Here is an 85197-nt window from a genome sequence, read left to right on the forward strand (position 1 = left end):
CGGAAGATTCAACTCGTCAAGATTAAAAAATAAAAGACACGGTCCCGTGTCTTTTATTTTTTAATCCACTATGAAAGCGTTGTATATAGCTGGAGATAAAATATTTATTCTATCCAAAAGGCTATGTATAAAGGGGAATATTCATATATTTTAAGTGAATGAATTGGGATTTTCTAAGGTTTTCCAGGATAATATGCCGTCTGTTTTTTTAATCCATATAAGATTCAGGGCTGAAGGTAAAGAAAGTAAAAGTAGACAACGCTTGACAATGAAAATTGCGATAGATACAATGAGAATGTATATTTTTTCTTATATACGATATACTCTTCTCAAGAAGAGAAGTAATATTCGGAGTAAGACTTAAATCTTGCCGAAATAATAATATGACATTTTAATTGTGAAATGAAGAAAGTCCCTTAAAAAAGCGGGACGACGGTCTTTGCTGTACGTTGTAATTCAATGTACATGCCGACAGTCTTTTTTCATTCATAGCAAGGGGAGGTGAAATCATGAGTAGTAGTACAGTTTGGATACTCATCTCCATTTTGCTTGCAACAGTCGGTGCAGTTGTTGGCTTTTTTGTTCGAAAGTCTATTGCTGAAGCGAAGATTAATGGTGCAGCTAATGAAGCAAAACGTATTCTAGACGAAGCGAATCGTGATGCTGAAGCACTTAAGAAAGAAGCGCTTTTAGAAGCAAAGGATGAAATTCATACACTTCGTACAGAAGCTGAATTAGAAATTCGTGACCGTAGAAGCGAATTACAAAAACAAGAAAATCGTTTAATGCAAAAAGAAGAGAACCTTGATCGTAAAGACGAAACGCTCGATAACCGCGAGCGACAGTTAGAAAAGAAAGAGGAATCTCTTGTAGCGAAACAACAACAGATTGAAGAGTTGGAAAGCAAAGTGGGAGAGTTAGTTCAAAAGCAACAAACAGAATTAGAGCGCATTTCCAATCTGACCCGCGAACAAGCGAAAGCAATTATTCTTGGTAAAGTGGAAAGTGAAGTTTCTCATGAAATTGCCGTTATGGTAAAAGAAAGTGAAGTTCGCGCGAAAGAAGAAGCGGATAAGAAGGCAAAAGAGATTTTATCTCTTGCAATGCAAAGATGTGCAGCTGATCATGTTGCTGAAACAACCGTTTCGGTTGTAAATCTTCCAAATGACGAAATGAAGGGACGTATTATCGGACGTGAAGGTCGTAACATTCGTACGTTAGAAACGTTAACAGGTATTGACCTTATTATCGATGATACACCAGAAGCGGTAATTCTATCTGGATTTGACCCGATTCGTCGTGAAACAGCTCGTATCGCTCTTGATAAACTAGTACAGGACGGACGTATTCACCCAGCGCGTATTGAAGAGATGGTCGAAAAATCAAGACGTGAAGTGGACGAGTATATTCGTGAAGTCGGAGAGCAAACAACGTTTGAAGTGGGTGTTCATGGCTTACATCCAGATTTAATTAAAATTTTAGGTCGTTTAAAATACCGTACAAGTTACGGGCAAAACGTCTTAAAACACTCTATGGAAGTTGCATACTTAACTGGACTTATGGCAGCGGAGCTTGGTGAGGATGAAAAACTAGCAAGACGTGCTGGTCTATTACATGATATCGGAAAAGCAATCGATCATGAAGTAGAAGGTAGCCACGTTGAAATTGGTGTTGAACTCGCAACGAAATATAAAGAGCATCCTGTTGTAATAAACAGTATCGCATCTCACCATGGTGACACAGAGCCAACTTCTATCATTGCAGTTCTAGTTGCTGCAGCAGATGCATTATCAGCTGCAAGACCGGGAGCTCGTAGTGAAACGCTTGAGAATTACATTCGTCGTCTTGAAAAGTTAGAAGAAATTTCAGAGTCTTATGAAGGCGTAGAAAAATCTTTCGCAATTCAAGCAGGACGTGAAGTTCGTATTCTGGTAAAACCAGATACAATTGATGATTTAGAAGCTCATCGTTTAGCTCGTGATATTCGAAAACGTATTGAAAATGAACTGGATTATCCAGGACATATTAAAGTAACTGTTATTCGTGAAACACGTGCAGTGGAATACGCAAAATAAAGTGGTGAAACACCACTTTATTTTTTTGTGTTGGAATTGGGTAAAATAAAGAAAATTATTTATCCCGCGTTAACGGGCAGTAAAACTCCCACCTCAAAATTCGGCTTGAGAAAAGAAATTAGGTGGGGGATAAACTGCCCGTAAACGCCCGATTGGTGAAGGCTAATAATCAATGGGGGATGAACAAAACCCCCACTGATTATAGTTTCACTTTATGAGCAGTATGCAAGTGAAAGAAACTTATAATAGATAAATTGTAACTGTTGTAAGGAAATAGCTTTAAGTTATAGTATGGTAATAAAAAATGTAGTACATAGAAAGGGTAAGACATATGAGAATATTATTTGTTGGGGATGTAGTAGGATCTCCTGGTAGAGACATGATTCAACAGTACGTACCGGCATTAAAGAAGAAATATACACCGACAGTAACAATTATTAATGGAGAAAATGCTGCGGGTGGACGTGGAATTACGGAAAAAATATATCGAAACTTTTTAGAGTGCGGGGCACAAGCGGTTACGCTTGGAAACCACGCTTGGGATAACCGTGAGGTATTTGAATTTATCGATGATGCAAAATATCTTGCAAGACCAGCTAACTTCCCAGAAGGAACGCCGGGAAAAGGGCTTATCTTTGTAAATTGTAATGGAACAGAAGTTGCAGTTATTAACTTACAAGGACGTACTTTCCTTCCTCCAATTGATTGTCCATTCCGTAAAGTGGATGAATTAATCAGCATTGCAAAAAAACGTACAAACATTATCTTTGTTGATTTTCATGCTGAAACAACAAGTGAGAAGCAGGCGTTAGGTTGGTATGTAGACGGTCGTGCTACAGCGGTAGTAGGTACACATACACACGTTCCTACAGCTGATAATCGTATTTTACCAAGCGGAACAGCTTATATTACAGATGTTGGTATGACAGGCCCATATGATGGGATTTTAGGTATGGATCGCGAAGCGGTATTGAAGAAGTTTTTAACGAACTTACCAGTGCGTTTTGAAGTGACGAATGGTAGAACACAATTAAGTGCAGTGTTAATTGATGTGGATCCTAATACAGGGAAAGCGAAGAAAATTGAGCGCATTTTAATTAATGATGACCAACCATTTTTTGACTGATTTTTAACGAAGAGTTAGAGAATTCTTTATATTTTAATTTTTTAGAAAAATTACAGAAATTTAGCAGGAATACGTGCCATTCCTCGTGAATATAAGTTAAAGTGAAATAATTGCTATTACTTTTTATAGAAACGAGGAGGAAACGCGGAATGGAAATATTAAAAGTTAAAGCAACGTCGGTCCCTAATTCTGTAGCTGGTGCACTTGCAGGTGTTATTCGTGAACGCGGAACAGCAGAAATTCAAGCTATTGGTGCAGGTGCATTGAACCAAGCGGTAAAGGCAGTAGCAATTGCAAGAGGATTTGTAGCGCCTAGCGGTTTGGACTTGATTTGTATCCCAGCGTTTACAGATATTATGATTGATGGTGAAGAGCGTACAGCGATAAAATTAATTGTAGAACCTCGTTAAGTTGAAACAACCTGTTTGCATGTATGCAAACAGGTTGTTTTTGTAATGGAGGAATGAAAATGAAAATTTTTGATGCACATTGCGATGTACTCTTTCAGTTATGGAGTGCAAAGGGAAAAAAAGACTTTCAAAACGATTCACAATTACATATTACATTTGAACAATTAATGAAAAGAAAAGGAAGTATACAATGCTTTGCTATATATATACCAGAAACAGTAGCGTATGAAAAGCGTTTTGAAGTTGCGCTGCAAATGATAGATATTTTTCATAATGAAATTCTATCGCTACCAGGAATGAAGTTTATTCAGACAAAAAACGATATTAACATGCTAAAACAGGACGAGATTGGAGCATTATTAACATTAGAAGGATGCGAAGCAATTGGAAAAGAAGCGATGAAATTACGTTTGTTTTATCGCTTAGGTGTACGTTCCTTTGGATTGACATGGAACTATGCCAATCTGTTAGCTGATGGAGCGCTAGAGGCACGTGGAGCAGGTTTAACTACATTTGGTAGACAAGTTGTACAAGAACTTAATACGTTACATTTATGGACCGATGTGTCTCACTTAAATGAAAGAAGCTTTTGGGATGTTATTGAAATTGCTAAAAACCCAATTGCATCTCATTCAAACTGTTATCAACTTTGTGGGCATCCACGCAATTTAACCGATGAGCAAATAAGAGCTCTTATAAAGAAAAATAGCATTATTGGTATTACTTTCGTACCGCAGTTTTTAACGAATGAAAGACAAGCGAATATAGCAGATATATTAAGGCATGTGGAATATATTTGTTCATTAGGTGGAGAAAAAAATATAGGGTTTGGTTCTGATTTTGATGGGATTTTAGAAACTGTTGTAGGTGTAGAAGCATATAGGGATTATGAAAATATAATGAATCAACTGTGTAAAAAGTATAATGAATCAACTGTAGAGCGATTTTTGTATAAAAATTTTGTTGACTGTATAACGTTCTAAAAAATATGTTTTAAAAATTCAGAAAAATTAAAATAAATTTACTTGAATTTATTGATTTTTTTAAGACCTAATACTAGAATGGTAAACGAAATAGCATTATACTAAAGATTAAGGGAAATCAGAAGAGGCATAATTTGCGTCCATTGTAGTTTATTTGCATAAAAAATGCTAAACTATTACTGTAAAAAAATACACTACAATGAATGCAGCCAAAAGGGGTGTAGGAGATGATTAGTCAACTTTCATGGAAAGTTGGAGGCCAACAAGGTGAAGGAATTGAAAGTACAGGAGAAATCTTCTGTATTGCATTAAACCGATTAGGATATTACCTATACGGTTACCGCCACTTCTCATCACGTATTAAAGGCGGCCATACAAATAATAAAATTCGCGTAAGTACAACAGAAGTACGTGCGATCTCAGATGATTTAGATATTTTAATTGCTTTTGATCAAGAAACAATTGATTTTAACTTCCACGAACTACGTCCGGGCGGAATTGTAGTTGCAGATGCGAAATTTAATCCGACAATACCTGATAATACAGATGTAAATCTATATGTGATACCATTTACGGATATCGCTTCAGAATTAGGCACATCTTTAATGAAAAACATGGTTGCTGTTGGGGCATCTAGTGCGGTATTAGGATTAGACGAAACAGCTTATTTAGAGGTTGTTGAAGAAATCTTTGGTCGTAAAGGAGAGCAAGTCGTTCAAAAGAATATGGAAGCAATTAAACGCGGCTCTCAATACATGAAAGAATTGCTTGGTGAGAAAGTAAACATGATGCAGCTTGAAAAAGCTGATGGTCAGAAACGCATGTTTATGATTGGAAACGACGCAATCGCATTTGGTGCGGTAGCTGGTGGTGCTCGCTTTATGTCTGCATATCCAATCACACCTGCATCTGAAATTATGGAATATTTAATTAAAAAGTTACCGAAAGTCGGCGGAACAGTAATCCAAACTGAGGATGAAATCGCAGCTTGTACAATGGCGATCGGTGCAAACTACGCTGGTGTTCGTACATTAACAGCATCTGCTGGTCCTGGTCTTTCTTTAATGATGGAAGCAATTGGTTTAGCAGGTATTACTGAAACACCGCTAGTTATCATTGATACACAACGCGGTGGCCCAAGTACGGGCTTACCAACAAAACAAGAGCAGTCTGACTTAATGGCTATGATTTACGGAACGCATGGTGAAATTCCAAAAATCGTAATGGCGCCAAGTACAGTTGAAGAAGCTTTCTATGATATTGTAGAAGCGTTTAACTTAGCAGAAGAATATCAAGTGCCTGTTATTTTCTTAACAGATTTACAGCTTTCTTTAGGAAAGCAAACAGTAGAACCACTTAAGTTAGATAAAGTGGAAATTCGTCGTGGTAAGCTTGATTTAGAAGTAGAATTACCAGAACGTGAAAATAAAGCATACTTCAAGCGTTATGAAGTAACAGAAGATGGGATTTCACCACGTGTTTTACCTGGTATGAAAAATGGTATTCACCATGTTACAGGTGTAGAACATGATGAAACGGGTAAACCATCTGAATCAGCGTTAAATCGTAAAGATCAAATGGACAAACGTTTCCGTAAAATGGCGAATTTACAGTTTAATACCCCTATTTACAAAAATGCTAAGCATGATGACGCAGACGTATTGTTAGTAGGCTTTAACTCAACTCGTGGTGCGATCGAAGAGGCAATGCAGCGTTTAGAACAAGAAGGAATGAAAGTAAACCATGCCCATGTACGTTTAATTCATCCGTTCCCAACAGCTGAAATCGATCCACTTGTGAAAAAAGCGAAGCGTGTTGTAGTAGTGGAAAACAATGCAACTGGTCAGCTTGCTAACATTATGAAAATGAATCTTGGCAATGGTGAGAAAATTTCTAGTCTTTTAAAATACGATGGAAATCCATTCTTGCCGAAAGAGATTTACAACGAATGTAAAAAAGGGGTTGTATTAAATGGCAACATTTAAGGACTTTCGTAACAGTGTAAAACCAAACTGGTGCCCAGGTTGCGGAGACTTCTCGGTGCAGGCTGCGATTCAGCGTGCGGCAGCTAACGTTGGTTTAAATCCAGATGAGCTAGCTGTTATTTCTGGTATCGGCTGTTCCGGTCGTATTTCAGGGTATATTAATTCATATGGTTTGCATAGTATTCACGGACGTGCTCTTCCGATTGCACAAGGTGTGAAAATGGCAAATCGTGATTTAACAGTTATTGCATCCGGTGGTGACGGTGATGGTTTTGCGATTGGTATGGGACATACAATCCATTCTATTCGTCGTAACATTGATATTACGTACATCGTAATGGATAACCAAATTTACGGATTAACAAAAGGTCAAACTTCACCACGTAGTGAAGCTGGATTTAAAACGAAAAGTACACCACAAGGTTCAATTGAACCATCACTAAATGTTATGGAAATGGCTTTAACAGCTGGTGCGACATTTGTGGCGCAAAGCTTTTCAAGTGATTTAAAAGAATTAACGCAAATTATTGAAGCTGGTATTAATCATAAAGGCTTTTCATTAATTAATGTATTTAGTCCATGTGTTACTTACAATAAAGTAAATACGTATGATTGGTTTAAAGAGAATTTAACGAAACTAAGTACAGTAGAAGGATATGATCCATCTAACCGCATGATGGCTATGCAAACATTAATGGAAAAGAACGGGTTAGTAACAGGTTTAATTTATCAAAATACAAAGCAGCCCTCTTACCAAGAGCTTGTAAAAGACTATAGTGAAAAACCTTTAGTGCAAGCTGATTTGAATATGGATCAGAAAATGTTTGATGAGCTTGTTGCTGAATTTATGTAATGATCGGAGAGAAGGTTGCCACTTGGTAACCTTCTTTTTGAGTGAATAAAAATAATTAATAGATTTGTTTACTTAGAAAATTCAGAATGATAAAATAATATATAAATCGTTGTATAAAAATAGCATGTTCATTAACTGTGAAATGAAATATAGGATAAGAAGCCTTCTTCGTTAAAGTTGGCTAAAGGCTCTATACTATGATAATGTGTATAGGGATAAAGCAATATGCTTTTGGGTAGGACAAGATGAAATAATAAAAAGGGAATGTCTATTTGTGTGGGGAAGACTTCATTCTTACGGATGATTAGATCGATTACTCAAGTTTCAAAGGGCAAGTTATCTCTCATGCTATCTAACATCATTGAGATGGGTCTAAGCGCATTAAAATGGACTACAGAGTGTGTGTATAGTTAAGGGTGAAAGGAGATTACCGATGAACGAGCAACAACGATTAGCAAGTCGACAAGCAAATTCCTCTACGAAAAAAGAAGAGAAAGATTATAGTAAATACTTTGAAAGTGTATACCAACCACCTTCCTTGAAATTGGCGAAAAAGCGTGGGAAAGAAGAAGTTAAAATTGAAAGAGATTTTGGCCTACCTGAAGAGTTTCGCAATTTTGGCGCAGGAAGAAAGTTTTACATTCGTACATATGGCTGTCAAATGAATGAGCATGATACAGAAGTAATGGCTGGGATTTTTACAACGCTTGGATATGAGCCAACCTTTTCAACTGAAGAGGCAGATGTAATTTTATTAAATACTTGTGCAATTCGTGAAAATGCTGAAAATAAAGTGTTCGGTGAACTTGGTCATTTAAAATCATTAAAGCGAAGAAATCCGGATCTTATAATTGGTGTATGTGGTTGTATGTCTCAAGAGGAATCTGTTGTAAATAAAATTATGCAAAAAAATCAGCATGTAGATATGGTGTTTGGTACACACAATATTCATAGATTACCGTATATCCTAAAGGACGCAATGTTCTCAAAAGAGACGGTAGTTGAAGTTTGGTCAAAAGAAGGGGATGTAATTGAAAACCTTCCGAAAGTACGTCGTGGTGATATTAAAGCTTGGGTAAATATTATGTATGGCTGTGATAAGTTTTGTACATATTGTATTGTACCGTATACACGCGGAAAAGAGCGCAGCAGACGTCCAGAAGATATTATTAAAGAAATTCGCCATTTAGCTGCGAACGGTTATAAAGAAATTACGTTACTTGGACAAAACGTAAACGCATACGGTAAAGACTTTGAAGATATACAATATGGTCTTGGCGATTTAATGGATGAACTTCGTAAAATCGATATCGTGCGTATTCGTTTTACAACAAGCCATCCACGTGATTTTGACAATCATTTAATTGATGTTCTTGGAAAAGGTGGTAACCTAGTAGAACATATCCACTTACCGGTTCAATCTGGTAGTACAGATATGCTTAAAATTATGGCGCGTAAATATTCGCGAGAACACTATTTAGAGCTTGTACGAAAAATTAAAGAAACAATTCCGAATGCAGTGCTAACGACTGATATTATCGTTGGTTTCCCAAATGAAACGGATGAGCAGTTTGAAGAGACGATGTCGTTATATCGTGAAGTAGGATTTGATACGGCATTTACATTTATTTATTCTCCGCGTGAAGGTACACCAGCTGCAAAAATGCAGGATAATGTTCCGATGGAAGTGAAGAAAGAGCGATTACAACGCTTAAATACACTAGTGAATGAATATGCAGTTAATAAGAATAAGCGTTATATAGGTCAAATTGTAGAAGTATTAGTTGAGGGAGAAAGTAAGAATAATCCTGAAGTACTTGCGGGATATACACGTACGAATAAACTTGTAAACTTTGTTGCTTCAAAATCTTTAATTGGTCAGCTTGTGAAAGTAAAAATAACGGAAGCAAAAACTTGGTCTCTTAACGGGGAATTGGTTAAGGAGCCGATTGAGGTGAAATAATAGATGAAAGTATATACGAAAGATGAAATTGTTGAGCAAGCGAAAGAATTAGCGAAAATGATCTCTGAAACAGAAGAAGTCGATTTCTTTAAGCGAGCAGAAGCACAAATTCATAAAAATGAAAATGTAAAGCGAGCAATTGATGAAATAAAAGCTTTGCAAAAACAAGCAGTAAACTTGCAACATTATGGGAAATGGGAAGCTTTGAAAAAAGTAGAAGCTGAAATTGATGCACTTCAAGATAAGTTAGATAATATCCCAGTTGTACAGGAGTTTAAATCTTCACAAACGTATGTAAATGACTTACTACAGCTAGTTGCTAGTACCATTTCTAACAATGTAACAGATGAAATATTAGTTTCAACTGGCGGCGATGTGTTGAAGGGTGAAACTGGTGCAGCAGTAGAAAGTAAAAAAGGAAATTGTGGTTGTTAAAGAGATGTCTTATTGACATCTCTTTTTTTTAGTGGGTTATATCGGAAATTCTTCTCAAAAAAAAGAATGACACATTCCGCTATTGTCACGCATATGATTAAGTGAATAGTGATTGAGGAGGGTTACGAATGTCCGAATTTAGAGAGATTATTACAAAAGCAGTGGTTGGAAAAGGACGTAAGTATACAAAGTCAACGCATACATGTGAATCGAATAATGAGCCAACAAGTATTTTAGGGTGCTGGGTAATTAACCATTCGTACGAAGCGAGAAAGAATGGAAAACATGTGGAAATTGAAGGTTTCTATGATGTAAACACTTGGTATTCATTTGATGGAAACACAAAGACTGAAGTTGTAACAGAACGTGTTAACTACAATGATGAAGTAAGTATTGGGTATCGTGATAAAAACTTCTCTGGTGACGATTTAGAAATTATCGCTCGTGTAATTCAGCCGCCAAATTGTTTAGAAGCTCTTGTATCGCCAAATGGTAATAAAATTGTTGTGACGGTAGAACGTGAATTTGTAACAGAAGTAGTTGGGGAAACGAAAATTTGTGTAAGTGTAAATCCTGAAGGTTGCGTAGAATCAGACGAGGATTTCCAAGTCGATGATGATGAGTTTGAAGAATTAGATCCGAACTTTATCGTCGATGCAGAAGAAGAGTAAGAGAAAGCTAGGGAGAAGTTCTTCCTAGCTTTTTACAGTACATAAGTGGTTCTGCATGAACATGATTCCTTATGAAATGTGCTATAATGAGGAAAGACTCCTGGAATAGGAGATATGGATGTCCGTGAAGTGTGACATATATGAATATAGATTATTATGTAAGAATTATGGAGGAAAGACATGACGCAATATACGCCTATGATACAGCAATACTTAAAGGTTAAGGCAGACTATCAAGATGCCTTTTTATTTTTCCGATTAGGTGATTTTTATGAAATGTTCTTTGAAGATGCGGTTAAAGCAGCTCATGAACTTGAAATTACATTAACGAGCCGAGATGGTGGTAGTAGTGAACGTATACCGATGTGTGGTGTACCGCATCATGCAGCTAAAAATTATATTGAACAACTTGTTGAAAAAGGATATAAAGTAGCTGTTTGTGAGCAAGTGGAAGACCCAAAAACAGCTAAAGGTGTAGTACGTCGTGAAGTAGTACAACTAATTACGCCAGGAACGATGATGGAAGGGCGTACAATAGACGAGAAGGAGAATAACTTCTTAGCAGCATTAACACATTTCGAAGATGGATCTTATGCGCTAGCTTGTAATGACTTAACGACTGGACAAAATACAGTGACGTTATTAACTGGTTCAGTAGAAGATATTTTATTAGAAGTGTATGCGACTGGTTCAAAAGAAATTGTTGTAGATTCTACATTTTCAAAAGATGAATTAAATAAGTTAACTGAAACATTAAAAATGACGATTTCGTATGAAGATACAACAACTATTCCAGAAGGATTAGAGCATCTTGTGAAAAGTGTCTCCCAAGCAAAATTAATTAAAGCAATTGGACGCTTATTTAACTATGTGATAAGAACACAAAAACGTTCGTTAGATCACTTGCAACCAGTAGAAATTTATTACACGAATCAATTTATGAAAATTGATGTGCATTCAAAACGTAATTTAGAGTTAACAGAGACTCTTCGCACGAAGGAAAAGACAGGCTCATTATTATGGCTATTAGACAAAACAAAAACGGCTATGGGTGGGCGTATGTTAAAACAGTGGATGGAACGTCCACTTATCCAGAAAGAAAAAGTTGAAGAGCGTTTAGAAATGGTTGAAATGTTTGTAAATGATTACTTCTTACGTGAAGATTTAAAAGAAAAGTTAAAAGAAGTATATGATTTAGAGCGTTTAGCAGGGAAAGTTGCATTTGGTAATGTAAATGCACGGGACTTATTACAATTAAGACGTTCTTTACTTCAAGTACCAGCTATTTTAGAAGCGATTAGTCTTTTGGATAATGCTTATGCAGCAAGGTTAATTCAAGGTGCGGATCCATGTGAGAGCTTAACTGAATTACTAGGAAGAAGTATTCAAGAAAACCCACCGCTTTCTATTAAAGATGGAGATATTATTAAAGACGGTTATAATGACAAGCTTGATCAATATCGTTACGTTAGTAAAAACGGAAAAACGTGGATTGCTGAGCTTGAAAAACGAGAGCGTGATATTACAGGGGTTAAATCATTAAAAATTGGGTACAACCGTATTTTCGGCTACTATATTGAAGTGACGAAGGCTAATCTTGCAGCACTTCCAGAAGGGCGCTATGAGCGTAAACAAACGCTTGCTAATGCTGAACGTTTCATAACAGATGAATTAAAAGAAAAAGAAACATTAATCTTAGAAGCAGAAGAGAAAATTGTACAATTAGAATACGATTTATTTACAGCGCTTCGCGAAGAAGTCAAAGTATTCATTCCGAAATTACAGCATTTAGCGAAAGTAATTAGTGAACTAGACGTACTGCAAAGCTTTGCGACAGTTAGTGAAGAAGAGCAGTTTGTAAAACCTGTTTTAACAAATAAGCGCGAAATCTTTATTAAAGATGGTCGTCATCCTGTCGTTGAAAAAGTATTGAACGGGAAATTGTATGTACCGAATGATTGTATTATGCCGGAGAAGATGGATGTCTTTTTAATTACAGGACCGAACATGTCTGGTAAAAGTACGTATATGAGACAATTAGCACTTGTTACTGTTATGTCACAAATTGGTTGTTTTGTACCAGCGACAGAAGCAGTATTACCTGTCTTCGATCAAATCTTTACGAGAATTGGTGCAGCGGATGATTTAATCTCAGGTCAAAGTACATTTATGGTTGAAATGTTAGAAGCGAAAAATGCAATTGCAAATGCATCAGAGAGAAGTTTAATTTTATTCGATGAAATTGGACGCGGTACATCTACGTATGATGGTATGGCACTTGCGCAAGCAATCATTGAACATATTCATGACCAAATTGGTGCGAAAACATTATTCTCTACACATTATCATGAATTAACAGTGTTAGAAGAAAGTTTAGACCAACTAAAGAATGTACATGTTTCAGCAATTGAAGAGAATGGAAAAGTAGTTTTCCTTCATAAAATTCAAGATGGAGCGGCTGATAAAAGTTACGGAATTCACGTTGCTCAACTTGCCGAGCTTCCAGAGAGCTTAATCGCTCGCGCGAAAGAAGTGTTAGCACAACTAGAAGGACAGGAAGAAATTGTTATTCCGAAACGAGTAGAAGTGAAAGTGCCAGAAGTCGCTCCAGAACCAGTTGTTGTAAAAGAAGAACCAGCAGAAATACAAGAGACGAAAGTAGAGACTGAGGAAGAATCGCAATTATCATTCTTTGGTGGAGAACAGTCTTCGAAAAAACAAGACAAGTCAGTTCTAGATGCAAAAGAAACGGCAGTACTTGCACAAATTAAAAAGATTGATTTACTCGATATGACGCCTTTAGAAGCGATGAATGAACTGTATCGTTTACAGAAAAAGTTAAAGAAAGGATGAGTAAGTAGATGGGGAAAATTCGCAAACTCGATGATCAACTCTCTAACTTAATTGCGGCAGGGGAAGTAGTAGAGCGCCCTGCCTCAGTTGTAAAAGAACTCGTGGAAAATTCCATCGATGCGAATAGTACATCTATTGAAATCCACTTAGAAGAAGCTGGATTATCGAAGATTCGCATCATCGATAATGGAGATGGTATTGCTGAAGAAGATTGTATCGTTGCATTTGAACGACACGCGACGAGTAAAATTAAAGATGAAAATGATTTATTTCGTATAAGAACGCTCGGTTTCCGCGGAGAGGCCCTGCCGAGTATTGCCTCAGTGAGTGAATTAGAGTTAATTACGAGCACAGGTGATGCGCCTGGTACACACCTTATTATTAAAGGTGGAGACATTATAAAACAAGAGAAAACGGCAAGCCGAAAAGGAACAGATATTACTGTACAAAACTTATTTTTTAATACACCAGCGCGCCTTAAATATATGAAAACGATTCATACAGAGCTTGGGAACATTACAGATATCGTGTATCGTATTGCAATGTCACATCCAGAAGTATCGTTAAAACTGTTTCATAATGAAAAGAAATTGCTTCATACATCAGGAAACGGTGATGTAAGACAAGTACTTGCATCGATTTACAGCATTCAAGTTGCGAAGAAGCTTATTCCGATTGAAGCTGAGTCTCTAGACTTTACAATTAAAGGATATGTAACATTACCAGAAGTAACGAGAGCGTCGCGTAACTATATGTCAACGATTGTAAATGGCCGTTACGTTCGAAATTTCGTATTAATGAAAGCAATTCAGCAAGGATATCATACGTTATTGCCAATCGGAAGATACCCAATCGGCTTCTTATCAATTGAAATGGATCCAATGCTTGTTGATGTCAACGTACATCCAGCAAAATTAGAAGTACGCTTTAGTAAAGAACAAGAATTGCTAAAGCTTATCGAAGAAACATTGCAAGCTGCATTCAAAAAAATACAACTCATTCCAGATGCTGGTGTAACAACGAAGAAAAAAGAAAAAGATGAAAGTGTGCAAGAACAGTTCAAGTTTGAGCATACAAAACCGAGAGAATCATCTATGCCTAACATCGTGTTACCAACAGGAATGGATGAGAAACAAGAAGAAACAACGACTGTAAAACAACCAGCACAACTGTGGCAACCGCCGAAGCAAGAATGGCAACCACCACAGTCACTCGTAAGAGAAGAGCAAAGCTGGCAGCCATCCTCTAAGCCGGTAATAGAAAAAACGGTTCGAGAGGAAAAGGAATGGACTAGCAACGATGACGATTTTGAATTAGAGGAATTGGAAGAAGAAGTTCACGAAATAAAAGAGATTGAAATGAACGGTAATGATTTACCACCGCTTTATCCAATTGGACAAATGCACGGAACATATATTTTCGCTCAAAATGATAATGGGTTATATATGATTGATCAGCATGCTGCGCAGGAGCGCATCAATTATGAATATTTCCGTGATAAAGTGGGACGAGTTACGCAAGAAGTACAAGAATTACTTGTACCGTACCGCATCGATTTATCTCTTACCGAATTTTTACGTGTCGAAGAGCAACTAGAAGAACTGAAAAAAGTTGGACTGTTCTTAGAACAATTCGGTCATCAATCTTTTATCGTCCGCTCACATCCAACGTGGTTCCCAAAAGGTCAAGAAACAGAAATTATCGACGAAATGATGGAACAAGTCGTCAAACTAAAAAAAGTTGATATTAAAAAATTACGTGAAGAAGCAGCCATCATGATGAGCTGTAAAGCGTCCATTAAAGCAAATCAATATTTAACGAACGATCAAATATTTGCTTTACTGGAAGAACTACGTACAACAACAAACCCATACACATGCCCGCACGGAAGACCGATTCTTGTGCATCATTCTACTTATGAGTTGGAGAAGATGTTTAAGAGGGTTATGTAGGGATTAATGTCCAAAGAGAAAAAGTTCGTTCCCAGTTATTTGAAACGGTTTGAAAGTGCCTAGTATTATTTATATGTGTTGAAAGAAAATAAAATAAATATGTAATAGCAATGTTCTCTACAGTTATTTTAATAAAATATTGAGAGAAATAAAAAGGAGCGATAGTAACAAGTCGCTTCTTTTTAATATAATTCTTTTGCAACTATATTTTAAAAATTCATTTATAAACTAGAAATAACCTACTTGTAATGTATATGTGCTTTCTCATTTTTTTTGTAAGGAAAGGGGTTTTTAATTTACAGATTTATCAGAATTATGTGAAGTGTAGATAAAACTATAAAATGGGGTGTTCTTTATGTGTACTAGTTTGACATTACAGACAAAAAACGGTCAGCACCTTTTTGCGAGAACGATGGACTTCACATTAGATATGAATCAAGAAGTAATAATCATTCCTCGGCATTACCAGTGGAATAATATAACTGGTGAAATCATTAATACGAAACATGCTACGGTCGGAATGGGAATTAATCATCAAGGAAGGATCATTATGGCGGACGGAGTAAATGAAGCAGGTATGACATGTGCAACACTCTATTTTCCAGGATTCGCAACTTATAGTCAAAGCATAGATGACAACAAAACGAATTTGGCTCCATTTGATTTTGTGACTTGGAGTCTCACACAATTCAATTCTGTCAAAGAGTTAAAGAAATCTGTAGATAGCCTTACCTTTTTGGATATACCATTACCGGATTTAGGACTTACGCCACCACTACATTGGATTTTAGCGGATAAATGGGGAGATTGCATTGTACTGGAGCCGACAAATGAAGGATTAAAAATGTATGACAACCCACTAGGAGTGATGACGAATAGTCCAGAGTTTAATTGGCATTTGCAAAATTTAAGACAATATATAGGCCTTAAATCGCAGCCATTCGCGCCAACTGAGTGGAGTAATGTACCATTAAGTGCTTTTGGTCAGGGCTCAGGTTCAATGGGACTTCCAGGGGATTTCACCCCGCCATCAAGGTTTGTGCGGGCAGCATATGGCAAACAAAACATTCAAGGTATAGATAGTGAAGAAGAGGGAGTATCGGCCCTTTTTCATATCTTATCAAATTGCGAGGTTCCTAAAGGCGGAGTAATAACAGAAGACGGTGCATTAGATAATACCATTTATACAAGCGTAATGTGTATGGAGTCCGGAACATATTATTATCATACTTACGATTGTAGACAAATTATAGCCATTCATTTATTTCATGAAAATTTAGATACAGATGAGATTAAAGCCTATCCGTTCCAACGGAAACAAAAAATATTTTATGAAAACTAAGTAGCTTTGAAACAACGTTTGGTAAATTTTTAAATATATATAATAGAGCAATAATGCCTATAAAAAGTAGGGGTCGGAAGGGATATAATTGATAATCTAATAAGTAACCTGAATAAATATCCCTTAAGAAAAAATAGACGTAAAATATTCAAGGTATTATATAAATTCAATCCAACGACTTCTAGAAGGGCCATTAAAGTGCTATTATGCAAAGTAAACATGAGCGTACTCCATTTATAAATAGCAAAGAACAAAAAAGGTATGGAAAAAAATCCATACCTTATATTTATAATTCAAGTTCTTCCATTATCTATGTATAAAAAAGCGCTGTATATCAGCACTTTTTAAAAGGTACGTGGATTTTAAAATAAAGGTTGTACATTATTAAAAGCGTAACTATGCACGGCTAAAAATAGATTCTTACTTTGTTAATTGTTATAAGGATCTATATGATTATTTATTTTTATTATTATTATTAATTTTTTCAGTGTATAGAACTTGTTCTTTGTAGTGTTTTTTTATTGGGAAAGTATGTGTACCAGAGCCGTTTTTGTATGTTTTATTGATGGGGTTTTTTAGAGGGATTGTTGTAGTTTCAGTAAATTCATATGGGTAGTTTATTTTAGATTTATCTTCAAACATGAAAATGCCTCCTTTTAGGATTTCCTGAATTCTTTACTATAACATGATATGCATATAGATTTTTTTTGGACTAGTTATTTATATAGGTTAATGGAATTTAATTACGTAACTACTGAAATATTTCAAAGGAAAACAATGTGAGAAATATATTATAATGATTTCTTTTATTTATTAGCGAAGGGAGTCTTGCATATATATTCGTTATAGATTGTTTTTATAATGTAATATATATAGAGTTTTCCTGATAATATAATGTGAAATATTATATTATTATTAGGTTATTAGGAACATTTAATGTTGTTTCACAACTGAAAGGGAATTGAAAAAGAACTGAAACTTTTCTCATAAAAATTCAATCTTACTTGAAAAATGAAAGGAAAATGAAATTTTCTAAAAGGAATTCTTTGTTAAGATAAAAAGCATACATACAAAAAAGTATTGACATATCTCAAAAAATGTATTTTCGAGATATAGTGGGGGAAAAGATGAGATTAGAAAAACAATTAATAAAAAAGATGTATTATGAAACATTCCTAATAGAGAATGAAACACACCCACCTCTTCAAGTACTTGGAGAAGCTTATGTAAACGAAGAAAAAAATGAGATTTCTGATGGATCTTATATTCGTTTTGCACAAGGTGAATTTTATTATCACCATCAAGATTTTGAAGCAGCTATTTTTAAATGGGAGAAAGTTAGTAATGAATTAGCGCCATGGGCACAAAAAAATATTGCGGATGCTTACTTCGAACTTAACCAATTATCAGTTGCTGAAAACGTGTATACTTCTATTAATACTGATAATAAAATACTGATGACCGAAATTGTACTGCAATTACTGTCTCTTTATATCGAGCAAAATAATTTTGATTCAGCTTTCGCTGCTATTAAAGAAGCGGTTTCTTTAAATCCCGATTATCCAAACGTCACAATAATTGCCCGTTCCTTTTATGAAGAACAGCAAGATTTTGATAGTGCAGTAGAGCTTGCTGTGAACGAGTTAATTCGAACAGAATCTTATCCGTGGTTTGAGGTTCTAAAAGAATATATCGATAAAGGATTTACTAAAAATATTTCACCAGACTATTTTTATAAAGTATTAGTTACATTAAATAATGTAGATCAAGTACACTTTACGCAAATTGTTTCATCACTTTGGCACAGCTATAAAGATGAACAAAATTACTTATTATGGCTCAACACAATAAATGAATTTTTCATACATATCGAAATACATTCGTCCGATATATGGGACGAAATTTCTTCTCTTTACGAAGAAACATACTTTGAATTAATTCAAGGTCAATATATGCTTAGACAATTACACGATATCATTCCAAATCTGTTAACAAATTGGTTAAAGGTAGTCAATCCCTCTCATGCTGTATTTCCATCTGCAGCAGTATTGGCATGGGATGAGATTTTTCCTTCTAAAATAGATTCAGCGGATATAAAAGATGCGGAAAAACTACTTTCATATTCTATTAATCATGTGAATGGCTTAGAGTATAGTTTACATCTTTTTGAATCTATTACACACTGGGCACAAGAACATGATTTAGAAATGGGTCACCGATTTAGCTGGTTAGTTGGTGAGGTTGCAGATTTAAGAACAAATCGCCTATTAGTAACTGGAACTTCAGGGAACGGAAAAGCTTCATTTATTAACTCTATTTTAGGAGAAAATATATTAGAAAACTCAATCTCAAATGTAGTTGTTTTTAAAAATGACGCTTATACAAAAATTAACGCTATAACAGATTCGGAAATTACAACAACTGAGAATTTCTCTGATTTCCATAACATGATGGCAGTGCACCGTCAAACATATAGAGATAGAGCATGTGTTGAATTTAAGTTACCGTGCAGATTTTTAAGTAAAAACAAACTTACATGCGTTGTTACACCTAGCTTTAATAGGAACAATGATGCGAGAGATGAGGTGTTTGAATATTTAAATTCTGTAGATGAATTATTATTCGTATTGAATGCGGATTCACCTTTTACTGACAAAGAACGTGACATTCTATTGAGTATCCAAGAACATACACCAAATCTACAAGTTCATTTTTTATTAAATAAAATTGATAACATTTACAATGAAGCAGAAGCAAAAAGAGTTATACAAGATACGCAAGTGAGAATTAACACATATTTCCCTAATGCAAGAGTTTTCCCTTATTCTTCGTTATATACAAATAGTAAACAACTAAACGATTTAACTGAGTTTATTCATTTTAACTTTAACCATAAAAATATTGATGCAGAACGTACTGAAAAGCTATTGTTTTTCATTCGAAAAACAATTACATATCTTTTGGATAAACGCGTTGAGAGTGAAAAAGATTTAGTGGATTCTATTAATTGGAATGAAGATATGTTAGTTAAACTTAATGGTTGTATTAATAACCTTACTGCTTTTGAGAAGGAAAAAATTCATTTAATTACAGAATCATATCGTACGATGAAAAGCGAAATTACTAATGATCTTAAAGAACATATTCCGAAACTATTGCAGAGTTGTTCCGATTTAATTAGTGAAGAAAGCGATTTTAGTCACATTGATATTGAACTAAACACAGCGATGAATGGAAGAGTGCAACAATATCTAGAACAAACTGTATTACCTAATCTTGCTCGCTCTATGCAGAATTGGATTGCGACTTCTAATAACGAGCTCCTTCAAAGTCAATTGTACTTAGCAGAAACCAGTGAAGGACTTAATTCTTTATTTGGAGAAAATCGAATACAGTTAGAATGTGACTTTAAAGTAATTGATGATTGGCGCAGAGATACTGATAGAATGACAACTAGAATACAAATGGAAGAAGTAAATATTTTACGCCGATTTACACCAGCACAATTTTTACTGAAAAGTGCCGGTAAATTATTTGGAGTTCTTCCTAAAAATAAAGCTATGCTATATAACAAATACAAACAGTATTTAGAAAATGAAGATTATACCGATGTAACGACTTCTATTATGAAGAAGTTTTTCTTGCAATTTGAGCTGTTTGAAAACACACAAGAGCGGGATATTAATATGTTCTTTAGAAATCCATTTGGTGCGTTGGAACAAGCTATAGAAAACACTCATTTAGAAATAAAAGAAAAACAAGATAAATTGCATAAAATGAAATCAAACCCTGAAGTTTACCATGATCCTATAAAGCTCTTTGAATTGAGATTACGTCAATGTGAAGTAATCTTGAATATAGGTGAGGGTAATTCCTATACAGATGTAACTTTAGAAACAAGCGTAGAATAAAAGTAAAATATATCAGGTTTTTATATAAAATTGCACCATGTGTTATAAGAAAGTAAAAAGGGAGCAACCTTTAATAAGTTGCTCCTTTTCCATATAGATTATTTTTCAGTTTCTTTAATTTTAGTTTTTACTTCTCCAGTTTTAATTTTATTACTTTCTGAGAAACGTAATAAATCGCCTTCAATAATTTTGTCAGACATTCGTAATTCATTTTGTGCACGGTTAATCATTTCTTGAGCTTCTTTTTTTGGTAAATCTACAACCTCACCTGTTTCTCGATTATAAAAAGTATGATTTGTATATGCATACTTGTCTGTAATAAAGCTACCATCACGTAAAACAACAAAACCGGTATATTCATCTGAAAACATATCATGGCCAAAACGGATATCGTTAGTAGTATCAATCCCTAATAAATTTAGAATAGTAGGTTTCATATCGATTTGTCCCGTAGGCTTTGAAATAGTTTGACCTTCTGTTTGGCCAGGGATATGAATATATAAAGGTGTGCGTTGTAAATTTAAAGTATCAAATTCTGTTATTTGATCTTTTTCTAAAAACTGTGCCATTGCGCGATTATGTTTTTCAGAAATGCCGTAATGATCACCGTATAACACAATAATAGAATCATCATACATTCCCTCGGCTTTCAAACGCTCAATAAATTTTTTAATTGATTCGTCTAAGTAACGTGCTGTTACGATGTAACGATCAAATACGCCATTACCAGAGTTGTATGGTTCAATGAATTTTGTATCTTCATCATACGTAAATGGATAATGGTTTGTTAAAGTAAGGAAACGAGCGTAAAATGGTTGATCAACAGTTTTTAATATATCTACTGATTGATCAAAGTATTCGATATCTTTTAATCCCCAATTTAAATTTGTTTCGGGTGTAATTTTGTAATCAAGTTCATTATAGTAACGATCATAACCAAGAGCGGAGTACATAATATTACGATTCCAGAATGTTGCGTTATTCGCATGGAATACAGAAGTGAAATAGCCTTGCTGACGTAAAATTTCTGGAGTCGCAGTATAATCGTTGTTACCGTGCGTGAAGAATACAGCACCTCGATTTAATGGATACAACGATGTATCTATTAGAAATTCAGAATCCGATGTTTTTCCTTGACCAGTTTGGTGGAAAAAGTTATCGAAATAATAGCTTTCATTTATGAATTCATTTAAGAATGGCGTAACTTCTTGACCGTTAACTGATGCACCTATTAAAAAGGTTTGCAAAGATTCAAGAGTAACGACAATTACGTTTTTTCCTTTCGCTGCACCAAACATATTAGGATTTGGTTCACTTTGGTTTGATTTTACGTAGTTTTCAGTTTCTTGTAATTTACTACTATCTGCAAGTGCCTTTTGGGATCCAGCCTTTACTTGTAGTGTTAAATCATATACTTGATGAGTGTATAGTCCTAAATTTTTCACAAGCATTACGCGGTCGAAGGATCTCGTTAATAATTCAGGTCGTTCTTTTTCTGCAAGCTGTAGATTTGCAAAAAATACACCAATTGTTAAAAGAAAATATAATAAGCGTGAAGAATGAGTTACACGTTCTGTTTTAAAGACTATTGCTTTCTTTTTTAATAAAATAAAGAAGAAAATAATGTCTACGAATGCGAGTATAGTTTTGTAGTTCAATATTTCTATAATACTGCCGCCTAATTGGCCGAAGTTTGATGTTTGTCCAAGTACTGGTAACGTAACGAAATCATTATAAAAATCATAGAACATTACATTCCCAACAAGTACGATTGTTAATAAGAGATTAATACATAGCGCTATATAATTTCTCTTTTCACCGGTTGCAAATAATGCTAATCCAACAAATGCTAACGATGCAGCGAGGGGGCTAATAAACAAAATAAGTTCTTGTATAGAAGACTCAATTTTTAAATCAAAACTGAATCGCGTAATAAGATATGTTTTTAACCATACTGCTAAAGCAATTATTATAACAAAGCTTATATTTTGCAGTTGTAAATTTATTTTATTCTTCATTTTTACACCTTCTTTATAGAATTTATTTAACTAATGTTATATATTATATTTTTATAACTATTAGAGTGTGGTGAACCATTTAGATTATATCTTTCTAAAGGTAATAATTTGAAGTATTCATATACATATAATGGAGAATTTTAAAGCGAAGTAACATAAATCTAATTTTTTTAGAAACGGAGCAGAAAAAGCCATAGTTGTAGTAAAAAATACTTATAGACATCCTAACATATTAAACACTACGGCGATGTTACAAAATATCGAACAAATAAAAGTGAAAATGAATAGAGACTTGTAAAACTATTGACATTAAATTTGTTAGAATTGAATGTCAATAGTTTTACATACATGGTTATATTAAATATGTATCTTGTAAAATCCCGATTCTTTGTGGGTTAATCAGTAGCACGGGAAGGATTTCATTCCTGCTATTACTACATAAGTAAAGTACTGGTGAAACTCAAAATGTTTGATTGGTATCTAAATTATAACAATTAAATGTCAGACAAGTATTTTCCAACATACAGGCCACTTGCAGCTGCTTGAGATAATGAATGAGTGACGCCTGAACAATCTCCAATTAAAAATAGCCCATTCATACTTGTTTCAAAATGGTTATTGATTTTTATTGTAGGAGCGTAGAACTTGCCATCAATTCCATATAATAAAGTATCTTGATCGATAGGTTCTTGGATAAATTGTTCTAAACGTAATAAAAATTTTTTGAGTCCTTCAATATATAGTGGAGGAATTTCTTTATTCAAGTCTCCATAATCTCCGTGTAGTGTAGGTTGTATACGATTATGTTTCATGTTGTTCTCCGCTGTAGGTTGTTTCTTTATTAAGTCCTCTAAACGCTGTATAACAATCCGATCTCGTCCTTGGTTAATGTTTTTAATAATTGAACTTGCGTATACATTTGCTTCTTTGAGAGTTGGAAAATAGCGCGGGATAAATAAAGTGAAATTTAAGTTAGAAGTGCCAGTTTCTTGCTCTCGGAAATTTTGACCGTCAGGCATAATCAAGCCGTCTTCGTACTTTCGAATAATGCGTCCTTTTGGATTCATACAGTAAGTAGTAGCCGTGAAAAGTTCATGCTCATAAGAAAGTTTCGTCTCAAATGTATTTTTTAATATAGAACGTAATTGGTGTTCTTTCATCTCTACTCTAATACCTAAATCTACACGAGTTTGCTCTTGAGAAATATTTAGAGAAGTGCACATTTCTTTTAACCAATCCGCCCCGGAACGTCCTGTTGCAAATACGAGTTGCTTAGATTGAACTATTCCTTGATTGGTATCTATTTTAAAATGATCTTTCTGCCTTATGATATGTTCTACATCTATATGGAATCGGATATTTATTTTCGTAAGTAAAAATTCGTAGAGCTGCTGAAAAATATTACTTGAAAGTGTAGTGCCAAGATGCCTTACTTCTGTTGTGAGCATTTGTAAACCACACGTTTCAGCTCTCTTATTAAGGGTTGGATTTTCTGTAGAATATTTTGAAACAGAATTTCCTCCGAACTGACATAGAATCTCATCTACTTCAGCCATAAGTTGTAAAAAGCCTTCTTTACCGACTTTTTGCTCAAGTTCTCCGCCAAATCCGTTTGTATAATTAAATTTTCCTTCAGATTTTCCTAAACCACCAAACCCGAAATATTTATCACATGTAGTACAATTACACACTTTTCCTTGGTCTAAAGGACAATGGCGATCTTCTAGCGCTTTACCTTTATCAAGAATTAAAATCTTTTTATTACTTTTAGCTAGTGAATAAGCCATAAAAATGCTACTCACTCCAGCTCCGATAATTGTAACATCATACATATTCTTTCACCTGCTAACGAATAGTTTGTTTTTTATTTTCTTAGTGTATAACACTTTTATGAAGTTAAGAAATAGCTTGTATTAATAAAGTCATAGTTGTGGATTTGATACTTTCTCAATTACTCTAAATGATGAATGAGATACAACAGTTTTTTATTTGAAAAGAGAGATACTTTTAAACAATCATTTTATCATATGGTTAATAAAAAGCTTAAATATAAAAAGAACAGACCTTTTAAGTAAAGAGGTCTGTTAATCATTTGAAATAGTTGTTAAGTGTATAAATTTGAAGGGAATTATAGTTTTATTTAGCGAAGACGTGGTTACCGATTACTGCTACTGTTTGACGTGTCGTAATCCATTTGTCTGTTGATGTTTTTGGGTTGTAGAAATAAAGCCAATCAGAATGTATTCCACTTGTGGAGATAGCCTCTTCTACAGCCATTTTTGCTTCAGCGCTTGCAGGCTGATTAATTCTACCATCGGTAACAGGAGTAAATGCATATCCGCGTTTAATAGGTTCATAAATAACACCTGTTATTGTATTTGGAAATCCTTTTGCATTTACTCGATTTAGGATAACTTTTGCTACAGCTACTTTTCCTTTATATGATTCGCCACCTGCCTCCGCGGTAACTAAGCGTGCCATTAAGTCTTTTTCTTTTTCGGAAATACTGGAATTAATTTTCAAATGTTGTCCTGTATAAAGCTTGTTACCGACTGTGTTGTTAATTTGTTTTATAGATTGAACGGTTACGTTGTAGCGCTTTGCTATCGTTTCTAATGAATCTCCCGGTTGTACTTGGTAAATAATTTGTCCAGAAGTGTTCGTAGTTTTTTCGTTTTGATGAACTGTAACCTCATTTGATTTCATAGATTCTGGAATATGTAACTGTTCTCCAATAAAAGCTTGATCGTTTCCTTTATTATTCGCTTGTTTAATGGCCTGTATGGAAACGCCATATTGCTTACTGATGCCCCAAAGTGTATCATTCTTTTTTACTGTATGTATGGTGGAAGCTTCAGCTGTACTTTGATTACATACGAATGTAAGTGCTACTGCAGATAAAGGAAGTATATGTTTTATTTTTAATAATTTCATTGTAAATCCTCCTAATAAAAAATTAAGTTTTAGCTGTTGAATAATGTAGTTCAGAGTATATAAGGTACGTATTTATATTTTAATATAAGTATATTAGCACGTACGGAATAAATAATCATCATAAGTTTTTTATTTATATCATGTAGGACCCAAATATGAAATATTGCATATGAAAGCCCATTGAAGTTTATGTTGTTGATTACTATAATTTATCTAGTAGAAAGGGACTTTAAATTTTCCTAATGCATTGAGAATATGTGAATGTTTTTTTATTAACTACCCTATATTACATTCAATAAGTTTGATATAAAAACAGAAAAAGAGAGGAGTAATAATGAGCAATAAGAAATTTTTTTTGAAATTATTCATATGTAGTACTATATTTAGTACATTTGTATTTGCTTTAAATGATAAGCAAGTAGTTGCAGCTAGCTCTATTAATGAACTTGAAAATTGGTCAAGATGGATGCAACCTATACCCGATAACATACCGTTAGCACGAATTTCAATTCCAGGAACACATGATAGTGGAACGTTCAAGTTGCAAAATCCGATAAAGCAAGTATGGGGAATGACGCAAGAATATAATTTTCGTTACCAAATGGATCACGGAGCTAGAATTTTTGATATTAGAGGGCGTTTAACAGATGATAATACGATAGTTCTTCATCATGGGCCATTATATCTTTATGTAACATTGCATGAATTTATAAATGAAGCGAAACAATTTTTAAAAGATAATCCAAGTGAAACGATTATTATGTCTTTAAAAAAAGAGTATGAGGATATGAAAGGGGCGGAAAACTCATTTAGTAGTACATTTGAGAAAAATTATTTTCGTGATCCAATCTTTTTAAAAACAGAAGGGAATATAAAGCTTGGAGATGCTCGTGGGAAAATTGTATTACTAAAAAGATATAGTGGTAGTAATGAATCTGGGGGATATAATAATTTCTATTGGCCAGACAATGAGACGTTTACCTCAACTATAAATCAAAATGTAAATGTAACAGTACAAGATCAATATAAAGTGAGTTATGATGAGAAAGTAAACGCTATTAAAGATACAATAAATGAGACGATTAGCAATAGTGAAGATGTTAATCATCTATATATTAATTTTACAAGCTTGTCTTCTGGTGGTACAGCATGGAATAGTCCATATTATTATGCGTCCTACATAAATCCTGAAATTGCAAGCTATATGAAGCAAAAGAATCCTACGAGAGTGGGCTGGGTAATTCAAGATTATATAAATGAAAAATGGTCCCCAATACTTTATCAAGAAGTTATAAGAGCGAATAAGTCACTTGTAAAAGAGTAAAGATTGTCATGGTAAGAAGCGATGAAATACGTCGCTTCTTTTTTGTTTTCTAAAAATTAATATCAAATATAGTTTTACATATCGTACGTTCATGATAGAAAAAAATCGAAACTTAAGCTATAATTACTACATATAAAATTTGTACCTATAAATTTTATATGTAGTAATGAATTTGATTTGTTGTAATGAAACGGAGGTATATATTATGAAGTTTCCACATGATTTTTTATTCGGGGCTGCTTCAGCTTCTTATCAAGTAGAAGGTGCATGGAATGAGGATGGAAAAGGTGTTACGAATTGGGATGAGTTTTCAAAAATTCCTGGCAAAACATACAATGGGACAAATGGTGATGTAGCTGTTGATCATTATCATCGATATAAGGAAGATGTTCGCTTAATGGCTGAGATGGGATTAGAATCGTATCGTTTTTCTATTTCTTGGGCGAGAATTTTGCCGACTGGAGATGGAGAGGTAAATGAAAAAGGAATAGCATTTTATAACAACTTAATTGATGAATGTTTAAAGTACGGGATTGTACCGTTTGCCACTTTATATCATTGGGATCTACCATTACCGTTAGAAAAAGATGGTGGGTGGACGAATAAACGAACAGCAGAGGCTTTTGTAAAGTATGCAGAAATTTGCTTTAAGGCATTTGGTGATAGAGTGAAACATTGGATTACTTTTAATGAAACAGTAATGTTTTGTGGATTAGGCTATTTAAAAGGTGCACATCCACCAGGAATACAAAATGATGTTCCAAAGTATTTTCAAGCGACTCATTATGTATTTTATGCGCATGCGAAAACAGTTGCGGTGTACAAGCAGCTGAAACAGTATGGGGAGATTGGGATTACACATGTTTTCTTACCTGCTTATAGTGTGGATGATCAAAAAGAAAATATACTAGCAGCAACTCATGCGAATGAATATGAAACGTATTGGTACTACGATCCAGTTTTAAAAGGTGAGTATCCGTCTTATGTTGTACAACAATTAAAGGAAAATGGGTGGACTCCTAATTGGACGGTTGAAGAATTAGAAATCATTAAACAAAATGCCGAAAAAAATGATTTTATCGGCTTGAATTATTATCAGCCAATACGAGTAGAAAGATATGATATGGATATAAAGAGCGAGGAGCATTCTCGAGAAAACTCAACACTTGCTCCAGGTAATCCTTCTTTTGATGGTTTTTATCGAACAGTAAAAATGGATGATAAAACATATACCAAATGGGGTTGGGAAATATCTCCCGAAGGTTTCTTAGATGGATTGCATATGTTGAAAGCGCGTTACGGTGACATAAAGATGTATGTAACGGAAAATGGACTTGGTGATGAAGATCCAATCATTGACGGAGAAATTGTAGATGTTCCGAGAATTAAATTTATTGAAGATCATTTAAAAGTAGTGAAGCGTGCAATTCAAGAGGGAATTAATTTAAAAGGTTATTATGCATGGTCTGTTATCGATTTATTAAGTTGGCTAAATGGATATAAAAAGCAATATGGCTTTATTTTTGTCGATCATAATGATAACTTAAAACGTAAGAAGAAACTTTCGTTTCATTGGTATAAGCATGTGATCGAAACGAGAGGAGAAGAGTTATAACAGATAAAAGAGTATTTTAGGAGAAAGTGTATGAGTGCAAAGTATAAACAAATTGCTGATGTTTTAGAGCAAGACATTCGAGATGGGCTTTTTAATGAAACGAAAAAACTACCTACAGAAGAAGCGTTGATGAACCGATTTGAAGTAAGCCGTAATACGATACGTAAAGTAATTAGTCAGCTTGTGAATAGAGGCTATATTTTTCAAGTGCAAGGTAGTGGAATGTTTTTACGCGAAACTTCTGTAACAGATTACATTAATCTAGGCAGTTTGCGTGGATTAACGAAAAACCTCGTTTCACAAAATATTGAAACGAAAGTGTTAGAGCTTGAAGTAATAGATGCGGATGAAGAGATAGCAAAGCAGATGCAATGTGAAGTTGGAACTAGGTTATATTTTTTGAAGCGCTTAAGAATTGTAGATGGGAAACCATTCTCTATTGAAGTAAGTTATTTCAAAAAGGATATCATTCTTTATTTGAATGAAGACATCGCATTAAGCTCTGTATACAGTTATTTCATTGAAGATTTACGATTAAATATTGGCTTTGCCGATAAAGTTATTAGTTGTGAAAAAATAAATAAAGAAAATGCAAAGCTTTTAGAACTAAATGAAGGTGATCCAGCGCTTCTTATTGAAAATACAGTTTATCTTGTAAATGGAACAATTTTCGAGCTATCTCAATCAATGTTTCATTATGAAAAGACTAAACTTTTAAATCGGATTAATTTTAATTGAAAATGAATATAAGTAGCCTTGTAAAAAAGCAACTGGTCCTAAGTGAGCAGTTGCTTTTTATTTTTAAAGTGGATGAGCAAAAAAACACAAAAGTGGTTGGTCCGTTTTTTATAAACTTCTATTATGATAAGAGAAGAAAGGTAGTATTTTATTCATGCTTTAAAATAGACTGGCCTTAGAGAGGTGGAAGACAATGAGTTTTGCGATTTCACTAGTTGTTATTATTGTAGTTGTATCACTGTTTGGGACCGTACTAGTCGCACGAAATGTAGAGGAGAATTACGGTAAGTCTACAAAGAGGAATGTGAAAAACTTATCCGCTATCTATATCATTCTTCTTTTAGTGCTTCTTGTAGGAGTTACTTGGTATGCGGTCGTTATTTTATAAAGTTTGTATATGATGAAGGAGTTAATATATTGATGAAAAATGAGCGCCACGTTTTAGTTGTTTTCCCGCATCCGGATGATGAGTCGTATTGCGTGGCTGGAACAATTTTGGCTTATACTGAGCAGAAAGTCCCTCTTACTTATGTTTGCTTAACGTTAGGTGAAATGGGGAGAGCGATGGGAAATCCTCCTTTTGCAACACGTGAATCCTTATATGCTATAAGAGAGAAAGAACTAAAGAGCGCTACTAATATTTTAGGGATTAAAGATTTACGTATGATGGGATATCGTGATAAAACGCTTGAATTTGAAACTCCTGGAGAATTAAGAAGTGTAATACAAAAATATGTGGAAGAATTGAATCCTTCGTTAGTCATTTCTTTTTATCCGGGATATGCAGTGCATCCAGATCATGATGCAACAGGAGAAGCGGTAGCCAGGGCGTTAGCTAATATTCCGGAAAATAAAAGGCCAACATTTTATGCTGTAGCTTTTTCAAATAATCATGAAGCAGAAATAGGACCTCCAAGTTTTAAAAATGAAGTAAAAGAATATGTTCCAAAAAAGCTCGAGGCATTGCAAGCACATGCATCACAATTTGCGACTAAGGTAACGGAACTGAAAAGAGAGTATGAAGATGGTGTTCCAGAAACAGTTGAGTGGTTAGAAAGAGAACCGTTTTGGATATATTCATTCAAAGATAAAAATATGTGATGCTACATCTGAAGGTGATGAATATGTATTTTGAATATAAGAATCGAAAGGTTTTTTACAATATAGAAGGATCGGGGCCTGTCATATTGTTTTTACACGGTCTTGGAGGAAATTCGAATAATTGGTTATATCAAAGAAAATACTTCAAGAAGACATGGACCGTAATCTCACTCGATTTACCTGGGCATGGGAAATCCGAAGGGATGGAAATTAGTTTTAAAGAATATTCAAATGTTTTATATGAGTTATGTAATCATTTAAAGCTAAAATCAGTAACAATTTGTGGTCTTTCAAAAGGAGCTAGAGTGGGTATCGATTTTGCTATTCAATATCCACGTTTTGTTTCTAGCTTAATTGTTGTAAATGCATTTCCCTATTTAGAACAGGCAGATCGTAAAGAAAGACTTGAAGTATATGATTTACTTAGCTTACAGGATAAAGGGAAAACTTGGGCGGATACGTTATTGAGAGCAATGGGAGTAGAAGATAATGATGCAATTGTCCGAGGATTTCATCAATCCCTACAAACGATTCATCCGATTCATATTCAAAGGTTATTTGCTGAATTAGTTGATTACGATCAAAGACCATACCTCTCTAACATTGCATGTCCTGTATTAATAATACGAGGAGAGAATGATTATTTTGTTCCGGAAAAGTATGTGAGAGAATTTGAAAAACACCTGAGAAACGTGACTTTCGTTGAGTTGAAAAATAGTGGACACTTGCCTTATTTAGAACAGCCTACTAGCTTTAATGTGACGGTAGAGGCATTTTTAAATCATGCGCTTGATTAATACCATTTATGCAGTGAATACTGTTATTAATGAGTTCAGGACACCAGCTTGGAGAGGAGGGAACTAAATGGAATGGCAACCGAATCGTGAAGATAAGATACCAGTTTATAAACAAATTGCTGATTACATTGAAAGAGGCATTTCTACCGGTGAATTCCCTTCTGATAGAAAATTGCCTTCCGAGCGTATGTTAGCACAGAATTTACAAGTGAACCGGAGTACGGTCGTAGCTGCTTATGAGGAATTGAAATCACTTGGGGTAGTAGAACGGAAAAAAGGAAGCGGCACTCGGGTGAATACAGATATATGGGGTGTGTCACATAAACGAATACCGAACTGGGGTAGGTACGTTGAGGATGGATCGTTCTTACCTAATGTACCACTTGTTCAACAAATTCGAACGGAAACACAAAAAGATGATTTAATCAATTTAGCGAGTGGTGAATTGTCATCAGATTTAATTCCGAGTGATAGATTTCGAACAATTTTGTCGGAGAAAACATTTATGGGAAATCTCGGTTATGACCATCCGCTTGGAAATGAAATGTTGCGAAAAACCATTGCGGCACATGTCGAGCAATATAAACAAATAGAAGCAGATTCAAGCTCTATTCTTATTACATCTGGAGCTCAGCAAGCACTTAATCTTATCGTTCAATGTTTGTTAAAGCCTGGAGATGCGATTGCAATTGAGGATCCCTCCTATTGTTATTCACTTCCAATGTTTAAATCAGCAGGTTTAAAAATATTCCGTTTACCAGTTGATCAGCATGGTATGAATCCAGATGACTTAATCGATTTGCACAAAAAGCATCGCATTCGTATGGTGTTTTTAAATCCGGATTATCAAAATCCAACTGGAACGGTACTTTCATTGGCAAGACGTAAAAAGGTTTTAGAACTATCTTCTGAATTTGGTATACCGATTGTAGAAGATGATCCGTATAGTTTGACTTCTTTTAATGGAGAAGTGAATCCAACATTGAAATCGATGGATCAAAATGGGAATGTTCTTTATGTGAGCTCATTATCAAAAATTGTTGCATCAGGATTACGTATTGGTTGGGTAATTGGCCCCACGCGCGTAATTGAGAGATTGGCAGATGCGAAGCAGCAAGTTGATTTCGGTCATAGTGTATTTACACAGTGGGTAGCGAACCAATTTTTAGAATCTGAGGATTTTCATACGCATATTACGATGCTTCGTGGACAACTGAAACAAAGAAGAGATGAGTTAATTAGAAAGCTTGAAGAAATATTAGGGGACCAGATTGAATTTTTTGTTCCTGAGGGCGGAATACATTTATGGTGCAAAGTGCAAGGAACGTTTGATGAATATCATTTACTAGGTGAATCTATACAAAATGGTGTAGCATTTGTCCCAGGAAGCGTCCTAGGTTCGAAAAGTGAATATATCCGATTTACTTTTGGCAGAGCGAATGTAGAACAAATTCAGCTTGGAGTTACAAGGTTTGCGGAAACATTAAATGAGATTTCATAATAGTGAAGCGTAATATGGAAATGAGGGAAAGAAATGAAGTACGTGACGCTTTTACTTCAAGTAGGCGTGCTATATGTGTTTAGCTTAGCTGGTACGTGGATTCAAGGAGTATTCCATCTGTCGATGCCAGGAAGTTTAATAGGGATGTTAATATTGTTTCTACTCCTTTCTACTCGTGTTTTTCCATTAAAGTGGTTTGAGGTAGGGGCAGAAAAGTTAATAGTATTTTTACCGTTATTTCTAATTCCTTCGACAACAGGATTAATGGAATATGGATCTTTTCTTTTAAGTAAGGGGAGTGTTATATTCCTTTTAGTAGTTGCAAGTACGGTAGTAACATTGATTGTTTCAGGGTATGTAAGTCAATTATTAGTAACATCAAAAAAATAAAATCGACAAGGTGCACGATTCAAATGGTCTTAATTATTATTACTGTAGTAATTTATTTATTGGCGACAAAGTTATATAAAAAATTTACGTTTCCATTTACGTTACCGGTATTAACAGTTACAGCAATTATGATTTGCTTATTTTTGATATTTGGTATTTCTCATCATGAGTATAAGGAAAATGGGGGAGACATTCTTTCAGGTTTTTTGAGTCCTGCAATTGTAGCGTTAGCCATACCTCTATTTAAAGAGCGAAAGATACTTATGAAAAACTTTTTAGCGATACTAATCGGCGTAGTGATAGGTATAGTGGCTTTAACGAGTATGAATGTAGTGATTGGTGGAATTTTAAATATAGATAAGGAACTTATATTAACAACTTTACCACAATTAGCGACAATGCCTATTGCCATTTCATTAGCGGATCAAATTGGTGGCATTCCATCTATGACTTCTAGTTTTGTAGTTGTTGCAGGAATAACAGGTGCTATTATCGGACCGACAGTACTTAAGTTTTTCCGTATAACAAGTACGATTGGAAAAGGAGTGGGGATGGGCTGCGCATCACATATTATTGGTGTGAGCCGTCTAGTGAAAGAAGGAGAGAAAGAGGCAACTATCGGTTCGGTAACGATGATTGTAACAGGGATACTTATTAGTATATTAGTACCTTATGGAGTGAAATTTTTATTTTGAAAATTAATGAATCGTAATAAGGAGTATAACACTACTCATTTTAGAGCGTAATGGAGATGATGAAAATGACAACATGGTTTATAGTTACATTATTTATTTTTGGTGCTCTTAAAGTACTAGTTTCTAGTATGCCAACTTCTGTTGTAGAATCAATTATTAGTAGATTTGAGTTACACCAAAAACTTGATGAGGAAAATACTACTGTAACGGTAGATGGGGAAAGTATAGAAGGAGAAATGAAACTTCAAATTATTCATGAATTTAACGAGGCTTTATTTTTAGATAAGCATTATTTTCCACCGCAAGGGAATGGAACACCGATAGTCATGGAGACGAAGAAAGGAAAAAGAGAGATTAGATTTTCTATATATAGCTACGAGGAACACGTTGATGTGGTAAAGCAATATAAGAAGAAAGTAGTTGCATATCGTTTGCGGTCAAAAAGCCTTCAAAGTCGTTCAGTAGCAGTAACTGAAGATTATGCTTAAGGAGAGACCGTTATTATAACGGTCTCTTTATTATAGGTAGGATGTATATAATTAATTATTCATATCGTAGTCCATTGGAAAGCTCTTCAATAGCTTTCCAATGGACTACGATAATTTGTTTGTTATTTTTATGAATTATATCGTTAGCTATTAGTTTTTCAATGACTCGATTAAGATGACGGGTAGTAGTCCCGATTAATGAGGCGATTTCATGATGATCTTTAGTATGAATTTCTCGCCCAAATAAATTAGAAGGATTTCGGGCTGTACATAAATAACTAGCAAAGCGTGTCTCCACAGAAGCCAGTAAATTGATACGTGAAGCTGTTGTGCAAGTTTGGAGTTTATAAGTGACATGATGAATTAGCTCTTGAAGAAAGACTACATCGTGTAATAAGTAACTTGTTACATAATTTTTATCGATAAAAAGAAAATCAGACTGTTGTTCGGAAATTACATGAGATTGTATGTCTACGGATTGAATTAATTCAATATCCCCCATGATAGAAACTGCAGAACAAAATCGTAGTAATAATGCTTTACCTGTAATTACACTTGAAGTTATTTTTGTACGTCCTGACATTTGAATGTAAAGGCCGTCGATAGCTGCACCTTCTTGTAGTATAGTTTCTTTTGCTGCATATCTGCGAATCTCAAATGGATGATTGAATTGTTGGAATAGCTTCTTTATGTACTCATTATTTAAGTAGCTTAATAATAAGGTATTATCTGCAATCTTTTGCATAATGTTTCTCCTTTTGGGACATCTGTCCTATCTATTATAAAATAATTCATATATATTAAAAAGAAAGGAGTGATGTATATGAAATTTATTTTTGATATTGATGGTACTATTTGCTTTAAAGGAAACGCAGTAACGAAAGAGATTATTCAAGCGCTAGACGTTTGTCATAGTATAGGACATGAGATTATATTTGCATCTGCTAGACCAATTAGAGATTTATTACCTGTTCTACCAACTCATATGCATCATTATTCAATGATTGGTGGAAATGGTGCTTTTATCGCAAAGGATAGAGAAATTGTTGAAGTTATACGTTTTGACATTGAAACAGTAAGTGCTATGCGTTCAATCATAGAAAAGTATAGTCTTTCCTATTTGGTAGATAGTCAATGGAACTATGCTTATACAGGAAGTGAGAGTCACCCTATCTACAAAAACATAGACCCTAATCAATTGGCTATTAATATGAATATTGATGAAATTGGTGAAGTAGTAAAAGTGGTTTTATTTCCTGATAATATAAAAAAAGAATTAATCATAAATGCGTTGGAAGAACTTCCTATAAGAATATATGAGCACGATAAAGAGGGGATTATTGATATAAGTCCGCCACATATTGATAAATGGGAAGGTTTAAAACGATTAGGTATAAAAGAGGGAGAATTCGTAGTGTTTGGTAATGATTCGAACGACTTATCAATGTTTATACATGCTAAGGAAAGTATTTGTGTTGGGAGTCATGAAGTATTAATAAATCATGCGTCCGTATGTTTAAAGGTTGACGAGCAAAGTATTGTTGATAAAATTATTGAGTTAGCAAAGTCATATGCATAAAAATGTGTATGTGAAACATAATAAAAACGGGTACTAAAAGGATTGTTAGCCTTTTAGTACCCGTTTTTATTAATGATTGACTGATAGACTTTCCATATGAAAAATAAAAACAACATATATCCAAACAAAGAATAACTATGCTGCCAATCCGTACTATGTACAAATAAGCCTAGCCTCTCAGCAACTTGTTCAAAAATACTAGCACAAAGCCCTATTAAAATAATAAATAGAGTTCTAGAAACTGCAGATAATGTTTTTGAAATTTGTATGAAAATGATTGTTAAAATTGGTAGCACAAACAACGTAAAGCCTATGTTAACTGAAAATATAGATGAGAAAGGTCTAACTGGAAAGGAATATATTTGTGTATGCACAAAGAAAGCATCTAAGCAAGTTCCAATAATAGAAGAAAGTAAGACTGTAACTAATAATGCTAAAAAATCATTCTTCTTCTCGAAGGAGGACATTTTTCTTTGCGAGAATTGCGAGTTCAATTTTTTCGAGTGTTTTGCAGTAGTCTTCTGTAATTTGTCCATTTATATTTTCCTCCTTATCAACTAAATAATTTACAACTTGCCAATCGTTAAACCAATCTTCATTTTCAACTTCTTCATGTTTCATATCCCGCCATGCATAGATGAGTGCAGGGCTGTATATACGATACGCGTCACTACGTAACTGGCATTTCTTTATTCGGCGTTTATAAAACTCACGCGAAAAAGATTCATTTACACTAGAAAATAAATGAGGCCAGTAATCTTTTCTTGAGCCTGTATGTGGATGGTGATCGACCCAGTTTATTATTTGAGATAAAATATGTGTATCCCGAAATAACAATGAATACAAACGTTTTCCAAGTGAAATTCGTTCATGCAAAGAGGTGAAATGTTTCATTGTATCACCAAATAGTAATACTTTTTGCTTTTTATCATTTTCGTAAAATGGGAAAAGGATATGATTAAACTGAAAAAAATCAAAGAGTTTAAATCCAATACTATTTAATACAGTCTTTTTAAAGTGTGTATTTTGAATAACTCTTTTTTCTAAGTAGTTTTGTTCATTAATAATAGTTGCGATCGCTAATGTTTTTTTGTTACCTGTTTTCCAAAAATCGTTCCACATTGTTTCCATAAATGTAGAAACATTTAAGTGAGTGAGAAGGTGAAATAGCTTTTTTGATTTTTTTACACTTTGCTCATATAGTAAAAATTGAGGATATACATCTTGGAAAATGAGCCAATTTCCTCTTTCTAAAAAAGAGAAAAATGTAATTTGATCTTTCTCGGATAAAAGCCTCGTATATAAATCTCCCTTTAAATCTGTCATATTCCAGCCACCGTTACGTGATACGATATGCCCAAGTAGTGCCCAATGTATTTCTGGATATTGAATGTAAAATTGGTAGTATGCACGTGTTCTTGTGACGTTATTTTTATTTAGTTCTTTTGTCTGAGCTTTAATTTTATCGATGATAAGTTGCTCTTCTTTCGTTAATTTACACATTGTATCAGAATGGATGAGGTTGCTTTTTTGTATTAACTCATTTTTCACGTCGAATAGGGAGAGAGGGAGTACTTTGGAAGGTTCGTTATTTGTGTTGCTTGAATTGCTTCGGTACATTCCATTACCTCCCTTTGCTATGAGTTTAAATGTGGTATTGGTTATGAATCATTCCATTTATCCCGCTATTAACGAGCAGTAAGACTCCCATCTCAAAAGTCGGCTAAAGCAAAGAAGTTAGGTGAGGGTGGGGCTGCTCGTAAAAGCCCGATTGATTCAACTAATAATCAGTGGGGGATGGACAAAATCCCCACTAATTAAAGTTTCACTTTATTTTATTACGAGTATAAGAAATAAATGAGCGGTGTTTTTTAAATCAGTAATATAGTGATCATTCAAACAGTATAAAGAAAATCTAATTGCTAAGAAGTGAAATGAAAAACAGAAACTATTAAAAAATAGTTTCTGTTTTTTTATTTTGTCAATTAAATGTAACAAACGACGATTATGATTTGAATCAATTGAAAATAATTCAATAACCTTAATAAATACAATTTGAATTGAAATGTATGGTAGGAGGAAAAGGAATGCTTAATAAAATAATTTTAATTACTGGTGGTACAGGTTCGTGGGGACATGAACTTATAAAACAACTATTAGAAAAATCAACGAAAGAAATTAGAGTTTTTTCAAGGAATGAAACGGTTCAGTTTGAAATGCAGCAACAGTTTATAAATGAAGAGAGATTAAAATTTATTATTGGAGATATTCGTGATAAAGAGCAACTAGTATATGCTTGCCAAGGTGTACATTATGTATTTCATCTTGCAGCTTTAAAGCATGTTCCAGTATGTGAATATTATCCTTATGAAGCTATAAAAACAAATATACATGGTACGCAAAATGTAATTGAAGCATCTATCCAGAATCAAGTTGAGAAAGTTATATATGTTTCAACTGATAAAGCGGCCGATCCATCAAATACGTATGGGATGACAAAAGCAATTGGTGAAAAATTAATGGTTCATGCGAATGTGCAAACGAAGAAAACAAAATTCATTTGTGTTCGTGGCGGAAATGTTTTAGGAACGAGTGGAAGTGTGGTACCGCTTTTTAAAAAGCAAATTAAGCAATCTTCAAAAGTAGGGATTACCGATGCAAATATGACTAGATTTTTCTTAACCATTGAAGATGCTGTTGGATTGTTATTTAAAGCAGCATCTGAAGGAAGAGGAGGAGAAATCTTTGTTATGAAAATGCCAGCATGTAAAATAACGGATTTAGCGAAAGTATTGATTGAAGATTCAAAAAAAGAAAACGTGAAGATAAAAGAGGTAGGAATAAGACCTGGTGAAAAATTAAGTGAAATGCTTTTATCTGAGGTAGAGAGTAAAACAAGTATTAGTTTTGATCAAAATTATTTTGTGGTACTACCGACTATTCCTATAGAAGGACTTCAAGAATATTATGCTAGTTATCCGCTTGTGGATGTGAATAGTTTTAGTTCTCAACAAGACTTACTTACAAAATACGAGGTGAAACAAATGTTAGAAAAAGGAGGGTTTTTACGATGAAAAAAAATGCGAGCCTTTTAATAACTGGTGCAAATGGCTTCACAGGACGTCATGCTTACCAATATTTTTTAGAGCAGGGCTTTCATGTAATTCCTATGTTTCAAAATCGTTCACATAGAGAAAAAATCGAAAATGGTATTACTTGTGATTTAACAAATAAGAGTGAAGTAATGAAGGTAATTAAACAAATAAAACCAGACTATGTATTGCATTTAGCAGGAAGAAACTCAGTTAATGAGTCTTGGACAGCTTCTCTGGAATATATAGAGATTAACGTAATAGGGACTTTATATTTATTAGAAGCCATTAAGCAGGAAGCCTCGCATTGTAAAACATTAGTTATAGGATCTGCATTGCAAGCAGATAGTATGAAAAATATAAAAGTTTCAAATCCATATAGTTTAAGTAAAACTATGCAAGTCATTATTGCAGAGGCTTGGGGCGGATTAATGGATTCAAATATTATCATTGCAAAGCCCTCAAATTTAATTGGTCCAGGAGTATCGAATGGCATTTGTTCTATTCTTGCAAAAAAAATGATAGATATACAGTTGGGGAAAAGTGAACCAATTATTGAAATAAACAGTTTGAAAGATAGTAGGGACTTTCTGGATGTACGTGATGCAGTTAAAGCGTATCATGTGTTATTACGTGATGGTATAAATGGAAAACAATATAATATTGGATCAGGAGTAAAACGCTCTTTATTAGATGTATTGGAGCAATTTAAAGGATTAACACAGCTGAATTTTACTATAAAAGAAAAAGAGAATAGTGGGAGCAGCTCAAATGAAAATTTATTATTAGAGGATATAAAAAAATTAGGATGGATCCCAGAAATTCAATTTCAGCAATCATTAAAAGATGTACTTGAATATGCGAAGTGTAGTGAAATCTGCATTCAATAAAAATATAAAAGGATGTAACAAATATATGAATTGTTATGAAGCGATAGATAATCAAAGTACGCTATTTCTTTCGATTGTTGATACGTTGGATTGGAAAGATGAAGAAGCGCATGTGTTGCACCTCTATGAGGCGATAAATCAATATCGAGCGTATGTGGAAGAAAAAAAGGTTGATCGAATAAAGCCAGCACTAGAGACTAGAACTAGGCATGTGATTCAAGTTTTTGCTCAGTATGAGTGTAGTGAGTATGGAAATGATTTTTATGAACTCATCAAAGATCTCTTACAAGATATAGGACTTGAGTTAAAGATTAATATAAAGCTAGATTTTTAATGATAAAGGTGGATATAAGTTATGAATAAAAAGATTCTCTTTACTGGGGGCGGTACAGCCGGACACGTAATGATTAATATGGTATTGATTCCTAAATTTATAGAAAAAGGATGGGGAGTTGAGTATATTGGATCTCAAAATGGAATTGAAAAATTATTAGTTCAAAATGTTAAGTATAATAGTATTTCAACAGGAAAACTTAGGAGATATTGGGATTGGGAGAACTTTAAAGATCCTTTTAAAATTATAAACGGTTGTTTACAAAGTTATAAATTAATTAAGAAAATGAAGCCTGACGTTATCTTTTCGGCAGGAGGATTTGTTTCAGTTCCTGTAGTTATAGGGGCATGGTTAAATCGTGTACCTATAATAATACGTGAACCAGATAGTACGTTAGGGTTGGCAAATAAAATAGCATTACCTTTTTCTAAAAAACTATGCACAACATTTCCTCAAACAGGGGGTAATGTAAGTACTGAGAAGAAGGTTTATGTAGGGCCAATTGTAAGGGAAGAAATTGAGAGAGGTAACGTATTACGAGGAAGAAGCTATTGTAAATTTCAGCAAGATAAACCGGTATTGTTAATAATGGGTGGGAGTCAAGGTGCTAAGTGGATAAATGATATGGTAAGGAAAAGTTTAGATACATTATTATTAAATTTTAATATTGTTCATATGTGTGGTAAAGGGAAGGTGGATTCTTCTATCGGAATGGAAGGTTATATGCAATTTGAATATATAGGGGAAGAGTTACCGCATATACTGAATATGGCAAGTGTTGTAGTTTCCAGGGCTGGTTCTACTGCTATTTCTGAATTGTTATTTTTGAAGAAACCGATGTTGCTTATTCCGTTAACTAATGGTTCCAGTAGAGGGGATCAAGTTTTAAATGCTGACTATTTTTCTAGGCAAGGATATGCGGAAGTTTTACTTCAAGATAGAGTAAACAGTAGTACATTTACACATGCAGTAAATAAGTTGTATACAAATAAGGAGAGATATATTCAAAACATGAATGGATATAAGAAAACAAATGATGAGGGGATTCATCAATTAATAGATATAATAAATGAAGTGGTGAAGTAATAGAAATTTAAATAGAAATACAAAAGGAAAGAAGGTATCTTCTTTCCTTTTTACTATAGTTGCTCAAATTCATTATTACTTATACCGATTAGCTATGTACTATTGGTGAATACCGATTTCTAATAGCTCAGTAAATGCATTAGTATGAATAGGTTTACTGTAATAGTAACCTTGAATAAACTGACATTTATTTTTTTGAAGGAAATTTACGTGTTCTTTCGTTTCTACACCTTCAGCAATGACAGACATTCCTAATGTATTTGCTAATGTGATGATCGTTTTAATGATTTCCATTCCATCTTCACACGTTTCAGACATTGTAAGAAATTCTCTCGGGATTTTTAACGTATCGATGGGATATAAAGGTAAGTAGGCTAGGGAAGAATAGCCTGTACCAAAGTCGTCGATTGAAATGTGAATCCCTAAACTTTTTAGTGTACGCAGTTTTATCAATGTTTCTCTCTCATCCATCATTGCAATTCGTTCTGTTAATTCTAGATCAAGGGAACTTGCTGGTAAGCCTGTAGTTGCTAAAGTAGAAGAAATAGATTTTACAAAGCCTTCTTGTTCAAATTCTTTAGCAGATAAATTTACCCCTATTTTTAAATGCGAATATCCGAGTGTGTGCCAACGTTTCATTTGCTCACAAGCCTGCTGTAATGTCCATTTTCCTATTGGAATAATTTGTAGTGTTTCCTCTGCAATCGGAATAAACTCGTATGGAGAAATAACACCTAATTCAGGATGATTCCACCTGATTAAAGCTTCTGCACCGATAATTTTATTAGATTCACTATCAACTTGAGGTTGATACAAAAGGAACAATTCTTCATTTTGTATTGCGTTTGGTAAATCTTTTTCTAATCGTAATCGTCTTTCGATTTTTTTAGCGATTACATCGTCATAAATAGAGACAGAGTTAAGCTCTTTTGCCTTTGCATCATACATTGCAACATTAGCGTTTTTTAAGAGTGTAGCGGTATCGATTCCACCAGATGGATATATAGCGATCCCGATACTAAGTGATAAAGTTAATTTATGCTCATGTATGACAAACGGCTTTTCCATGCTTTCAAATAATTGGTTACATAACTCGAATAAGGAATCTTCGTCAGTATAGTTTTCAATTAAGATTGTAAACTCATCACCACCGATTCTTGACAGATGAGTATGTGATGGAAGACATGATTGGAATCGCTTTGCTACTTCTTCTAATATGTAATCACCTGACGAATGTCCAAGTGTATCGTTAATTACTTTAAAGCGATCTAAATCTAAATATAATAATGCAAACTCACTTTGTGTTGTTTTAGCATTTTTTATAAATTTTCTTAGCTTTCTATGGAAAAAGGATCGATTCCCAATTTTCGTTACAGTATCGTGGAATGCTAAATATTTTATTTCTTCTTGTTGTTTTTTTAGTGCGGTAATATCCTTTACCATAATATAGCTTCCTGAAATTTGTCCATCTATTATAATAGGAACGATGGTAACGTATAAAAAATAAGTAAAGCCATCTTTATATTGAGAACTAAGTTGTAAGGATGCTGATTCTTGTTGTTTAACTTTTTCTAATGCAGATATCAGTTTATGTTTATCTGCATCTAAAATGATAGAAAAACATGTCTCACCAAGTAACTCGTTCGTTGGTGCTCCAAGTAGTATACTTCCTGCTTTATTTACATTTAAGAATATTCCATTTAAATCAATCGTAAAAATGGGATCAGGATGATATTCATATAATGATTTGAATTTTTGTTGTTTCTGAGATAGGGCCTCTGATTTATGGACTAAATCAGAAGTTCTTAAAGTAACTTTTTCTTCTAGTTGAGCATTAAATACTTGTAAACGTTTTGTTAGGCTGTCGTTTTGCATACGCACAATAGAATGGCGAATAAGTACGAAAACAAAAGCGATACAATTCCCTGTAATGAGAGTTGAAGATGATGTTTGTTCTTTTAACGTAAACCCGATTAGTATTGCAACAGCAAGATAGGGAAATACGACTAAAACTTTCTTTCCTAGTATAGGGTTTACAATGAAATAATTTTTATGGCTATTATCATCTTCTGAAATAGACCCAGCTATTGCGATAAGCAATATAGGTATTCTATATAAAAGACGTAAAAATGTTATAGTGTCAGTTGATAAATGGGTATTTAAGTAAAAATAAATATAGTTAAAAGTTGCAGAACTAATTAATACAAAAATAAAGATATAAATTTTCCGCTTGGACTTAAAAATTGTTGGGCGGAAAAAGAGACTAACACCTAGTAGAAGAAATAATAGATCTGCAATTGGATATAGAAATGAAAGGAAAATATCTCCGAGTGAAAGTGAGAATATATTTAAATTTGGCTGATTAAATAAATACCATTCTAATGTGAATATGGAAGTAAGTACTATACATATATCACAAATAAAGAAAGCTTTTTCCCATTTATTGCATTCTTTTAAGATCTTATAGCAAAAAGCGATAAGGCAGAAGAATAGAAAAAACATGTAAAATACATCAGAAATAGTAAAATGATGTATTGGAAGTTCGAAAAAGGTATCTTGATACGTATATACTATTTTTCCTAATAAAAAACTACCAATTGCAATTGTAATACATATCCAAAAAGGATTTGAACTAACTTTTTTAGAGTATATAGAGTAAATTAGCGATATAAATGTAATGACTTCAACGATGAGTGAAGCGAAGCGTACATTGAAATTTGAAAAATTAGTAGGGAACAGAAAGAAAAACATAAAATAGATTGAATAGCATATTAATGTTGTGATTAATATACATAGTTGTAAATTTTTATTTAATTTCAATAAAATCACCTTCTTTAAGTATGCACTATATTCGTAATATCTATACATAATAATATTACTTAAGGATTGTATCAGATTTCCTTATAAAAAGCATGCTTATAAGAAAAAAATGAAGAGTATAATACTTCTTAAAATTGAAAAAATGTTGTAGTTAATAATTTTTAGGTTATAAGGAATGTAGATGAAATTTGTATATTTAGTCATCCTGTAAATTTAAAAGATTTTTTAGTAATTTGCAAGTGAAGATGCAAAATTGCATATAAAGTGAGGGGAACTTCTCTCTAGATGAGGGGGATTTTTCGTTATTAAAGTGTATTAAGTAAGACCTTTGTATGTACCTATTCTCATACTAATGAGGGATTAAAGAAACGTGTTGATTATATACAATAATATGTAATACAGTAATTGATTTTTAATATGGAGGGAAAATCACGATGAAATGGGTGAAGTTTAGAATAGCACGTCCAACAGACAAGTTTGAAGCGGTTATAGCATTCTATGAAGAAGGATTAGGTTTAAAACGTATAGGAGAGTTTAATGACCATGACGGCTATGATGGAGTCATGTTTGGTCTACCAGATGAAGAATTTCATTTAGAATTTACAAGACATATAGATGGAAGCCCATGTCCTGCTCCAACAAAAGATAATTTACTTGTATTTTATATTAAAGAATGTAATGAAATAGAAAAAGTGAGTAAAAGGCTGCACGCAATGGGATACGATGAAGTAGATCCAGAAAATCCATATTGGAAAGAAAAGGGGATTACTATAGAGGACCCAGATGGTTGGAGAATTGTATTGATGCAAATAGAAGAATGAGGCTAGAGAAGTTTCGAATTTTGATAGAGTAAAAGAAAATATAAAAAAGTTTCCTTGGAGGAGATACACTCATAGGGAAGCTTTTTGTATTTGTAATCTGAAAATTAAGATTTGAAATTAACTTCTGAAAAGATGTAAAATGAGAACGTGTATTCTTTTGAGTTTGAGCGGGTTGTTTTTAAAGGTGAATATAAAAATAGGGAGGTTTTTTTATGATATGCCGGATTAGGGATGCAGAAGTATACTATGAAATCATTGGAGAAGGAAAGCCAGTACTTATCATACATGGGTGTTCTCCTGACCATAGATTAATGAAGAAATGTATGGAAACAGTGTTTCAGAAGTCTGTAGGATATCAACGAATTTATATTGATTTACCTGGAATGGGGAAATCGAATGCCCCAGATTGGATAAATAGTTCAGATTGTATATTAGAACTGTTAACTGCATTTATTGAGAAAATCATCCCAACTAAAGATTTTTTACTAGTAGGAGAGTCTTACGGGGGATATTTAGCTAGCGGGATACTTTCAAAGATGTTTGATAGAGTTAATGGATTATTGTTAGTATGTCCTGTTGTTGTAGCGCAACGAGAAAAAAGGCTTCTTCCAGATAAACAGGTAATTGTAAGAGATGAAGAATTTTTAAACGCGCTTACTTCAACCGAAAGGGAAGAATTTTGTGAATTAGCAGTGGTTGCGAATGAGTATACATATAAGCGTTTCAAAGAAGAAATTAAGCCTGGGCTAGATATTGCTAATGATGGGTTTATTGAAAGATTACAAAAGAATTACTCTCTTACTTTGGACTTCCAGCATAAAAAATATGAGAAACCTGTTCTTTTATTAGCTGGAAGACAAGATATATCGGTAGGTTATCAAGATATTGTAGGAATCATTGAAGATTATCCAAGAGCAACATTAGCGGTATTAGATATGGCGGGACATAATTTACAAATTGAACAGCCTGAATTATTTGAGAGTTTAGTTTTGGAGTGGGTTAGACGAACTGCTCAGCAAAGTTCATAAAAAAAGAATAAATTAATATTTTGATTGTATTCAAGTTTTGATACGGAAAAGATTAAAGTAAGTAATTAACTTATAAATATTTTCAAGGAGGAATTATGAATACATATATCTATATGGTTAGGCATGGTGAATCACCAAAATTAGAAGGAGATGAAAGAACACGTGGATTAACTGAGAAGGGAACTTTAGATGCCCATAAAGTAACTGAGATATTAAAAACAGAGGGGATTGATACTTTCATTTCAAGTCCGTATAAGAGGGCAATGTTAACAATAGAAAAGTTAGCTAATTCCCATGAAAAAGAAATAGTAGTATATGAAAATCTCAAAGAGTGTAGATTTTTAAGTGAGGATAAGATTATATCAGATAAGGAAGTGTATCCACTCGTAAAGAAGATGTTCTCTAATCCAGATTTCACACTAACTGGAGGAGAGTCGTATGTGGATTGTCAGAGAAGAGTAGTGAAAATATTAAAAGAAATATTAATAGATTTTCAAGGACATAAAATTGTAGTTGGTACACATGGGCTTGTAATGACATTGATGATGAACTATTTTGATAACCAATATGGGCTTGAATTTTTAATGAATACATCAAAGCCAGACGTATATAAGCTGGAATTTAAAGACGAGCAATTAATAAATGTAGAGAGATTATGGAGAGAGAAATGAAATGGATTATATGGAGTGTGTTTTAAAAATTACTTTTAAAACACACTCTTTTTTTGAAGAGAAATAGTTTTTATCAACTATTTTTAGAATGTTAAATTAATAAGTAATTATTCAGATTTTGAATAATTTATTGGAAAATTGGTTTAGGGAAACAATTTTAAATGTGACAAAACTCCAAACGCTGGATTTATATTCAATAGGAGAAAAAAATGTAGAATTTTGTCTTACTGTACACGTTTACTTTTCATTTCTTAACATATAGGCTTTGTGGTGTAAGGGGGGACATCGCCTTTACACTAAAATTATAAGGGGGTCATTGTGATGAAAAAAATGAAAAAATTTGCAGGAGTAGCTCTAGCGGGTTCAATTGGATTAAGTGGATTACTTTTTTTAGAACCAAGTGTAAGCGCTGCAGAAACACCACAAGCGAAAGAGGAGAAGTTCAATACTATTAATGTAGCGATGAATCAAAGTGAATCTTATTTATTGAGTGGTAGAAGTATTGATATTCTTTCAGGAGATAAAGAAGCGGTACAATTAAGTAATTATACAGTTCAGTTCAATAAACCGGGTAAGTATGTTATTAGAGTAAATGGTTGTATTTATAATGATGTATATACTTTTATTGTGAATGAGTAGTATATGCTCTTGATGTTTAATTAAATATATATTATCGGATGAAAAAAGAAACACCCTATTTGCGGTGGGAATCGTAAATAGGGTGAATTATTTGTAAGAAAGTTAATGAAAAGAGTAATTGGTATTAAGTTATGTTTTATATATTTTCATTAATTTGCTCTTTGTTTTTGCTATCTAAAGTATGTAAGAGTGTTTGAAATATCTTAAATGATTGCTGAAAGATTGGACTTTGAATAAAAGTGTATAGAAAAGTTACGATGAAAACAGGACCTCCTAGCATATATCCAATAACTAGTACAAAGCATTCTACAATGATTCGAGCACGACTAATAGATAACCCAGTTTTGTCAGAAATAGTAAGCATGAATCCATCGCGAGGTCCAGCACCAATCCCAGCCGCAACATACATCCCTCCCCCAATTCCTGTAATTGCAATACCAGAAAATAAAATGAGTAAGTTTATCCATAAATAATCACTAGCGTTTGGAAGGATGTTTGATCGTAAGAAAAAGTCCATAATAGGACCGATAAGTAGTGCATTTAAAAATGTACCTACGTTTATATATTTTGGATCTACTAATAAAGAGATAAGAACGAGGCATAACCCACATATGACACTCCAAGTACCAAGTGTCCATCCGAATCGTTCATAGAGAGCCATATTTAATACTTCCCAAGGGTGTAAACCGAGGAATTTAACTTTGACTGCGAGAGCATTTCCAAGTCCAAAAAAAATTAATCCTAGGAAAAAAAGAAAATAGCGAAAGAGAGTTAGCCTCATCTTTAAAACCTCCCAATATATAATGATGTATATTACATGTTTGAATTTAAATGTACAAATATTATGTCTTTTTATGATTTATTAAAAATGTAAATGGATATATATTTTCACAGTCAAAAAAGTTAAAATATTTCGTTTTAAGGATTATAATGGAGAAAGAAACAGAAAAGGGAGTGAAAGAACTTGAAACAAGAACTTATTGAAAGATTTACGAGATATGTAAAAATTGATACCCAATCAAATGAAGAAAGTCATATAGTACCAACAACACCTGGACAAATTGAATTTGGTAAGTTATTAGTGGAAGAGTTAAAAGAGATTGGATTATCAGAAGTGACGATGGATGATAATGGTTACGTAATGGCAACATTACCTGCAAATACAGATAAAGATGTTCCTGTAATCGGCTTTTTAGCGCATTTAGACACAGCAACAGATTTTACAGGGAAAAACGTAAACCCACAAATTCATGAAAATTTTGATGGTAATGCGATTACGTTAAATGAAGAATTAAATGTTGTGTTAACACCTGAACAGTTCCCGGAATTACCATCATATAAAGGACATACAATTATTACAACTGATGGTACAACACTTCTTGGAGCAGATGATAAAGCTGGTCTTACAGAAATCATGGTAGCAATGAACTATTTAATACATAATCCGCAAATTAAGCATGGGAAAATAAGAGTAGCATTTACACCGGATGAAGAAATTGGTCGTGGACCAGCGCATTTTGATGTAGAAGCGTTTGGTGCATCGTTTGCTTATACGATGGACGGAGGTCCATTAGGTGGTTTAGAATATGAGAGTTTTAACGCTGCAAGCGCTAAATTAACTTTTAAAGGGACAAATACACATCCTGGAACAGCGAAAAACAAAATGCGTAACGCAAGTAAACTTGCTATGGAATTCGATAGACAGTTGCCAGTAGAAGAGGCGCCAGAATATACTGAAGGGTATGAAGGTTTCTATCATCTACTCTCTTTAAATGGTGACGTCGAGCAAAGTAAGGCTTACTATATTATTCGAGATTTTGATCGTACTCATTTTGAAGCGCGTAAAAATAACATTAAAGATATTGTGAAAAACATGCAAGAGAAGTACGGTGAAAATGCGATTGTTTTAGAGATGAATGATCAGTACTATAACATGCTTGAAAAAATTGAACCAGTGCGAGAAATTGTTGATATTGCATATGAAGCGATGAAAAGTTTAAATATCGAACCGAACATCCATCCAATTCGTGGTGGAACAGATGGATCACAATTATCGTATATGGGATTACCAACGCCAAATATTTTCACTGGTGGTGAAAACTATCACGGTAAATTTGAGTATGTTTCGGTAGATACTATGGAAAAAGCTGTTCAAGTAATTGTAGAAATTGCAAGACGATTTGAAGAACAAGCTTAAAAAGAGAACCAAGTAGTAATGAAGTGCTACTTGGTTCTTTTCTATAGTAAAAAATACAAAGTGAAACTTGTTACAAGACGTTTGTAAAAGGGGGAAATGTTATGAGTGAAAATCAGTTTCATGGTTATATAGGGACATATACCAAAGCAGAGAGTAAGGGGATTTATAAATTTATACTTGATACGAACATCGGAGAACTTAAAGGGATTGAATTAGCAGCTCATATAGGAAGTCCGACATATGTAACGATTAGTCATAACAACGAGTACCTTTATTCTGTTGCGAAAGATAATGGGTTAGGTGGAATTGCTAGTTTTTCCATTCATAATAAATCCGGTAATCTAAATTCGATTAACATGCAAGTTTTAGAAGGGGTATCGCCGTGCTATGTAAGTGTGAATCGGGAGAATAGTATAGTAGTAGCAGCGAATTATCATAAAGGAACAGTTGAATCTTATATAGTGAAAAAGGGTAGTGGAAGTATAAATACTGCTACGACAATTGTAGAACATAAAGGTTCAGGACTGAATAAGGAAAGACAAGAAAAGGCGCATGCTCATTATGCGAATTTTACTCCTGATGAAAAATATGTAGTAGCAGTTGATTTAGGAATAGACAAGGTGATTACATATAAAGAAAGTGACGGAGGATTAATGGAAGCTGCTTGTTTATCTGTTAAACCTGGTAGCGGTCCGAGACATCTTGTATTCCATCCCAATAAACATCTTGCATACGTTATGACGGAACTAAGTTCAGAGATTATTGTACTGCAATATGATGCACATAGTGGTAGTTTTAAAGAAAAACAATATATCTCTACATTACCTGAAGATTATAGTGAAGAAAGTTATGGAAGTGCAATTTATATCTCTTCAGATGGCAAATTTGTTTACGCAGCAAATAGAGGGCATAATAGTATCGCAGTTTTTCGAGTAAATGAGCATAATGGAGAGCTAACTTTTATTGAAACAGTATCGACAGAAGGAGATTGGCCACGGGACTTTTCTTTAGATCCGACAGAAAGATTTTTAATTGCTGCGAATGAAAAATCTAATACATTGACTTTATTCTCTAGAAATGAATTAACGGGGAAATTAGTGCTCTTACAGGATGGAATAAGTGCGCCAGAACCGGTATGTGTGAAGTTTTTGCATGTGAAAAAGTAGATAGGAGAACATTTATGAATTTCAAAGATTATAAGGTCTGTCATATATATGGACAACAAATGTGGCATGATCAAGCTATTATTATTGGAAATAAAGAAGGGTTAGAGCAATTAAGGGATATGATTGATTTGGCAATAAATGAAAATCAAAGTGAAGAAGTTTTCTTTCCAGTTGATTTCGAAGGATATACTTTAAAAGTCATGTGTGTAGAAGACGATGAGAAGTTAGAACACTTATCTTTACCATATCATGATGAAAACTATTATACAAAAAGCGATGATGAAATATCACCTGAAAATATATTAAAAAAAAGCACTTAAAAATGCTTTTTTTTAATATAGAACACGCCACAAATAAAAAGTCGCGTAAGACTCCCACTGTATCCAATTTACTGCAAATTCTTTTATTTCATTTTTAGTCGGTTTCTTTTCGGAACCTGTTATAAATTTAATTGCATTATGCAAACCAACATCATCAATTGGAAAAGCTGAAGGGAATCGTAAACAACGCATCAAAACATAGTGAGCTGTCCATGGCCCTATACCGCGAATGCTAGTTAATTGTTTTTCAGCTTGCTTCACATCTTGTATTTGTAATAGAGATTCTTTTGATAATTTACCTTCTGTAATGAGCTGCGCGACGTCAATTAAGTATTCGCACTTTCTTGTAGTCATTTTTAACATTGCGAGATCTTCTACACGTAGATTTGCTATTACTTCAGGTGAGGGGAATATCCAATGTTTTCTATCGTTCCAATCTACATAATCGCCAAAATTTTCGACTAATCTTCTTTTTAGAGTATAGGCATATGTGAGGTTGATTTGTTGACCTAGAATCCCCCAGCATAGTGCTTCAAATAAATCCGGAATTCCCAAAGTACGAAGACCGTAAAATTCTTTAATGGGTTTTTGAAGGAGTGGGTCGTGTTTAGCTAATTTATAGAAGGGAGCTAAATCAGTAGTTAAATCAAACCACTCTTTTACATAGTTAGATACGGCATCGTGTGCCCATTTTTCAGAGACATATGATTCTCCTAAAAAACGTATTTGAATATTACTATCGGCATTCAAACCAATTTCAACTAATGGATTTATGTTTTGAACAGGAATGACTTTATAGATTTTATTGTTTTCAATATGAAACATACATTCATTTTTAGAACGTGATAGATAGCGTAAGTTTTCTTGAAAACTAAATTCTTTTGGAACGACTAAAGACAATATTTCATTACAGCCCTCTGTCATATTTACTCCTCCCGAAGCGCTTCTAATTTGAGCAATTCTTTTTTCATTTCTAAACCACCTCTAAAACCGGTAAGTTTACCATTTTTCCCAATAACGCGGTGACAAGGAATAGTGATAAGCAGAGGATTTGCCCCAACGGCAGTCCCAACTGCACGTACAGCGTTAGGTTTTTGAATTCTTTCCGCAATCTCTGAATAAGAATGTGCCTCCCCATAAGGAATTTCACGTACTGTATTCCAAACAGCTAATTGAAATGCAGTTCCGTAAACATCGATAGGAATTGTAAAGGTTTCTAGTTTGGTTTCCAAATACTCGATAAGTTCTTTTGTATATGTTTGCAGATGATCTGGATTTTGGATGAATGTATGTTGTGGCAGTTTTTTGCTAGCCCACGTATTTAGTTCTTCAAAAGTTTCATTTTGCGATCCGATGAAGCATAATCCATTTGAAGTAGCTGCAATATGCATACGCCAATGTTTATGAATAAGCAATGTCCAATATATAGTTTTATTTTCATATGGTTTCATTATTTCATACCTCTTTTATTCCGTTCTTTTTTCGATATTCAGTAGGGGTAAATCCTGTCTTCTTTTTAAATAAAGTCGCGAAATACTCCGGATTTTCTATCCCGACATCAGTACTAATTTCCATAATGGATTGATTTGTATGTGAAAGGTATTCTGTCGCTTTTTTAATTCTGAATTGCTGTATATATTCTATTGGACTAATCCCTACAATTTTCTTGAAAGTGCGTTGTAGATGATAAGGGCTACCATGGCATATTTCTGCGAGTAAGTCGAGGGTTAACACGTCACAATAATGTTTTTGGATATATTCTTTAATTTGCTCTACCCATTCTTCATTAGGTAAAGTTAGCCCGTTTGGTTTACAACGTTTACACGGACGAAAATTTTCATGTAATGCTTGCTCTGCCTTAAGAAAAATACGTACATTGTTTTTATTCGGCATTCTCGATTTACATGATGGTCGGCAAAAAATACCGGTTGATTTTACAGCGTAAAAGAATTTGTCATCATATGTGGAGTCATTATGAATAATTGCTTGCCAATACTCATTTGTTACTGTGAACTCTTCATTATGCACAGAACATCACCTCTGGCATTAGTATAACCTGAATAAAGTACGTATGTACGTATTTACGAATGTAAGAGCAAGATTACAAAGATGAAACTATGATAGGGTATCTATTTTGTGTTAGCATGAAAATTGAAAATGCACATCAAGAGGAGGAACATAGATGAAGTTGATTTCATGGAATGTAAATGGTTTGCGAGCAGTTATTGCAAAAGGTGGATTTCTAGAATATCTAGAAGAATTTAATGCAGATATATTTTGTTTACAGGAAATTAAATTACAAAGTGGACAAATTGATTTAAATCCCGAGGGATATTATACATATTGGAATTATGCTGTGAAAAAAGGCTACTCAGGAACGGCTATTTTCACGAAAAAAGAACCGATTTCTGTTACATATGGTTTAGGGATTGAAGAGCATGATCAAGAAGGACGAGTTATTACGTTAGAATTTGATGATTTTTATATGATAACGCTGTATACACCAAATTCTAAACGAGGATTAGAACGTTTAGATTACAGAATGGAATGGGAAGATGATTTCAGGGCGTATATTAAGCGGTTAGATGAGAAGAAACCAGTTGTTTTTTGCGGTGATTTAAACGTTTCTCATAAAGAAATCGATTTAAAAAATCCGAAAAGTAATCGGAAAAATCCTGGTTTTTCGGATGAAGAAAGAGAGAAATTCACATGTGTTTTAGAGGCGGGATTCATTGATACGTATCGCTATCTTTATCCTGATCAAGAAGGAGCGTACTCATGGTGGTCATATCGTATGGGTGCAAGAGCGAAAAATATCGGTTGGCGTTTAGACTACTTTGTGATTTCTGAAAGGCTAAAACATAAAATTACCGATGCGAAAATTAATAGTGAAGTGATGGGATCGGACCATTGTCCAGTTGAATTACATATAGATTTCTAAAAAAAGAAGTATCTTCCTGAAAAAAGGAGATACTTCTTTTTTGTTCAGTTTGTTAAAATTTTTCAAATCATTCTTGAAATAATCTGATATTAAATATATACTTAATAACGATAATCATTATCACTGTTAGTGATTATCGTGGGATGAGGGTTGTAAAGAATTTAATACTAGGGGAAGTGAACGAGAATGGCTCTCCATTTTACGTAGATTTATTAATGATGTGAAATATAGATGAGGATTATGTTTCATATAATTAAGTTTCATTGTTGAAATAATATATTTGAAGATTTCGAGAGGAGATATATAAAGATGAACAAGAAGTTATTTACATTAGGGATGGTTACAGTTTTAAGTGTTGGTTTAGCAGCATGTAATAGTGCAGACAAAACTTCTGGGGAACAAAAACAACAGACAAAGGCTACGGAAACGAAAAAAGACGAAAAGCGAAAGATTACATATTTAGGTAAAGAATATACAGTACCAGCAAAAGTAGATAAAATTGCGACAGCTAGTTTAGAGTCAATGGAAGATGCGGCAGTACTTGGAATTAAACCGGTAGGTGCAATTACGGTTGGTGGGAAATTACCAGGGAACGTTGCAAAAGATTTAGAAGGTGCGAAATCTGTCGGTGAGAAAATGGAACCCAACTTTGAAACATTACTTCAATTAAAACCTGATGTTATTACATCAAGTACGAAATTCCCAGCAGAAGCGGCTGAGAAATTTACGAAGGTAGCTCCAACAATCCCAATATCACATGTTTCTACAGATTGGGAAGAAAACTTAAAATTAATGGGAGAACTATCTGGTAAAAAAGACAAAGCAGAAAAAATTATTAAGGATTATAAAGCAGACGCTGAAAAAGCGAAAGCAAAAATTGGAGATAAGTTAAAAGATAAAAAGGTACTTGTAATAAGATTAAGAGCGAATACATTATTCGTTTATCCAGAAGGAGTATACTTCAACCCTGTAATTTATAAAGACCTTGGATTAACTGCTCCAGAACAACTTAAAAATGTAAAAGCGCAAGAGAAACTCTCTTTAGAACAACTGGCTCAAATAAATCCAGATTACGTATTTTTACAATATGAAGCAAGTGAAAATAATAAACCGAAAGTGCTAGAAGAAATAGAAAGTAATCCAATTTGGCAAAGTGTAAATGCTGTAAAAGAGAAGAAAGTATTTGTAAATACTGTAGATCCTATTGCACAAGGTGGTACTGCTTGGAGTAAAACAGTATTTTTAAAAGAAGCAGTGAAAAATTTGACTAAATAATAAAATTAGTAAGGTGCGTTGAATGATATGCGGAAAATAAATTCACTTCCAATGATAATTTTATGCTTAGCACCCATATGTATTTTACTTACTGTTATTTTATCTATCTTATATGGGACAAAAAATATCGATTTTGAAACGACGTGGAATGCATTGTTTCATTTTGATTCGAGTAATGTAAATCATAATATTATTGTTACATCTCGTTTACCAAGGGTAATTGGAGCTCTTTTAGTTGGAGCTTTTCTAGCCATATCAGGAGCACTTATGCAGGGGATGACAAGGAATTATCTTGCATCCCCTTCTATTATGGGTGTGACGGATGGTTCTGCTTTTGTTATTACAATGTGTATGGTATTCCTTCCGGGAATGTCTTCAGTCAACATGATTTTATGTTCTATGCTGGGTTCAGCATTAGGTGCGGGAATTGTTTTTGGATTTGGTTCACTGCTTAGAAACGGATTGTCACCTGTAAGATTAGCAATTATAGGAACCGTGATAGGGACATTCTTAAGTAGTCTTTCTGCCGCAATTGCTTCTTATTTTCAAGTCTCTCAAAATATTAGTTTTTGGTACAACGCGAAATTAGATCAAGTAGATCCCAATATACTTAAATTAGCAATTCCTTTTGGTATAGTTGGTATTATTTTAGCACTTCTCATTTCAAAATCTATTACAATCCTTTCACTGGGAGAAGAAGTGTCTATTAATTTAGGGCAGCGTACGAAAATTATAAAAGTGACTGCAATTTTATCTGTTGTATTTCTGACTGGTACAGCAGTTGCTTTAGTAGGGAAAATAGGTTTTGTAGGACTAATTATTCCTCATATTACCCGCTTTTTAATCGGTGTAGATTATAAATGGATTGTGCCTTGTGCTGGAGTAATTGGTGGTGTGTTTCTTGCTTTATGTGATGTGTTAAGCAGATTTGTAAACTATCCATTTGAAACACCAATAGGCGTTGTTACGTCTCTAATTGGAATTCCTTTCTTCCTTTATTTAATTCGTACAAGAGGGGGAGAGAGACATGCTTAAAGGCTCAAATCAGCGTTTTGTAATGACTATGGGGACTATTATACTTTTAATTTTATGTACCATTTATATTAGCTTAACGAATGGTACATTTGATATTACAATTATGGACGTCTTTCGAACAATTTTTCGGATTGATCCAGTCCCAGAACATGATTTAGTTATATTTGATTTTAGACTGCCGCGAATCATAATTGCTGGCCTAGTAGGATTAGGTCTAGGGATAGCTGGCGCTGTTATTCAAGGGATTACGAGAAATGGTTTAGCAGATCCGGGTATTTTAGGAGTAAATGCTGGTGCAGGAACTGCAATCGTAATTTTTATGTTCTTTTTCCAAGGACAAATAAAGAGTACGGATTGGATTTCTATAATGATGATGCCGATGTTTGGCTTAGTTGGTGGGTTAGGCGCGGCTATATTAATTTATATATTTTCTTGGCGAAATGGAAAGTTAGATTCACAGCGTCTGTTACTAACAGGGATCGCAATAGGGTCAGGTTTCGGAGCGTTTTCTATGTATTTATCATTGAAAATGAAAGCAACTGACTTTGAAATGGCAGCTGTCTGGGTTTCGGGTAGCATATATAATGCAAACTGGAAATACATTATTGCAATGTTGCCATGGCTTATTATATTAATTCCAATTATAAAAAAGAAAGCTTATTTGCTAGATTTATTTCAATTGGAAGAAACGAGTATTACAAGTCTAGGTGTTTCAGTAGAAAGAGAGAAGTCTATTCTATTATTAAGCAGTATTGGACTTGTAAGTGCATGTGTTGCTGTTTCAGGAAGTATTGGATTTATTGGTCTAATGGCGCCACATATAGCCAAAAGACTTGTTGGCATTCAACATAAATATGTAATTCCTACATGCGGAGTAATTGGGATGTTACTTGTAATTGCTTCAGATTTTATCGCAAAAACAATTTTTATGCCTGCAGAATTGCCTGTAGGGATTGTTATTGCTATTGTCGGTGTACCGTATTTCTTATATTTACTTTATAAGGCGAAAGCGTAAGAGGAGGAAACATAAGTGAATATTTTAAGTGCAAAAAACTTGGAAGCAAATTATGAAAAACTTACAGTGTTTCGCGATTTAAATGTGGAAATACAAAAGGGAAAAGTAACGACAATTATAGGTCCAAATGGATGCGGAAAATCGACATTATTAAAAACGATGGGAAGAATTTTAAAACAAAAAAGCGGTAAAGTATATTTACAAGGACAAGATTTAAATACGATTTCAACGAAAGAAATCGCGAAACAGTTAGCTTTGCTTCCGCAAAACCCGATTGCCCCAGGAGAGATTAAAGTAGAAGAGTTGGTTTCTTATGGGCGTTATCCACATCGTAATAACGTGAATAAGTTAACTTCAAAAGATAAAGAAATGATTGATTGGGCATTAGATATTACCAAAACATCAGCGTTTCGAACGAGACAAATTGCGAATTTATCAGGTGGACAAAGACAAAAAGTATGGCTAGCAATGTCCTTAGCGCAAGAGACGGAAGTTTTATTATTAGATGAGCCAACGACATACCTTGATATGTCACACCAATTAGATGTACTGCAAATCGTTGAGAAACTGAATAAAGAACATAATTGTACGGTCGTAATGGTATTACATGATATTAACCACGCAGCTAGATTTTCAGATGAAATTATCGCAATGAAAGAAGGAAACATTATTACAACTGGTAGTCCTATAGAAATTATTACAAACGAGGTGCTAAAAGAGGTATTTCATATCGATGCGCGTGTCATGATAGATCCATATAACGGAGCTCCCGTTTGCTTCGGTTATGATAGTGTATTTCAAGAGGAAAAAGTAGAGATGTATGTAACGAGTTAAGGGGGGATGTGCATAATGAATACTGCTATTGAAAAACAACAAATTATTGTATCTAATACCGAACAGTGGAAAATGTATTCGACATTAGAGAATCGTGAGTATCAAATTCATATTTCAAAACCGAAGCAGCCAGCACCGGATTCTGGTTATCCTATTATATATGTATTAGATGGGAACGCCTTTTTCCAAACGTTCCATGAAGCTATTAAAATACAATCGGTAAGAGCAGAAAAAACAGGTGTGTCACCAGCAATTATAGTAGGTATTGGTTATCCAATTGAAGGCGCATTTTCAGGAGAAGAAAGATGTTATGATCTTACACCTGTCGTAATTTCAAAAGATGCCCCGTTAAAACCGGACGGTAAACCGTGGCCTAAAACAGGGGGAGCACATAACTTCTTTACTTTTATTGAAGAAGAATTGAAACCACAAATTGAAAAGGAATTTGAGATTGATAAAGGAAAGCAAACGTTATTTGGACATTCTTTAGGTGGTCTATTTGCTTTACATATACTATTCACAAGCGTAAATGCCTTTCAAAATTATTTTATAAGTAGTCCATCTATTTGGTGGAATAACCAATCCGTGCTTGAAAAAGAAAAGAATCTTATAAATGAATTAAACAATGCTAAGGTTGAAACGGGAGTATTCCTTACAGTTGGGTCATTGGAACGAGAGCATATGGTTGTAGGTGCAAACGAATTATCAGAGCGCCTTCTCCAAGTAAAACACGATCAGTTTAGGTTTATGTTTTATGAAGCTGAAGGGGAGAATCATGCATCTGTTGTGCCGACATCTTTAAGTAAAGGATTGAGATTTATTAGTCAAGTGTAGAAGATGTATATGAAAAAAGGTAAGCAATTGCTTACCTTTTTTCATTATTGTTTTATTGCTACGTATCCATCAATTAAAAGGCTTGTGAAAAAGCGATCGATTTGAGTAAATCCACATTCCTCCATGATAGCTAGTAGATTCGTTTCGGAAATAGGAAATATTTCTGTTTCAAAAGAATTTTCAAATCGGTTCCAATCTTCTAATGGAATTTGATTTTGCATCATGTGGTTGCGCCAAGCATTCAATTGTGCAGAAAACATACTTGTATGGGGTACACCATTTATTGTAGAGAGAAAGAATGGAGCACCAGGTTTTAAGCGACTACTAATTTCATTAAGAAGCTCTTTTTTCTCCTTAATAGTTGGGATGAAATGAAGAACAAGCATACAAGTAGCAGCGTCAAATAATGGATTGGTTAATAATGAATGGACAGTTCCATGTACAAAGTGAATTTGATTTTGTATGCCTTCGCTTTCAATTCTTTTTTTAGCTAGCTGTAGCATGCTTTCAGATGGATCAACACCTGTAAAAGATAAGTTGCTATTTTGTTTGCCTATTGAGAGAATTTCTTGTCCACCACCAGCACCTATAACTAGTAACTTTGGATTCATATTTTCTTTAGGGAGTGTAGTAAATAAGAAATGATTCATCATTTCATATAGGGTAAAATATCCAGGGATTTTCAACGGAATTGTTCGTTCATACGTATGTACAGTACAATCATTCCAGCTCATTTTTTAACCTCCTCTTTTACAATAAAGTTTCACTTTATTATGAAATGAAATGGTTAGAGGAAACAATCCCATAAATCTGGGGGGAATAAAGATGATTTATGAACAGGCAACGAAAGAAATAACAGTGTTAATGAAAAGCGAAAGCTCAACTAGACAATTCCAAAAAGGGTTTTTAAATATATTAAAAAAGTTAATTCCATTTGATGCTTCCTGCTTCACCGCTATAGACCCACGCACATTTTTATCAACCGGGGCATATACAGATCGAATAATTGAACAGCTGCATTCGCAGTTATTTATGAATGAATTTTTAGAGGATGATTACAACAAATTTAAAGATTTAGCACGAAAGGCCCCCCATGTTGGCGCGATACGTATTGTCACAAATGATAATCCGATAAAAAGCGCTAGGTATCGAAATATTTTAAAACCAGCCGGTTTTATAGATGAAGTAAGAGTGGTTTGTATGAGTAAAGGAAAATGTTTTGGACACTTAAGTTTGTTTCGAGATAATACAAGAGTATCTTTTCAACAAAATGAATGTGAGTATTTATCAAAAATAAGCTCTATTGTGGGAGATACATTAAGAAAATCATTTATAACATGTTCAGAGGAACAAGTGGAAGTAGTAGGAACGGGTACGATTATATTAAATGAAAAATTTGACCTACTATATTGGGATCAAAATGGAAAGGCATGGCTATCCACTCTTAGAACATATGAACAATTGAATGAAGATGACGTTCCAAGGCCAATACGTGCGGTTTGTTCAAGAGTGAAAGCCAACGAATCTAATAGGGAAGCAGCAGATGAAGGGGAAATGGTAGGTATTGGTTTATCTTGTGGACAATTTTTAGTTATTCGCGCGAGTAGGTTAGAAGGTTACGGTAGTTGTAATGATGGCTATATAGTTTTGTTTGAAAGAGCGAGGCCGGAAGAAGTTTTTCCCCTTATTGCAGATTCTTATAGTCTTTCTCAAAGAGAGAAGCAAGTGATAGTAGGGATTGTTAGAGGAATGTCAACAAAAGACGTGGCGGAAGAATTGCATATTTCTACGTATACAGTTCAAGATCATCTTAAATCCATTTTTGAAAAGGTAGGGGTATGTAGTAGAAATGAACTTATATGGGAGGTTTTTTCGAAGTTTTGTTTTTCTAAAGAGAAGTAATAATAGAAAAGAATCCAAAGTCATTTAGGATTCTTTTTTTTATAATTTTTTTTAGGATAACCAAAAACATTCAAATAAGCATTTGAATGTTTTTGGTTAATAAGGTATACTGTATACATAATCAAATATATACTTGAATAAGAGGTGTTACTTATGAAAGAAGAACATTGTGAACTTTGTTATCACGATGAGCAAAAAGTAAAGCATGCAAGTGACATGTTGGAGAAAGAAAATATAAGTAGTGTAGCGAAAATGTTTAAGGCATTTGCAGATGAAACACGTTTGAAAATTGCTTATGCGCTGTATACGGAAAATGAGCTTTGCGTACGAGATGTCGCAAGTATTATTCATAGCAGTATTGCAACAGCTTCACATCACTTAAGGCTATTACAAACGATAGGATTAGCGAAAAAGCGTAAAGAGGGGAAACTTGTTTTTTATTCATTAGATGATTCTCACGTAAATGGATTAATTGAATTAGCGTTTAGTCATAGTAGTGAACTGAATAAGAAAGAACTTGATATGTAATCATGCATTTTCATAAAGATACTTCTTTATGAAAATGCAACTTTAAAAGGAGAGGAGATAATAAGTATGGTAAAGCTAGTTTTAATACGGCACGGACAAAGTGAATGGAATGTTGAAAATCGGTTTACAGGTTGGACGGATGTTGATTTATCCAATAAAGGTTTGGAAGAAGCAAGAGAAGCCGGAGTAATGCTGAAAGCTAATGGTTTCTCATTTGATATAGCATATACATCTGTTTTGAGAAGAGCGATGCGTACTTTATGGATTACTCTCGAAGAAATGGATTTGATGTGGATACCTGTTCATAAAACATGGAAATTAAATGAGCGTCATTACGGTGCGCTTCAAGGATTAAACAAGGAAGAAACAGCGAGAAAATATGGTGATGAACAAGTAACTTTATGGAGACGTTCAACAAATGTACGCCCACCATCACTTACAAAAGATGACAAAAGATATGAAGCGGCACATCCGAAATATAGAGATTTAAAAGATCATGAGTTTCCTCTTACAGAAGATCTAGAAGATACAGAGAAACGAGTTGTTTCATATTGGGATGAAGAGATAGCTCCTAATGTAAAAGCTGGTAAACAAGTAATTATTGCAGCACATGGAAATACAATACGTACTTTAGTAAAATATTTAGATCAAATGTCAGATGAAGATATAGAGAATGTAAACATTCCAACAGGAACACCATTGGTTTATGAATTGGATAATGATTTAAAACCGATAGACCATTATTATTTGAATAGGGAAATTTGTATAAAATAAACACTTTAATATACCCTACCGATGTATTGTATATTTATAATGGAGGTGATTTATATTGTTACATTATACGGTCGTAAATAAAAAGAATTGTGAGTCATGTGGATTATGTACTTCTATAGCACCTGATATATCAATTAGATGGAAGAGGGAAATCATTTAGTGCATTAGATAGCAATCAAGGAATAATGGGAATCCCAAAAACTTTCTTGAAAGCAATGTTGGCGGCAAGTGACGGCTGTCCAACAAGTTCGATTCAGGTAAGAAAAGAGCCATTTATAAATAAGTGAAAATTCAATAGAGGAATTATTAAAGACAAAACAAAATTAAAAGGAGGAATTTATATGGGACATCATCAAGGTCACCAACATCATGGACATACTCACGGGCATTCGCATGGACATCATCATTTTGAGGAGAGCAGGAAAGGGAATAGAAAAGGGTTAATTACAGCTTTAGTAATTACAGCAACTATTATGTTCCTTGAATTTTTTGGAGGACTAGTTACAAATAGTTTGGCCTTATTATCTGATTCAGGACATATGTTAAGTGATACAAGTTCATTATTATTAAGTTTAATTGCAATAGGACTTGCAGCTAGAACGGTTACTTCTACAAAAACATATGGATATTATCGTTTTGAAATATTAGCAGCATTAATTAATGGAATTACATTATTTGTTGTAGCAGGGCTTATCGTATGGGAAGCAATTGGTCGTTTTTTTGAACCACCAACTGTAGCAAGTGGCCCAATGATGTTAATCGCATCAATTGGTTTACTAGCAAATTTAATTAGTGCATGGGCACTCATGAGACAAGGTGATGTAAAAAATAACGTGAATTTACGTAGCGCATATTTACATGTTCTTGGGGATGCTTTAGGATCAGTTGGCGCATTAGTAGCTGGTGTACTTATGTCATTATTCTCATGGTATATTGCAGATCCAATTATTTCAGTAGTTGTAGCTCTATTGATTTTAAAGAGTGCATGGGGAGTAACAAAACATTCCATTCATATACTTATGGAGGGTACACCTGTTTCAATTGAAATAGAACAAGTTAAGAAAGCTATTAAAGGAGTAAAAGGTGTACGTGATATACACGATCTTCATATTTGGACAATTACATCTGGATTAGATGCATTAAGCGTCCATGTAATGATTGATAAAAAACAAGATGATCAAGAAGTCCTTCAAAATATTATTAATATCTTAAAGCAAGAGTTCCATATTGAACATGCTACAATTCAAATTGAAACACTTAACATTAAACATAATGAAATGATTGTCTAATAAAATGCAAACGAAAGGCTATGGGGAAATTCTCCATAGCCTTTCGTTTGTTCAAGTAGAATTGTCCTTTTTGAAAGTTTTGTTTCAACTTTTCGTCTAAACAGACAAAAAGTTGTCACAATTCGGTCACAATTAGCATAAACATAAAATAGACGAAATGAACTTACTTCCAAAAGGGCTTGGTTAATTCAATTTATGATTAGTAAAGCTGAAAAAGAGCGGATTTAAAGTTCACTATATTCTCAAGGAGGTAGATCGTATGAAAACTATTCTTGCTATCGCTGGGCTTATTTGGGTTTTATCACATGGCATTCCAATTTATGAAGGAGAACAAATTCGCAGTGCTCTGAATAAAAATTTTAATGAATATCATATCATTGATCGGCAAGATAATGTTGTGACAGTTCGTGTAAATGACTGTTTTCATACGGTAACCGTTGAAGGAACTTCAGTAGTGAATGATACAAAAGTATGTGATCAGCAATAATTATATATAGGAAGAAAAAAGCCTCGATTTAAATGTGTGAAGATTGAGGCTTTTATATTTGTGGGCGAATAATAAGTGGGGAATGGACAATCCCCGCTTATTATTGTTTCATTTTATCCCGCATTAGCTACCTGTAAAAGCTCGATTGGTGAGGGGTGATTAAAGTTTCACCTTATTGAGTTTTGATGGGAGATGAAATGTTTTTTTGAAAAAAAGAAAGGGTATCATATTAATTGAGATTGAGAAGCTAATGATGTGTTAAGAATAATCATAAAGCGAAAATATACTCATATGGGGTATCATACATAGATATTTGATGATATAATTGGTATACTCATAAAAGCAATTGTTTTATTGGATGAAGAGAAACTTTAAGAAGGTGATAATATGGATCATAAGGACCATGAATCAGTAACACATAGATCAGAAAAAGAAAAAGAACAAATTATAAATAGATTAAAGAGAATTGAAGGCCAAGTCCGTGGTATTCAAAATATGATTGAAAATGATCGTTATTGCGTGGATATTTTAGTTCAAATTTCTGCGATTAATGCAGCGATGAAAAAAGTAGGAATGGGTGTCTTAAAAAATCATACGAGTCATTGTGTTTCAGGAGCTATTAAAAATGGTAATGGTGACGAAGCAATTGAAGAATTAATGACAGTATTTGAACGTTTTTCAAAAGCATAAAAAGCCAAGCTAATTGAATATTAGCTTGGCTTTTTGTTTATATAGGAGAAGATATATAAATTCATAATTGGAGCAAAAAAATAAAGATTTTAGAAAAGAATTAAAATCATGATACAAAACCATTGATTACCTTAGGGGGGTATGGTAAGATGTAGTTGTGGTTAACAAACAATGAAGAAACAAGAGGAGGATTTTAAATGGAACAGTTAACATTACAAGTTGAAGGTATGTCTTGTGGACATTGTGTAAATTCTATCGAAGGCAGCGTGAAAGAACTAAACGGTGTTGAACAAGTGAAAGTTCAATTATCAGAAGGAACTGTTGAAGTTACTATCGACTCATCAGTTGTAACGTTAAAAGATATCGTTGCTGTAATTGAAGATCAAGGATATGATGTTCAATAATTATTTTTAGATACGGAAATAAATCGTACTTTAAACGAAGTACGATTTATTTTTCTAATAATTATACCTTATAAGGGTATATAGAGGTGAGAGACATGAATGAACAAAAAGAGGCCAATCTTCAAATATCAGGAATGACATGTGCAGCATGTGCAAATAGAATTGAAAAAGGTCTTAAAAAAGTAGAAGGTGTGCAAGATGCAAATGTAAATTTTGCACTTGAAAAAACAAAAATTATATACGATCCAACTAAAACTAATCCGCAACAATTTAAAGAAAAAGTTGAATCGTTAGGATATGGAATTGTAAGTGATAAAGCTGAGTTTACTGTTTCGGGAATGACATGTGCAGCATGTGCGAATAGAGTAGAAAAACGTTTGAATAAGCTAGAAGGTGTGAATAAAGCAACAGTAAATTTTGCTTTAGAATCGGCTACAGTTGACTTTAATCCTGATGAAATTAATGTAAATGAAATGAAGAGCGCGATTACAAAGTTAGGATATAAATTAGAAGTAAAATCAGATGAGCAAGATTCATCAACAGATCACCGCTTAAAAGAAATTGAGCGACAAAAGAAGAAGTTTATTTTTTCGTTTATTTTATCATTTCCGTTATTGTGGGCAATGGTGAGTCATTTTTCATTTACATCTTTTATTTATTTACCTGATATGCTTATGAACCCTTGGGTGCAGCTAGCTCTTGCAACTCCAGTTCAGTTTATCATTGGTGGGCAGTTTTATGTTGGAGCTTATAAAGCGTTACGTAATAAAAGCGCCAATATGGATGTTCTCGTGGCACTTGGAACGTCTGCAGCATATTTCTACAGTGTGTATTTAAGTATTAGGTCGATTGGTTCTTCGGAACATATGACAGACTTGTATTTTGAAACGAGCGCAGTACTTATTACATTAATTATTTTAGGTAAATTATTTGAGGCGAAAGCAAAAGGACGCTCGTCAGAAGCAATTAAAAAATTAATGGGACTACAGGCGAAAACCGCTACTGTTGTACGAGATGGAACAGAAATAAAAATTTTAATCGAAGAAGTGGTAGCCGGTGATATCGTTTATGTGAAACCAGGGGAAAAAATCCCGGTAGACGGGGAAATTGTAGAAGGAAAGTCAGCAATAGATGAATCGATGTTAACAGGCGAGAGTATTCCGGTTGATAAAACAATTGGGGACGTAGTAATCGGTTCTACAATAAATAAAAATGGCTTTTTAAAAGTGAAAGCAACTAAGGTAGGAAGAGATACTGCATTAGCTCAAATTATTAAAGTAGTAGAAGAGGCTCAAGGTTCAAAAGCTCCTATTCAAAGGGTAGCAGATCAAATTTCAGGTATTTTCGTACCGGTTGTAGTTGTGATTGCTATTATCACATTTGCAGTGTGGATGCTATTTGTTACACCTGGTGATTTTGGCGGAGCACTTGAGAAAATGATAGCAGTACTTGTTATCGCTTGTCCGTGTGCTTTAGGTCTTGCGACACCTACATCTATTATGGCTGGATCAGGAAGATCAGCTGAATACGGTATTTTATTTAAAGGTGGAGAGCATTTAGAAGCAACGCATCGATTAGATACGATTATTTTAGATAAAACGGGTACAGTGACAAATGGAAAGCCGGTATTAACGGATATAATTGTAGCAGATGGATTTGAAGAGAAGGAAATATTAAAATTAGTCGGTGCAGCAGAAAAAAATTCTGAACACCCACTTGCAGAAGCGATTGTAGAAGGAATTAAAGAAAAGAAAATTGTTATCCCAAGTTCAGAAACATTTGAAGCGATTCCGGGATTCGGCATCGAATCAGTTGTAGAAGGGAAACAATTATTAATTGGTACACGTCGATTAATGAAGAAATTCGATATTGATATTGAAGAAGTTTCTAAATCGATGGAAGCGCTAGAACGAGAAGGAAAAACAGCAATGCTTATTGCGATTAATAAAGAATATGCTGGTATAGTGGCTGTTGCGGATACTGTAAAAGATACTTCAAAAGCAGCTATCGCAAGACTTAAGAAAATGGGTCTAGACGTTGTTATGATTACAGGAGATAATACACAAACTGCTCAGGCAATCGCTAAGCAAGTTGGTATTGATCACGTAATTGCAGAAGTATTACCAGAAGGAAAAGCAGAAGAAGTGAAAAAACTGCAAGCGCAAGGTAAGAAAGTAGCAATGGTTGGAGATGGAATAAATGATGCTCCTGCACTGGCTACGGCGGATATCGGTATGGCAATTGGAACCGGAACGGATGTAGCAATGGAAGCGGCAGATATTACGTTAATCCGTGGCGATTTAAATAGTATTGCAGATGCAATTTTTATGAGTAAAATGACGATTAGAAATATTAAGCAAAATCTATTCTGGGCGTTAGCTTATAACGGCCTAGGAATTCCAATTGCGGCGCTCGGTTTCTTAGCTCCTTGGGTTGCAGGTGCAGCAATGGCATTTAGCTCTGTATCAGTCGTATTAAATGCATTAAGATTACAAAGAGTTAAATTGAAATCTTAAACACTTCCAGCTATAAAGCGAATTTAATATGCTTTTTACAATAAACAATACTTTGTATAAGTATTGTTTATTGTTCGTCTAGAAAGAAAAGTCGATATAATATAGAAAGAGCAGAAGTAGAATCATATATAGTGGTAGAAACTGTTTCGAAAATAAACACGAAATAATTATCGGAATAACCGAAATAAAAGAGTTAGTTTGATAAGGAGTTTTACATATGTTTAAAGATATTAAAATTAGAACATTCCAGAAAGAGGATTTAGAGCAAGTATTACAATTGTTCTATGAAACGGTTCATACGGTGAATGCAAAAGATTATAACGAGTTACAGCTACAGGCGTGGGCCCCAGAGCGACTAGATAGAGAGAGATGGCTACAGTCTTTAGAAAAGAATATTTGTTACGTTGCTGATTATAAAGGTGTGATAGTGGGATTTGGGGATTATAATGATGATCATTACGTAGATCGCTTATTTACGCATAAAGATTATCAAGGAAAAAGGATAGCATCATACATACTACAGAAGTTAGAAAAAGAAGCAGTGAACTTGCAGCATAGGGATATATATACAGAGGCGAGTATTACAGCAAAACCTTTCTTTGAAAGCAAAGGTTTTATTTGCATAAAGGAACAAAATAAGCAGCATAATGGTCAAATTTTTATTAATTATGTCATGAAAAAAATCGCCTTCTCATAAATGAGAAGGCGATTTTTCATTATTTTACAGCTTCTTTTAGTTCTTTACCAGCTTTAAAAGCAGGTACTTTAGAAGCTGCGATTTGCATTTCTTCACCCGTTTGTGGGTTACGGCCTGTACGAGCAGCTCTTTCACGAACTTCGAATGTACCGAATCCGATAAGTTGTACTTTTTCGCCAGCAGCTAAAGAGTTAGTGATTGATTCTACTACAGTTTGTAAAACTACAGTAGCTTCTTTTTGAGAAATCTCAGCGTTTTGTGCTACGTTTTTGATTAATTCTGTTTTATTCATGTTTTCACCTCATATGTAAATAATGCTATTTAAGTTGTTATTATAACGTATAAAACATTCGAGAACAAGTGTACGCACATATATTCGTAAAAAAAATGAAATTTGTAATATTTTTTAGGACCAATTTATAGACATTCAATTTAAGCGGATACAGATTTTTTCTTTAATGCAGTTTGCTCTTTATTGGAAGGTAGTTTCTTATTATAAGATATGAAATAAGGTAATGCTACAAATAACATACCCCCTACTAAGTTTCCGAAGAAAACAAAAATGAAGTTTGGAAAATATTTAACCCAAGTTAAATGACCAGAAAAAATTGCAGCTGGGATGACAAACATATTGGCTACAACGTGTTGAAATCCAATCGCAACAAAAGTCATAACAGGGAACCAAATACCGACAATCTTTCCGATAAATTCTTTACTTCCCATACTGAGCCAAACAGCTAAACAAACGAGCCAATTACACCCGATTGCAGAAATGAAGGCTTGCAGTGGTGTATCTTGTAGTTTAGCTTGTGCAATAGAAACTGTTTTTGCTAAAAAAGCTCCCTCCGTTAAGCCGACGATATGACCAAAAAAATAAGCGACGAATATAGCACCTATGAAGTTGCTAAACGTAACAATAACTAAATTTCGTATGAAGTGAAATAAGTCGATTTTTTTGTGAAGCCATGCCATTGAAACGGTCATCATGTTGCCAGTTACTAATTCACCGCCTGCAAGGATAACGAGTATAAGACCGATAGGGAATACGGCAGCACCTAAAAAGCTAGTAAATGATCCCCAAGATTTTGGCATTGTTCCGATAACATGGATATCAAGTAAATATCCTAATGCTATGAAAGCACCACCAAAAAAACCGAGAATTAGCATAGGGAGCAATGATAAATGAGCTTTTTTTCTTCCAGAATTAGCAGCAAGTTCCGTAATTTCTTCTGGTGTAAATACAGACATGAATAACCTCTCCTCAATAGAATGATGGAATGAATAGAAGAAACATTTTAAAGAATCTATGTATGATAAAAATATGATATGACTTCTGTATAAATTTGTCAAAGTGAGTGGGGATGAAATTGGATATAACGAACATTGTTCATGTTGTCACATTAATGTAACAATAAGGATTTAAAGTGATTTTAGAGGTGAAAACATGAATACGCATCATGTAAAAAAAGAACGAAAAAAATCAATCGTAAAGATATTTATTATTAGTTTCATAAGTATATTAATGATACCAGTAAGTTTGTATTTCTATGCGACTGAAATAGAAAGAAGACTAGTAACAGTTACGTGGAATGAAATAGAAGCTCCTACAATTCCTAAAGAGTTTAATAATAAAAAAATATTGCAGTTCTCAGATGTACATTTAGGACCAGATTTTACATTGAAACAACTAGAAAATTTGGTGGAGAAGATGAATGAATTACATCCAGATATAGTAGTTTTTACAGGAGATTTAATAGATAAGTTTGGATCCTATAGTGCGGAAAGAGAAGAAGCAAAGGTTATTTTGCAGAAAATTAAAGCTCCCCTAGGAAAATATGCTGTGTTTGGGAATCATGATAGAGGTGGGGGCGGTAGTTTATTTTACAAAAAGTATATGGAGGAAGCTGGTTTTTCTGTGTTAGTAAATGAAGTGCAGAAAATTAAAGCGGAAAACGGCAAGTATATTACAATATCAGGTTTGGATGATTTTTTATTAGGGAAGCCACAAATAGACTTGACTTTAAAAAACTTAAGACAGCAAGATTTCAATATGCTATTAATACATGAGCCGGATGTTGTAGATAAAGTATCTCGTTATCCAGTCGATTTTCAAATGTCAGGACATAGTCACGGAGGACAAGTTCAAATTCCTTTTGTAGGTCCTTTAATTACTACAAAACTAGCTGAGATTCATGTTGAAGGTATGTATGAATTAGAAGGAACGAGTAAGCCGTTACATTTATATGTAAATCGAGGTATTGGGACAACCCGAATGCCTGTTAGATTTTTGAGTGTACCGGAACTTTCACTATTTGTATTGAAGCAAAGTAGTGACTGAAGTAGAACGTTTAATATTTTGAAGAATTAAGAGTACTTTTAAAGAAAGTTCTCTTTTTTTATTGATTAAATACAGAATATTATGTATTTTTTATTTAAACTGTTAAAAAGAAAGGGGAATTTCTATGATAGAAACATGGCATAAAGAATTGGAAAGTTTATATAATCAAATGGTTTCGTGGCGAAGAGATTTTCATCAATACCCAGAGCTATCGTTTCAAGAAATAGAAACACCGAAAAAAATAGCTGGAATTTTAAAAAGTTTTCATATTGATGTGAAAACAGATGTCGGGGGAAGAGGGGTAATCGGCGTAATTGAAGGTGGAATACCTGGGAAGACGATGGCGCTACGTGCTGATTTTGATGCACTACCTATTCAAGATGAAAAGAAAGTTTCATATAAATCAAAGGTTCCTGGTGTAATGCACGCTTGTGGCCATGATGGACATACAGCAACACTTTTAGGAGTTGCAAAAATATTAAGTGATAACAGAGACCAACTTTCAGGAAAAATAGTCCTTATTCATCAACATGCAGAAGAGAAAGAGCCTGGCGGAGCAATTGCCATGATTGAGGATGGTTGTTTAGAAGGAGTAGATGTTGTTTTTGGTACACATTTATCTTCTCAGATGCCTTTAGGAATTGTTGGAACGAAAGCTGGAGCAATGATGGCGGCAGCTGATACTTTTGAAGTGAAGATTCAAGGGCGAGGTGGTCACGGCGGTATGCCACATCATACTGTAGATGCTATTATCGTTGCAACACAAGTTATTAATCAGTTGCAACTTTTAGTGAGTAGAAAAGTCGATCCACTTCAATCAGCAGTTTTAACAGTTGGTACATTCCATGCCGGGCAAGCCGATAATATTATTGCGGATACTGCTACGTTTACAGGAACCATTCGAACGTTAGATTCTGAAGTGAGAGAATATATGGAGAAGGAATTTAGACGAGTTGTTGAGGGGATTTGTCAGTCCCTTCATGCTGAAGTTAATATTCAATATAAACGAGGCTATCCAATATTAATAAATCATGTAGCTGAAACACGTCATTTTATGACGGTTGCGGAACACGATCTTGGCAAAGAAAGGGTCATGGAAGTACCACCTATTATGGGCGGAGAAGATTTTGCATACTACTTAGAACATGTTCCAGGAGCATTTTTCTTCACAGGTGCCGGTAATGAAGAAATAGGGGCAACATATCCACACCATCATCCTCAATTCGATTTTGATGAACGTGCGATGTTGGTTGGTGGGAAGTTGCTTTTAAGTCTTGTGAATAGTTATTCAAGAGATGGAAAAGAATTTCTTCATCATGTAGAAGTGAAAAAGTAATTTACATAAATAAAAAACAACAATAGGTCATATAAAACCTATTGTTGTTTTTTATTATTTTTGCAAGGAAAGACTATCAAAATATGTTCTATAGTTATTAGAGAATTCAAAGTTGTTTTTTGCATCCCAATTAATAGACCAAGACATTAGGCCACGGAATGCAGGATAGCCACTCTGATTTGAAAGTTTATACTTTCCTCCGAAAGGAATTCCTTTAATGATATAATCTAAAGCTTTTTTCATTTCAGTTGGAGAAATATATCCGCCACTTGGAGCGGCCGCTGGTGCTGCAGGAAGTCCAATCATGATTTGATCCGAGCGAAGAGGCGGGAAAATGTTATTTGCATTACCACCTACAGGAAAACCATGTAAGAGCATATCTGCCATAGCGACTTCGTAGTCTGCAGTACCTTGATTGTAGTTATTACCGTCCATTCCAATCCCGCTACCAGCGTTGTAGTGTTGAACGTGAATGTATGTTAGTTTGTCTTTCACTCCGTAAATAATAGGTAAATATGCACCCCAGATGCTTCCATATGCGCTATAGCCGCCTTGAACATAAGCTGTTTCAGGAGCCATGCTTAATAGGAAATCTGGACCGTAATGGTCTGAAATCGTTCGAATTGCTGAGATAAGATTCACGATTTGAGGAGTTGTTGGGTTTTTAAAATTAGTGTCATTACCGTTTAAGTAAATACCTGATTCAAGGTCAATATCTATTCCATCAAAACCGTATTTATCGATTAGAGATTGTATGGAATTAATAAAACGTTGTTTAGCAGCATTGTCAGGAAGTAAAACGACCCCATTTTGTCCACCTATTGAAAGAACTACTTTTTTTCCTTTACTTTTTAAATAGGAAATATCAGATTTGAATTCTGCATCTGTACCATACACAGGGGAAAATTCAACAGTGGAACGATCACCACCAGTTTCACCGAAAGATACATTTATTACATCCCATTTTGGTGAAACATCTTTTAATTTAATAATGCCAGTACCGTTATCAAAGTTATGCCAATATCCAACGAGTAATTTTGACCCTAAATTGTTTGCTGCTTGTGCTTGAAAGGGAGCTAGCGGTAGCAGTAAGAAAATTACTAAAGTACAACAAATGAATTTAAACTTGTTTAACATATCAACACTCCTATACAAAAAGTTGTCTAGATGTATAATCTTGTTTATTCAATGATATCTGAAAATTCATTCTTTTGTAAGGTGACTATAATTTTCTCAACAATTGTGTATGGGAAATTATTAAACCTAATGAAATAATTTTTGAAGGAGGTCGAATTACGATTGTTAAATTCAGAATATTTTGATATATTTTAAAGTATAGGATAAGATTTTTCACATAATACTCTTACATAAATTTCAAAATTAAGTTTGGAAGGGGATGTACAAGAGTTGGATAAAAATCTTAAGAAAGACCTCAAAATACGCCACATTACAATGATTTCCATTGGTGGCGTAATAGGAGCTGGTTTGTTTGTTGGAAGTGGTGCGGTTGTGCATTCAGCAGGTCCAGGTTCTATCGTTTCATATGCATTAGCAGGACTTCTAGTTATTTTCGTTATGAGAATGCTAGGAGAAATGGCAGCTATTAATCCGACAAGTGGTTCATTTGCAACATATGCAAGAGAGGCAATTGGTCCATGGGCAGGTTATACAATTGGGTGGCTATATTGGTTTTTCTGGGTAATTGTTATTGCAATAGAAGCTACAGCAGGTGCTGGTATTATTCAATACTGGATTCCAGAAATCCCACTCTGGTTATTAAGCTTAATATTAACGATTTTATTAACGTTGACGAATGTTTTCTCGGTGAAATCATTTGGAGAATTTGAATATTGGTTTTCATTTATTAAAGTAATAAGTATTGTTTTGTTCCTTTGTCTTGGACTAGCTGTTATTTTAGGATTTGTACCAGGAACGGAAGCACCTGGCACTTCGAATTTGGTAGGTCAAGGAGGATTTATGCCAAATGGTATAAGTTCGGTGTTACTTGGAATCACCGTCGTTATATTTTCATTTATGGGATCTGAGATTGTTGCAGTGGCCGCTGGAGAGTCTGCCGAACCTGTAAAGGCAGTCAAAACAGCAACAAATAGTGTAATTTGGCGTATTCTCGTATTTTTCATTGGATCGATCGCTGTAGTTGTTACACTCCTTCCGTGGAATTCGGCGAACATACTAAAAAGCCCATTTGTGGCGGTACTGGAACATATAGGGATACCAGCGGCAGCGCAAATTATGAATTTTATCGTTTTAACAGCTGTACTTTCTTGTTTAAATTCGGGTTTATATACGAACTCAAGAATGCTTTTTTCAATGGCAGAAAGAGGAGATGCGCCAAAGGCATTTTTGAAATTGAATAGTAGTGGTGTTCCAGTTCGGGCGGTTTTATTTGGAACTTTCTTTGCTTACATTGGAGTTGTTTTTAGTTACATATCTCCAGATAAAGTATTTTTATTTTTAGTGAATGCATCTGGCGGGATTGCGTTACTCGTTTATCTCGTTATAGCAGTTTCACATTTCAAGATACGTAAAAAAATGGGGAAAGCGGAACAACAAAATTTGAAAGTGAAAATGTGGCTTTTTCCATATGTAACATATGTTACAATTGCTGCGATTATAGCAGTTTTAGTTGCCATGCTCGCAATTGAATCTTTACGTTCACAAGCGCTTTTAACAATGCTTGTTACTGTTCTTATAATAATTTCTTATTTTATTTTTAATAGAAATAAAAATAGTACATTGTTGAATCCTAAAAGTAAGAATGAGGAATCTGTTCGATTCTAATTTCTTGTTTTAGAAGAGAGTTACACCCAATCATTGCTATAAAAGAATCATATATAATCATAGAAACAAGTAATTACTATTGTCATAGTGAATATAAACTTTTTTCTTGACTTTTTATATAAAGGCGAGCAAAATGGTAAAAAAGGAAGGGGGGATGACGATGGAAGAGTACGTATTAGAGCTGTATAACTTTTTATATACGACAGAATGGCAAGATATTGTTTCATTTCTAGGAATAATGTTTTGTATGAAAATTGTAATTGTATATATGGAAGAGCAAGGTATGTTCTATTCCTTCTCATCTCCGTTCGATGTGCAGCGCGAGCCGTTGCCAAACTATGCCAAGGTAAATTACGAACAATTTCCTTTTGTGATTTTCTTTATGATTCGATTTATAACAGCAATTGTAAAGAAAAAGGAAAGTGACGATGAAGAGTGCCACTCAACTTGTAATATAGCGACTGCTTTTTAAGCTAAATACAAGGAGGAGATTTATATGTGGTTTCGATTTCTTATGATTGGTTTCTTTTCATTAACAGCAATTTCATTAATGGGATATCAAGTGTCTGAAATATATCAAGCGTATAGCAGTACGTTTTTTAACAAAAACTAATCGCATTGCTATTTGAATAATAAAGCGATAAAATCCTTCTTAAGAAGTATTGTTAAGAAGGGTTTTTTCTTTGCCCTGTCTTACTGTGTCAAACTATTGTCACATTTACACTGTGAATAATATGTTAAAATAGTGAGGTTACGTATACATATTTGAAGGAAGAGGAGTGACCATTTTGGTGGATCAATCAACGAATCAGAAAAGCTATGCTCCTATTGTGATAACGCTTTCTGTAATTGTAAATGCGATTATTTTATTTTTGTTCTTTGGACCTGTTGGCTATGAAGGAGAAGTACATTTTGATGTAACAATTTTACCAATGTTAAATGCAATTTTTAATAGCTTTACGTTCGTATTCTTATTAGCAGCTTTATACTCTATTATTAAGAAGAATGTGAAAATGCACCGTGGTTTCATCCTAGCAGCATTTACAACGACGTTGCTATTTTGTGTTTCTTATTTATCGTATCATTACTTGGCGCCAGCAACACATTTTGGCGGAGAAGGATTCATTAAATATGTGTATTTCATCATTTTAATTACACATATTATCCTTGCAGCAATTATTGTACCACTTGCATTGTTTGCACTTGTATTTGGTTTTACAAATCAATTAACACGTCATCGTAAAATTGTACGTTGGACGATGCCAATTTGGTTATATGTAAGTTTATCTGGGGTTATTGTTTACTTAATGATCTCGCCTTATTATCAATAAAAAATCTCAGCCTTTAAGGCTGGGATTTTTTTGTTAAGCAAATTTGTTTGTGAAATTAAAAAAGTGTGGTATACAAAAGTATAGTTGCTTTTCATATGGAAGGGATGGTAAAGGTATATGCAAAATTTTGTATTTCGTAATCCAACAAAACTTATTTTTGGTAAAGGACAATTAGAGCAGTTAAAAACTGAGATTCCACAGTTCGGTAAGAAAGTTCTTCTCGTATATGGAGGAGGAAGTATTAAAAGAAACGGTATTTATGATAATGTAATTTCTATTTTAAAGGATATAAATGCGGAAGTGTTTGAATTGACAGGTGTTGAACCGAATCCTCGTTTATCAACTGTAAAGAAAGGGATTCAAATTTGTAAAGACAATGGAGTCGAATTTATTTTAGCAGTTGGTGGAGGAAGTGTAATCGACTGTACGAAAGCGATTGCAGCTGGTAGTAAGTATGATGGAGATGTGTGGGATATTGTAACGAAAAAAGCATTTGCTAGCGAGGCGTTACCATTTGGTACTGTGCTTACGCTTGCAGCAACAGGATCTGAAATGAATGCAGGATCTGTAATTACAAACTGGGAAACGAATGAAAAGTACGGCTGGGGCAGTCCAGTTACATTCCCTCAGTTTTCTATTTTAGATCCACTACATACTTCGTCTGTGCCGAGAGATCAAACGATTTATGGTATGGTCGATATTATGTCGCACGTATTAGAGCAATATTTCCATCACGGCATGAATACAGAATTACAAGATCGTTATTGTGAATCTGTTTTAAGAACAGTAATTGAAACAGCTCCTAAGCTTTTAAGTGATCTAGAAAATTATGAGCATAGGGAAACAATTTTATATTGCGGTACTATGGCGTTAAACGGCATTTTAGCGATGGGAGTAAAAGGAGACTGGGCAACTCATAATATTGAGCATGCAGTTTCTGCTGTTCATGACATACCGCATGGGGGCGGACTCGCAATTTTATTCCCAAATTGGATGAAGCATGTTATAGATGAAAATGTGAGTCGCTTTAAACAGTTCGCTATTCGTGTATTCGATGTAGAAACAGATGGGAAGACAGATAAAGAGGTTGCGTTAGAGGGAATTGAGGCGTTACGTCAATTTTGGACTTCAATTGAAGCTCCAGTAACATTAGCTGATTACGCTATTAGAGAAAGTGAAATTGACTTAATGGCGGATAAAGCGATGGCTTATGGTGAATTCGGTAACTTTAAAAAATTAAATAAAGATGATGTTCTTGCAATTTATAAAGCTTCTTTATAAGTGAAGCGAGAGAAGAAACCTATTTGATTGTTGTATCAAATAGGTTTCTTTTTTGTTGTTTATAACCGGTTTTGATTGATAATGATTATTTTTGGATGTTTGTGGTTGATTTTTGTGATCGTTTTCATTATACTGTAATCAAAGAAGAGGTGAATAAAATGTTAACTCCTGAACGTCATCAAATGATATTGCAACTTGTAAAAGAGCAGAAGGTTGTTAAATTACAACAATTAGTGGAAAGAACAGAAAGCTCTGAATCAACAATTCGTCGTGATTTAGCGCAATTGGAAAAGCAAAGGTTATTAAAAAGAGTTCACGGTGGTGCTGCTGTTTTAACAGGAAAAGGACAAGAGCCAACGATGGTTGAAAAATCATCCAAAAACATTCAAATAAAACACCAAATTGCGAGGTATGCGGCTAACATTGTTGAACAAGGTGATTGTATTTATTTAGATGCAGGAAGTACAACATTTGAAATGATTCCATTTTTAATAAATAAAGATGTTACAGTCGTTACGAATGGACTTATGCATATTGAAGCTTTAGTTGAAAATAATATTCGTGCATATTTACTGGGCGGGATGATGAAGAGTAGGACGAAAGCTTTAATTGGTGCTATGGCACAGGAAAGTATGCAGAAGTATCGCTTTGATAAATGTTTTTTAGGAGCGAATGGTGTACATGAACAGCTTGGTTTTACAACGCCAGATCCAGAAGAAGCACTCTTAAAACAAATGGCATTAACATTAGCAAACGAAGGATATTTCTTAATTGATGAAAGTAAGTTTTCAGAAGTTGCGTTTGCGAAAATTGCAAATGTTGAAGATGCAAGCATTATTACAAACCATTTAGAAATTGATTTAGAAAAATATAAAAGACAAACCAATGTAATTGAGGCTGATAAACAATGATCTATACAGTTACTTTAAACCCATCTATTGATTATGTAGTACAAGTTAATTCTTTCGATTTAGGAACAGTAAACCGAGCAGAGAAAGATATGAAGTTTCCTGGAGGAAAAGGGATTAATGTTTCTCGTGTTCTTCATCGTTTAAGTGTTGAAAATGTAGCGCTTGGATTTACGGGTGGATTTACAGGCCAATTTATTAAAGATGTATTGCATGATGAAGGTGTAACAACAAACTTCGTCCAAGTAGATGGAGATTCTCGAATTAATGTGAAAATAAAAGGGCAAGAAGAAACAGAATTAAATGGACAAGGTCCTATTGTGACAAATGAGCAATTTGAACAATTGATGAAAAAAATCGAAAGTATGCAATCTGGAGATTGTGTTGTACTAGCTGGAAGTGTACCTTCTTCTATTCCAAATACATTTTATGAATCAATCGCAGAGTTTGGAGCGGAAAAAGGTATTCGTGTAGTGGTAGATGCAAGCGGTAGTGCACTGCAGCATGTAATTAAAAATAAGCCGTTTTTAATAAAGCCAAATCATCATGAACTTGGTGAGTTATTCGGAGTGGAGCTTTCAACCGTAGAAGACATATTACCGTATGGAAGAAAATTAATCGAACAAGGTGTAGAGCACGTTATCGTATCAATGGCAGGAGATGGAGCTTTATTATTTACGGCAGAAGGTATATATGAAGCAACTGTTCCGAAAGGTGTTGTAATTAATTCGGTTGGGGCAGGAGATTCTCTCGTTGCTGGATTTGTAGGTAAATATGAACAGACAAAAGATATTGAAAAAGCATTTCAATATGGTGTTGCAACAGGAAGTGCAACAGCATTCTCGGCGGATTTATGTACAAAGGAAAAAGTAGAAGGATTATTGTCGCAAGTAATTGTAGCTAAGCGATAGGGGGAAGCAGCATATGAAAATTACAGAACTATTAAAAAGGGATACAGTCATTATGAATTTGACAGCTTCAAATAAAGAAGCTGTCATAGATGAATTAGTTGAAAAGTTAAGCGGGGCAAATCGTTTAAATAGTAAAGCTGAATTTAAAGAAGCTATTTTAAAGCGAGAGTCACAAAGTACAACAGGCATTGGTGAAGGTATTGCTATACCTCATGCGAAGACGAATGCCGTTAAGCAACCGGCGATTTGTTTTGGTAGAAGTGTAAGCGGTATCAACTATGAATCACTTGACGGACAGCCTGCACATTTATTCTTTATGATTGCTGCAAGTGAAGGGGCGAATAATACTCATTTAGAAACGTTGTCTCGTCTATCTACATTATTAATGGATGAAGGTTTTCGTAAACAATTATTAGAAGCAAAGGATGAAGAGGAACTTCTTCGTTTATTTGATGAAAAAGAGAGTGAAAAAGAAGAAGAAGTTGAAGTAGCAAAGCCGGAAGGGAATGAGCCATACGTATTAGCTGTTACAGCTTGTCCAACTGGTATCGCTCACACATATATGGCTGCGGATAGTTTAAAAGCAAAAGCAGCAGAGTTAGGAATAGCGATTAAAGTTGAAACGAATGGATCAACAGGTGTTAAAAACGATTTAACGAAAGAGGACATTGAACGCGCAACGGCTATTATTGTAGCTGCAGATAAACAAGTAGAAATGAATCGTTTTGCTGGGAAGCATGTCATTCAAGTACCAGTCGCCGACGGGATTAGAAAAACTGAAATCCTTCTTAATCGAGCTATAAAACAAGATGCACCAATCTTTAAAGGTGTAAAAGAGGATGGGAAGGCAGAAAATGTAGAGAAAGAAAAAGGGCTAGGAATTTATAAGCATTTAATGAGCGGTGTAAGTAATATGCTTCCGTTCGTTGTTGGTGGTGGAATTTTAATTGCACTAGCATTTATGTTCGGTGGAATTAAGGCGGAAGGTCCTATTGCTGAAATGTTAATGAATATTGGCGGTGGAGAAAAAGGAGCCTTTTTATTCCTTGTACCTATTTTAGCTGGATTTATTGCAAGTTCTATTGCTGATCGTCCTGGTTTTATGCCTGGTGTTGTCGGTGGATTTTTAGCAGCACATGCGAATGCTGGATTTTTAGGTGGATTAATTGCTGGTTTCTTAGCTGGATATGTTGTTTTAGGATTGAAAAGATTATTTTCAGGATTACCAGTACAGTTAGAAGGAATTAAACCTGTTTTGTTATATCCAGTCTTTGGATTATTGATTACAGGAGTTGTAATGCAAAAAGTAGTAAACCCGCCTGTAGTAGCATTAAATGAAATGTTAACAGGATGGTTAAATGGTTTGAACGGTACGAATGCTATATTATTAGGTCTTATTTTAGGCGGTATGATGGCAATTGATATGGGTGGTCCAATTAATAAAGCGGCATTTACATTTGGTATTGCTGCAATAGAAGCAAATAATTTTGGAGTGCACTCTGCTGTTATGGCTGGTGGTATGGTACCGCCACTTGCGATTGCATTAGCAACTACATTCTTTAAAACAAAATTTACAGAAGCAGAACGTAAATCTGGTTTAACAAATTATATTATGGGAGCATCGTTTATTACAGAAGGGGCGATTCCATTTGCAGCTGCCGATCCGGTTCGAGTAATAGTAAGTTGTGTTGTTGGTTCAAGTATCGCGGGTGCCTTATCTATGTTATTCCAAATTACATTGCCGGCACCGCATGGTGGATTGTTTGTTATCGCATTAGTGAATAAACCGTTGCTATACATTTTCTCTATATTAATTGGGACGATTGTTTCAGCTATTATGATAGGTGTTTGGAAGAAGAAAGTTAAATAAAAGATAAAAAGGGACAGCTAATAGGAGTTGTTCCTTTTTCGTTACAAAAAGTAATTTAATAATTGGATTATGATGGATTTTGGTAAAAGATGTAATGAAAAGTGATTTTTTTGTAACAAAAAAGTAATACTGTAATTTTTTCTGGAAAAAAATTCTTATGCTAATTTGTGAGAAATATATGAAAACTATTGCTAATTTTGGTAGAAATACAATTCTTTAATATGGAAATTTATGTTACAAATCATTAATCGTTTATTACGAATGCTTTGTAATTGTGTGATTTTCGAAATTCTACAAAAAACTGTTGCTATAATGAGAACACGAAAACAAAGCAAATGGAGGCTATTCATGAAAAAATTATTAGGTATAGCAACAGCAGCAGTTTTTGGTCTTGGGATTTTTGCAGGTTCTGCTAAAGCGGAAACGATTGTAACAACAGATGTATTAAACGTTAGAGAAAACCCAACTGTAGAATCAAAACTTGTAGGTAAAATGTTAAGTGGAAATAAATTAGATGTTATAAATACAGAAAACGGATGGTCCAAAATTAAATTAGATGGTAAAGAAGCTTTTGTAAGTGCCGAGTTTACGAAAAGTTCTTATTATGTAACAGCAAACGTATTAAACATTCGTGCTGGAGCGAATACTGATTCAGAAATTCTTGGCACGCTTAAAAAAGATGACTTGATTGAAACGATAAATCAAGTACAAAACGAATGGTTACAATTCGAATATGGCGGGAAAGCGGCGTATGTTCACATACCATTTTTAACAGGTACAGCACCTGTTATTGAAAGAAAAGAAGTTCCAGCTCAAGATGAAGCGCCAACTAAGGTAAAAACGGCGGTTAAAAATGATACATCAGTTAAGGAGAAAGCGCCGGCTAAAAATGATACGGCAGTTAATGGAAAAGAATCAGTTAAAAGTGGAGTATCAAGTAAACCAGTAGCGCAAGCGAATCCGGCAACTAAGCCAGTGGCGAAATCTACTGAAACAAGTGAACCTGCTGGTCGTGAAATAACAGTAGAAGCGACAGCTTACACAGCTCACCCGAGTGAAAATGGCACATATGGTGGTCGTGTGTTAACAGCGATGGGGCATGATTTAACAGCGAATCCAAATATGAAAGTTATTGCTGTTGATCCGAAAGTAATTCCTCTCGGATCAAAAGTGTGGGTGGAAGGATATGGAGAAGCGATTGCTGGAGATACTGGTGGCGCGATTAAAGGAAACCGTATTGATGTTTTAGTTGGTTCAGATAGCACTGCTGATAGTTGGGGTCGTAAATCCGTTAAAGTGAAAGTTATAAAATAATTTATTAAAATAAAAAACGGCTGCTTGAAAATGTCTAAGCGGCCGCTTTTTTTTATAAGAATTATTGAAAAGGGTAAATTGTTTTACCTGTAATAATTTTATACGCGGTGCAAAATTGAGTTTGCATATACTCTGTATTTTTATTTTCTGGATGTAACGTTGTTTCTTGAATAGTAGAATGAAAGGAACGTAGTAAACAATTTAGTGCGAAGTATAATTCTTCTTGTGAACAATTTTGTTCTTTTATAGCAGTAGCTAAAATAAGGTCTTTTATTAATAATGGAAAATCGATAGTCGCTTGTTTCATAGTCATTGCACCCTCTCCGAGCTATTTTTTATCATGTATATGCAGAATTGGGCAAGCTATGCTCTTTTTTTGTGTAATTTCATGTACTAGATTCAAAGAACTTGCAATCATGCCGTTAAAATTGGTAAGATTGGTTATAATCAATAGATGGAGTATATTACATAAAGAGAGTTGAATGATATGGGAGAAGTGCAACGTGAAAAAGTTGCTGTCATCATTGGGCCAACTGCTGTCGGAAAGACGAAGTTAAGTATCGATCTTGCAAAAGCGTTGAATGGTGAGATTATTAGTGGTGATTCCATGCAAATTTATCGTACGATGGATATCGGGACTGCAAAGGTGACGATAGATGAGATGGACGGAATTCCGCATTATATGATTGATATAAAAGATCCGGAAGATTCATTTTCTGTGGCGGAATTTCAAGAACGTGTCCGTAAGTGCATTCGAGAAATTACAGAGCGCGGGAAATTACCAATTATTGTTGGTGGAACCGGTCTCTATATACAATCTGTTTTATTCGATTACCAGTTTACAGATGAGGCTGGGGATGCTACATATCGAGAACAGATGGAAAAGTTAGCATTAGAACACGGTGTGGAATATGTACATAAAAAGTTACAAGAAGTAGATCCAGAAAGTGCGGAGCGTATTCATGCCAATAATGTAAGGCGTGTTATTCGGGCGTTAGAAATTTTTCACACGACGGGTGAAAAAATGAGTAACCAGCTCGAAAAACAAGAAAATGAGTTACTGTACGATGTTTCATTAATTGGCTTGACAATGGATCGAGAAATGCTATACGATCGCATTAACTTACGTGTTAACCTAATGATTGAACAAGGTTTATTAGAAGAAGTAAAAGGTTTACATGAAAGAGGAGTGCGAGATTGTCAATCTATTCAAGCGATTGGTTATAAAGAGATATATGATTATTTTGAGAATCGTGTATCTTTAGAAGAAGCGGTATCACAATTAAAGACGAATTCACGCCGTTATGCAAAACGTCAATTAACGTGGTTCCGTAATAAGATGGATGTCGCGTGGTTCGATGTTACTGATGGTGAAAAAACGTCAGAAATTTTACGATACATAGAAGGAAAGCTACAACTAAAGTCGAATAATAGTAAGTAGAGAAAAAGAGGAGGATTCGACATGAAGCAATCAATCAATATTCAAGATCAGTTTTTAAATCAACTCCGTAAAGAGAATACGTTCGTTACGCTGTACTTATTAAATGGTTTCCAGCTTCGTGGATTAATTAAAGGATTTGATAATTTTACAGTCCTGCTGGAAACAGAAGGTAAGCAACAGCTTATTTATAAACATGCAATTTCTACATTTGTACCACAAAAAAATGTTTCAATTGAATTAGAGTAGTAATGAATTATTGTACATAACAAAAAAAGAGCGAGTTTCTCGCTCTTTTTTTTATTTGTCATAAACAATAAATAGTGAAATTTAAGCGATTCTAAATACAGTAAGACGAATGTTAGTGTTTCCTGTTGCAGGGATCGTAATCTCGTTAAGAGTAGATTGGACAGAAATGTTTGCTCCAGCACCTAATGTTTCGATTGTAGTAAATGAAAGTGAGTCGCCTATTAGATTTGAAGAGAAGTTGTCAGTAGCAACTGCTCCATTAATTGAAATTCCTACTCCAAGTGGAGCGCATCCTGGTGCAGTTGTAGAAATAGATACGCTAATTACATAAATACCAGCGTTAATAACAGTAACTGTATTTGTGCCGTTAAAGATAATATTGTTTACGTTAATTGCAGTACTAAAAATAAAGTTATTAAATTGGAGTACTGTTTGTTGGATGTTGTTTGTTACAACGATTGTTGCTACTGGGAAGCTAGGTCCAGTAGGTCCGGTAACTCCTATACCAGTAGCACCCGTTGGTCCTTGAACACCTTGAGGTCCAGTGGCACCCGTGTTACCTTGCGCACCTTGAGGTCCAGTAGCACCCGTTGGTCCTTGAACACCTTGAGGTCCGGTAGCACCCGTGTTACCTTGAGGTCCAGTAGGTCCAGGAGGCCCACCAGAAGGTCCGGTAGGTCCGGTAACTCCTATACCAGTAGCACCTGTGTTACCTTGAGCACCTTGAGGTCCGGTAGCACCCGTGTTACCTTGAATACCTTGAGGTCCAGTGGCACCCGTGTTACCTTGAGCACCTTGAGGTCCGGTAGCCCCCGTGTTACCTTGAATACCTTGAGGTCCAGTGGCACCCGTGTTACCTTGAATACCTTGAGGTCCGGTAGCCCCCGTATTACCTTGAGTGCCTTGAGGTCCAGTCGCACCCGTGTTACCTTGCGCACCTTGAGGTCCAGTAGCACCTGTGTTACCTTGAACACCTTGAGGTCCGGTAGCCCCCGTGTTACCTTGAATACCTTGAGGTCCAGTGGAACCAGTCGCACCCGTGTTACCTTGAGCACCTTGAGGTCCGGTAGCACCCGTGTTACCTTGAGCACCTTGAGGTCCGGTAGCACCCGTGTTACCTTGAGCACCTTGAGGTCCAGTCGCCCCCGTGTTACCTTGAGGTCCAGTAGGTCCAGGAGGCCCACCAGAAGGTCCAGTAGGTCCGGTAACTCCTATACCAGTCGCACCCGTGTTACCTTGCGCACCTTGAGGTCCAGTAGCACCCGTGTTACCTTGCGCACCTTGAGGTCCGGTAGCACCCGTGTTACCTTGAATACCTTGAGGTCCAGTGGCACCTGTATTACCTTGAATACCTTGAGGTCCAGTGGAACCAGTAGCACCTGTGTTACCTTGAAT

Annotated in this window: 81 protein-coding genes and 1 pseudogene (1 of these 82 running past the window's edge); 64 read left to right on the forward strand and 18 right to left on the reverse strand. The window is 34.5% G+C overall.

Annotated features, from left to right (window positions below):
• The 13 genes from ABH959_RS08025 to ABH959_RS08085 form a co-directional block, all read left to right on the forward strand.
• Positions 1-26 carry the end of a recombinase RecA family protein gene (locus tag ABH959_RS08025; RefSeq protein ID WP_002088046.1) on the forward strand. Its footprint begins 400 nt before the window's first position, so 26 of the gene's 426 nt are visible here — the last part of the coding sequence; the start codon falls outside the window, past its left edge; the stop codon is at positions 24-26.
• 483 nt (positions 27-509) lie between these two features.
• The gene (rny, locus tag ABH959_RS08030; RefSeq protein ID WP_002014600.1) at positions 510-2075 is read left to right on the forward strand and encodes a ribonuclease Y; all 1566 of its coding nucleotides are present in this window, start codon (positions 510-512) and stop codon (positions 2073-2075) included.
• Positions 2076-2406: 331 nt separating this feature from the next.
• Positions 2407-3201 carry a TIGR00282 family metallophosphoesterase gene (locus ABH959_RS08035; RefSeq protein ID WP_002014601.1) on the forward strand — a complete coding sequence of 265 codons (795 nt, stop codon included), beginning with the start codon at positions 2407-2409 and terminating at the stop codon, positions 3199-3201.
• Between the two features lie 149 nt (positions 3202-3350).
• Positions 3351-3611: a stage V sporulation protein SpoVS gene (gene spoVS, locus ABH959_RS08040; protein WP_000404341.1), complete on the forward strand. Its 261-nt coding sequence runs from the start codon at positions 3351-3353 to the stop codon at positions 3609-3611.
• Between the two features lie 59 nt (positions 3612-3670).
• Positions 3671-4594: a dipeptidase gene (locus ABH959_RS08045; RefSeq protein ID WP_016092175.1), complete on the forward strand. Its 924-nt coding sequence runs from the start codon at positions 3671-3673 to the stop codon at positions 4592-4594.
• Positions 4595-4821: 227 nt separating this feature from the next.
• Positions 4822-6579, forward strand: a complete 1758-nt coding sequence (locus ABH959_RS08050; protein ID WP_016092174.1) for a 2-oxoacid:acceptor oxidoreductase subunit alpha — start codon at positions 4822-4824, stop codon at positions 6577-6579.
• A complete protein-coding gene (locus tag ABH959_RS08055; protein WP_002088040.1) occupies positions 6566-7432 on the forward strand; it encodes a 2-oxoacid:ferredoxin oxidoreductase subunit beta in 867 nt (288 codons plus the stop codon). Before ABH959_RS08050 ends, ABH959_RS08055 begins: the two co-directional genes overlap by 14 nt.
• A gap of 433 nt (positions 7433-7865) precedes the next feature.
• Complete coding sequence (gene miaB, locus ABH959_RS08060; RefSeq protein ID WP_219303404.1) at positions 7866-9395, forward strand: tRNA (N6-isopentenyl adenosine(37)-C2)-methylthiotransferase MiaB; 1530 nt, start codon at positions 7866-7868, stop codon at positions 9393-9395.
• Positions 9396-9398: 3 nt separating this feature from the next.
• Complete coding sequence (locus tag ABH959_RS08065) at positions 9399-9830, forward strand: YlbF/YmcA family competence regulator (protein ID WP_002033698.1); 432 nt, start codon at positions 9399-9401, stop codon at positions 9828-9830.
• Between the two features lie 128 nt (positions 9831-9958).
• On the forward strand, positions 9959-10501 hold the full coding sequence (gene cotE / locus ABH959_RS08070; protein ID WP_002014610.1) for an outer spore coat protein CotE: 543 nt from the start codon (positions 9959-9961) through the stop codon (positions 10499-10501).
• A 180-nt stretch (positions 10502-10681) separates the two neighbouring features.
• On the forward strand, positions 10682-13354 hold the full coding sequence (gene mutS, locus ABH959_RS08075; RefSeq protein WP_404492422.1) for a DNA mismatch repair protein MutS: 2673 nt from the start codon (positions 10682-10684) through the stop codon (positions 13352-13354).
• Between the two features lie 8 nt (positions 13355-13362).
• Entirely contained in the window at positions 13363-15306 is a 1944-nt protein-coding gene (gene mutL / locus ABH959_RS08080) for a DNA mismatch repair endonuclease MutL (protein WP_219303401.1), read from the forward strand.
• Between the two features lie 355 nt (positions 15307-15661).
• The gene (locus tag ABH959_RS08085; RefSeq protein WP_113936846.1) at positions 15662-16648 is read left to right on the forward strand and encodes a choloylglycine hydrolase family protein; all 987 of its coding nucleotides are present in this window, start codon (positions 15662-15664) and stop codon (positions 16646-16648) included.
• A gap of 453 nt (positions 16649-17101) precedes the next feature.
• On the opposite strand, the gene ABH959_RS08090 is transcribed toward ABH959_RS08085, so the two are convergent.
• The gene (locus tag ABH959_RS08090; RefSeq protein ID WP_097914717.1) at positions 17102-17290 is read right to left on the reverse strand and encodes a hypothetical protein; all 189 of its coding nucleotides are present in this window, start codon (positions 17288-17290) and stop codon (positions 17102-17104) included.
• Between the two features lie 485 nt (positions 17291-17775).
• Between ABH959_RS08090 and ABH959_RS08095 the strand changes: the two genes are divergently transcribed.
• The gene (locus tag ABH959_RS08095) at positions 17776-20559 is read left to right on the forward strand and encodes a dynamin family protein (protein WP_113936847.1); all 2784 of its coding nucleotides are present in this window, start codon (positions 17776-17778) and stop codon (positions 20557-20559) included.
• Between the two features lie 98 nt (positions 20560-20657).
• On the opposite strand, the gene ABH959_RS08100 is transcribed toward ABH959_RS08095, so the two are convergent.
• The 3 genes from ABH959_RS08100 to ABH959_RS08110 all read right to left on the reverse strand — a co-directional run bounded on the left by ABH959_RS08100 (position 20658) and on the right by ABH959_RS08110 (position 25511).
• On the reverse strand, positions 20658-22577 hold the full coding sequence (locus ABH959_RS08100) for an LTA synthase family protein (RefSeq protein ID WP_404492423.1): 1920 nt from the start codon (positions 22575-22577) through the stop codon (positions 20658-20660).
• Between the two features lie 494 nt (positions 22578-23071).
• On the reverse strand, positions 23072-24409 hold the full coding sequence (locus tag ABH959_RS08105) for an NAD(P)/FAD-dependent oxidoreductase (protein ID WP_113936849.1): 1338 nt from the start codon (positions 24407-24409) through the stop codon (positions 23072-23074).
• A gap of 304 nt (positions 24410-24713) precedes the next feature.
• Complete coding sequence (locus ABH959_RS08110) at positions 24714-25511, reverse strand: cell wall hydrolase (RefSeq protein ID WP_113936850.1); 798 nt, start codon at positions 25509-25511, stop codon at positions 24714-24716.
• A gap of 334 nt (positions 25512-25845) precedes the next feature.
• Between ABH959_RS08110 and ABH959_RS08115 the strand changes: the two genes are divergently transcribed.
• The 10 genes from ABH959_RS08115 to ABH959_RS08160 all read left to right on the forward strand — a co-directional run bounded on the left by ABH959_RS08115 (position 25846) and on the right by ABH959_RS08160 (position 34160).
• Positions 25846-26835, forward strand: a complete 990-nt coding sequence (locus ABH959_RS08115) for a phosphatidylinositol-specific phospholipase C (RefSeq protein WP_404492424.1) — start codon at positions 25846-25848, stop codon at positions 26833-26835.
• A 205-nt stretch (positions 26836-27040) separates the two neighbouring features.
• Positions 27041-28450, forward strand: coding sequence for a glycoside hydrolase family 1 protein (locus tag ABH959_RS08120; RefSeq protein WP_404492425.1), 1410 nt, complete (start codon positions 27041-27043; stop codon positions 28448-28450).
• 30 nt (positions 28451-28480) lie between these two features.
• Positions 28481-29188, forward strand: a complete 708-nt coding sequence (locus ABH959_RS08125; RefSeq protein WP_404492426.1) for a GntR family transcriptional regulator — start codon at positions 28481-28483, stop codon at positions 29186-29188.
• Between the two features lie 193 nt (positions 29189-29381).
• Entirely contained in the window at positions 29382-29576 is a 195-nt protein-coding gene (locus tag ABH959_RS08130; protein ID WP_002066705.1) for a hypothetical protein, read from the forward strand.
• A 32-nt stretch (positions 29577-29608) separates the two neighbouring features.
• Complete coding sequence (gene bshB2 / locus ABH959_RS08135) at positions 29609-30289, forward strand: bacillithiol biosynthesis deacetylase BshB2 (protein ID WP_404491799.1); 681 nt, start codon at positions 29609-29611, stop codon at positions 30287-30289.
• On the forward strand, positions 30289-31086 hold the full coding sequence (locus tag ABH959_RS08140; RefSeq protein WP_404492445.1) for an alpha/beta fold hydrolase: 798 nt from the start codon (positions 30289-30291) through the stop codon (positions 31084-31086). The genes bshB2 and ABH959_RS08140 overlap by 1 nt, the downstream gene beginning before the upstream one ends.
• Before the next feature lie 67 nt (positions 31087-31153).
• The gene (gene pdxR / locus ABH959_RS08145) at positions 31154-32587 is read left to right on the forward strand and encodes a MocR-like pyridoxine biosynthesis transcription factor PdxR (RefSeq protein WP_002088019.1); all 1434 of its coding nucleotides are present in this window, start codon (positions 31154-31156) and stop codon (positions 32585-32587) included.
• A 33-nt stretch (positions 32588-32620) separates the two neighbouring features.
• On the forward strand, positions 32621-32977 hold the full coding sequence (locus tag ABH959_RS08150) for a CidA/LrgA family holin-like protein (RefSeq protein ID WP_113936857.1): 357 nt from the start codon (positions 32621-32623) through the stop codon (positions 32975-32977).
• Positions 32978-33000: 23 nt separating this feature from the next.
• Entirely contained in the window at positions 33001-33672 is a 672-nt protein-coding gene (locus ABH959_RS08155) for an LrgB family protein (protein ID WP_002088016.1), read from the forward strand.
• A gap of 65 nt (positions 33673-33737) precedes the next feature.
• Positions 33738-34160, forward strand: coding sequence for a YfmQ family protein (locus ABH959_RS08160; protein ID WP_404492427.1), 423 nt, complete (start codon positions 33738-33740; stop codon positions 34158-34160).
• Between the two features lie 55 nt (positions 34161-34215).
• Here the strand turns inward: ABH959_RS08160 and ABH959_RS08165 are convergent, their stop codons facing one another.
• On the reverse strand, positions 34216-34905 hold the full coding sequence (locus tag ABH959_RS08165; RefSeq protein ID WP_113936859.1) for a Crp/Fnr family transcriptional regulator: 690 nt from the start codon (positions 34903-34905) through the stop codon (positions 34216-34218).
• A gap of 78 nt (positions 34906-34983) precedes the next feature.
• On the opposite strand from ABH959_RS08165, the gene ABH959_RS08170 reads away from it, so the two are divergent.
• Entirely contained in the window at positions 34984-35739 is a 756-nt protein-coding gene (locus tag ABH959_RS08170) for an HAD-IIB family hydrolase (protein WP_113936860.1), read from the forward strand.
• 53 nt (positions 35740-35792) lie between these two features.
• Here ABH959_RS08170 and ABH959_RS08175 read toward each other — a convergent pair whose 3' ends face one another.
• Positions 35793-36206: a CBO0543 family protein gene (locus ABH959_RS08175; RefSeq protein WP_404492446.1), complete on the reverse strand. Its 414-nt coding sequence runs from the start codon at positions 36204-36206 to the stop codon at positions 35793-35795.
• A complete protein-coding gene (locus ABH959_RS08180; RefSeq protein ID WP_404492428.1) occupies positions 36181-37359 on the reverse strand; it encodes a DUF2515 domain-containing protein in 1179 nt (392 codons plus the stop codon). The genes ABH959_RS08175 and ABH959_RS08180 overlap by 26 nt, the downstream gene beginning before the upstream one ends.
• 467 nt (positions 37360-37826) lie before the next feature.
• Between ABH959_RS08180 and ABH959_RS08185 the strand changes: the two genes are divergently transcribed.
• Genes ABH959_RS08185 through ABH959_RS08200 form a run of 4 tightly spaced genes read left to right on the forward strand, consistent with a single transcriptional unit; the run spans position 37827 to position 41141 of the window.
• On the forward strand, positions 37827-38813 hold the full coding sequence (locus tag ABH959_RS08185) for a UDP-N-acetylglucosamine 4,6-dehydratase family protein (RefSeq protein WP_404492429.1): 987 nt from the start codon (positions 37827-37829) through the stop codon (positions 38811-38813).
• Complete coding sequence (locus ABH959_RS08190) at positions 38810-39721, forward strand: SDR family oxidoreductase (RefSeq protein WP_113936864.1); 912 nt, start codon at positions 38810-38812, stop codon at positions 39719-39721. Before ABH959_RS08185 ends, ABH959_RS08190 begins: the two co-directional genes overlap by 4 nt.
• Positions 39722-39746: 25 nt before the next feature.
• Positions 39747-40055, forward strand: coding sequence for a DUF6572 domain-containing protein (locus ABH959_RS08195; RefSeq protein ID WP_060752180.1), 309 nt, complete (start codon positions 39747-39749; stop codon positions 40053-40055).
• 21 nt (positions 40056-40076) lie between these two features.
• Positions 40077-41141: an undecaprenyldiphospho-muramoylpentapeptide beta-N-acetylglucosaminyltransferase gene (locus ABH959_RS08200; protein ID WP_113936865.1), complete on the forward strand. Its 1065-nt coding sequence runs from the start codon at positions 40077-40079 to the stop codon at positions 41139-41141.
• 99 nt (positions 41142-41240) lie between these two features.
• Here ABH959_RS08200 and ABH959_RS08205 read toward each other — a convergent pair whose 3' ends face one another.
• Positions 41241-43961 (reverse strand): putative bifunctional diguanylate cyclase/phosphodiesterase, encoded by a 2721-nt coding sequence (locus ABH959_RS08205; protein ID WP_404492430.1) that lies wholly within the window; start codon positions 43959-43961, stop codon positions 41241-41243.
• Between the two features lie 434 nt (positions 43962-44395).
• On the opposite strand from ABH959_RS08205, the gene ABH959_RS08210 reads away from it, so the two are divergent.
• The 4 genes from ABH959_RS08210 (at position 44396) to ABH959_RS08225 (ending at position 47120) form a co-directional block, all read left to right on the forward strand.
• A complete protein-coding gene (locus ABH959_RS08210; RefSeq protein ID WP_002066723.1) occupies positions 44396-44782 on the forward strand; it encodes a VOC family protein in 387 nt (128 codons plus the stop codon).
• A gap of 212 nt (positions 44783-44994) precedes the next feature.
• On the forward strand, positions 44995-45810 hold the full coding sequence (locus ABH959_RS08215) for an alpha/beta fold hydrolase (protein WP_113936868.1): 816 nt from the start codon (positions 44995-44997) through the stop codon (positions 45808-45810).
• A 95-nt stretch (positions 45811-45905) separates the two neighbouring features.
• Positions 45906-46481, forward strand: coding sequence for a histidine phosphatase family protein (locus tag ABH959_RS08220; protein WP_113936869.1), 576 nt, complete (start codon positions 45906-45908; stop codon positions 46479-46481).
• Positions 46482-46802: 321 nt separating this feature from the next.
• The gene (locus ABH959_RS08225) at positions 46803-47120 is read left to right on the forward strand and encodes a hypothetical protein (protein ID WP_404492431.1); all 318 of its coding nucleotides are present in this window, start codon (positions 46803-46805) and stop codon (positions 47118-47120) included.
• A gap of 136 nt (positions 47121-47256) precedes the next feature.
• Here ABH959_RS08225 and ABH959_RS08230 read toward each other — a convergent pair whose 3' ends face one another.
• A complete protein-coding gene (locus ABH959_RS08230) occupies positions 47257-47901 on the reverse strand; it encodes a YczE/YyaS/YitT family protein (protein WP_404492432.1) in 645 nt (214 codons plus the stop codon).
• Positions 47902-48084: 183 nt separating this feature from the next.
• Here ABH959_RS08230 and pepT point away from each other — a divergent pair, with 183 nt between their 5' ends.
• The 3 genes from pepT (at position 48085) to ABH959_RS08245 (ending at position 50803) form a co-directional block, all read left to right on the forward strand.
• A complete protein-coding gene (pepT, locus tag ABH959_RS08235) occupies positions 48085-49317 on the forward strand; it encodes a peptidase T (RefSeq protein ID WP_404492433.1) in 1233 nt (410 codons plus the stop codon).
• Positions 49318-49418: 101 nt separating this feature from the next.
• The gene (locus ABH959_RS08240) at positions 49419-50483 is read left to right on the forward strand and encodes a lactonase family protein (RefSeq protein WP_113936873.1); all 1065 of its coding nucleotides are present in this window, start codon (positions 49419-49421) and stop codon (positions 50481-50483) included.
• A 14-nt stretch (positions 50484-50497) separates the two neighbouring features.
• Positions 50498-50803 carry a hypothetical protein gene (locus ABH959_RS08245; RefSeq protein ID WP_016362105.1) on the forward strand — a complete coding sequence of 102 codons (306 nt, stop codon included), beginning with the start codon at positions 50498-50500 and terminating at the stop codon, positions 50801-50803.
• A gap of 12 nt (positions 50804-50815) precedes the next feature.
• On the opposite strand, the gene ABH959_RS08250 is transcribed toward ABH959_RS08245, so the two are convergent.
• From ABH959_RS08250 to ABH959_RS08260, 3 genes are read right to left on the reverse strand one after another with little or no spacing between them, the layout of a single operon-like run.
• A complete protein-coding gene (locus ABH959_RS08250) occupies positions 50816-51727 on the reverse strand; it encodes a DNA-3-methyladenine glycosylase 2 (RefSeq protein ID WP_404492434.1) in 912 nt (303 codons plus the stop codon).
• A gap of 2 nt (positions 51728-51729) precedes the next feature.
• Complete coding sequence (locus ABH959_RS08255; RefSeq protein WP_113936875.1) at positions 51730-52254, reverse strand: methylated-DNA--[protein]-cysteine S-methyltransferase; 525 nt, start codon at positions 52252-52254, stop codon at positions 51730-51732.
• A gap of 4 nt (positions 52255-52258) precedes the next feature.
• Positions 52259-52831, reverse strand: a complete 573-nt coding sequence (locus ABH959_RS08260) for a bifunctional transcriptional activator/DNA repair enzyme AdaA (RefSeq protein WP_113936876.1) — start codon at positions 52829-52831, stop codon at positions 52259-52261.
• A 154-nt stretch (positions 52832-52985) separates the two neighbouring features.
• Here ABH959_RS08260 and ABH959_RS08265 point away from each other — a divergent pair, with 154 nt between their 5' ends.
• The 6 genes from ABH959_RS08265 to ABH959_RS08290 all read left to right on the forward strand — a co-directional run bounded on the left by ABH959_RS08265 (position 52986) and on the right by ABH959_RS08290 (position 58737).
• Positions 52986-53744, forward strand: coding sequence for an exodeoxyribonuclease III (locus ABH959_RS08265; RefSeq protein WP_404492435.1), 759 nt, complete (start codon positions 52986-52988; stop codon positions 53742-53744).
• Positions 53745-54053: 309 nt separating this feature from the next.
• Positions 54054-55019 (forward strand): iron-hydroxamate ABC transporter substrate-binding protein, encoded by a 966-nt coding sequence (locus ABH959_RS08270; protein WP_002087985.1) that lies wholly within the window; start codon positions 54054-54056, stop codon positions 55017-55019.
• 27 nt (positions 55020-55046) lie between these two features.
• Entirely contained in the window at positions 55047-56054 is a 1008-nt protein-coding gene (locus tag ABH959_RS08275; protein WP_002087983.1) for a FecCD family ABC transporter permease, read from the forward strand.
• Positions 56047-57069, forward strand: a complete 1023-nt coding sequence (locus tag ABH959_RS08280; protein WP_113936878.1) for a FecCD family ABC transporter permease — start codon at positions 56047-56049, stop codon at positions 57067-57069. Before ABH959_RS08275 ends, ABH959_RS08280 begins: the two co-directional genes overlap by 8 nt.
• Positions 57070-57084: 15 nt before the next feature.
• Positions 57085-57903, forward strand: a complete 819-nt coding sequence (locus tag ABH959_RS08285; protein ID WP_404492436.1) for an ABC transporter ATP-binding protein — start codon at positions 57085-57087, stop codon at positions 57901-57903.
• 15 nt (positions 57904-57918) lie between these two features.
• Positions 57919-58737 (forward strand): alpha/beta hydrolase, encoded by an 819-nt coding sequence (locus ABH959_RS08290; RefSeq protein WP_113936879.1) that lies wholly within the window; start codon positions 57919-57921, stop codon positions 58735-58737.
• A gap of 44 nt (positions 58738-58781) precedes the next feature.
• On the opposite strand, the gene ABH959_RS08295 is transcribed toward ABH959_RS08290, so the two are convergent.
• Positions 58782-59471: a class I SAM-dependent methyltransferase gene (locus ABH959_RS08295; protein WP_404492437.1), complete on the reverse strand. Its 690-nt coding sequence runs from the start codon at positions 59469-59471 to the stop codon at positions 58782-58784.
• Between the two features lie 91 nt (positions 59472-59562).
• Here ABH959_RS08295 and ABH959_RS08300 point away from each other — a divergent pair, with 91 nt between their 5' ends.
• The 10 genes and pseudogenes from ABH959_RS08300 (at position 59563) to ABH959_RS08345 (ending at position 68024) form a co-directional block, all read left to right on the forward strand.
• Positions 59563-60639, forward strand: a complete 1077-nt coding sequence (locus tag ABH959_RS08300) for a helix-turn-helix transcriptional regulator (protein ID WP_113936881.1) — start codon at positions 59563-59565, stop codon at positions 60637-60639.
• 153 nt (positions 60640-60792) lie between these two features.
• A complete protein-coding gene (locus ABH959_RS08305) occupies positions 60793-61167 on the forward strand; it encodes an ArsR/SmtB family transcription factor (RefSeq protein ID WP_113936882.1) in 375 nt (124 codons plus the stop codon).
• A gap of 66 nt (positions 61168-61233) precedes the next feature.
• Positions 61234-61941 carry a 2,3-diphosphoglycerate-dependent phosphoglycerate mutase gene (gpmA, locus tag ABH959_RS08310; protein WP_113936883.1) on the forward strand — a complete coding sequence of 236 codons (708 nt, stop codon included), beginning with the start codon at positions 61234-61236 and terminating at the stop codon, positions 61939-61941.
• A gap of 55 nt (positions 61942-61996) precedes the next feature.
• A pseudogene (locus tag ABH959_RS08315) lies at positions 61997-62228 on the forward strand (ferredoxin).
• A 54-nt stretch (positions 62229-62282) separates the two neighbouring features.
• Complete coding sequence (locus tag ABH959_RS08320) at positions 62283-63230, forward strand: cation diffusion facilitator family transporter (protein ID WP_113936884.1); 948 nt, start codon at positions 62283-62285, stop codon at positions 63228-63230.
• Positions 63231-63489: 259 nt separating this feature from the next.
• Positions 63490-63717: a hypothetical protein gene (locus ABH959_RS08325; protein ID WP_000849103.1), complete on the forward strand. Its 228-nt coding sequence runs from the start codon at positions 63490-63492 to the stop codon at positions 63715-63717.
• A 387-nt stretch (positions 63718-64104) separates the two neighbouring features.
• Positions 64105-64407: a metal-sensing transcriptional repressor gene (locus ABH959_RS08330; RefSeq protein WP_002014668.1), complete on the forward strand. Its 303-nt coding sequence runs from the start codon at positions 64105-64107 to the stop codon at positions 64405-64407.
• 197 nt (positions 64408-64604) lie between these two features.
• On the forward strand, positions 64605-64811 hold the full coding sequence (copZ, locus tag ABH959_RS08335; RefSeq protein ID WP_002066751.1) for a copper chaperone CopZ: 207 nt from the start codon (positions 64605-64607) through the stop codon (positions 64809-64811).
• A gap of 95 nt (positions 64812-64906) precedes the next feature.
• Entirely contained in the window at positions 64907-67327 is a 2421-nt protein-coding gene (locus ABH959_RS08340) for a heavy metal translocating P-type ATPase (RefSeq protein WP_113936885.1), read from the forward strand.
• A gap of 217 nt (positions 67328-67544) precedes the next feature.
• Positions 67545-68024 (forward strand): GNAT family N-acetyltransferase, encoded by a 480-nt coding sequence (locus ABH959_RS08345; protein WP_002033656.1) that lies wholly within the window; start codon positions 67545-67547, stop codon positions 68022-68024.
• A gap of 19 nt (positions 68025-68043) precedes the next feature.
• Here ABH959_RS08345 and ABH959_RS08350 read toward each other — a convergent pair whose 3' ends face one another.
• Together ABH959_RS08350 and ABH959_RS08355 are read right to left on the reverse strand one after the other, a co-directional pair.
• On the reverse strand, positions 68044-68316 hold the full coding sequence (locus ABH959_RS08350; RefSeq protein WP_002033657.1) for an HU family DNA-binding protein: 273 nt from the start codon (positions 68314-68316) through the stop codon (positions 68044-68046).
• Positions 68317-68456: 140 nt separating this feature from the next.
• Positions 68457-69272, reverse strand: coding sequence for a formate/nitrite transporter family protein (locus ABH959_RS08355; protein ID WP_113936886.1), 816 nt, complete (start codon positions 69270-69272; stop codon positions 68457-68459).
• A 196-nt stretch (positions 69273-69468) separates the two neighbouring features.
• Between ABH959_RS08355 and ABH959_RS08360 the strand changes: the two genes are divergently transcribed.
• Both ABH959_RS08360 and ABH959_RS08365 read left to right on the forward strand, forming a co-directional pair.
• On the forward strand, positions 69469-70362 hold the full coding sequence (locus ABH959_RS08360) for a metallophosphoesterase (protein ID WP_404492438.1): 894 nt from the start codon (positions 69469-69471) through the stop codon (positions 70360-70362).
• Positions 70363-70486: 124 nt separating this feature from the next.
• On the forward strand, positions 70487-71698 hold the full coding sequence (locus ABH959_RS08365; RefSeq protein WP_113936888.1) for a M20 family metallopeptidase: 1212 nt from the start codon (positions 70487-70489) through the stop codon (positions 71696-71698).
• Positions 71699-71752: 54 nt separating this feature from the next.
• Here the strand turns inward: ABH959_RS08365 and ABH959_RS08370 are convergent, their stop codons facing one another.
• Positions 71753-72835 (reverse strand): chitinase, encoded by a 1083-nt coding sequence (locus tag ABH959_RS08370; RefSeq protein WP_404492439.1) that lies wholly within the window; start codon positions 72833-72835, stop codon positions 71753-71755.
• Positions 72836-73105: 270 nt separating this feature from the next.
• On the opposite strand from ABH959_RS08370, the gene gabP reads away from it, so the two are divergent.
• The 8 genes from gabP (at position 73106) to ABH959_RS08410 (ending at position 82115) form a co-directional block, all read left to right on the forward strand.
• Positions 73106-74500 (forward strand): GABA permease, encoded by a 1395-nt coding sequence (gene gabP / locus ABH959_RS08375; RefSeq protein ID WP_000360102.1) that lies wholly within the window; start codon positions 73106-73108, stop codon positions 74498-74500.
• 133 nt (positions 74501-74633) lie between these two features.
• Complete coding sequence (locus ABH959_RS08380) at positions 74634-74972, forward strand: hypothetical protein (protein WP_078175321.1); 339 nt, start codon at positions 74634-74636, stop codon at positions 74970-74972.
• Positions 74973-75288: 316 nt separating this feature from the next.
• The gene (locus ABH959_RS08385; protein WP_000228316.1) at positions 75289-75831 is read left to right on the forward strand and encodes a DUF420 domain-containing protein; all 543 of its coding nucleotides are present in this window, start codon (positions 75289-75291) and stop codon (positions 75829-75831) included.
• 117 nt (positions 75832-75948) lie between these two features.
• Entirely contained in the window at positions 75949-77112 is a 1164-nt protein-coding gene (locus ABH959_RS08390; protein WP_113936889.1) for an iron-containing alcohol dehydrogenase, read from the forward strand.
• A 158-nt stretch (positions 77113-77270) separates the two neighbouring features.
• Positions 77271-78023: a DeoR/GlpR family DNA-binding transcription regulator gene (locus ABH959_RS08395; RefSeq protein WP_002137840.1), complete on the forward strand. Its 753-nt coding sequence runs from the start codon at positions 77271-77273 to the stop codon at positions 78021-78023.
• Complete coding sequence (gene pfkB / locus ABH959_RS08400; protein WP_113936891.1) at positions 78020-78931, forward strand: 1-phosphofructokinase; 912 nt, start codon at positions 78020-78022, stop codon at positions 78929-78931. Before ABH959_RS08395 ends, pfkB begins: the two co-directional genes overlap by 4 nt.
• A 13-nt stretch (positions 78932-78944) precedes the next feature.
• Positions 78945-80801 carry a PTS fructose transporter subunit IIABC gene (locus tag ABH959_RS08405; protein WP_113936892.1) on the forward strand — a complete coding sequence of 619 codons (1857 nt, stop codon included), beginning with the start codon at positions 78945-78947 and terminating at the stop codon, positions 80799-80801.
• A gap of 348 nt (positions 80802-81149) precedes the next feature.
• Positions 81150-82115 carry an SH3 domain-containing protein gene (locus ABH959_RS08410; protein WP_404492440.1) on the forward strand — a complete coding sequence of 322 codons (966 nt, stop codon included), beginning with the start codon at positions 81150-81152 and terminating at the stop codon, positions 82113-82115.
• Positions 82116-82176: 61 nt separating this feature from the next.
• Here the strand turns inward: ABH959_RS08410 and ABH959_RS08415 are convergent, their stop codons facing one another.
• Complete coding sequence (locus ABH959_RS08415; protein WP_219303744.1) at positions 82177-82422, reverse strand: hypothetical protein; 246 nt, start codon at positions 82420-82422, stop codon at positions 82177-82179.
• Between the two features lie 180 nt (positions 82423-82602).
• On the opposite strand from ABH959_RS08415, the gene miaA reads away from it, so the two are divergent.
• A complete protein-coding gene (gene miaA / locus ABH959_RS08420; protein WP_002014696.1) occupies positions 82603-83556 on the forward strand; it encodes a tRNA (adenosine(37)-N6)-dimethylallyltransferase MiaA in 954 nt (317 codons plus the stop codon).
• Positions 83557-83577: 21 nt separating this feature from the next.
• Positions 83578-83802 (forward strand): RNA chaperone Hfq, encoded by a 225-nt coding sequence (gene hfq, locus ABH959_RS08425; protein WP_000813896.1) that lies wholly within the window; start codon positions 83578-83580, stop codon positions 83800-83802.
• Between the two features lie 81 nt (positions 83803-83883).
• On the opposite strand, the gene ABH959_RS08430 is transcribed toward hfq, so the two are convergent.
• Positions 83884-85197: Gly-Xaa-Xaa repeat protein (locus ABH959_RS08430; RefSeq protein ID WP_404492441.1), on the reverse strand; the 1314-nt coding region annotated here is incomplete at its 5' end.

The sequence above is a fragment of the Bacillus sp. RC51 genome (genome assembly GCF_044908115.1).
Taxonomy (GTDB): Bacteria; Bacillota; Bacilli; order Bacillales; family Bacillaceae_G; genus Bacillus_A; species Bacillus_A mycoides.

Coding starts and splice junctions, on each gene's coding strand:
- rny (WP_002014600.1), top strand. CDS start 510: ATGAGTAGTAGTACAGTTTGGATACTCATCTCCATTTTGCTTGCAACA.
- ABH959_RS08035 (WP_002014601.1), top strand. CDS start 2,407: ATGAGAATATTATTTGTTGGGGATGTAGTAGGATCTCCTGGTAGAGAC.
- spoVS (WP_000404341.1), top strand. CDS start 3,351: ATGGAAATATTAAAAGTTAAAGCAACGTCGGTCCCTAATTCTGTAGCT.
- ABH959_RS08045 (WP_016092175.1), top strand. CDS start 3,671: ATGAAAATTTTTGATGCACATTGCGATGTACTCTTTCAGTTATGGAGT.
- ABH959_RS08050 (WP_016092174.1), top strand. CDS start 4,822: ATGATTAGTCAACTTTCATGGAAAGTTGGAGGCCAACAAGGTGAAGGA.
- ABH959_RS08055 (WP_002088040.1), top strand. CDS start 6,566: ATGGCAACATTTAAGGACTTTCGTAACAGTGTAAAACCAAACTGGTGC.
- miaB (WP_219303404.1), top strand. CDS start 7,866: ATGAACGAGCAACAACGATTAGCAAGTCGACAAGCAAATTCCTCTACG.
- ABH959_RS08065 (WP_002033698.1), top strand. CDS start 9,399: ATGAAAGTATATACGAAAGATGAAATTGTTGAGCAAGCGAAAGAATTA.
- cotE (WP_002014610.1), top strand. CDS start 9,959: ATGTCCGAATTTAGAGAGATTATTACAAAAGCAGTGGTTGGAAAAGGA.
- mutS (WP_404492422.1), top strand. CDS start 10,682: ATGACGCAATATACGCCTATGATACAGCAATACTTAAAGGTTAAGGCA.
- mutL (WP_219303401.1), top strand. CDS start 13,363: ATGGGGAAAATTCGCAAACTCGATGATCAACTCTCTAACTTAATTGCG.
- ABH959_RS08085 (WP_113936846.1), top strand. CDS start 15,662: ATGTGTACTAGTTTGACATTACAGACAAAAAACGGTCAGCACCTTTTT.
- ABH959_RS08090 (WP_097914717.1), bottom strand. CDS start 17,290: ATGTTTGAAGATAAATCTAAAATAAACTACCCATATGAATTTACTGAA.
- ABH959_RS08095 (WP_113936847.1), top strand. CDS start 17,776: ATGAGATTAGAAAAACAATTAATAAAAAAGATGTATTATGAAACATTC.
- ABH959_RS08100 (WP_404492423.1), bottom strand. CDS start 22,577: ATGAAGAATAAAATAAATTTACAACTGCAAAATATAAGCTTTGTTATA.
- ABH959_RS08105 (WP_113936849.1), bottom strand. CDS start 24,409: ATGTATGATGTTACAATTATCGGAGCTGGAGTGAGTAGCATTTTTATG.
- ABH959_RS08110 (WP_113936850.1), bottom strand. CDS start 25,511: ATGAAATTATTAAAAATAAAACATATACTTCCTTTATCTGCAGTAGCA.
- ABH959_RS08115 (WP_404492424.1), top strand. CDS start 25,846: ATGAGCAATAAGAAATTTTTTTTGAAATTATTCATATGTAGTACTATA.
- ABH959_RS08120 (WP_404492425.1), top strand. CDS start 27,041: ATGAAGTTTCCACATGATTTTTTATTCGGGGCTGCTTCAGCTTCTTAT.
- ABH959_RS08125 (WP_404492426.1), top strand. CDS start 28,481: ATGAGTGCAAAGTATAAACAAATTGCTGATGTTTTAGAGCAAGACATT.
- ABH959_RS08130 (WP_002066705.1), top strand. CDS start 29,382: ATGAGTTTTGCGATTTCACTAGTTGTTATTATTGTAGTTGTATCACTG.
- bshB2 (WP_404491799.1), top strand. CDS start 29,609: ATGAAAAATGAGCGCCACGTTTTAGTTGTTTTCCCGCATCCGGATGAT.
- ABH959_RS08140 (WP_404492445.1), top strand. CDS start 30,289: ATGCTACATCTGAAGGTGATGAATATGTATTTTGAATATAAGAATCGA.
- pdxR (WP_002088019.1), top strand. CDS start 31,154: ATGGAATGGCAACCGAATCGTGAAGATAAGATACCAGTTTATAAACAA.
- ABH959_RS08150 (WP_113936857.1), top strand. CDS start 32,621: ATGAAGTACGTGACGCTTTTACTTCAAGTAGGCGTGCTATATGTGTTT.
- ABH959_RS08155 (WP_002088016.1), top strand. CDS start 33,001: ATGGTCTTAATTATTATTACTGTAGTAATTTATTTATTGGCGACAAAG.
- ABH959_RS08160 (WP_404492427.1), top strand. CDS start 33,738: ATGACAACATGGTTTATAGTTACATTATTTATTTTTGGTGCTCTTAAA.
- ABH959_RS08165 (WP_113936859.1), bottom strand. CDS start 34,905: ATGCAAAAGATTGCAGATAATACCTTATTATTAAGCTACTTAAATAAT.
- ABH959_RS08170 (WP_113936860.1), top strand. CDS start 34,984: ATGAAATTTATTTTTGATATTGATGGTACTATTTGCTTTAAAGGAAAC.
- ABH959_RS08175 (WP_404492446.1), bottom strand. CDS start 36,206: ATGTCCTCCTTCGAGAAGAAGAATGATTTTTTAGCATTATTAGTTACA.
- ABH959_RS08180 (WP_404492428.1), bottom strand. CDS start 37,359: ATGTACCGAAGCAATTCAAGCAACACAAATAACGAACCTTCCAAAGTA.
- ABH959_RS08185 (WP_404492429.1), top strand. CDS start 37,827: ATGCTTAATAAAATAATTTTAATTACTGGTGGTACAGGTTCGTGGGGA.
- ABH959_RS08190 (WP_113936864.1), top strand. CDS start 38,810: ATGAAAAAAAATGCGAGCCTTTTAATAACTGGTGCAAATGGCTTCACA.
- ABH959_RS08195 (WP_060752180.1), top strand. CDS start 39,747: ATGAATTGTTATGAAGCGATAGATAATCAAAGTACGCTATTTCTTTCG.
- ABH959_RS08200 (WP_113936865.1), top strand. CDS start 40,077: ATGAATAAAAAGATTCTCTTTACTGGGGGCGGTACAGCCGGACACGTA.
- ABH959_RS08210 (WP_002066723.1), top strand. CDS start 44,396: ATGAAATGGGTGAAGTTTAGAATAGCACGTCCAACAGACAAGTTTGAA.
- ABH959_RS08215 (WP_113936868.1), top strand. CDS start 44,995: ATGATATGCCGGATTAGGGATGCAGAAGTATACTATGAAATCATTGGA.
- ABH959_RS08220 (WP_113936869.1), top strand. CDS start 45,906: ATGAATACATATATCTATATGGTTAGGCATGGTGAATCACCAAAATTA.
- ABH959_RS08225 (WP_404492431.1), top strand. CDS start 46,803: ATGAAAAAAATGAAAAAATTTGCAGGAGTAGCTCTAGCGGGTTCAATT.
- ABH959_RS08230 (WP_404492432.1), bottom strand. CDS start 47,901: ATGAGGCTAACTCTCTTTCGCTATTTTCTTTTTTTCCTAGGATTAATT.
- ABH959_RS08240 (WP_113936873.1), top strand. CDS start 49,419: ATGAGTGAAAATCAGTTTCATGGTTATATAGGGACATATACCAAAGCA.
- ABH959_RS08245 (WP_016362105.1), top strand. CDS start 50,498: ATGAATTTCAAAGATTATAAGGTCTGTCATATATATGGACAACAAATG.
- ABH959_RS08250 (WP_404492434.1), bottom strand. CDS start 51,727: ATGACAGAGGGCTGTAATGAAATATTGTCTTTAGTCGTTCCAAAAGAA.
- ABH959_RS08255 (WP_113936875.1), bottom strand. CDS start 52,254: ATGAAACCATATGAAAATAAAACTATATATTGGACATTGCTTATTCAT.
- ABH959_RS08265 (WP_404492435.1), top strand. CDS start 52,986: ATGAAGTTGATTTCATGGAATGTAAATGGTTTGCGAGCAGTTATTGCA.
- ABH959_RS08270 (WP_002087985.1), top strand. CDS start 54,054: ATGAACAAGAAGTTATTTACATTAGGGATGGTTACAGTTTTAAGTGTT.
- ABH959_RS08275 (WP_002087983.1), top strand. CDS start 55,047: ATGCGGAAAATAAATTCACTTCCAATGATAATTTTATGCTTAGCACCC.
- ABH959_RS08280 (WP_113936878.1), top strand. CDS start 56,047: ATGCTTAAAGGCTCAAATCAGCGTTTTGTAATGACTATGGGGACTATT.
- ABH959_RS08290 (WP_113936879.1), top strand. CDS start 57,919: ATGAATACTGCTATTGAAAAACAACAAATTATTGTATCTAATACCGAA.
- ABH959_RS08295 (WP_404492437.1), bottom strand. CDS start 59,471: ATGAGCTGGAATGATTGTACTGTACATACGTATGAACGAACAATTCCG.
- ABH959_RS08300 (WP_113936881.1), top strand. CDS start 59,563: ATGATTTATGAACAGGCAACGAAAGAAATAACAGTGTTAATGAAAAGC.
- ABH959_RS08305 (WP_113936882.1), top strand. CDS start 60,793: ATGAAAGAAGAACATTGTGAACTTTGTTATCACGATGAGCAAAAAGTA.
- gpmA (WP_113936883.1), top strand. CDS start 61,234: ATGGTAAAGCTAGTTTTAATACGGCACGGACAAAGTGAATGGAATGTT.
- ABH959_RS08320 (WP_113936884.1), top strand. CDS start 62,283: ATGGGACATCATCAAGGTCACCAACATCATGGACATACTCACGGGCAT.
- ABH959_RS08325 (WP_000849103.1), top strand. CDS start 63,490: ATGAAAACTATTCTTGCTATCGCTGGGCTTATTTGGGTTTTATCACAT.
- ABH959_RS08330 (WP_002014668.1), top strand. CDS start 64,105: ATGGATCATAAGGACCATGAATCAGTAACACATAGATCAGAAAAAGAA.
- copZ (WP_002066751.1), top strand. CDS start 64,605: ATGGAACAGTTAACATTACAAGTTGAAGGTATGTCTTGTGGACATTGT.
- ABH959_RS08340 (WP_113936885.1), top strand. CDS start 64,907: ATGAATGAACAAAAAGAGGCCAATCTTCAAATATCAGGAATGACATGT.
- ABH959_RS08345 (WP_002033656.1), top strand. CDS start 67,545: ATGTTTAAAGATATTAAAATTAGAACATTCCAGAAAGAGGATTTAGAG.
- ABH959_RS08350 (WP_002033657.1), bottom strand. CDS start 68,316: ATGAATAAAACAGAATTAATCAAAAACGTAGCACAAAACGCTGAGATT.
- ABH959_RS08355 (WP_113936886.1), bottom strand. CDS start 69,272: ATGTCTGTATTTACACCAGAAGAAATTACGGAACTTGCTGCTAATTCT.
- ABH959_RS08360 (WP_404492438.1), top strand. CDS start 69,469: ATGAATACGCATCATGTAAAAAAAGAACGAAAAAAATCAATCGTAAAG.
- ABH959_RS08365 (WP_113936888.1), top strand. CDS start 70,487: ATGATAGAAACATGGCATAAAGAATTGGAAAGTTTATATAATCAAATG.
- ABH959_RS08370 (WP_404492439.1), bottom strand. CDS start 72,835: ATGTTAAACAAGTTTAAATTCATTTGTTGTACTTTAGTAATTTTCTTA.
- ABH959_RS08380 (WP_078175321.1), top strand. CDS start 74,634: ATGGTAAAAAAGGAAGGGGGGATGACGATGGAAGAGTACGTATTAGAG.
- ABH959_RS08390 (WP_113936889.1), top strand. CDS start 75,949: ATGCAAAATTTTGTATTTCGTAATCCAACAAAACTTATTTTTGGTAAA.
- ABH959_RS08395 (WP_002137840.1), top strand. CDS start 77,271: ATGTTAACTCCTGAACGTCATCAAATGATATTGCAACTTGTAAAAGAG.
- pfkB (WP_113936891.1), top strand. CDS start 78,020: ATGATCTATACAGTTACTTTAAACCCATCTATTGATTATGTAGTACAA.
- ABH959_RS08405 (WP_113936892.1), top strand. CDS start 78,945: ATGAAAATTACAGAACTATTAAAAAGGGATACAGTCATTATGAATTTG.
- ABH959_RS08410 (WP_404492440.1), top strand. CDS start 81,150: ATGAAAAAATTATTAGGTATAGCAACAGCAGCAGTTTTTGGTCTTGGG.
- ABH959_RS08415 (WP_219303744.1), bottom strand. CDS start 82,422: ATGAAACAAGCGACTATCGATTTTCCATTATTAATAAAAGACCTTATT.
- miaA (WP_002014696.1), top strand. CDS start 82,603: ATGGGAGAAGTGCAACGTGAAAAAGTTGCTGTCATCATTGGGCCAACT.
- hfq (WP_000813896.1), top strand. CDS start 83,578: ATGAAGCAATCAATCAATATTCAAGATCAGTTTTTAAATCAACTCCGT.